Here is a 111,940-nt window from a genome sequence, read left to right as displayed (position 1 = left end):
GGTGCCCTCGTGTGCCAGCACCTGGGCGGATCTGGTCTGTTGCTGCTCGCTCAACGCCCTGTGCCTCGCCTGCTCCACCTGCTGCAACTGCCGCCATTCCGGCCAGCGAATCAGGCAGCCCAGTGCAAGTACCAGGCAAGCCGCCAGTAAAGGCAGGGCATTGCGCAAGAAGCGCGAACGAACGACGTAAGCCTGCCAATCCAGGCGGAAAAGCAGGTTCACGACCAGGCCGCCGACATGCGCGCCAGCAGTAAAAATTCATCCCCGGCAGGCAAGCTCTTCATCCGTTTGAGCTCCAGATCAAGCAACACGCCTGAGCGCCCAAGGTCACGCATGAACTGCGCCAGCACGGCGGCGGAAACGGCGAGCCCGACAATCTGCAGCCGTGCGCCCTCGACTTTCAGGTCGACCACCTGAACACCTTCGGGCAGCGACCGCTCAAGGTCGGTGAACAGCGTCGTCAACAGGGCTCGATCGGCGTGCAAAGCGGCCAAGGTGTCAGCTTCAGCTCGCACCGACTCAAGCGTCTGCCTGGTACTTTCCAGCTTCGCCAACTGCGCATCCAACCGATCGACGGCCACTTGTTGGCTGTTGTTGGCCATCGCCTGCCGCTGCGCCCGTTGCCGCGCCAATTGGTCCATCACCAGCACCACACAAAGCGCCATGAACACACCGCCAATCACCTTGAAACGCAAGCGCCGCAGTACAGCCAGGCGTTGCTGCTCGCGCCACGGCAGCAGATTTACGCGCAGCATCAGAGAAGCTCCCCCAGCGCCAGGGCGCATGCCAACGTCATACCGCTATCGTGACATTCGAGGCCATCCACAGAGGGCAAAGGCCGGCACGCTACGCTCAAGCGTTCACTCAGCACTTGCAGTGAGCTTTGTTCGCAGGGCGTACTCGCAACAATCAGCTCATCCAGCTGCAGGCCATCGACCAACGACCCATCCACCCGCTCCAGTGGCACTTCGCGCCGTTGGGGCAGCACTGCCTGCGACCAGTAATGCAAGGTCGCACTGTCGGGCTCCATCCGCAGTAGCGCCGAGCTGCCTGCATGAGGTTGTGGCATGAGTCGTCGCAAGGCGATGCTATCGACCTCCACGGCCACCAGTTGCAGCCCTGCGTCATCGAACAATGCCTCGATGGGCTGCAGAACGGACTGCCGACTGGCCGCCACCAATATGTCCTGAGCGCCGACGGAGCCTTCTGAGGCCCCCAGCACCTGGAAGTCCATGACCAAGTCTTCCAACGGGAACGGAAACAATTGATCGGCATCCGCCAGCAGTTGCGTTTCCATCTCTTTTTCAGGCTGATCGTTCGGCCACTGACACACTTTGCAGATCACCTGCGAGGCCGGCACCGCCACTGCGACCCGGCGCTGGCGGCTGCCGCAGTGCCGATAAGCGCTGCGTAGCGCCTGGACGACCCGATCTGGAGACTGCCACCAGTCTCCAGAAGCAATTGGCTCGAATCGCTCAAGCGCCCAGGCAACCCGCTCGTAGCGCCCTTTGCGCCGCCGCAGTTGCAGCATTCGTATGGAATCGGAGGCAATTTCCACCCCCAGCAGTGAACCGGCATCCTTGCCCATGCGTCCAAGCATCGCGACTTCCTTGTGGCAACCGTAAACCCGTACCCGCACCATCCCCTGACAGCCAGGCGGTGCGGCGGGCCGCCCGGCCGGTCACCCGGCAGGGCGAAAAATGCTTATAATGCCCAGCGTTTTTTCGTCCGCCGGCTCCGTGCGCAACTCACCCCTCAACACTGGACACCCAAAAGCCTTGATACGCCTGCTGAAGTTCTTCTGGTGGTCTTTCGTCGCAGTCATCTGCGCGCTCGTACTCGGTGTGAGCGGTGCGTTTCTGTATCTTAGCCCCAACCTGCCGTCGGTCGATTCGCTCAGAAGCATCCAGTTGCAGATACCCCTGAGGGTGTACAGCAGCGATGGCAAGCTCATTGCCGAGTTCGGCGAGATGCGCCGCTCTCCGATCCGATTCGCGGAAATTCCCCCACAATTCATTCAGGCGCTTCTGTCAGCCGAGGACGACAATTTCCTCAACCACTACGGGGTCGATCCGAGCAGCCTGATGCGCGCCGCGACCCAGCTGGTGAAAACCGGTCATATCCAGACCGGCGGCAGTACCATCACCATGCAGGTGGCGAAGAACTTCTTCCTCACCAGCGAACGCAGCTTTTCGCGAAAAACCAACGAAATCCTGCTGGCCCTGCAGATCGAACGTGAGCTGACCAAGGACGAGATCCTTGAGCTGTACGTGAACAAGATCTACCTGGGTAACCGCGCCTACGGCATCGATGCCGCTGCGCAGGTGTACTACGGCAAGTCGATTCGTGACGTGAGCCTGGCGCAGATGGCGATGATCGCCGGCCTACCCAAGGCACCGTCGCGCTTCAACCCGCTGGCCAACCCGGTGCGCGCGAAAGAGCGCCGCGACTGGATCCTCGGCCGCATGTACAAGCTCGGCAAGATCGACGAAGCGAGTTACCAGGCCGCCCGGGCCGAGCCGCTCAACGCCAGCTACCACGTGCCTGCGCCTGAAGTGAACGCGCCATACATCGCCGAGATGGCCCGCGCCGAAATGGTCGGCCGCTATGGCAGCGAGGCCTACACCGAAGGCTTCCGCGTCACCACCACCGTACCGAGCGACATGCAGGAAATGGCCAACAAGGCGGTACTCAACGGCCTGTCCGACTATGACGAGCGCCACGGCTATCGCGGCCCGGCGGCACGCTTCCCGGGCAAGACCCAAGCGGCCTGGCTGCAGGAGCTGAACAAGCAGCGCACGCTGGGTGGGCTTGAACCGGCCATCGTTACCCACGTCGAGAAGACTGGCCTGAAAGTACTGACCCGTGGCGGCAAGGAAGAAGCCGTCGCCTGGGACACCATGAAATGGGCACGCCCATTCATCAACACCAACGCCCAGGGCCGCGCACCGCAATCGCCGGCAGACGTGGCCCAAGTTGGCGACCTGGTACGCCTGCAACGCCTGGACGACGGCACGCTCAAGTTCAGCCAGGTACCTGGCGCACAAAGCGCGCTGGTCACCCTGGACCCGTACAATGGCGCAATCCGCGCACTGGTCGGTGGTTTCTCGTTCGAACAGAGCAATTACAACCGCGCCATGCAGGCCAAGCGCCAGCCAGGCTCTAGCTTCAAGCCGTTCATCTACAGCGCTGCACTGGACAGCGGCTATACCGCCTCCAGCCTGGTCAACGACGCGCCGATCGTGTTCGTCGACGAGTACCTGGACAAAGAGTGGCGACCGAAGAACGACACCAACACCTTCCTCGGCCCGATCCGCATGCGCGAAGCGCTGTACAAGTCGCGCAACCTGGTCTCTATCCGCCTGCTGCAAGCCATGGGCGTAGGTCGCACCATCGATTACATCGCCAAGTTCGGCTTCAACAAGCAGGACCTGCCGCGCAACCTGTCGCTGGCGCTGGGTACCGCGACGCTGACACCGATGGAGATCGCCACCGGCTGGAGCACGTTCGCCAACGGCGGTTACAAGATCAACCCGTACCTGATCGACCGTATCGAGAGCCGCAGCGGCGAGACGCTGTTCACCGCCAACCCGGCACGCGTGCCGCAAGGCGCCGAAGACCAGGCAGGCCTGGCCGCGCCGGAGCAGCCGATCAGCACGGCGGCAATGCCGGGCGAGGCACCCTCCGCCCTTGGCCAGATAGCGCCCGCGCCGCAGGCCCCGGTCTTCGCCGAGCAGATCATCGATGGCCGCACCACCTACATCCTCACCAGCATGCTGCAGGACGTGATCAAGCGCGGCACCGGGCGCCGGGCGCTGGCCCTGGGCCGCACCGACCTGGCGGGCAAGACCGGCACCACCAACGAGTCCAAGGATGCCTGGTTCTCCGGGTACAACGCGGATTACGTCACTACGGTCTGGGTCGGTTTCGATCAGCCGGAAACCCTGGGGCGCCGCGAATACGGCGGCACTGCGGCGCTGCCGATCTGGATGAGCTTCATGGGTGCGGCGCTGAAGGACAAGCCGGCTCACGCACCTGCCGAGCCTGAAGGCATTCTTAGCCTGCGAGTAGATCCCGTCAGCGGCCGCGCTGCCTCGCCAAGCACGCCAAATGCTTACTTCGAGCTGTTCAAGGCCGAAGATTCGCCACCGTCGGTGGATGAGCTGGGCAATGGCGCGGCACCAGGCAGCCCGCTGCCGGCGGATGAAGCGGCGCCGATGGATCTGTTCTGATCAGCTGATCGACAGGCAAACAAAAAGCCCCGACTCTTGCGAGCCGGGGCTTTTTTGTGTCACCAGGGCTTCAATCAGCCGTTGAACACTTCATCCACGCTCTTGAGCGGGTAGTGCTTCGGATACGGCAGGGTGGCCACGCCGGATTCGATGGCAGCCTTGGCCACGGCATCGGAAACGACGGTGATCAGGCGAGCGTCCAGCGGCTTCGGAATGATGTACTCACGGCCGAATTCCAGGCCTTCAACGCCATAGGCTTCGCAGACTTCCTTCGGTACCGGCAGCTTGGCCAGGTCTTTCAGGGCGATAGCGGCGGCGATTTTCATCTCTTCGTTGATGCGCTTGGCGCGAACGTCCAGGGCACCACGGAAGATGAACGGGAAGCCCAGTACGTTGTTGACCTGGTTCGGGTAGTCGGAACGACCGGTGGCCATGATCACGTCGCTGCGGGTGGCGTGAGCCAGCTCTGGCGAGATTTCCGGGTCTGGGTTCGAGCAGGCGAACACGATCGGGTTGGCCGCCATCGACTTCAGGCCTTCCGGGCTCAGCAGGTTCGGGCCGGACAGGCCAACGAACACGTCAGCACCGTTCAGGGCATCAGCCAGGGTGCGCTTGTCGGTGGCGTGGGCGAACTGGGCCTTGTACTGGTTCAGGTCGTCGCGGCCAGCGTGGATCACGCCGCTGCGGTCGATCATGAAGATGTTCTCGACCTTGGCACCCATGCTGACCAGCAGCTTCATGCAGGAGATCGCGGCAGCACCGGCGCCCAGGCAGACGATCTTCGCGTCTTCGAGCTTCTTGCCGGCGATTTCCAGGGCGTTGATCATGCCGGCCGCGGTAACGATCGCGGTACCGTGCTGGTCATCGTGGAAGACCGGAATGTCGCACTGCTCGATCAGGGTGCGTTCGATTTCGAAGCACTCAGGTGCCTTGATGTCTTCGAGGTTGATGCCACCGAAGGTGATCGAGATGCGGCGAACGGTGTCGATGAAAGCTTGTGGGCTTTCCGACTCGACTTCGATGTCGAAGACGTCGATACCGGCGAAACGCTTGAACAGAACGCCCTTGCCTTCCATGACCGGCTTGGAAGCCAGTGGGCCGAGGTCACCCAGACCGAGGATGGCGGTGCCATCGGAAATCACTGCGACCAGGTTGCCCTTGCCGGTGTATTTGTAGGCCAGCTCAGGATCACGGCCAATTTCACGTACCGGTTCTGCAACGCCTGGGCTGTAGGCCAGGGCGAGATCGCGGGCGGTGGCGGTGGGCTTGGAGAGCTCGACGCTCAGTTTCCCCGGACGAGGTTGAGCGTGATATTCGAGAGCGGCGGTTTTCAGGTCTGACATGGTGGGCATTCCGCTATTTACTGTTCTGACGGACCGCCGAGGATACGCAAAGAGCCGGGGAGCTACAAGACTGGCCGGTCACTTGTGTCAAGGCCTTTAGCCTACGACTTTACGCTATAACACACGGGGGCATTGGAGCCATCAGTGTGTACAATCCAATAGCGAACTGTCTACATCTTTTCAGCCTGAGATGCGCTCCAACATGCTCGGATCGGTCAATGGCAACACCCAGCGTCGCTGCCCCGGTTTCAGCCCACCCTTGCGGGAACGATCCAGCACCCAACCGCGCGCCTCGACCTGGCGTCCTTTGAGGTTATCGAAGAAGCTGGCGGGGAAGTTGCGTTGCAGACGAGCGGGAACCTGCAGCACTACACCGGTTTCCAGCTCCAGCCAGACACCACCCCGGTTGCGTGAAATGCTCTGGATCCTGCCCTCGATCAGCGCGAAGCCTGATTGCCTGACCTCACCGGCACGGAGCACCGGGGTGCTGCGCCAGAGGCCAGCGCGTGCCTTGCGCGCCGACTGCTCGGCCGCTTGCTGGCAGGCCACCAGGCGCACATTCGGCGCCACAGCCACTCGATAGCCGAACCCCTCGCTGAGCAACCGCGCTTCAAGATTGTCGCCATTGCGGGCGTAAACATGGGCCAGTGTGCGCCCGTACTTGTCCTTGGCCTCGACACCCTGCACCAGCCCCACACGGCCGTCACTGGCTTTGACCAAGGCCTGCAGGCGCCGCTTGGCAGCTTCGGCATAGGGCTCGCTGGTGCGCCCCTTGCGCCCGATTTCCGGCGCGTTAATGCCGATCATGCGCACGCTGCGGCCGTCGGTCAGGCGCAGCGTGTCGCCATCGACCACCTGACGCACCGCCACCTGCTGCGGCCGGTCCGGTAGCGGGCAAAATGCCCAGGCCGAGGCTTGCCAGATTGCGCCCACAAAAAAGGCGCCCACGAGGGGCGCCTTTTTCAGCAACAATGCGAAACCCGAAGGATTCGCCGTGCGCATGATTACTTCTTGGTACCGAACATACCGAAGCGATCGGCGAACTTCTGTACGCGACCACCGGTGTCCAGCACTTTCTGCTTACCGGTGTAGAACGGGTGGCAGAGGTTGCAAACGTCGATCGCCAGGGTGCTGCCCAGGGTCGAACGGGTTTCGAATTTGTTGCCGCAGCTGCAGGTGACTGCAACAGCTTCGTAGTTCGGATGAATATCGGCTTTCATGGTCACTTCCTCAAGCTGCGTGCCGCCACCCAACACCCATTGTTGAATACCGCACGTAATTAGGCGGCGAATAATACCAGAGCTTGGCATCAACGCAAGTTGTCGCTTGCACCGACCGTCGTCTGCTAGGCTCGCCAGTCTTTGAAACGCCCTGCGAGACTTTCCGCGTGTCCGACGTCATCCTGCGCCTTGCCCTGCCTTCCCCGCTGCGTCGCCTGTTCGACTACCGGGCACCGGCGAGCATGGCGCGCCAGGTGCTCACCCCCGGCATGCGCATTCGCGTGCCGTTCGGCCGCCGCGAGATGATTGGCGTGCTGGTCGAGGTGTGCGACCACAGCGAGGTGCCCGCCGACAAGCTGAAACCGGCCAGCGCCCTGCTCGACCCGGTTTCGCCAGTGCCGCCAGCATTGTTCAAGCTGTGCCTGTGGACCGCCCAGTACTATCAGCACAGCCTCGGCGACACCCTGAGCTGGGCGTTACCGACGCTGCTGCGTCAGGGCGAACCGGCTGAGATGCGCCAGGAGCGCTTCTGGCACGTCGCCCCCGATGCTCGCCTCGAAGACCCGCGCATCGCCCGCGCACCACGCCAACGCGACGCGCTCAAGACCCTGGCCCAGCATCCTCATGGCGTTGCCCACAGCCTGCTGAGCAAGCTCAACCTGAACAAGGACAGCCTCGACCTGCTGCTGGCCAAGGACCTGGTTCGTCTCGAAACGCGCCGCCATCTGCCAGCGCAACGCCATGAGCACTGGCTGGCCCAGCCGGAGCTGCCGCTCAACGACGAACAACGCGAGGCCTTCGACGCCGTGCGCGAGGGCTTCGACAGCTTCAACGCCTTCCTCCTGGCCGGCGTTACCGGCAGCGGCAAGACCGAGGTCTACCTGCAGCTGATCCGCGAAACCCTGGAAGCCGGCAAGCAGGCGCTGGTGCTGATCCCCGAAATCAACCTGGGCCCCCAGACCCTGGCGCGCTTCGAGCAGCGCTTCAACGCCCGTATCGCCCTGCTGCACTCGGCGGTCAATGACCGCGAACGCCTCGACGCCTGGCTGGCGGCGCGCGATGGCGAGGCCGACATCATCATCGGCACGCGCTCGGCGCTGTTCACGCCGATGAAGAACCCCGGCCTGATCATCATCGACGAAGAGCACGACGGCTCCTATAAACAGCAGGAAGGCCTGCGCTACCACGCCCGCGACCTGGCGCTGGTGCGCGCCCACCAGGAAAACATCCCGATCCTGCTCGGCTCGGCCACGCCCTCGCTGGAAACCCTGCACAACGCCCTGACCGGCCGCTACCGCCTGCTGCGCATGAACCAGCGCGCCGGTGGCGCACGCCCGCCACGGATGATGCGCCTGGACGTAAAGAGCCTGCCGCTGGACAGCGGCATCAGCGGCCCGCTGCAACAGGCCATCCGCCAGACCCTGGAGGCCGGCCAGCAGGTGCTGGTGTTCCTCAACCGCCGCGGCTTCGCACCGACCTTGCTGTGCCACGACTGCGGCTGGCTCTCGGAGTGCCCACGCTGCGATGCGCGCATGACCGTGCACCAGCGCTCCGGCGTGCTGCGCTGCCACCACTGCGGCTACGACGAACGCCTGCCGCACCAGTGCCCGAAGTGCAGCCATGTCGACCTGCGTGCGGTGGGGGCAGGCACCGAGCGCGCTGAGGAGCGCCTGAAAGTGCTGTTCCCCGATTACCCGATCTTGCGCGTAGACCGCGACAGCACCGCGCGCAAGGACGCCATGCACAACCTGTTCACCACCATCCAGCGCGGCCAGCCAAGCATCCTGGTCGGCACCCAGATGCTGGCCAAGGGGCACCACTTCCCGCGGGTCACCCTGGTCGCCATCCTCGATGCCGACGGCGGGCTGTTCTCTGGCGATTTCCGCGCCACCGAGCGCATGGCCCAGCTCATCGTGCAAGTGGCCGGGCGCGCCGGACGCGCCGAAGAGCCCGGCAAGGTCGTGATCCAGACCCACCTGGCCGACCACCCGCTTTTGGTGCAACTGACCGAGCAAGGCTACTTCGCGTTCGCCGAACAAGCCCTGGACGAGCGGCGGGCTGCCGGCCTGCCGCCTTACTCCCACCTCGCCCTGTTGCGTGCCGAGGCGCACAAACCAGGGCAAGCCGAAGGTTTCCTCGACGAAGCCTGCAGCGCGGCGGAGCGCCTGGTAGCCGAACAACGCTTGCCCGGTATTGAACTGTTGGGGCCAGTGCCCGCTCCGATGGAGCGCAAGGCCGGGCGCTTCCGTGCCCAGCTGTTGATCCAGGCCAACACACGGGCGCCCTTGCATCGACTGATCAGTGCCTGGTTGCTAGTGTTGGAGCAGATGCCAAGCGGGCGGCAAGTACGTTGGTCGCTGGATGTCGACCCCGTCGACCTTTATTGAGCTGCACGCTCAAAGGTTGGCAACCCGGCCCCGGCAACGGATAATGCCCAGTTTTTCCACCTGCGCACCCAGGCGCTCCACCGCGCTAGCGGTCGAAAAGAGATCCCCATGAAAGACACCATTCGCCAGCTGATCCAGCAAGCCCTCACCCAACTCGTCGCCGACGGTGTGCTGCCTGAAGGGCTGTCGCCGGCGATCCAGGTGGAAAACGCCCGGGACAAGACCCACGGCGACTTCGCCAGCAACATCGCCATGATGTTGGCCAAGCCGGCCGGCATGAAGCCGCGCGACCTGGCCGAAAAACTGATCGACGCCCTGCCATCGAGCAGCGACATCAGCAAGGTCGAGATCGCCGGCCCTGGCTTCCTGAACTTCTTCCAGAACACCGACGCTCTAGCCAACCGCCTGGACGCCGCCCTGGCCGATGATCACCTGGGCGTGCGCAAGGCCGGCCCGTGCGAGAAAGTCGTGATCGACATGTCGGCGCCGAACCTGGCCAAGGAGATGCACGTCGGCCACCTGCGCTCGACCATCATCGGCGATAGCGTCGCGCGCGTGCTGGAGTTCCTCGGTGACAACGTCATCCGCCAGAACCACGTCGGCGACTGGGGCACCCAGTTCGGCATGCTGATGGCCTACCTGCAGGAAAACCCGATCACCAGCGACGAGCTGTCGGACCTGGAAAATTTCTACCGCGCGGCGAAAAAACGCTTCGACGAATCGGAAGAGTTCGCCACCCGCGCCCGCGGCCTGGTGGTCAAGCTGCAGGCCGGCGACCCTGAGTGCCTGGCGCTGTGGACGCGCTTCAAGGACATCTCGCTGTCGCACTGCCAGAAGACCTACGAGCTGCTCAACGTCAAGCTGACCATGGCCGATGTAATGGGCGAAAGCGCCTACAACGCCGACCTGGCCAACGTGGTTGCCGACCTCAAGGCCAAAGGCCTGCTGGTCGAGGACCAGGGTGCGCAGTGCGTGTTCATCGAAGAATTCAAGAACAGCGAAGGCGAGCCGCTGCCGGTGATCGTGCAGAAGGCCGATGGCGGCTATCTGTACGCCACCACTGACCTCGCCGCCGTGCGCTACCGCAGCAATGTGCTGCAGGCCGACCGCGCGTTGTACTTCGTCGACCAGCGCCAGGCCCTGCACTTCAACCAGGTGTTCGAAGTGGCGCGCCGCGCGGGCTTCGTCGGCCACCCGATGCAGATGGAGCACATGGGCTTCGGCACCATGAACGGCGCCGATGGCCGCCCGTTCAAGACCCGTGACGGTGGCACCGTGAAGCTGATCGACCTGCTCACCGAGGCCAAGGAGCGCGCCTACGCGCTGGTCAAGGAGAAGAACCCGAGCCTGGCCGAAGACGAGCTGCGCAAGATCGCTGAAGTGGTCGGTATCGGCGCGGTGAAGTATGCCGACCTGTCCAAGCACCGCACCAGCGACTACAGCTTCAACTTCGAGCTGATGCTCAACTTCGAAGGCAATACCGCGCCGTACCTGCTGTACGCCTACACCCGCGTGGCCGGCGTGTTCCGCAAGCTGGGCAAGGGCTTCGACGAGGTCGAGGGCAACATTGTCCTGCAGGCTGCCCACGAACAGGATCTGGCTGCCCGCCTGGCGCAGTTCGGCGAAATCCTCAACAACGTCGCCGACAAGGGCACGCCGCACGTGCTCTGCACCTATCTGTACGACCTGGCCGGCCTGTTCTCCAGCTTCTACGAGAACTGCCCGATCCTCGCCGCCGAAACTCCGGAACAGCAGCAGAGCCGTCTGCGCCTGGCTGCCCTGACCGGCCGCACCCTCAAACAAGGTCTGGAACTGCTCGGCCTGGAAACCCTGGAGCGCATGTAAGTTGGCAGCCAAGAAAAAACCAGCACCCAAGCGCGGCGCCAGCCGCACCCAGGCACCGGCCAAACAGCCGATCCCCGGCTGGGTGTGGTTGGCGGTCGGCCTGACCGTCGGCGCGTTCATCGTCTTCCTGATGAAGCTCGAACCCGGCGGTGGCGACATCAAGCGCACCAAGCCCGAGCAGCAGAAGCCGGAGAAGGTTGCCGAAGCCGGTAAATCAACGCCTGCCGCCACCCAGCAACCGGTGAAGCCGAAGTACGACTTCTACACCCTGCTGCCGGAGTCGGAAGTGATCGTGCCGCCAGAGGCCGTACCGGAGAAAACGCCGCCAGTGCCTGCGCAGCCGGTGACCCCGGTGACCCCAGCGGAAGCGGCCAAGATCGACACCGCACGGGCTCAGGCCGCACTGCTGGGGCAGACGCCACCGCCGGCGCCACCGGTGATCAAGCCTGCGGCGACCACGCAGTTCTTCCTTCAGGCCGGCTCGTTCCGCAAGCAGGCCGATGCCGACAAGGTGCGCGCGCAGATCATCCTGCTCGGCCAGGCGGTGAAGGTGGAATCCGGTACGGTCAAGGAGGAGACGTGGTACCGCGTGCTGGTTGGCCCGTTCAGCAACCGTGAACAGCTGACCGGAGCGCAGAAGCAGCTGGCGGGGGCAGGGTTCAGTAACCTGCTGCTGCAGCAGCGACAGACCCGTCAGTAACGAAAAAGGCCTTGCCGCTCAGCGCGACAAGGCCTTTTTTGTAGCCTAACGGCGCCCTGCGTTGGCTTGGGAAATCTGCCCATTCAAGGTCCAGAAGTCGTAAAGCACGCCAATCAGGAACAACCCGCCAGTGAAGAAGTAGATGATCGCGGTAATCCATTTGCCCTGGTACAGGCGGTGCACGCCGAAGAGACCCAGAAAGGTCAGGAGCAGCCAGGCAACGTTGAAATCGAGTCGTCCAGATTGGAAGCGCAGGTCGGCCTCGCGATCCATCGCCGGGATCAGGAACAGGTCGATCAGCCAGCCGATGCCGAGCAGACCCAGGGTGAAGAACCAGATGGTCCCAGTGATTGGTTTGCCGTAGTAGAAGCGGTGCGACCCGGTAAAACCGAAAATCCACAACAGATAGCCGATGACCTTGCTGTGGGTGTCGTGAATCGGTGCACCCTGTTCATAACTGTTCATTCGTAGCCCCTGTGGGTTATCCAAAAATTTTCTAAAAGAAAATGTGACTTTTTTGCCAAAGGCCGACGGATGGCAACATGACAATCGACCAACGGATCAAAAAATGATCAAAAAGCTGTTATAAAGTTGCGCGCCAACACTTAAATCAAAATTAAAACTTCACAAGAGCTTCACCTATGCCGCCTTTTTTCAAGACATGGCTGACCCTCTGCCTATTATTGCCCCTGGCCGCCCACGCCACCAACCGTGAGCAACGTCTTCCCAATGGTTTCACCGGTTACACCACCAATGCCACGGTGAAACACGCGCCAAGCAAGCACAGCACGCTGCGCGCTCGCTCGAGCAGCTCGGCCAAGGCTCACAACCTGCCTGTCGCGGCCATGTCGCCGAAGCAGAGCAGCGATGTGCTCAGCCGCGCCGTCAATGTGCTCGGTACACCTTATGTTTGGGGCGGCAGCAGCCCTAAAAAAGGGTTCGACTGCAGCGGGCTGGTTAAATACGCGTTCAACGACGTGGCCGATGTCGACCTGCCGCGCACCTCCAATGCCATGGCCCAGGGCCACGGCGTGAAGGTAGCCAAAGGTGACCTCAAGCCAGGCGATCTGATTTTCTTCAACATCAAGAGCCGCCGGGTCAACCACGTTGCCATCTACCTGGGCAACGACCGCTTCATCCATGCGCCACGCCGCGGCAAGCGGGTGAGCATCGACAACCTGAGCAAGCCTTACTGGCAAAAACACTATGTTGTAGCCAAGCGGGTACTGCCGAAGGAACAGCAGCAGCTGGCCCTGGCCAAGCGCTGACCGCACCGGCCTCTTCGCGAGCTTGCCCGCGAAGAGGCCGGTACAGGAATTACAAAGGCCCGATCACCCCCCTTTCCCGCAACCCCCGCAGCGCCCCCTCCATCGTCCGCATCCCTTCCGCCGCCCCGGTCTGCATCACCGAACACAGCTGCGCCATGCGCCCCTCGCGAATCAGATTACGCACCGCAGGCGTCGCCATCAGCACCTCTCTTGCCGCCACCCGACCGCCGCCCACGCGTTTGACCAGCACCTGTGCGATTACCATGCGCAGCGACTCCGCCAACATTGCCCGCACCAGCGGCTTTTCCTCGGTCGCAAACACTTCCACCAGCCGGTCAATGCTGCCCGCAGCCGAGCGCGTGTGCACCGTCGCCAGCACCAGATGCCCGGTTTCCGCCGCCCGCAGCGCCAGACGAATCGTCTCAAGATCACGTAATTCGCCAATCATGATCACATCCGGGTCTTGGCGAAGGGCACTGCGCAACCCTTGAGCAAAGTCGCGGCAATGTCGACCGATCTCGCGCTGGTTGACCAGGCTGCGCTGGCTGCAGTGGATAATTTCGACTGGGTCTTCAAGCGTGACGATGTGCGCAGATCGCTGCCGATTAAGCTGGTCGATCAACGTCGCCAAGGTGCTGGATTTGCCACTGCCGGTCGGTCCGCCGACCAGAATCAGGCCATCTGTACACTGCGCAACAGCTCGAAACACTTCTTCGAGGTCGAGTTCGTCCAGTGTCGCGATACGTTTCGGGATCAAGCGCAAGCTTGCTGCCGGGCCATTCAACTGACGAAACAGATTCAGTCTAAAGCGGCCAAGCGACGGCAGCTCCAACGCCAGATCCTGCTCGTCCCCAAGCGCCCACTGCTGGCGCTGGGTATCGTCAAGCAACGGCGCCATACATTCGGTCAATGCGGCCGGCGACACACTCGGCAGGTCCATGCGGCGCAGCTCGCCATCCACGCGCAGCATCGGTATCTCGCCCGCGGCCAGGTGCAGGTCACTCGCCCCTGCATCACTGGCCCGGGCCAACAGGTCGGTCACGTCCATGAGACTCCCCAATAGCCATCAAGCAGGTAGAATGCCGCAGACCCCAGAGCCGACGGCATTCATCCATGTCCACCATAGCAGACAACCTTTCCGCCCTCGCCGCCCGCATCCACAGTGCCGCCCAGGCCGCCGGACGCGACCCGGCCAGTGTTCAGTTGCTGGCGGTGAGCAAGACCAAACCGGCCAGCGCCATCCGCGAGATTCATGCCGCTGGTGTGCGCGATGTCGGCGAGAACTACCTGCAGGAAGCCCTGGGCAAACAGGACGAACTGCGCGACCTGCCCTTGATCTGGCACTTCATCGGCCCCATTCAGTCGAACAAGACCAAGGCTATTGCCGAGCATTTCGACTGGGTACATTCCGTGGACCGCCTGAAAATCGCCCAACGCTTGTCCGAGCAGCGCCCCCAAGGGCTGCCGCCACTGAACATCTGCCTGCAGGTGAATGTCAGCGGTGAGGACAGCAAGTCAGGCTGTGCCCCAGCCGACCTGCCCGCGCTGGCCCATGCCGTGGCGGCGCTGCCCAACCTGCGCCTGCGTGGGCTGATGGCGATCCCGGAACCCAGCGAAGACCGCGCTGAACAAGAGGCCGCCTTCGCCACTCTGCGCCAGTTGCAGGAGGGCCTGAATCTTGGTTTGGACACCTTGTCCATGGGCATGAGCCACGACCTGGAAGCCGCAATTGCGCAAGGCGCGACCTGGGTACGTATCGGCACCGCCCTGTTCGGCGCGCGTAACTACGGGCCCGTCTGATTCCATGCTTTACTCACTCTTTCCCTCAAGGACCTGACATGAGCAAGACACGTATTGCCTTCATCGGCGCCGGCAACATGGCTGCCAGCCTGATCGGCGGCCTGCGCGCCCAGGGCCTGGACGCCACGCAGATTCGCGCCAGCGACCCAGGCGCCGAAACCCGAGCACGGGTTAAGGCCGAGCACGGTATCGAGGTGTTCGAAGACAACGCTCAGGCCATTGCCGAGGCCGACGTGATCGTCCTGGCAGTCAAGCCACAGGTGATGAAGGCCGTCTGCGAGGCCCTGCGGCCAAATCTGCAGGATGGCCAGCTGATCGTTTCCATCGCCGCCGGCATCACCTGTGCCAGCCTGCAGGCCTGGCTCGGTGCTCGCCCAGTGGTGCGCTGCATGCCCAACACTCCGGCACTGCTGCGCCAGGGCGTAAGCGGCCTGTATGCCACCGCCGAAGTATCCAGCGCACAGCGCGAGCAGGCCGAGCAGCTGCTGTCGGCTGTCGGCACCGCGCTGTGGCTGGAACAGGAGCAACAGCTCGATGCCGTCACCGCCGTTTCCGGCAGCGGCCCTGCGTATTTCTTCCTGCTGATCGAAGCCATGACCGTCGCTGGCGAGAAACTGGGCCTGCCGCGCGACACCGCTTCGCAGCTGACTCTGCAGACCGCACTGGGCGCCGCACACATGGCCGTGGCCAGCGATGTCGATGCCGCCGAACTGCGTCGCCGGGTCACCTCGCCCGCCGGCACCACCGAAGCGGCGATCAAGTCATTCCAGGCCAGCGGTTTCGAAGCCATTGTCGAGAAAGCACTGGCAGCTGCGGCGACGCGTTCCGCCGAGCTGGCCGAGCAATTGGGTAAATAAGGAGTTCCAGATGAATGCACTGTCCGGCGCCACGATCTTCGTGGTGCAAACCCTGGTCAGCCTGTACCTGGTGATCGTCCTGCTGCGCTTCGTGCTGCAGCTGGTAAAAGCCAATTTCTACAACCCGCTGTGCCAGTTCGCGGTACGCGCCACCCAGCCACTGCTCAAGCCTATCCGCCGCATCATCCCCAGCGTTGGCGGCCTGGACACTTCGTCGCTGCTGCTGGCGGTGGTCATCCAGGCACTGCTGATGGGCTTCGTGCTGATGGTCACCTACGGCACCTTCGGTGATGTCCTGCATCTGTTGATGTGGGCGATCATCGGCATTACCGGGCTGTTCCTGAAGATCTTCTGGGTAGCGATGATCGTCATGGTGATCGTTTCCTGGGTGGCACCTAACAGCCACAACCCCGCAGCGGAACTGGCCTACCAGATCAGCGAACCGGTGCTGGCGCCCTTCCGCCGCATCGTGCCGAACCTGGGCGGCATGGACATCTCGCCGATCTTCGCCTTCCTGGCGATCCAGGTGATCCAGTCGTTCCTTATGCCCCCACTGGCCCAATACACCGGCATGCCGCCTGAGCTGCTGCGGATGATCTGACCCCGGTTGTTCCCAGCGGCAAGCCTTTGCTTGCCGCTGGGGGTAGCGCTCTTTAGACTTACGCCTCCGTCAAGCGTGAGCAGGGTCGATGTCCACTGTCCTTCCCGAAGATTCCGTCGGTCTGGTTACACCGCAAACCGCCCAATTCGATGAACCGCTGGCCCTGGCCTGCGGCCGCTCGCTGGCCAGCTACGAGCTGGTCTACGAGACCTATGGCACCCTGAACGCCAGCGCGAGCAATGCCGTGCTGATCTGCCATGCCTTGTCTGGCCATCACCATGCTGCCGGCTACCATGCCACCACCGACCGCAAGCCGGGCTGGTGGGACAGCTGCATCGGCCCAGGCAAGCCAATCGATACCAACCGCTTCTTCGTGGTCAGCCTGAACAACCTCGGCGGCTGCAACGGCAGCACTGGCCCCAGTAGCGTCAACCCGGCCACCGGCAAGCCCTATGGCGCCGATTTCCCGGTATTGACCGTGGTTGACTGGGTACACAGCCAGGCACGCCTGGCTGATCGGCTGGGCATCGGCCAGTGGGCCGCCATCGTCGGCGGCAGCCTCGGCGGCATGCAAGCGCTGCAATGGACCATGACCTACCCGGACCGCGTGCGCCATTGCGTCGACATCGCCTCGGCCCCCAAGCTCTCGGCGCAGAACATCGCGTTCAACGAAGTGGCGCGCCAGGCGATCCTCACCGACCCCGAGTTCCACGGCGGCTCGTTCCAGGACCAGGGCGTGATTCCCAAGCGCGGCCTGATGTTGGCGCGCATGGTCGGGCACATTACCTACCTGTCCGACGACTCGATGGGCGAAAAATTCGGCCGTGAGCTCAAGAGCGACAAGCTCAACTACGACTTCCACAGCGTCGAGTTCCAGGTCGAGAGTTACCTGCGCTATCAGGGCGAGGAATTCTCCGGCCGCTTCGACGCCAACACCTACCTGCTGATGACCAAGGCGCTGGACTACTTCGACCCGGCCGCGGCCAACGGCGGCGACCTGGCCGCTACCCTGGCCGACGTCACCGCAGACTACTGCATCATGTCCTTCACCACCGACTGGCGCTTCTCGCCGGCCCGCTCGCGCGAAATCGTCGACGCCCTGATGGCCGCACGCAAGAACGTCTGTTATCTGGAGATCGACTCGCCTTATGGGCACGATGCCTTCCTGATCCCCACGCCTCGCTACATGCAGGCTTTCGCGAACTACATGAACCGCATCGCCATCTGAGGACAGCATGAGAGCCGATCTGGAAATCATCCACGACTGGATTCCCGCCGGCAGCCGGGTCCTCGACCTGGGCTGCGGCAGCGGCGAGCTGCTGGCTTCGCTGCGTGATCGCAAGCAGGTCACCGGCTACGGCCTGGAGATCGACGCCGACAACATCGCCGCCTGCGTGGCCAAGGGCGTCAACGTCATCGAGCAAGACCTCGACAAAGGCCTGGGCAACTTCGCCAGCAACAGCTTCGACGTGGTGATCATGACCCAGGCCCTGCAGGCCGTTGAGTACCCCGACCGCATCCTCGACGAGATGCTGCGGGTGGGCCGCCAGTGCATCATCACCTTCCCCAATTTCGGCCACTGGCGCTGCCGCTGGTACCTGGCGACCAAAGGCCGCATGCCGGTTTCGGACTTCATGCCGTATACCTGGTACAACACGCCGAACATTCACTTCTGCACCTTTGCCGACTTCGAAGAGCTGTGCCATGAACGCCGCGCCAAGGTGCTGGACCGCCTGGCCGTCGACCACTTGCACCGCAATGGGTGGGGCGGCCGGCTTTGGCCTAATCTTCTAGGTGAAATCGGCATTTATCGCGTCAGCAGCCCGGGCCTTGCGGAGCACCAACTGGCGGTCTGACGCCCAGCAGAGGATCGCACCATGCGTCGCCTAGCCCTGTTCCTGTTCAGCCTGTGCCTGGCCCTGCCGGTACTGGCTGCCGATGCCGCCAAACCCGAGCGCAAAGAAGTTTTCGGCGACGTGACGGTGCACTACAGCGCCTTCACTTCGAGCATGCTGCAACCGGACATTGCTGCCGCCACGGGGCTGACCCGCAGCAAGAACCAGGGGGTGCTCAATGTTGCCGTGCTCAAGGCCGGCAAACCGGCCATGGCGGTGGTCAGCGGCACGGTGCAGGACCTCACCGGGCGCAGCAACCCACTGTCGTTCAAGCAGATTACCGACCAAGGGGCGGTTTACTACATCGCTCAGTTCAAGATCGAACAGGCCGAGACGTTGACCTTCGACCTGAATGTCGAAACCGGCGGGGTCAGCCATAAACTCAGCTTCAACCAGGAAGTGTTCCCAGGCGAATGATGAATCTCCAGCAACTCGTATTGGCCAGCCACAACGCCGGCAAACTCAAGGAACTTCAGGCCATGCTCGGCGAGTCCGTGCAACTGCGCTCGATCGGTGAGTTCAGCCAGGTAGAGCCAGAAGAAACCGGCCTGTCGTTCGTCGAGAACGCCATCCTCAAGGCGCGCAATGCCGCGCGCATTTCCGGCCTGCCGGCGCTGGCCGACGATTCTGGCTTGGCCGTGGACTTCCTCGGCGGCGCGCCGGGCATCTACTCGGCACGCTATGCCGACGGCAAGGGGGATGCGGCGAACAACGCCAAGCTGCTCGAAGCGTTGAAGGACGTTCCGGAAGACCAGCGTGGTGCGCAGTTTGTCTGCGTACTGGCACTGGTGCGGCATGCCGACGATCCGCTGCCGATCCTCTGCGAAGGCTTGTGGCACGGGCGCATTCTGTTCGCAGCCAGTGGCGAGCATGGTTTTGGCTACGACCCGTTGTTCTGGGTGCCTGAGCGCAGCTGCTCCAGTGCCGATCTCGCCCCTGTGGATAAGAACCAGCTCAGCCACCGCGCCCGCGCGATGGCCCTGCTGCGTCAACGTCTGGGCCTGGCATGATCGCAACGTTGTCCGAAGCCTGTGCGGTGAAGCTCACCAGCCTGCCGCCGCTGGCGCTGTATATCCATATCCCGTGGTGCGTTCGCAAGTGCCCTTACTGCGACTTCAATTCCCACGCTGCCGGGCCTGAACTGCCGGAAGAAGCCTATGTCGATGCCCTGCTGACCGACCTCGATCAGGAGCTGGCAGCCGTTCAAGGCCGGCCTATTTCCTCGATCTTCTTCGGCGGCGGCACCCCCAGCCTGTTCAGCGCCAACGCGCTCGGCCGGCTGCTGCGGGGTGTGGAACAGCGCATTCCGTTCGCCCCGGATATCGAGATCACCCTCGAAGCCAACCCCGGAACGTTCGAGCAGGACAAGTTCAAGGCTTACCGGCAAACGGGCATCAATCGCCTGTCGATCGGTGTGCAGAGCTTCCAGCCGGCCAAGCTCGAAGCGCTGGGCCGCATCCACAACGGCGACGAGGCGATCCGCGCCGCCGGCATGGCGCGTGCGGCCGGCTTCGACAACTTCAACATGGACCTGATGCACGGCCTGCCCGACCAGTCGCTGGATGACGCGCTGGGCGACCTGCGCCAGGCCATCGACCTGGGGCCGACACACCTGTCCTGGTACCAGCTGACCGTGGAGCCGAATACGGTGTTCTGGAACCAACCCCCGGAGCTGCCCGAGGACGACATCCTCTGGGACATCCAGGAGGCCGGCCAGGCGCTGATGGCCGCGAACGGCTTCAAGCAATACGAAGTGTCGGCCTATGCCCAGTCGGATCGCACCGCCAGGCACAACCTCAACTACTGGCGCTTTGGTGATTTCATCGGCATCGGTGCAGGCGCCCACGGCAAGTTGACCTTTGCCGACGGCCGCATCCTACGCACCTGGAAAACCCGGCTGCCCAAGGACTACCTGAACCTGGCCAAGCCGTTCAAGGCGGGCGAGAAGCTGCTGCCGGTCGAAGAGCTGCCGTTCGAATTCCTGATGAATGCTCTGCGCCTGACCGATGGCGTGGAAGCCGAGCTATTCAGCCAACGTACCGGCCTGCCGCTGGCGCAACTGGCCGAGGCAAGGCGCGCTGCCGAACAAAAGGGCCTTTTACAGGTCGAACCGGATCGACTGGTGGCCACGCCGCGCGGCCAATTGTTCCTCAATGACCTGCTGCAGTATTTCTTGACCTAAGGATGACCCATGGATCTGGTACTCGATCTGCTGGCGACGGTTTCCCGCTGGAGCCGTAGCAACCTGTCTGAGATTTCCCTGGCCCTGGTAGGCTGCCTGCTGGTGCTGTTCGGCACCGACATCAAGGGTTGGGTCGAGCAACGCCTTGGTGGTTTGGCGGGTGCGCTACGGGTGCCGTTCATGGCCCTGATGGTGATGATCGGCAGCGGTGCGGCGCTGATCTATGCCACGCCGTGGGTGGTGAAGGGGTTGGGGCAGTTCAACAACTATGCGTTGGCGCCGGTGTTGTTGGTGGTGCTGGTGTTGATTGGCGTGGTGGCCGACCGGCGGGGGTAAATGCCCTAGAAGCTGCCCCGGAAAACCAGGGCAGCTCTACCACTCGGCTATCCCTTAGAGGGAGTCGTCGAAGTGATCACGCATGAAGTCTCTCGCGGACTTGAGTACAAACAAGATCCGGATGAGCTTCCAGACGCGGCTCAGCGCATCAAGCAAACGCTTCATATGCCTTGGCCTCCGTGTTGGCGGGCCAATCTTCCAGCATCTAACCGGCGCTTCGATGCCTTCGAAAACTGTGTGAGGAGTTTTCAGTGAAGTGGCCAGGTCAATGGCCCTTCGAACAATTCGCCGGCACGGTTCTCAGGCCGCGTCGAAGGGGCCGGAAAGCAGAATTCTTAGCCTACCCGGCCCATCACCGAAATCATCCACACAGGAGCAGCGCGATGATACTTGGTACACCCATTGGAAGTTGTTAACCGCTGCGACACACTTGATGCTGGATATTTCTTGTCATTGACCCACCGCCTTGAGCTGAATATGATCCCCTGACTGTGTGGGGGTTTTCGGTGAAGTCCCGGAGCGAAGGATACTCAGTCCTGTCGCTCACACAAAAAAACCGCTCTTCTTAGAGCGGTTTTTTTCGCCTGCATTTCTACAAGCCCAGCATCGAGAGGCTGTCTCAGCCAATCAATCCATCTTCTCGAACTTCAGATCCCACACCCCATGCCCCAGTCGCTCGCCGCGGCGTTCGAACTTGGTGATAGGGCGTTCTTCCGGGCGCGGCACATAGGTGCCGTCTTCAGCACGGTTGCGATACCCAGGCGCAGCACTCATCACTTCCAGCATGTACTCGGCATACGGCTCCCAGTCGGTCGCCATGTGGAACACGCCACCTGGTTTCAGCTTGCGCCGTACCAGCTCGGCAAACTCCAACTGCACGATGCGGCGCTTGTGGTGACGCGCCTTGTGCCATGGGTCAGGGAAGAACAGCATCAAGCGGTCGAGGCTGTTGTCGGCCACGCAGCGGTTGAGCACTTCGATAGCATCGCAGTCGTACACCCGCAGGTTCTTCAGGCCCTGAGTCAACACGCCGTTGAGCAGTGCACCGACACCCGGACGGTGCACTTCGACACCGATGAAGTCCTGCTCCGGCGCGGCAGCGGCCATTTCCAGCAGGGAGTGGCCCATACCGAAGCCGATCTCCAGGGTGCGCGGCGCCGAGCGGCCGAACACCTGGTCGTAGTCCACCGGGCTGTCGGCCAGCGGCAGGATGTACAGCGGGCCGCCTTGGTCCAGGCCACGTTGCTGGCCTTCGGTCATGCGCCCGGCGCGCATCACGAAGCTCTTGATGCGGCGGTGTGGGCGGGCTTCGCCGTCGGTGGTGCTCGGCGTATCGTGCGATTCAGTCATCAGGAGCTCTTACTTGATCAGACCATCCAGCGGCGAAGAGGCGCTGGCATAGAGTTTCTTCGGCATGCGCCCGGCGAGGTAGGCCATGCGCCCAGCGAGGATTGCGTGTTTCATGGCTTCGGCCATCAGCACAGGCTGCTGGGCGTGGGCGATGGCCGAGTTCATCAGCACGGCTTCACAGCCCATTTCCATGGCGATGGTGGCGTCGGAAGCGGTACCCACGCCGGCATCGACCAGCACCGGCACCTTGGATTCTTCCAGGATGATCTGCAGATTGTACGGATTGCAGATACCCAGGCCGGTGCCGATCAGGCCAGCCAGCGGCATGACCGCGATGCAGCCGGCTTCGGCCAGCTGACGGGCAATGATCGGATCGTCGCTGGTGTAGACCATTACGTCGAAACCGTCCTTGACCAGCACTTCAGCGGCCTTGAGGGTTTCGATCACGTTCGGGAACAGGGTCTTCTGGTCGGCGAGGACTTCCAGCTTGACCAGCGTCCTTTCTTCGTGGGACTTGCGACCGTCGAGCAGTTCGCGGGCCAGGCGGCAGGTGCGCACCGCTTCCACCGCGTCAAAGCAGCCGGCAGTGTTCGGCAGGATGGTGTACTTGTCTGGCGACAGCACGTCGAGCAGGTTCGGCTCGCCCGCATTCTGGCCAAGGTTGGTGCGGCGCACGGCGACGGTGACGATTTCGGCACCCGAGGCCTCGGTGGCCAGGCGGGTTTCTTCCATGTCACGGTACTTGCCAGTGCCGACCAGCAGGCGCGACTGGAATGTACGCCCGGCCAGGATAAAGGGCTTGTCGCTACGAACGTTGCTCATCAAAGTTCCTCGGGAAAAGGTTGCAAGGCTTGCAGGTGAATCGCCAGGCGGGAATCAGCCGCCACCGATGGCGTGGACCACTTCTACCTGGTCGCCGTCGTTCAGCTGAGTGCTGTCGTGCTGGCTGCGCGGCACGATATCCAGGTTGAGTTCCACCGCCACTCGGCGCCCGGCCAGTTCCAGACGGGTCAGCAGGGCCGCGACGCTTTCGCCAGCGGGCAATTCGTAAGGCTCACCGTTCAGTTGAATGCGCATGCGCACGGCCACCATTGTGCTTTTCGGGCCCGCATTCTAGCGCCGATCAACGCCTTAACCCAAGGCCGGTGCACGCCATTAGTCGCGATAGTGGACCGGTTGGTCAGCCCAGGCGCCAGGCTGCCAGGCCCAGGCACAGCCACCCGGCAAGGAAACACAGGCCGCCGATGGGGGTGATGATGCCGAGTTTGCCCAACCCGCTCAGGGTCAGCAGGTACAGGCTACCGGAGAACAATACGATGCCTAGGGCGAACAGACCGCCGGCCCAGCCCACCAGGCGCCCAGGCAAATGAGCGGCGAGCAGCGCCACGCCGAAAATCGCCAGGGCATGCACCAACTGGTAAGTCACACCGGTATGAAAGATCGCCAGGTAATCGGCGCTCAGGCGGTTTTTCAGTCCGTGGGCGGCGAAGGCGCCAAGGGCGACACCGGTGAAGCCGAAAAACGCGGCGAGCATCAGGAAGCTGCGAAGCATGGGACGACTCCTTGTATCGGGTCTGTATAATGGCCCGTTCCAACGGTCCGGCCAAGCCATCGCCATGCTGTCATCCCTTATCCGTCGCCTCGCCCGCGCCCTGCTCTGGTTCGCTGCCGGCAGCATCGTCGTGGTGCTGGTGTTCCGCTGGGTGCCGCCGCCCGGCACGGCATTGATGGCCGAGCGCAAGGTACAGTCGTGGTTCAGTGGCGAGCCGATCGACCTGCAGCGCGACTGGCAACCGTGGGAGAACATCTCCGACGAGCTCAAGGTGGCGGTCATCGCTGGTGAGGACCAGAAGTTCGCCAACCATTGGGGCTTCGACATCCCGGCCATCCAGGCGGCGCTGGCCTATAACGAGCGCGGTGGCAGCATCCGGGGCGCGAGTACCCTGACCCAGCAAGTCGCCAAGAACCTGTTCCTGTGGTCGGGGCGCAGCTGGTTCCGCAAAGGGTTGGAGGCGTGGTTCACCGCACTGATAGAGCTGTTCTGGTCGAAAGAGCGGATCCTTGAGGTCTACCTGAACAGCGCCGAGTGGGGCAAAGGCGTGTTTGGCGCCCAGGCTGCGGCGCGCTACCACTTCGGCATCGACGCCAGCCGCCTGAGCCGCCAGCAGGCCGCTCAGCTGGCGGCAGTGCTGCCCAGCCCGATCAAATGGAGCGCCAGCCGGCCCAGTGCCTACGTGGCCAGCCGTGCGGGTTGGATTCGTCGGCAGATGAGCCAGCTGGGTGGGCCGAGCTATCTGATGCAGCTGGATGCTTCGCGTCGGCCGTGATGGCCTATTCGCGGCTAAAGCCGCTCCCACGAGGATCAGAGCCAGCACAAACAAAAAAGCCGCTCACCCATTCAGGGCCAGCGGCTTTTTCAATGCATTCAAAACTCGATCAGACCGCAATCAATGCCTTGACCTTGTTCATCGCATTCTTCTCCAGCTGACGAATACGCTCGGCCGAGACGCTGTACTTGTCCGCCAGCTCATGCAGTGTCGCTTTCTCCTCGGCTAACCAGCGCTGGTAAAGGATGTCGCGGCTACGCTCGTCCAGGCCCTGCAGGGCTTCATGCAGGTTGCTGGTGGAGTTATCGCTCCAGTCGGCGTCCTCAAGTTGCACGGCTGGGTCGTAGCGATGGTCTTCCAGGTAATGCGCAGGCGACTGGAAGGCGCTGTCATCATCCGCTTCGGCAGCCGGGTCAAAGGCCATGTCCTGACCGCTCAAGCGGCTTTCCATCTCGCGCACTTCACGCGGCTCGACACCCAGGCTTTCTGCCACGCGGTGTACTTCGTCGTTGTTCAGCCAGGCCAGGCGCTTCTTCTGGCTGCGCAGGTTGAAGAACAGCTTGCGCTGGGCCTTGGTGGTGGCCACTTTGACGATGCGCCAGTTGCGCAGGATGAATTCGTGGATTTCAGCCTTGATCCAGTGCACGGCAAACGACACCAGGCGCACACCCATTTCCGGGTTGAAACGCTTGACTGCCTTCATCAGGCCAACGTTGCCTTCCTGGATCAGGTCGGCCTGGGCCAGGCCGTAGCCTGCATAGCTGCGGGCGATGTGCACAACGAAACGCAGGTGGGCCATCACCATTTGCCGAGCGGCCTCAAGATCCTGCTCATAATAGAGACGCTCGGCCAGATCACGCTCCTGCTCGACAGTCAGCAGCGGAATGCTGTTGACCGTGTGCACATAGGCTTCCAGGTTCGCACCGGGTACCAGGGCATAGGCAGGTTGCAACGATGTGGTCATTCAAGAACCTCCGACTTACCAGACTCGTGCCTTGTGGGCACTGCCAACATTGACCTGGAACCAAGGTACAAGTTCCGAAAATGAAAAATTGTCAATGCTGGCACAGAAAAACTATCGAGGCGCCAGCTCGTTCAAGTGGCGAGCGACCGCGATCCATGCACCGATATACCCCAACAGTACCGCCCCGATCAAGAGGGACAGACCATCGGATGCTGGCACTCCGCCCAGGGCGAAGTCACTGCCATACAGCCCAGACAGCCCTACCACGGCGTCGTTCAGCCAGTTGAGGCCGAAGGCCAGGATACCCCAGGCCAACACGCCCGCACCCAGGCCGTACAAGGCGCCCATGTACAGGAAAGGCCGGCGTACGTAGCTGTCGGTACCGCCTACCAGCTTGATCACTTCGATCTCGACACGGCGGTTTTCAATATGTAGACGAATTGTGTTACCGATTACTAACAGCAAGGCGGAAATCAGCATGACCGCCAGGCCAAAGACGAAACGATCGCCCAGTTTGAGGATCGCCGCCAGGCGTTCCACCCACACCAGGTCGAGCTGGGCATTCTCTACCCGAGGCAGCTCGGCCAGGCGCTGACGCAACGCTTCCAGGGCCGGCTTGTCGACTTCGGTCGGGGTCACCACCACCACGCCAGGCAGCGGGTTATCAGGCAATTCACGCAGGGCCTCGCCCAGGCCAGATTGCTGCTGGAACTCCTCAAGCGCCTGGCCGGGGCTGATGTACAGGGCATCGGCCACGCCGGGCATGCCTTTGATTTCCTCACGCAACGCCTCGCCTTCCTTGCTGCCCGCATCGAGCTTCAAGTACAACGAAATCTGCGCAGCGCGCTGCCAGGAGCCGCCCAGCACCTCGACATTCTTCAGCAACAGCGACAGGCCCATGGGCATGCTCAGCGCCACGGCCATCACCAGGCAGGTGAAGAAGCTACCGATCGGCTGTTTACCCAAGCGGCGCAGGCTGTCGGCCAGGCTGGCACGGTGGCTTTCCACCCAGGCATTGAACAGCGTGCGGAAATCCGGGCCGTCGTCGTCATGCCCGCCGGGCTTTTTTTTGAGATCTTCGTCGGCGGCCTTGGGCGCGACGCGCTCGGAAACCTTGCGTGTAGGTGTAGTGCTCATTGCCCGGCCTCCCCATCGCCGATCAATCGGCCGCGCTGCAGCGTCAGCATCCGGTGGCGCATGCGCGCGATCAGTGCCAGGTCGTGGCTGGCGATCAGTACCGTGGTGCCCAAGCGGTTGATGTCTTCGAACACACCCATGATTTCCGCGGCCAGGCGCGGGTCGAGGTTGCCGGTCGGTTCGTCGGCCAGCAGCAAGGCGGGCTGATGAACGATGGCGCGGGCTATGCCGACCCGCTGCTGCTGGCCTGTGGACAGGTCAGCCGGGAACAGGTCGCCCTTGTCGGCCAGCGACACGCGCTCCAGCGCCGAATCCACGCGCTTGGCGACCTCGGCCTTGGACAGGCCGAGAATTTGCAGCGGCAGGGCGATGTTGTTGAAAACGGTACGGTCGAACAGCAATTGGTGGTTCTGGAACACTACCCCGATCTGCCGACGCAGAAAGGGGATCTGCGCATTGCTGATCTGACCCAGGTCCTGCCCTGCCAGCATCAGCTTGCCGCTGGTCGGGCGTTCCATGGCCAGCAGCAGGCGCAGCAAGGTGCTCTTGCCGGCGCCGGAGTGGCCGGTGACGAACAGGAATTCGCCCCGGCGCGCCCGGAAACTCAGCTCATGCAAGCCGACATGGCCGTTGGGGTAGCGCTTGGCAACCTGTTCGAATCGGATCATGGGTGCTCTCGCTCGGCAAACAGCGCTTTGACGAAGGGCTCGGCTTCAAAAGTGCGCAGATCGTCGATGCCTTCGCCGACGCCAATGAAGCGGATCGGGATATTGAACTGCTTGGCCAGGGCGAAAATCACCCCGCCCTTGGCGGTACCGTCCAGCTTGGTCAGGGCCAAACCGGTCAGTTCAACACTCTGGTTGAAGTACTTGGCCTGGCTGATGGCGTTCTGACCGGTACCGGCATCGAGCACCAGCAGCACCTCATGCGGCGCCTCGACGTCGAGCTTGCCCATGACCCGACGAACCTTTTTCAGTTCTTCCATCAGGTTGTCCTTGGTGTGCAGACGGCCGGCAGTATCGGCGATCAGCACATCGGCACCACGGGCCTTGGCGGCCTGCACGGCGTCGAAGATCACCGACGCGGAGTCGGCACCGGTGTGCTGGGCAATCACCGGAATCTGGTTACGCTCACCCCACACCTGCAGTTGCTCGACGGCGGCGGCTCGGAACGTGTCACCTGCGGCCAGCATGACCTTCTTGCCTTCGAGCTGCAGCTTCTTGGCCAGCTTGCCGATGGTGGTGGTCTTGCCAGCGCCGTTCACGCCAACCACCAGGATCACGTAAGGCTTGTTCTGCGACTCGATTTTCAGCGGACGCTCGACCGGGCGCAGCAGCGCGGCCAGTTCCTCCTGCAACGACTTGTACAAGGCATCGGCGTCGGCCAGTTGTTTGCGGGCGACCTTCTGGGTCAGGTTCTGGACGATGGTCGAGGTCGCTTCCACGCCGACGTCGGCGGTCAGCAGGCGGGTTTCGATCTCGTCGAGCAGATCGTCGTCGATGACCTTCTTGCCCATGAACAGGCTGGCCATGCCTTCGCCGATGCTGGCGCTGGTCTTCGACAGGCCCTGCTTGAGACGGGCGAAGAAGCCGGGTTTGGCTTGTTCGGTGACGGCGGGCGCGGCAGCGACAGGCGCTGGCTCAGGCTCGGCAGGCGCTGGCACCGCGACTGGGGCCTCGACCATCGGTGCGATAGGTTCTGGGGCCGGACGCTCCGGGATCGCTGGAGGGTCTTTTGGCTCTAGATCCGGGACCAGGGCGACAGGCTCTTCGGCAACGGGCAGGACCAGATTGCTGACAGGCGGCTCGATCACCGGGATGACTGGGGCTTCGGGGGCTTCGACTACCGGGGCAGGGTCAAGAGCCGGGACGGACTCAGGGACAGGTGCTGGCTCAGGCACCTGTTCAACAGGCCGAGGGGCCTCAGCGGCAGGCGCGGGTGCTTCGGCGACCACCGGCTCGACCGGAGCAGCCTCAGGCTGCTCGACAACGGGCGGCGGCGCTACCGGCTCTGCAGCCTGCGTATCGGGGGCTTGTGGCTGTTCGGCGACAGGTTGCTGCGGCTTCTTGCGAAACCAGCTGAACAGGCCTTTTTTCTCGCCAGCCTCGGCCGGCGCTTTTTTGTCGTCGTTGGAACCAAACATGGAAGACGGCTATCTCAGGGTAGCGATGGGCCAGCAGCGGCACATCGGGAATTCTCTAAACGCAGAACAGACTATTTTGAATCCGGCTGGTTCATGCGCAATGTTTTGTCTTGAAGGCCTGCGGGCCAGAACGGCGACAGGCATGGTCGCCAGGCAACCGGATCAGTATCCTAGCACCTCCTGGCCCGCCGACGCTAAACCAGCGGGCCGCCGAATAGGTTGAACACCTTATGAATGCTCTAGCCCGCCGCGCCGCTGGCCTGTTGCTTGGCACGCTGTGCCTGCCGCTCGCGGCCTTTGCCGCCGATGTGCAACCCACCCACGAATTCATCCTCGACAACGGCCTGAAAGTGGTCGTGCGCGAGGACCACCGTGCGCCGGTGGTGGTTTCGCAGATCTGGTACAAGGTTGGCTCCAGCTACGAGACCCCGGGCCAGACCGGCCTGTCCCACGCTCTGGAGCACATGATGTTCAAGGGCAGTGCCAAACTCGGCCCTGGCCAAGCCTCGCGCATCCTGCGTGATCTGGGCGCGGAAGAGAACGCCTTCACCAGCGACGACTACACCGCCTATTATCAGGAACTGGCCCGCGACCGCCTGCCAGTGGCCTTGGAGCTTGAAGCGGACCGCCTGGCCAGCCTGCGCCTGCCGGCAGACGAATTCAGCCGCGAAATCGAGGTGATCAAGGAAGAACGCCGCCTGCGTACCGACGATCAGCCCGGCCCCAAGGCCATGGAACTGTTCCGCGCCATGGCCTACCCGGCCAGCGGCTACCACACCCCGACCATCGGCTGGATGGCCGACCTCGAACGCATGAAGGTCGAAGAGCTGCGCCACTGGTACGAGTCCTGGTACGCACCGAACAACGCCACTCTGGTGGTAGTGGGCGATGTCACCGCCGATGAGGTCAAGGGCCTGGCGCAGAAGTATTTCGGCCCGATCCCCAAACGCCAGATACCACCGGCCAAGCTGCCGCTGGAACTGGCCGAGCCAGGCCTGCGCAAGCTGACCCTGCATGTGCGTACCCAACTGCCCAGCCTGATCTACGGTTTCAACGTACCTGGCCTGGCCACCGCCAAGGACCCACGCACCGTGCACGCCCTGCGGCTGATCTCGGCCCTGCTCGACGGCGGCTACAGCGCCCGCCTTCCTGCGCGCCTGGAACGTGGCCAGGAGCTGGTGGCCGGCGCCTCGTCCAGCTACAACGCCTTCACCCGCGGCGACAGCCTGTTCCTGGTTTCGGCCACGCCCAATGTGCAGAAACAGAAAACCCTCGCCGAGGTCGAGAAAGGCGTCTGGCAACTGCTCGACGAACTCAAGACTACCCCACCCAGCGCCGAAGAACTTGAGCGTGTACGCGCCCAGGTGATCGCAGGCCTGGTCTACGATCGCGACTCCATCAGCAGCCAGGCCACCACCATCGGCCAGCTGGAAACGGTCGGCCTGTCCTGGAAGCTGATCGACAGCGAACTGGACGAGCTCAAGCGCGTGACCCCCGACGACATCCAGAACGCCGCGCGTACTTATTTCACCCGCGAACGCCTGAGCGTTGCCCATGTACTGCCAGAGGAGTCCGCTCATGAGTGATCGCAGCGCACCCCGCTACACCCTGATCGGCGCGGGCCTCATCGCGCTGGTGGTGGCCGTGGCCGCCGTCCTCGCCCGTCCGGCCCATTCCGAGGCCGACAGCAATGCGGCCCGGCCGGCCAATACCTTGCAGTCGTTGGCCGACCTGGACGGCAAGGCACCCAGCCGGCGCCAGCTGAACATCCAGAACTGGACCACCGCCGAAGGCGCCCGGGTGCTGTTCGTCGAAGCCCGCGAGCTGCCGATGTTCGACCTGCGCGTGACCTTCGCCGCCGGCAGCAGCCAGGACGGCAACACGCCAGGCCTGGCCACCCTGACCAACGCCATGCTCAACGAGGGCGTGGCCGGCAAAGACGTGACGGCCATCGCCGAAGGCTTCGAAGGCCTCGGCGCGGACTTCGGCAATGGTTCCTACCGCGACATGGCCGTGGCTTCGCTGCGCAGCCTGAGCGTGAAGGACAAGCGCGATCCCGCGCTCAAGCTGTTCGCTGAAGTCACCGGCCAGCCGACGTTCCCGGAAGATGCACTGAAACGCATCAAGAACCAGCTGCTGGCCGGCTTCGAATACGAGAAGCAGAACCCCGGCAAGATCGCCGGCAAGGCGCTGTTCGGCAAACTCTATGGCGACCACCCGTACGGCCAGCCGAGCGACGGCAGCGCCGAAAGCATCCCAGGCATCACCCTGGACCAACTGCGGGCATTCCATGCCAAAGCTTATGCGGCTGGCAACGCGGTGATCGCCCTGGTCGGCGACCTCAGCCGCGAAGAGGCCGAGGCCGTCGCTGCACAGGTATCCGCAGCGCTGCCCAAAGGCCCCGCACTGCCCAAGCCAGCCCAACCGGTCGAGCCAAAAGCGGGTCTCACCCACATCGACTTCCCGTCCAAGCAGACTCACCTGATGCTGGCCGAACTGGGTATCGACCGCCAGGACCCGGACTGGCCCGCCCTGTCACTGGGTAATCAGATCCTCGGTGGCGGCGCATTCGGCACCCGTCTGATGAGTGAAGTGCGGGAAAAGCGCGGCCTGACCTACGGCGTATACTCGGTGTTTAGCCCGATGCAGGTCCGCGGCCCGTTCATGATCAACCTGCAGACCCGTGCCGAACTCAGCGAGGGCACACTGAAGCTGGTCCAGGGTATTCTTGCCGACTACCTCAAGACCGGCCCCACCCAGCAAGAGCTGGATGACGCCAAACGCGAGCTGAGCGGCAGCTTCCCGCTGTCCAATGCCAGCAATGCGAGCATCGTCGGCCAACTGGGCGCCATCGGCTTCTACAATCTGCCACTGACCTGGCTGGAAGACTTCATGCAGCAGTCCCAGGCGCTGACCGTCGAGCAGGTCAAGGCCGCGATGAACAAGCACCTGGCTGCCGACAAACTGGTGATCGTCACCGTCGGCCCGAGCGTGCCGCAGAAGCCGCTGCCAGCCCCCACAGACAAACCCGCCGAGCAGGCGCTCGGTGTACCGGAGCACTAATGCCTAGATCCACCCCTCCCGCCCGCCCCCAGCAGGGCCAAAGCAAGGGCCAGGGTCACTTGCGCATCATCGCCGGCGAGTGGCGCAGCCGCCGCCTGGCGGTGCCCGAAGGCGACGGCCTGCGGCCGACCACCGACCGCGTGCGCGAAACCGTCTTCAACTGGCTGGCACCCTACATCGAAGGTGCCCGTGTACTGGATGCCTTCACCGGAAGCGGCGCTCTGGTGCTCGAAGCCCTGTCCCGCGGCGCCGAGGACGCGGTGGCGCTGGACAGCAACGCGGCGGCGATCAGCAACCTGAAAAACAACCTGGAAATCTTGCGCTGCCCGCGCGGGCAGATCCTCCAGACCGACGCACTGCGTTACCTGCAAGGCCCGGCCAAGCAGCAGTTCGACGTGGTGTTCCTCGACCCGCCGTTCCACCAGGACCTGCTGGCCAATGCCTGCAACCTGCTGGAGCAGAACCAGTGGTTGCGCGACCAGGCCTGGATCTACACCGAAAGCGAAGCGGCGCCCTCCACTTTGCAACTGCCGGGCAACTGGCGGCTGCACCGCGAGAAAAAGACCGGCCAAGTGCATTACGCACTCTGGCAGCGGGGCTGATCCACAGCCCCATCCTTGCGTGCAGACATAAATAGCGCAGGCGACGCCCCCACTTGATCGAAGCTGCTCCGATACATGCCAAACGGAGCGCTTTCGATCATGCCTGCTACGCCTTCTGCAGCCCTGCAACGGTTCACCCTCGACAACGGCCTGACCGTCTATCTGCGCGAAGACCATCGTTCTTCGCTGGTTGCCGCTCAACTTTGGTACCACGTTGGGTCCAGCCAGGAACCGACAGGCCAATCCGGCCTCTGCCATCTGGTCGAGCATCTGATGTTCGAGGGCAGCCGCAAGCTCGCCCCTGGCGATTACATGAAGGTCATGACGCAACTCGGAGGTAACCCGAATGCGTTTACCACGGCAGACGCTACGTGCTTTCCGGTAACCCTGCCCGCCAGCCGCCTGGAGGTGGCACTGGAGATCATGGCCGACGCCATGGCAACCGCGACGCTCCCGGAGCAACCTTTTGCCAGGGAACTGGACGTGATCAAGGCCGAGCGCCGCCTGGACGTCGACAACTCACCCATGAGCCTTGCCCTGGAACGTGCAGAGATCCTGGCCAACAGCCATAGCCCCTATGCAACACCCACCATCGGTCACCTTGCAGACCTGCAGCATCTGACCATAGCCAATGTGCGCAATTGGTATGACGACTGGTATCAGCCCAATAACGCTTCGCTGGTGATCGTAGGGGCAATTGACATGGTGACCCTGCGACCGTTGGTCGAGCGCCATTTCGCATCGATTCCCGCTGCCAGCCTGCCCGAACGCTGGGCGCCGAACAACGGCCAGCGTTACAGGTATCGCAGCCAGACCATTGCCTTGCCCGGCCTGCCGCAAGGGGCGGTCCTGTCGTTCAACACGCCCAGCATGGCGACTGCCAGCGATCCAGCCCACGCTTACGCGCTGCGTTTGATACCTGAATTGCTGGCCAATGGCGACAGCTCCCGGTTGTCTTTGCGCAAAGTGCGAGGCGAAGAGCTGGTGCTGGCTGTTAGAGCCGATTATGAGTACTTGCAGCGGGGCCATAGCCTGCTGACGCTCGCCCTCTATTCCAATCCCTCCAAGGCCACGGCGGAATCGGCAACCGAGGCTGTCCTGCAGGAGATTGAACAACTACGCCATAGCGCACCCAGCGAGGACGAACTCAAGCGTGCCCAGACACGCCTGCTCGCACAGCGGGTCTTCGGGCGTGACAGGATTGCCGATCAAGCCAACATCATTGGCCAATACGCTGTAAGTGGCCTCGACCCCGCCATGATCGACCACGAGCGCCAACAGATAGAGGCAATCACCCCTGAAGATATTCGCAGGGCGGCGAATCTCTACCTGACGCGCGAACGGCTGACGATCACCTACCTGCAAGCGGGCAAGGCCCCCTCGGCACCCACCGAGCGTACTGCCGAAACCAGCGTGCAGCCCCTGCTCTCCTTGCAAGAGATCCAACGGCCTCAGCTCGACCTGAAGGCCCCGATAGTGCAAAGCTGGGAAACCGACGAAGGTGCCCGGGCAATATTCGTCGCGGCGCACGAATTGCCCATGGTCGACCTGGTTCTGAGCTTTGCCGCCGGCAGCCGGCTCGATGACGACAAGCCCGGGCTCGCCGCGCTGACCCTGGCCATGCTCGGCAAAGGCACGACCCACCTTGACGCAGGCCAATTCGCCAAACAGATCGAGCAGTTGGGCGCGGTGTATACGCAGGACATCACCTACGACCGGGCCACCCTTTCATTACGCTGCTTGTCGGGTGAAGTGCTTGACCAGGCGATCGACCTGATCATCGGCATGGTTGCCCAGCCTTCTCTGAAGGCAGAAGAACTTGCCGCGCTCAAAACCCATGTATTGGAGGCCAACAAGCAACGGGAGGCATCTCCCCTGCTCCGCGCCCGCAGGGCGGCTTTTGCCCATGCGCTGGGCGATCACCCCTATGGCTCGCCCCTGTACGGCACGGCTGAAAGTATCGCGGCAATGAGTGCGGACGATATCAGGCACTTCCATCAGCGAGCGTACTCAGCCAACAACCTGGAAATTTCTGTTGTCGGCGACCTTTCGTCAAAAGCGGCCGAGGCTATTTCCCGGCGAATCTGCCAAGCCCTGCCACAACGCTGGCTTGCCGTCGAGCCGCCACCACTGCCGGCATTCAAGCGCGCCGACCTGTCCTTGAAGCACACAGGTACCAACCATGCCATCCTGATGCTGCTGCCAATGGGTGCAGTGCCGACCGATGATGACTATTTGGCCATGGTCCTGGCCAACGATGTGCTGGGCAGCGGTGGTGATGACTCACACCTGTTCAAGGAACTGCGTCTGAAACATGGCCTGACCTACACGATTCGCTCGGCGTTCACCAGCGTAGGCGCCTATCTCTACATCGAGTGGGAAGTGGCTGCCGAGTTTTCCGAGGTTTCGCGACAGTTGGTGCGCAACGTGCTGGGAAATCTTCTGGATAAGGGGCCGACTCCGGTTGAACTCGATCTGGTCAAACAGGCGCTGCTGGGAGAGCTGCAACGTACCCTGGCAACCAATCACTCACTGGTACGTCTTATAGCCACACAGGCTGAGCAAGGATTACCCGCCGACAACCTTTCCAGCTTCGCAGAAAGAGTTCTGGCGGTAACGCCTGAAATGGCGCGCGTTGCCCTCAATTTGCGCCTGGCGCCTCTGGAAGCCGTGACCGTCACCGTTGGCCCTGAGGTCGAGCAGAAAGCGCTGCCGGCAATCGACCAATAGCGCAGATACAACGGCGGTGATTCATGGCACTCTAGGTTGGCACATCATGAGTCGCCCAGCATGCCCAGCCTCACCGCCCCTTTCCGCCCGGCTACCGGGCTTTCCAACCCTCACCTGCAAACCCTGTGGGGCCCGCTGTGGCGCAAGCTGCCGGCGCTGGAGCGCAACCGCGAACGGTTGTGGCTGGCCGATGGCGACTTTCTCGACCTCGACTGGCATGGGCCGCACCAGCCGGATGCCCCCTTGGTGCTGGTACTGCACGGCCTGACCGGCTCGTCCCATTCGCCCTATGTCAAAGGCTTGCAGCAGGCTTTACAGACCCGAGGCTGGGCCAGCGTGGCGGTCAACTGGCGCGGTTGCTCGGGTGAACCGAACCTGCTGGCGCGCAGTTACCATTCCGGCGCCAGCGAAGACCTGGCGGAAGTGGTCGCTCACCTGCGTGCCCAGCGTCCACTGGCACCGCTGTATGCCGTGGGCTACTCGCTGGGCGGCAATGTGCTGCTCAAATACCTGGGTGAAAGTGGCAGCGCCAGCGAGCTGCAGGCGGCAGTGGCGGTGTCCGTGCCGTTCCGCCTGGACCAGTGCGCCGACCGCATCGGCCAGGGTTTTTCCAAGGTCTACCAGGCGCATTTCATGCGCGAGATGATGGCCTACGTGCAGGTGAAACAACGGCATTTCCGCGCTCAGGGCCACCACGAAGGCCTGGCCGCACTTGATCGCCTGGGGCCATTGCGCAAGTTGCGCACGTTCTGGGATTTCGACGGCAAGGTAACGGCGCCGTTGAACGGCTTCAACGATGCGCATGACTACTATCGCCGAGCCTCCAGCCGCTATTACCTCGGGCAGAACCGCACACCTACGCTGATCATCCATTCCACCGATGACCCGTTCGTGTCTGGCCACAGCCTGCCCACCGCCAGCGAACTGGCGCCGCTGACTCACTTCGAACTGCATGAGCGCGGCGGCCACGTAGGGTTTGTCGAGGGCAGCCTGCGAAACCCGAGTTACTACCTGGAGCGGCGGATTCCGCAATGGCTGGTGGACGGCGTCTGAATCGGGTTCAGTCGCCGGTGGCAACCGGATGCCGTGGATCGTTGATCCACTCACTCCACGACCCGGCAAACAGCTTGCCCAATGGATACCCTGCCAACGCCAGGGCGAACAGGTTATGGCAAGCCGTCACCCCTGATCCGCAATACGCGACCAACTGCTCTGGCGCCCGGCCCGCGAGCTTCTCGGCAAAGCGCTGTTTGAGCTGCTCGGCCGGCAGGAAACGCCCATCGGCGCCGAGGTTGTCGGTGAATGCGGCGCACTGGGCGCCCGGAATATGCCCCGCCACCGGGTCGATCGGCTCCACCTCGCCACGAAATCGCGGCAGGGCACGCGCATCGATCAGCGTCATATCCTTCGTGCCCAACTGCTTGCCCAAGTGTTCGGCATCGATCAGCAGGCTGGGGTCTGGCTCACCCTTGAATGAACCTTCACGTCGAGCCGGCGCATCCAGGCTCAACGGCAAGTGCGCAGCGTGCCAGGCCTTGAGGCCGCCATCGAGAATGGCCACACCACTGCGCTTGCCCAGCCAGGCGAGCAACCACCAGGCACGGGCGGCGAAGGCGCCGGGGCCGTCGTCGTACAGCACCACCTCGCTGTCGTTGTCCAGCCCCCACTCACGCAGGCGCGCGACCAGCTGACGCGGCTCCGGCAGCGGGTGACGCCCGGTCTTGCCCTTGCTGACCGGCCCACTGAGGTCACGTTCCAGGTCGGCGAAATGCGCCCCGGCGATATGCCCCTCGGCATAGCTGCGTTGGCCGTAATCCACATCTTCCAGGGCAAAACGACAATCGAGGATCACCAACTTGGGCGAGTCCAGACGCTCGGCCAGCTGCTGCGGGGTGATCAATTGCGCAAGGGGCATGACAATCTCCTGATCGATGGCACGAAGGCCCTGGGCTAGTGCTCCAGGGCCTGATTGAACGGAACATGGAATTCCTGGCACAGGGCATCCACGGCAGTGCGAGCGTTGGCGGTAACGAAGCCAAGCTCCAGCACCAGTACCTGATAGACGCCACGCATGAAGGCTTCTTCACCCAGATGAGCGGAATGTTCCCGCGTGGTACTGAGAAAACGGACCCACGAAGTCAGGATGATCCAGGCGTTGATGGTCAGCGATTCGATCTGGGCAGGTGCCATGGCCAGAATCCCGGCCTCGACGAAACCGCGATAGATCGCCTGGCCCTGGCGCAGGCAGCGTTCGGAAAAGCGCCGGTACCGTGCGGCCAGCTCCGCGTCGCTGTCGAGCAGGTGCTCCAGGTCGCGGTGCAGGAAGCGGTAGTTCCACATCGCGTCGAGCAGCGCCTTGAGGTAGAAACGCTTGTCTTCAACCGTGGCCGCCCGCCCCTGCGGCGGGCGCAGGAAGCTGTCCACCAGTTCTTCGTACTGGCTGAACAACACGGCGATGATCGCCTGCTTGTTGGGGAAGTGGTAGTACAGGTTGCCGGGCGAAATTTCCATGTGCGCGGCAATGTGGTTGGTGCTCACGCTACGCTCGCCCTGCTGGTTGAACAGCTCCAGGCTGTTCTGCACGATGCGCTCTCGGGTCTTCATGCGCGGGGCCATGCTCAGCTCCCAGTCTGCAGGCTTACGGTCATGGCCCATCTTACGGTGTAACACGGCCTGGATGCACCGTTGGCGTATGCGAAAAAAGTCGCACGATGGTGCCGATTAGAGTATAGGCTCTAGGGATTCTCAGCCCATACGGGGAACCGCCGTGACCTCGACCCTCGCCTTGCCTCTTGTGCATTCGGACACCGACCTGGCGGCCACATTCGCCGCCCAGCGCAAGGCATTTGCAGGCAACCCCATGCCGCCAGCGGCGCAACGCAGGCAATGGCTGAGAAGCCTGCGCGAGGCTCTGCTGTCGGATAAGCAGCGGCTGATCGAGGCCATCGATGCGGATTTTGCCGGCCGCAGCGCCGATGAAACCCTGCTGGCCGAGTTGCTGCCTTCGGTACAGGGCATTCGCCATGCCGAGCGCCACCTGCAGCTCTGGATGCGCCCTGCCAGGCGAGCTGTGGGTTTGGCCTTTCAGCCTGCCAGCGCGCGCGTGGTCTATCAGCCGCTGGGCGTAGTGGGCATCATCGTGCCGTGGAACTACCCGCTGTTTCTCGCCATCGGCCCGTTGACCTGCGCATTGGCCGCGGGCAACCGGGTCATGCTCAAGCTCAGCGAGGCCACACCGGCCACCGGGGAAGCGCTTAAAGCACTGCTTGCTCGGGTGTTCCCGGACGATCTGGTCAGCGTGGTGCTGGGCGAAGTGGACGTCGGCCAGGCTTTCGCCAGGCTGCCGTTCGATCACTTGCTGTTCACCGGGGCCACCAGCGTCGGCCGCCAAGTGATGCTGGCCGCTGCGCAAAACCTGACGCCGGTAACGCTAGAGCTGGGCGGCAAATCGCCGGCCATCGTTTCGGCCAGTGTGCCGCTGGACACTGCCGCCGAGCGTATCGCCTTCGGCAAGACCCTAAACGCCGGCCAAACCTGCGTCGCCCCCGACTACGTGCTGGTGCCCCGCGAACGCCTGAACGCCTTCGGCGACGCCTACCGCAACGCTGTCCGCCGCCTCTATCCGCACATTGCCGACAACCCCGACTACAGCGCCATCATCAACCCGAGGCAACTGCAGCGCCTTCAGCACCTGCTGGACGACGCCCGAAGCAAAGGCGCGCAGGTCATCGACCTGTACCCGGATGATCCCCGCCAGGGCCGACGCCTGCCGCCGCACCTGCTGCTGGAGGTGAACGACAGCATGCAGGTGATGCAGGACGAAATCTTCGGCCCACTGCTCCCCGTGGTGCCCTACGACAGCCTCAACGGCGCCCTCGATTACGTCAATCAGCGCCCACGCCCGCTGGCCCTGTATTACTTCGGCTACGACCGCGCCGAACAGGAACATGTGCTGCACAACAGCCACTCCGGCGGCGTTTGCCTCAATGACACACTGCTGCATGTGGCCCAGGACGACCTGCCATTCGGCGGCATCGGCCCTTCGGGCATGGGCCACTACCACGGCCATGACGGCTTCCTGACCTTCAGCAAGGCCAAGGCAGTGTTGGCCAAGCAACGCCTGAATGCCGCCCGGTTGATCTACCCGCCGTATGGCAAGGCGTTGCAGCGCCTGGTCTACAAACTGTTCATTCGCTGAGGCCGGGGCCATGCACCGTCGCGACCTGCTGCGCTTCAGCCTGGGTGCCAGTGTGTTCCTGGCCAGCGCCAGCCTGATCGGCTGCAGCCCCCAGGCACCGGCGACCGGTTTCCACCAACTGCGTGATGACGACGTACCGCTGCTGCGGGCACTGATCCCGGTAGTCCTCGCCGGCACCTCGGCCAGCGAAGCGCTGGTGCTGCACAGCCTCGACGACAAACTGGCGGCGCTGTCCCCGGAAATGCTCAAGCTCACCCGGCAATTGTTCGACGTGCTCAACCTGCCGCTGACCCGTGGCCCACTGACTGGGGTTTGGGGCGCCTGGGAGCACGCCACTGCCGACCAGGTGTCGGCGTTTCTGCAACGCTGGCAGGACAGCTCGCTGAACCTGTTGCGCATGGGCCATGCCTCGCTGCTGCAACTGCTGCAGATGGCCTGGTACGAACGCCCGGAAAGCTGGGCTGCCTGCGGCTACCCCGGCCCGCCGAAAATCTGACTGCCAACAACAAGAGCATCTTCAATGCCTGTCATCGACCCGTTTCGCCAAGGCCTCGAACGCGGCTGGATCACCCACGACGGCTCCCGCCTGGAACAGGACCTCACCCTGCAGGCCGACATTGCCGTGATCGGCAGCGGCGCCGGCGGCGCCACCAGCGCGCAAATGCTCAGCGCCGCGGGCTATAAGGTGCTGCTGATCGAAGAAGGCCCGCTCAAGACCAGCAGCGACTTCCGCCTGCTGGAGAACGAGGCCTACGCCAGCCTGTATCAGGAAGGCCTCGGCCGGATGAGCAAGGATGGCGCCATCACCATTCTCCAGGGACGCGCAGTGGGGGGTACCACCCTGGTCAACTGGACGTCGAGTTTTCGCACACCTGAACAGACCTTGGCGCACTGGGAAACGGCTCACAGCGTCAAAGGCCTAGGTAACGAAGCCCTGCGCCCGTGGTTCGAGCGCATCGAGCAGGAGCTGGGTATCAGCCCCTGGGCCATGCCGCCGAACGCCAACAATGACGTGCTGCGCCGCGGCTGCGAGCAGCTCGGTTATCGCTGGGCGGTGATCCCGCGCAATGTGCGTGGCTGCTGGAACCTCGGCTATTGCGGCATGGGCTGCCCGGTCAACGCCAAGCAATCGATGCTGGTGACACGCATTCCCGCCACACTCGACCAGGGCGGTGAGCTGCTTTACCTGGCGCGTGCCGAACGCTTCGCGCACAACGGCGAGCGCATCGAGCATTTGCATTGCCAGGCGCTGGATGCTCAGGGTATTCAGCCCACCGGCCGCAGCGTCACCGTTCGTGCCCGCCACTACATCCTCGCGGGCGGCGGGATCAACAGCCCCGCCCTGCTGCTGCGCTCGAAGGCGCCCGACCCTTATGGGCGCCTGGGCACGCGGACCTTCCTGCACCTGGTCAACTTCAGCGCGGCACGCTTCGAGGCGCGTATTGATCCTTATTACGGCGCACCGCAGTCCATCTACAGCGACCATTTCCAATGGCAGGGCGGCGTCGACGGCCCGATTGGCTACAAACTGGAGGTGCCGCCGCTGCACCCGGCCCTGGCCAGCACCTTGCTCGGCGGCATCGGCGCCGACAACGCCCGACGCATGGCCGAGCTGCCGCACACCCACGTCATGCTGGCGCTGCTGCGCGACGGTTTCCACCCTGAAAGCGTTGGCGGCACGGTGCAATTGCGCGGCGATGGCTCACCGGTGCTCGATTACACGGTCACCGACTACCTGCGTGACGGCCTGCGTCGGGCTTATCACAGCATGGCGCAGATCCAGTTCGCCGCCGGCGCCACACAGGTTACGCCCGTGCACAGCGATGCCAGTGCCGCGACAAGCCTGGCGCAGGCCCAGCGCCTGATCGAGGGTTTACGCCTGGAGCCGTTCCGCACGCGCCTGGGCAGCGCCCACGTCATGGGCGGCTGTGCCATGGGCGAAGACCCGCGTCAGGCGGTGTGCGACAGCCTGGGCCGCCACCATCAGCTGGAAAACCTGTCGGTTCACGACGGTTCGCTGTTTCCCACCAGCATCGGCGCCAACCCGCAACTGTCGGTGTACGCCATCAGCGCCAGGCTCACCGACGCCCTGCTCGCCCGCCTGGCACACAGTGCATGACAACAAATGCCAGTGCTGTCTATAGTGCCATCGGCCCGCCGCATGACTTGGCCGAGCGCCAGTGCTGCGCTAACATCCGACTCCCCAACGCACTCCAGCCAGGATGACGCGATGAACCGAGTGTTGTACCCGGGTACTTTCGACCCCATTACCAAAGGCCATGGCGATTTGGTAGAGCGCGCCTCGCGGCTGTTCGACCACGTGATCATCGCGGTGGCCGCCAGCCCGAAAAAAAACCCCCTGTTCCCGCTGGAACAACGGGTTGCGCTGGCCCGTGAGGTCACCAAGCACCTGCCCAATGTCGAAGTCATCGGCTTCTCCTCGCTGCTGGCGCACTTCGCCAAGGAACAGGGCGCCAACGTGTTCCTGCGCGGCCTGCGCGCGGTGTCCGACTTCGAATACGAATTCCAGCTGGCGAACATGAACCGGCAACTGGCGCCTGACGTCGAGAGCCTGTTCCTCACGCCTTCGGAGCGTTATTCGTTCATTTCCTCGACGCTGGTCCGGGAAATCGCAGCCTTGGGCGGCGACATCACCAAGTTCGTCCACCCGGTGGTGGCCGAAGCACTGACCGAACGATTCAAGAAGTAAGCCAGCGCGCTGATTGTCGCGCCCGCGTGCACTGCGGGCGCGAATGCGGCACAATTGTGCCCATTGCGTTGAACATGCCCGGGCCTTGAGCCCCGGCCGGAGCCCCCATGTCCCTGATCATCACCGACGATTGCATCAACTGCGACGTCTGCGAACCCGAGTGCCCGAACGAGGCCATCTCCCAAGGCGAAGAGATCTACGTGATCGACCCGAACCTGTGCACCCAGTGCGTCGGCCATTACGACGAGCCGCAGTGCCAGCAGGTTTGCCCGGTCGACTGCATCCCGCTGGATGAAGCGCACCCGGAAACTGAAGACGAGCTGATGGCCAAGTACCGCCGGATCACCGGCAAGGACTGAAGGTCAGCGCTGGCAGCGCGGGCAGAACACGCTCGCCCGCTGCCCCAGCTTCACCTCGCGCAAGGCCGTGCCACACAACTTGCACGGCTGCCCGCCTCGCCCGTAGACGAACAATTCCTGCTGGAAGTAGCCCGGCTGCCCGTCGCCGCCGATGAAATCGCGCAAGGTCGTGCCGCCCTGCTCGATGGCCGCGGCCAGCACGCGTTTGATTTCGATGGCCAGCTTCAGGTAGCGAGCCCGAGAAATACCACCCGCCTCGCGCCGCGGGTCGATGCCGGCGGCGAACAACGCCTCGGTCGCGTAGATATTGCCTACCCCCACCACCACCGCGTTGTCCATGATGAACGGCTTGACCGCCATCGACCGCCCGCGCGACAACTGGAACAGCCGCTCGCCATCGAACAGGTCGGTCAGCGGCTCAGGCCCGAGGCGCAGCAGCAGTTCGTGCTTGAGCGGGTCGAGGCTCCAGAGCATGGCGCCGAAACGACGCGGGTCGGTGTAGCGCAGCATCAGCCCCGACTCCAGCTCGATGTCGACGTGCTCATGTTTGGCCGCCGGTAGCCCGAGTTCGACCAGGCGCAGGTTGCCCGACATGCCCAGGTGGCTGATCAAGGTGCCGACCTCGGCGTTGATCAACAGATACTTGGCGCGCCGCTCGACGCTGACGATCCGCTGCCCGGACAAGCGCACATCCAGGTCCTCGGGGATTGGCCAGCGCAGGCGCCGGTCACGCACCACCACGCGGCTGACACGCTGGCCTTCCAGGTGCGGTGCGATACCGCGCCGGGTCGTTTCGACTTCGGGGAGTTCCGGCATGAATCAGTGCCCACCCAGCTCGCGAATGTTCTGTTTGAGGTTCTCGAAGTCGTACTCCGACAAACCGATATAGTCGAGTACCAGCGGGCCGACCACTTGCCACTCGTGGTCGACGCTCTGGTTGCCCAGCACCCGGTACGAGGCGCAGATGTGCTCGGCCATCTTCAGCACCGCGAGCAGGTTCTTCAGCTGGCTCTGGGCATTGCCCGACGACTCATCGCGGAAAACCGCCAAGGCATTGTGGTGGTTGGCGATGGCCGCACTGATGTGTTCAGGCAGGCGCCAGGACTTGGCAGTGAAGTAGCCGACCACCGAATGGTTGGTGTTGAAGACGCGGTTCTCGGTATCGACCACGCGGGTTTCGGCATCGGCCTTGGCGTAGGCCTGTTCCAGCACCTCCATGTAGTCGGGGAAGCGCTTGAGCATCAGCGGCACGCCGCAGTCATGGAACAGGCCGAGCGTGTAAGCCTCGTCCGCAGACTGGATGCCGGTGCGCTTGGCCAGGGTCAGGCAGGTCATGGCCACGTCCTGGGCGGTGTCCCAGAAGCGGTTGAGGGTGACGATGGTCTCGTCGCTCATCTCGCCCTTGATCGACTGGGCGTTGATCAGGTTGATGATCGAGCGGCTGCCCAACAGGTTCACTGCACGCTGGATCGAGCCGATCTTGTTGGACAGGCCGAAGTGCGGCGAGTTGACCAGTTTGAGCAGCGCGCCGGACAGGCCCGGGTCCTGGGAAATCAGCTTGGCGATGGTTTCCAGGTCCGGGTCGGGCATGTACTGCTCGAACTGCAGGTCGACCATGATCTGCGGTTGCGGCGGAATGGTAATGCCTTGCAAGGCTTGCTGGATCTGTTCGGCGCTGAGTTCTTGGGACATGCGTGCACACTCGTTGAGGACGGGGGATTCTAACCCACAAGCCTCGCACCGGTCCTGGGGCCAACGCGGTATACTTCCGCTCTTTTTCCCCGGAGCGACGTCATGTCCCTGCCCAGCCTTCGCCTCAAAGCCAATGCCGACCGCCGCCTGCGCGCCGGCCACCTGTGGGTCTACAGCAACGAGGTCGATGTCACCGCGACTCCGCTGCAGGGCTTCCAGGCCGGGCAGCAGGCAGTTCTCGAGGCCGCCAACGGCAAGCCGCTGGGCATCGTCGCCCTGAGCCCGAACAACCTGATCTGCGCCCGCCTGCTGTCGCGCGACATCAAGCTGCCGCTGGACAAGTCGCTGCTGGTGCACCGCCTCAACGTCGCCCTGTCGCTGCGCGAGCGCCTGTTCGACAAGCCGTGCTATCGCCTGGTCTATGGCGATTCCGACTTGCTGCCAGGCCTTGTGGTCGACCGTTTCTTCGACATCCTCGTGGTTCAGCTGGCTTCGGCCACCATGGAGCTGCACAAGGACGACGTGATCGCCGCCCTGGTGCAAGTGCTCAAGCCAAGCGGCATCCTGTTCAAGAACGACTCCGCCGCGCGTGATGCCGAAGGCTTGCAGCGCTACGTCAAGACCGCTTATGGCGAAGTGCCGGACTGGGTTGCGCTGGAAGAGAACGGGGTGAAATTCGAAGCCCCGGTCCGTGAAGGCCAGAAGACCGGCTGGTTCTATGATCACCGCATGAACCGCGCACGCCTGGCGCCCTACGTCAAAGGCAAGCGCGTGCTCGACCTGTTCAGCTACATCGGTGGCTGGGGGGTGCAGGCCGGGGCATTCGGCGCCAGCGAAGTGTTCTGCGTGGATGCCTCGGGCTTTGCCCTGGACGGCGTCGAGCGTAACGCCACGCTCAACGGCATCAGCGAAAAACTGACCTGCATCGAAGGCGATGTGTTCGAAGCCCTGCGCGAGCTGAAAGCGGCCGAAGAACGCTTCGACGTGATCATTGCCGACCCACCCGCCTTCATCAAGCGCAAGAAGGACCTGAAAAACGGTGAAGCGGCCTACCGTCGCCTCAACGAACAGGCCATGCGCATGCTGACCAAGGACGGCATCCTGGTCAGCGCCTCGTGCTCGATGCACCTGCCCGAGGACGACCTGAACAACATTCTGCTGACCAGCGCCCGCCACCTGGACCGCAACCTGCAGCTGCTGGAACGCGGCGGCCAAGGCCCGGACCACCCGGTGCACCCGGCCATCGCCGAAACCCGCTACATCAAGAGCATTACCTGCCGGTTGCTGCCTAACAGCTAATCTGGCAAGTACCTCAGCTTGGCCCGGTGGGAGCGGCTTCAGCCGCGAACACCGGCGAAGCCGGTGCCATCCACCGAGTCGCTTGCTTCGCGGCTAAAGCCGCTCCCACAGGCTGTGTACAGGGTCAGATACCCAGCACGTACGAAGCGATCCCGAAGTACACCAGCACCCCCGCCGCATCGGCAATCGAAGTCACCAATGGGCCGCTGGCCGTCGCCGGGTCGAGGTTGAGCTTGGTGAACATGAAGGGCAAGCTCATGCCGATCAGGCTGCCCAGCAATACGATCACCAGCATGCTGCTGGCAACGATCAGCGCAACGTCCGCCCCACCGCGCAGCGCCCCCAGCGAAGCCACCGCCAACGCCATGGTTGCGCCCAACGCCAGTGCCACACCGCATTCACGCCCCAGCATGCGCAACCAGTCGCGCATCACCACCTCTCCCGTCGCCAGACCTCGCACCATCAAGGTCGCCGACTGCGCCCCGGCATTGCCACCGCTGTCCACCAGCAACGGCAGGAAGAACACCAGCACGATGTGCGCGGCTATGGTTTCCTCGAACGCTGCGATTCCCGCCCCCGAGAACAGGTTGCCGAACACCAGCAGCACCAGCCACAGCACTCGCTTGCGGTACAGCAGGCTGATGGTGGCATCCCTCAGGTTGCCCACATGATTGGTGATGGATGCGCCTTTGTGGAAGTCTTCGGTGACATCCTGGGTGCTCAGGGGCGCGACTTTAGACTGCATGCATGCTGCACAGATTTGTTGCATAACGTTCTCCAGGCGCCAACGCGAGCGCCCGAAGACCTTGACTCAAGCCTTCGGAAGCCCTGGCGGCGGCGCGCTCAGTGCCAATTTGCAGGTTCTGTATGAACTGAAACTGGGAAGGTCCATTGAGGGTGTATCTCGTGAAACCGCACATGCGGCGGGCGGATCATAGTCACCCTGGGCCGGCAGGTCAGCCCCTGAGGCGGCATTTGGGAAGCGTCCTACAAACTACCCGACCATTCGGCAAAGCCACCGCCTAGCCACATCGCCATTCCCTCACCGCGTCAGCGGTGTAGAATCGGGCTATTCATCGCCAGTCATCCCCGGCGGGTTTATGAGCTCTGGTCGAGCACGCGGCGATCCCGTGCTGTATTCGGCCCCATCCGTGCCAGTGGCAACCGGCCTGCGGCGCAAAGGACAGGAGAAGCTCACTCCCCTATTTGTGACCTGATTAAGCCGCCAGGAGTGCTTCATGCCTGATTATCGTTCCAAGACTTCCACCCACGGCCGCAACATGGCCGGCGCCCGTGCCCTGTGGCGCGCCACCGGCATGAAGGACGACGATTTCAAGAAACCGATCATCGCCATCGCCAACTCGTTCACCCAGTTCGTCCCGGGCCACGTGCACCTGAAGGACCTGGGCCAACTGGTCGCCCGCGAGATCGAACGCGCCGGTGGCGTGGCCAAAGAGTTCAACACCATTGCGGTCGACGACGGCATCGCCATGGGCCATGACGGCATGCTGTATTCCCTGCCGAGCCGCGAGATCATCGCCGACGCCGTGGAATACATGGTCAACGCCCACTGCGCCGACGCCATCGTGTGCATCTCCAACTGCGACAAGATCACCCCCGGCATGCTGATGGCCGCCCTGCGCCTGAACATCCCGGTGATCTTCGTGTCTGGCGGCCCTATGGAAGCCGGCAAGACCAAGCTGGCCAGCCACGGCCTGGACCTGGTCGACGCGATGGTCATCGCCGCCGACTCCTCGGCCTCCGACGAGAAGGTCGCCGAGTACGAGCGCAGCGCCTGCCCGACCTGCGGTTCCTGCTCCGGCATGTTCACCGCCAACTCGATGAACTGCCTGACCGAAGCGCTGGGCCTGGCCCTGCCGGGCAACGGTTCGACCCTGGCCACCCACGCCGACCGCGAGCAGCTGTTCCTCACCGCCGGCCGCACCATCGTCGAGCTGTGCAAGCGCTACTACGGCGAGAACGACGAGTCGGTGCTGCCGCGCAGCATCGCCAACTTCAAGGCGTTCGAGAACGCCATGATGCTCGACATCGCCATGGGCGGCTCGACCAACACCATCCTGCACCTGCTGGCCGCGGCCCAGGAAGGCGAGGTGGCGTTCGACCTGCGTGACATCGACCGCCTGTCGCGCAAAGTGCCGCAGCTGTGCAAGGTGGCGCCGAACATCCAGAAGTACCACATGGAAGACGTGCACCGCGCCGGTGGCATCTTCAGTATCCTCGGCTCGCTGGCCCGTGGCGGCCTGCTGCACACCGACCTGCCGACCGTGCACAGCGCCAGCATGGAAGAAGCCATCGCCAAGTGGGACATCACCCAGACCGATGACGAAGCGGTACACACCTTCTTCAAGGCCGGCCCGGCCGGTATCCCGACTCAGACGGCCTTCAGCCAGTCGACCCGCTGGGAAACCCTCGACGACGACCGTGAAAACGGCTGCATCCGCAGCTTCGAGCACGCCTACTCGCAAGAAGGCGGCCTGGCCGTGCTGTACGGCAACATCGCCCTCGATGGCTGCGTGGTGAAAACCGCCGGTGTCGATGAGTCGATTCACGTGTTCGAAGGCAACGCGAAGATCTTCGAAAGCCAGGACAGCGCCGTGCGCGGCATCCTCGCCGACGAAGTCAAAGCCGGCGACATCGTCATCATCCGTTACGAAGGCCCGAAAGGCGGCCCGGGCATGCAAGAGATGCTCTACCCGACTTCGTACCTGAAATCCAAAGGCCTGGGCAAAGCCTGTGCCCTGCTCACCGACGGCCGCTTCTCGGGCGGCACCTCGGGCCTGTCGATCGGCCACGCCTCGCCGGAGGCCGCTGCGGGCGGCGCCATTGGCCTGGTGCGCGACGGCGACAAGGTACTGATCGACATCCCCAACCGTTCGATCAACCTGCTGGTCAGCGACGAAGAGCTGGCCGCACGCCGGGTCGAGCAGGACAAGAAGGGCTGGAAGCCAGTCGAAGTGCGCCCACGCAAGGTGACCACCGCGCTGAAGGCCTACGCCCTGCTGGCGACCAGTGCCGACAAGGGAGCTGTGCGTAACAAGGCGATGCTGGATGGGCTGTGAGGCCTTGATGATGTGAATGAAAACCGGCGCCTAGAGCGCCGGTTTTTTTATGCCTAATGGCCCGCCCAACTCGATCTCTGTGGGAGCGGCTTCAGCCGCGAACACGGGCGGAGCCCGTGCCATCCAGCGCGGTGCCCGCTTCGCGGCTAAAGCCGCTCCCACGAAGTGCGGCGTACTTATTCCATAAATGCCTAAGCAAATTCCTTTTAGATATAAATTCGTTTCTTTTCAGCCTGTTAGCATTTCCGTTCGCAATCGCTCATAGAGGCGATGCTTCTTCTGCTTTTTCCTGGAGCTTCAATGAACCTGCCGCTGTCTCTCAACCTGCTGGCGTTCCTGGCCTTGCTGCTGGGCTTGGCGCAAACCCGCCGTACCGACTGGAGCCTGGCCAAGAAGGTCCTGCTCGGCCTGGCATTGGGCGTAGGTTTCGGCCTGGTGCTGCACACAATCTACGATGCAGGCCACCCGGTGCTCAAAGCCACCATCGGCTGGCTCGACCTGGTCGGCAATGGCTACGTCGGCCTGCTGCAGATGATCGTCATGCCGCTGATCTTCGCCTCGATCCTCAGCGCCGTTGCACGCCTGCACAACGCCTCTTCGCTGGGCCGCATCAGCGTACTGAGCATCGGCACGTTGCTGCTGACCACGGCCATCGCCGCGCTGATCGGCATCGTCCTGACCAACTTGTTCGGCCTGAGCGCCGAAGGCCTGGTCGCCGGCGCCCAGGAAAGCGCGCGCATGCAAGTTATCCACAGCGATTACGCGGGCAAGGTCGCCGACCTCAACATCTCGCAATTGCTGCTGTCGTTCATCCCGAGCAACCCGGTGGGCGACCTGGCGCGGGCCAAGCCGACCTCGATCATCAGCGTGGTGATCTTCGCCGTGTTCGTCGGCCTGGCGGCGTTGCAGCTTATCAAGGACGATGCCGAAAAAGGCCAGCGCGCCCTGTCGGCCATCGACACCCTGCAAGCCTGGGTGATGCGCCTGGTGCGCGTGGTGATGAAGCTCACCCCCTATGGCGTGCTGGCGCTGATGACCAAGGTCGTGGCCAGCTCCAATATGGAAGACATCCTCAAACTGGGCAGCTTCGTGGTGGTGTCGTACATCGGCCTGGGCCTGATGTTCGTGGTGCACGGCATCATTCTCGCCGCCTCCGGCGTCAGCCCGCTGCGCTTCTTCCGCAAAGTCTGGCCGGTGCTGACCTTCGCCTTCACCAGCCGTTCCAGCGCCGCCAGCATCCCGCTGAACATCGAAGCGCAGACCCGCCGCCTGGGCGTGCCACAGTCGATCGCCAGCTTCAGCGCATCGTTCGGCACCACCATCGGCCAGAACGGCTGCGCCGGCCTGTACCCGGCCATGTTGGCGGTGATGGTGGCCCCGGCCGTGGGCATCGATACCTTCGACCCGCTGTGGATTGCGACCCTGGTGGCCATCGTCACCCTGAGCTCGGCAGGCGTTGCCGGCGTGGGCGGTGGTGCCACCTTTGCCGCGTTGATCGTGCTGCCAGCGATGGGCCTGCCGGTGGAACTGGTGGCGCTGCTGATTTCGGTCGAGCCACTGATCGACATGGGCCGCACCGCGCTGAACGTGAACGGTTCGATGACGGCGGGCGTGGTGACCAGTCAGCTGCTCAAAGAAACTGACAAGGATGTGCTGGCCGGCGATGAGCATGCCGAACTGAGCCATTCCTGAAACGACTGGGGCCGCTAATGCGGCCCCAGTTTCGTCAAAGCTTGTTCCACACCTCGAAGTGATACGCAGGCTTGTCCGGTTCGGACTGCGGCTCGCTCGAAGCCAGTTGCCACTGCGCCTTGTCGAACTCAGGGAACCAGGCATCGCCCTGCGGATCCAGCGCCACCCGGGTCAGGTACATGCGGCTGACCAAGCCCTTCTCCAGCGCCTGCGCATACAACTGCGCGCCGCCGATCAGCATCAGCTCATCGACGCCCTGCTCACGCGCCCACTGCTCGGCACGCACCAGCGCCTCTTCCAACGACGCGAACACCTCAGCGCCGGCCAGCACCAGGCCTGGCTGGCGGCTGACCACGAGGTTCAGGCGCCCCGGCAGCGGCCGGCCAAGCGAATCCCAGGTCTTGCGACCCATGATGATCGGCTTGCCCAGGGTGGTGGCCTTGAAGTACTTGAAGTCCCCCGGCAGATGCCAGGGCATGGAGTTGTCGATGCCGATCACGCGGTTCTCGGCGAGTGCCGCGATCAGGCTGAGGGGGAGTGAGGTAGTCATGCCGACGAGGATAGCAAACCCGTGGTGGGTTATGCTTCTGCCCTGAACCGTGCAATGGAAGACCTTGTGACTGGACCGACTCCACTGGACAAGCGCTGGCTCACCGAAGCGATACGCCTGCGCGAGGAACACGCCGGCCCCCTGGAAGACCAGGAAGCCAACCGCCACGCCCGCCAGCACGGCGGCGACCTGGCAGCGCGCATCGAAGCCCGCGCCATGTTCCTGGCCGAGCGCGACGGCATCACCACCGCCCTGCAACACTGGAAGCAAGGCGCACGCCTGGCGCTGCTGGCGTTGTTGCTGATGGCCGTCGTCAGCGGCGCCGGCCTGGCCTTCGCCGCTCTCGGCGATGGGCAACGCCCGGTCAACGTATTCTGGGCCTTGGGCAGCTTGCTCGGGCTGAACCTGCTGATGCTGCTGGGCTGGGCCGCCGGCCTGGCCTTGAGCGGCGAACACGGCGCCAATCTCGGGCGCCTGTGGTTGTGGCTGAGCGAACGCTTCGCCCGCGACGCCAAGGCCGCTCACCTCGCACCCGCACTGCTGGTGCTGCTGCAACGCCAACGCCTGAACCGCTGGCTGCTTGGCCTGCTGGTCCACAGCCTGTGGGCGCTGGCCATGCTCAGCGCGCTGGCGCTGTTGCTGGCACTGCTCGCCACCCGGCGCTATGGCTTCGTCTGGGAGACCACGCTGCTCGCCGCCGAACCTTTCGTGCACCTGACCCAGGCTCTCGGCGCCCTGCCCTCGCTGCTCGGCTTCGCCGTGCCGGACGAAAGCATGATCCGCATCAGCGGCGACACCCTGCCCGCCCTGGACATCGCCCGTCAGGCCTGGGCCAGCTGGCTGCTCGGCGTGGTGCTGGTGTATGGCCTGCTGCCGCGCCTGCTTTTGGCGGGGCTGTGCCTGTGGCGCTGGCGCCAGGGCCGCCAACGCCTGGCCCTGGACCTCAGCCTGCCGGGCTATGCGCAACTGCGCGAAGCACTGATGCCTCGCAGCGAGCGCATCGGCGTGCAGGACGTGGCCCCGCAATCACTGCCACAATTCCAGGCCGGCCAGCTCGAAAGCGGTAGCAGCGGCGCCCTGCTGGTCGGGCTGGAACTGGACGACCAGCGCCCGTGGCCGCCTGCTCTGAGCAAGGGCGTGACCGACGCTGGTGTGCTCGACAGCCGCGAGTCGCGCAATCGCCTGCTGGAGCAGCTCAGCCGCTTCCCGCCGGCGCGCCTGGCCATTGCCTGCGACCCCCGCCGTTCGCCCGACCGTGGCAGCCTCGCGCTGCTGGCCGAGCTGGCGCGCAATGCCGGCGCCACGCGCATCTGGCTGCTGCAGGCAGCCCCCGGCCAGGCACTGGACGCCGAGCGCCTGGGCGACTGGCATGTAGCCCTCGACCGCCTCGGCCTGCCCCACGCCGACACCTCACCGCTGACCTGGCTGGAGCATGGCCATGACTGAGCCGCTGAAACTGGCCGTGGTCGGCCACACCAACGTCGGCAAGACCTCGCTGCTGCGCACCCTCACGCGGGATGTCGGCTTCGGCGAGGTGTCCCATCGCCCGAGTACCACCCGCCACGTGGAAGGCGCGCGGTTGTCGGTGGACGGCGAAGCGCTGCTGGAGCTCTATGACACCCCCGGCCTGGAAGATGCTATCGCGCTGCTCGACTACCTGGAGCGCCTGGAGCGTCCGGGCGAGCGCCTCGATGGCCCGGCCCGCCTGGAGCGTTTCCTCCAAGGCAGCGAGGCACGCCAGCGCTTCGAGCAGGAAGCCAAGGTGCTGCGCCAGTTGCTGGCCAGCAATGCCGGCCTGTATGTGATCGACGCCCGCGAGCCGGTGCTGGCCAAGTACCGGGACGAACTGGAAGTGCTGGCCAGCTGTGGCAAACCACTACTGCCGGTGCTCAACTTCGTCGCCAGCAGCCAGCACCGCGAGCCGGAATGGCGCGACGCCCTGGCCCGCCTAGGCCTGCATGCGCTGGTGCGATTCGACAGCGTCGCGCCCCCGGAAGACGGCGAGCGGCGCCTTTACGAAAGCCTGGCCTTGCTGCTGGAAGACGCCCGCCCGGCGCTGCAACGGCTGATCGACGATCAGCAGGCGCAGCGCCTGGCTCGCCAGCTCAGCGGCAAGCGGTTGATTGCCGAACTGCTGCTTGATTGCGCCGCTTGCCGACGCAGCGTTGAAGCCGAACCTGCGGCAGAGGCCAAAGCCATCGAGGCGCTGCGCCAGGATGTGCGCCAGCGTGAGCAGCGCTGTGTCGAAGCGTTGCTCAAGCTCTATGCGTTTCGTCGTGAGGATGCCAATGCCGGGGATTTGCCGTTGCTGGATGGGCGCTGGGGCGATGACTTGTTCAACCCCGAGACGTTGAAGTTGCTCGGTGTGCGCCTGGGCAGCGGCGTGGCGGCGGGTGCGGCGGCCGGCGCAGGTGTCGACTTGCTGGTGGGTGGCCTGACCCTCGGCGCTGCCGCATTGGCCGGTGCCATTGCCGGGGGGGCGCTACAGACTGCGCGCAACTATGGCTCACGGTTGATGGGCAAGTTGAAGGGCCAGCGCGAGCTGACCGTGGACGACACCGTGCTGCGCTTGCTCGCCCTACGTCAGCAGCAGTTGATGGCGGCGCTGGATAGCCGCGGGCATGCGGCGCAGACCAGTATTCGCCTGGGTGAGCTGGATGAAAAGGCCTGGCGCGAAGGCAAGCTGCCCGAGGCCTTGAGCAAGGCCCGGGCGCATCCGCAATGGTCGACGCTAAACCCTGGGGCGCGGGTAAATCAGACTGAGCGTCAAGAGCAGTTGGAGGCGCTGGTTTCGCAGATCTGAGGGTGCCTGTTTAGGCCTCTTCGCGGGCTTGCCCCGCGAAGAGGCCGGCAAAAGCGATCAACCATTCAGAGCAGTGCCAATGCCTTCCCTTTCAAAACCGCCAGATCAATCACCGGCACCCCCACCTCCTTGGCCTGCTCATCCCACTCCCGCATGCGCAGGCTCACGCTGAACAGCGGGTCGCCCTCGAACGCATCCGCTTGCGCTTCAGTCATCACGCCCCCCTGATATTCCAACGTGCGCCGGCTGGCCTCGCTCAACCGCGCGTAATACCCCGGCTGGCGCAACGTCAGATACCGCTTGGCCTCGACGTGATACTCCACCAGCCGCGCCATGCGCTCGCCAAAGCCGCAACGACGAAGGTATTCAGCGCCGATACGCTCGTGGCTGACCACGCCATAACCGCCCATGTCGCCTTCACCGCCACACAGGTGGCCGATATCGTGAAAGAACGCGGCCAGCACCACTTCGTCGTCGAAGCCTTCGGTCATGGCCAGTTGCGCGGCCTGGGACATGTGCTCCAGCTGGGTGATGGCTTCGCCGATGTAGTCGTCGCTGCCATGGCGGTCATACAGGGCGAAAGTGTTGTCGATGATCTGGACTGGCGTGGTCATCTTTTTGGTTCCTCGAATTACTGCTGCGCCACCTTTTCCGACTTGCCGTCATAGCGCTTGCGCCACTCGGCCAGGATCTGGTCGCGGTTTTTCGAGGCCCAGGCAAAGTCGTTTTTGATCAGGCGCTGTTCATAGTCGGCCGGTAGTTCGGTCTGCGGCTTGGCAATGCCCGGTGCGGCGAGCACGGCGAAGTTCTCTTTGTACAGCTCCATGGCCGCCGGGCTTGCTGAGAAGTCGGCCAGGCGCTTGGCGGCTTCAGCCTTGGGCGAGCCTTTGATCAGCGCGGTCGCCTCGATCTCCCAGCCTAGCCCTTCTTTCGGCAAGACGATGTCCAAAGGAGCGCCCTGGCGCTTGAGCTGCACGGCCGGGTATTCAAACGAAATGCCGATCGGGAACTCGCCCGCCGCCGCCAGCTTGCACGGCTTGGAGCCGGAATGAACGTACTGGCCGATGTTCTGGTGCAGGGCATCCATGTAGGCCCAGCCCTGTGGCTCGCCGAAGGTCTGCAGCCAGGCAGAAACGTCGAGGAAGCCGGTACCGGACGACGCCGGGTTAGGCATGACGATCTTGCCCTTGTATTCCGGCTTGGTCAGGTCCTGCCAGCTGATCGGCTTGCTAAGGCCCTGCTTCTCGGCCTCGACGGTGTTGAAACAGATGGTCGCGGCCCATACGTCCATGCCCACCCAGGCGGGTGGGTTGGCGGCGTCGCGGTAGTTGGCGGAGATCTTGCCCAGGTCCTTCGGCGCATAGGCTTCGAGCATGCCGTTCTGGTCGAGAATGGCCAGGCTGGAAGCCGCCAGGCCCCACACCGCGTCGGCTTGCGGGCGGTCTTTCTCGGCCAGCAGCTTGGCGGTGATGATGCCGGTGGAGTCCCGCACCCACTTGATCTCGATGTCCGGGTTGGCCTTCTCGAAGGCCTGTTTGTAGCTCTTGAGCTGCTCGGCTTCCAGGGCGGTGTAGACGGTCAGCTGCGTGCTGGCGGCCGAAGCCTGCAGGCTGAATACGGCGGATACGGCAGCGGCAAGTGCAAGGGGCTTGAACATGATGCGGTTCCTATCAGAGTGGGCAGTCGGTCAATGGCTTGGCGCGCGCTGGCGCCAGGCCTGGGAGCGGCGCAGCAGGCCGCGAGAAGCACCGGCCAGCAGCAGCGAGGCAGCGGCGCTGGTCAGCAGAATCAGGGTCGACATGGCGGCAGCGCCGCCGACGTTGCCGGCATCGTCCATGTTCAGCACGGCGACGGCGGCGAGGATGGTGTCGGGGCTGTAGAGGAAGATCGCTGCCGAAACGGTGGTCATCGCCGAGACGAACAGGTAGCGGATGATGTCCAGCAGCGCAGGCAGGCAGATCGGCACGGTGACCCGCACGAAGTGCTTGTACAGCGGCGCCTTAAGTGACAGCGCGGCGGCCTCGAACTCACCATCGAGCTGGCGCAGCGCGGTGGTGGCGGTCATCTGTGCGGTGGTCAGGTAGTGGGCGATGGTGCACACCACCAGCAGCCCCATGCCGCCGTAGAACACATGCAGTGGGTTGCCGTTGAGGTTGAAGAAGAAGACGTACCCCAGGCCCAGCACCAGCCCCGGCACGGCCATGGGGATGAAGCTGAGCAGGCGCAGGGCTTGGTTGAGCAGGCGCTGGCCCGAAGTTTTCTCCATCAGGTAGGCACCGGCGAAGATCACGATGCTGCCGATCAGCGCGGTGCCGAGGGCCAAGGTCACGCTGTTGCGGTAGGCCAACCAGCCGCCACCGGCGGTGTCCTCGAACATGTAGTGCTTGAACGACAGGGTCATGTTGTAGGGCCAGAAGGTCACCAGCGAGGAGTACACCGCCATGCCGATCACGCCCACCAGCGCCACGCACACCAGCAGCACGATGGCCAGGTAGCAGGCATCGCGGCCACGCGAAGGCTTGGGCTCGAATACCTGGGCGCGGCCACTCATGGACTCGCCCTGGCGGCGGCGCAACCAGGCGTCGACCGCGAAGCTGAGCAGCGCCGGCACCAGCAACACCATGCCGATCAACGCGCCCCGGCCGAATTGCTGCTGGCCGACGACCGCCTTGTAGGCCTCAAGGGCAAGCACCTGGTAGTCGCCACCGACAACCACTGGCACGCCGAAATCGGTGATGGTCAGGGTGAACACCAGGCAGAACGCCGCGAACACCGCTTGGCGCGTGGCCGGCCAGGTGATGCTGCAGAAGGCCCGCCACGGCCCGGCGCCCATGCTGGAGGCGGCGTCGAACAGGCGCGCATCGGCCAGCGACAAGGCCGACAGCAGGATCATCAGCGCGTGCGGGAAGGTGTAAATGGCCTCGCCCAGGACAATGCCCCAGAAGCCATAGATGTTGTCGCTGAGCAACCCGCGCAACAGGCCCTGGTTGCCGAACAGATACACCAGGGCAATGGCGGGCAGCATCGATGGCGCCAGCAACGGCAGCAGCGAGATGCCCCGCCACAGGCCCTTGGCCGGAATCAGCGTGCGTTGCAGGGCATAGGCGAACAGGTAGGCCAGCGGGATCACGATCGCGGCAACGGTGAAGGCCACCGACAAGCTGTTGCCGAGCAGCCAGTGGAAATTCTCGCTGGCGAACAGCTCACGAGCCGCGTGCAGGCCGCCACCCTGGCCGGCGTCACCGCTGAAGCCTCGCCAGAAGATCGCCAGCAACGGCATCAGCACCGCCAGCAGCAGCAGGATCAGCAGCAGGCTCTTGCCACCGATGACGAACAGGCGGTCACCCAAGGCAACATCGCCGCGCTTGGCCTGGGTGAGCGGCAGGGACATTGACGCGGCCATCTTAGGCAAACACCTGCAGGCTCTGCGGCGGCAACGCCACCCAGATGTCCTGCGAACCCAGACGCGGCATCGCTTCTGGCGCCAGCTCGGCGAGCAGGGCGTGGCCCGGCAAGGCCATGAGTTCGAAGCTCATGCGGCAGCGGTTGCCGAGGAAAGTGATCTCGCGGACCTTGGCCGGGAACAGGTTTTCCTCATGCACCACCGGGTTGACGGTGATTGCCTCCGGGCGGCAGAACAGGCGGCCACTGCTGGCTCGCGGAGCCCCGGATGCCAGACGCATGTTCATGCCCCCGACCTGGGCGTGGCTGTCGCCAGTGCGCTGGAACGGCAGCCAGTTGCCCTGGCCGACGAATTCGGCGACGAACGGCGTGGCGGGTTGGTCGTAGATTTCCTGCGGCGTGGCGTACTGCTCGACCTGGCCGTTGTTCATCACCGCGATGCGGTCGGCCATGAGCATGGCCTCATCCTGATTGTGGGTGACCATGAGCGTGGTAATGCCCAGCTGGCGTTGCAGCTGGCGCAGCTCGGTGCACAGGTGCTCACGGACTCGCGCATCCAGTGCCGACATGGGCTCATCCAGCAGCAATAACGAAGGCGACGGGGCCAGCGCGCGGGCCAGGGCCACGCGCTGCTGCTGGCCGCCGGAGAGCTGGCCGGGGTACTTCTTTTCGCTGCCGGTCAGGCCGACCAGTTCGAGCATCTCGCCCACACGCTGGCGGCTTGCTTCGCGACCGCTGCCGGTCAGGCCGTAGGCGATATTGGCTTCGACGGTGAGGTTGGGGAACAGCGCATAAGACTGGAACAGGATGCCGTAATCACGCGCCTGGGGCGGCAGTTCGGAGATGTCGCGCTCGCCGATGAACAGCTCACCACGGTCCTGGCGTTCAAGGCCGGCGATGCAGCGCAGCAAGGTGGTCTTGCCGCACCCCGAAGGGCCGAGCAGGCAGACCAGCTCGCCCGCGGCGATGTCCAGGGAGACATCGTTCAGCGCCGTGAAGGCGCCGAAACGCTTGTGGATACCGCGCACTTTCATCTGTGCGCCAGGGGTGGCGTGGTTCATGGCAAGGCCTCATCGAGCAGATGGGGCCATGCTAGGAAGCCTGTGCGAAGGTTCTGTGGCGTTTAGGCAAAAGCGGGTGATAGTGGTATTGGCAGATTTTGTAGTGGCCATGCTCCCAAATTCAGTGGAGTACCTGTAGGAGCGCGCGCTCGGTCAATGCAAGCGGTTCTTGGCCATCTCGATATCATTCATCAAAGCTTTGGCCAAAGCACTCAGGTAATCCGCAGCACCCAGCAACTTGTGGTCATCTTCCATATCACCCTCACGAACCAGATGCTTGATGTAGCCCAGCAGGACCGAGACCTGCTCGTAGACATCGTCGATGGGAATACCCGGCTGAACCCGTAACAGGTCAATCGGCGGGTTACCCACTTCGAGAAAAGTTTCAGCACCGATGGTTGCAACGGATTTGATTTCGTCCGCCATGGTTTCCGGGGAGGTGGTGGGTTTGCGGTGCGGAGGGGCTGGGGCGATTTTTTTCATGATGTAATTCCAGCTTCATGACAAAGGGAACTACCACCTGAATCTTTCTCATGGATTGAAGGCGGCAGCCGTACGCGGGTGTGAGAAAGCCGATAGAAGCTAGCAAACACTCGGCCAGGCGAAAGCCCGCCCACGTACGGCCACCATGAAAGGTGCTGCTAGCTAATTATCGGGTTCTCATGCCCGGTCGCCGTAGCGACCAGAAAACGTTATCCCTGGGGCATTTCCCCGACAACAGCGACACTTCAGCAGCGCGCGTAGGATAATTCCCAAGCATGCTGATCTTGAAGTATTTGGTTTCAGATTCAGAAATGTCTTACGGCGAAAGGGCCACCGCAGATCTAGAACTGCGACCCCACCACTTCCTGCGCCACCCCAAGAAAAGCCGCCGGCAACCTGGCCTGGCGCCGCTCTTTCAGACAGTACAGGTACTCATGCATGACGGGTGCATTCTCCAGCGTCAGCACCCGCAACTCGGGGTTGTGCGGCACCTCATGCCGGGCAATCACACTGATGCCGATATTGCGCAGCACCGCCTCACGGATCGACTCGCGGCTGCCGATCTCCAGCAATGCCCCAGCCTTCACCCCGGCATCCTGCATCATCTGCTCGGTAAGCTTGCGAGTAGTCGAGCCCGGCTCGCGCATCAGCAGGCAATGCCCTGCCACCGCGTCGATCGAGACCGCCTGGCGCTGCGCCAACGGGTGGTTACGGTGAACGGCCACCACCAGCGGGTCTGTGCCGAGCACGCGCCGTATCAGCCGAGCATCCTCCAGCAGCTGTGACGAGGCGGCGATATCGACGCGGTAGTCTTCGAGCATCTCCAGCACCTGCTGCGAGTTGCCGATCTCCACCGCCACTTCCACCTGCGGCAGGCGCTCGCGGAAAATCTTGATCAAGTCGAGGATGTAGTACGGCGCAGTGGCGGCAATGCGCAGGCTGCCCTGCTGCTGCCCGCTGTTGCGCAACTCGAACTCGATGTCGGCCTCCTGCTGCAGCAGCGCCTTGACCATCGGCAGCAGGCGCACGCCCTCCTCGCTCAGCACCAGGCGCCGGCCGCCGCGGTAGAACAGCTCCACCGCGTACTGGCTCTCCAGGTTACGGATCTGCGTGGTCACCGTCGGCTGGCTGAGCCCGAGCTTCTTCGCCGCCAGGGTGATGCTGCCCAGGCGGGCCACCATGTAGAAGGCTTTGAGCTCGGCACTCAGCATTGCAGGACCTCATTTGCGCAGCAGGCGCAGACCGTTGAACACCACCAGCAGGCTCACGCCCATGTCGGCGAACACCGCCATCCACAGGGTGGCCATGCCGGCAAAGGTGATCGCCAGGAATATCGCCTTGATGCCCAACGCCAGAACGATGTTCTGCGTCAGGATCGCCGCACTTTGGCGCGACAGCCTGACGAACGCCGGGATTTTGCGCAAGTCGTCATCCATCAGCGCTACGTCGGCGGTCTCGATGGCGGTGTCGGTACCGGCAGCGGCCATGGCGAAGCCGATTTCGGCGCGGGCCAGGGCCGGGGCATCGTTGATGCCGTCACCGACCATGCCCACCCGGTGGCCCTGAGCGTACAGCTGCTCGATGCTGGCCAGTTTGTCGGCGGGCAACAGGTTGCCTTCGGCGCGGTCGATGCCGACCTGGGCAGCGATGGCCTGGGCGGTATGCGGATTGTCGCCGGTGAGTATGACGGTCTTGATACCCAGCGCGTGCAATTCGGCGATGGCCTGGCGGCTGCTGTCCTTGACCGTGTCGGCCACGGCGAACAACGCCAGCGGGCCAGAGCGGTCGAGCAACAGCACAACCGTTTTGCCCTGACGTTCGAGCGCGTCCAGCTGTGCTTCTAGTTGCGGCGAGCACAGGCCCAGTTCTTCGACCAGACGATGGTTGCCCAGGTGATAGGTTTGCCCATCGATGTCGCCGCGCACCCCGCGCCCGGCAAGGGCGGCGAATTGGCTGACGTCACTCAGCGGCAGGTTTTGTGCCTTGGCGAACTCAGCAATTGCACCAGATACCGGGTGGTCGGAGCGCGTAGCAAGGCTGGCAGCCAGGGCTTGGGCACGGCCTTCGAACAGCGGGTCGAGCACCTTCACATCGGTCTGCACCGGCTTGCCGTGGGTAATCGTGCCGGTCTTGTCCAGCGCGAGGACATCGAGCTTGCGGCCGCCCTCCAGGTAGACGCCACCTTTGATCAGAATACCTTTACGCGCTGCGGCGGCCAGGCCACTGACGATGGTCACCGGCGTGGAGATCACCAATGCGCACGGGCACGCCACCACCAGCAGCACCAAGGCGCGATAGACCCAGTCGAACCACGCGCCGGCCATGAACAGCGGCGGGATGATCGCCACGGCCAGGGCCAGCGCGAACACCACCGGGGTGTAGATGCGCGAGAAGGTGTCGACGAAACGCTGAGTAGGCGCACGGGCGCCCTGCGCCTCTTCGACGGCCTTGATGATGCGTGCCAGGGTGGATTGGCCAGCCGCTGCCGTGACGCGGTACTCCAGCGCCCCGGCCTGGTTGATGGTGCCAGCGAACAATTTGTCACCAGCGGCTTTTTCGACCGGCAGGCTTTCGCCGGTGATCGGTGCCTGATCGACAGTGGATTGCCCGCTTGTCACTTCGCCATCGAGACCAATCCGCTCACCGGGGCGCACCCGTACGTGCGCGCCGATGGCCACATCGCGTACTTCGACCTCGCGCCATTGGCCGTCGGCCTGCTGCACGGTGGCCATGTCCGGCGTGAGCTGCATCAGGCCGCTGATGGCATTGCGGGCACGGTCCAGAGAACGCGCTTCGATCAGCTCGGCGATAGTGAACAGCACCATGACCATTGCCGCTTCCGGCCATTGGCCAATCAGCACCGCGCCGGTCACGGCGATGCTCATCAAGGCGTTGATATTGAGGTTGCGGTTTTTCAGGGCAATCCAGCCCTTCTTGTAGGTGCCCAGGCCACAACCAAGGATCGCCGCCAGCGCCAGCGCGGCCACTACCCACTCCGGCGCCAGGGCACTGAAGTGCACGATTTCGGCAGCAATCGCGGCAACGCCGGACAATGCCAACGGCCACCAACGGGTTTTGACCGGCTCGGGCGCCGCTGCGCTGCCCTCGTCCTCATCGGAAAGCGGCTCGGCCTTCATGCCCAGGCTGTCGATGGCTTTTACGATCTCGGCAGTCCCGGCCAGGGTATGGCGCACGCCGAGTACGCGATTGATCAGGTTGAACTCCAACTGCTCGATACCGGCCAGCTTGCCCAGCTTGTCCTGGATCAGTGTCTGCTCGGTGGGGCAGTCCATGGCCTGGATGCGGAAGCGGCTGAGCCGGGCATTGTCACTGGCTTTTTCGCTCAATTGCACGAGGCCCGGCGTGGCAGCACCGCCGCAGCAGCTGTGGCAGTGGGAGTGTTCGTGGCTGACAGGCTGGTTCATGGGGTCGTCCTTAAGGTGGCCTGTTGCCAAGTGAACACCCTGTAGCCACTATAGGGTCAAGCCCACTTGCTGGAGATTTCGCCATGAAGATCGGAGAACTGGCCAAGGCCACCGACTGCGCCGTGGAAACCATCCGCTACTACGAGCGTGAGCAGTTGCTGCCGGAGCCTGCGCGCACCGACGGTAATTACCGGCTGTACACCCAGGCCCATGTCGAGCGCCTGACGTTCATCCGCAACTGCCGCACGCTCGACATGACCCTCGACGAAATCCGCAGCCTGTTGCGCCTGCGCGACAGCCCTGATGGGTCATGCGGCAGCGTCAATGCGTTGATCGACGAGCATATCGAGCATGTGCAGGCGCGGATCGATGGGTTGGTGGCGTTGCAGGAGCAGTTGGTGGAGCTGCGCCAGCGCTGCAAGGCTCAGGGGGCCGAGTGTGCAATCTTGCAGCAATTGGAAGTGAATGGGGCGGTATCGGTACCGGAAACCGAACATTCGCATGTAGGGCGCAGCCACGGGCATTAGCTGCGCACGTCAGCCCCAGCCACCCCCTAACGCCTTGTACAACGACAAACGGTTACCCAGCCCTGCCAACTGTGCCCGGATGAACCCTTGCTGCGCTGAACTGAGGCTGCGTTGTGCATCCAGTACCTCCAGGTAGCTGTTCAGGCCGTCCTCGTACAGCAAGGTTGCCAGTTCCACCCGTCGCCGTTCATTCGCCACCAGCAAACGCTGTGCTTCCAGCTCGCGGCGCAGCGGTTCGGTCGACCCCAGCGCATCAGCGACTTCGCGAAACGCCTGTTGAATCGCCTTTTCATATTCAGACACGGCAATATCACGTTGGGCGTTGGCCACTGCCAGTTGCGACCCACGCCGGCCGAAGTCGAACACGGGCAGCGCTACTTCGGGCACAAACGACCAGGCCCGTGCCCCGCCCCGGAACAACTGATTCAGTTCCGGACTGCTCCCCCCCAGCAACCCCGTCAGGGAAATGCGCGGCAGGTAGGCCGCCCGCGCAGCGCCAATGTTGGCGTTGTAGGCTTTAAGCCGGGCTTCGGCAGCACGAATGTCCGGTCGTTGTGTCAGCAGGGCCGACGGTAGCCCTGCCGCAACCGGCGCCAGCACCTGCTCGCCCTCCAGCGCCACGGGCTGCATCTTGAAAGGTGCCACCGCCGAACCACTGAGCAATTCCAGACGGTTGACCGCCAGCACATGCGCCCGCTCGGCGCTCGCCTGTTCGCTCGCCAACCCCAGCACCACTGCGTGGGCCTGACGCACTTCCAGTTCGCTGGCCAGGCCCTGGCCCTGGCGTCGCTCGATCAGCGCCAGCGCACGTTCCCCGGCGGCCAGCAACTGACCGTGGCCCTCGTATAAGCTCAAATAAGCCAGTGATTCGTAGTAGGCTGCGGCGACCTCGGCCACCAGGCTGACTTGCACCGCTCGGGCATCCTCTTCTGACGCCAGGACCTGCTGACCCGCGCTCTCGCGCAGCGCCCGCACACGTCCCCAGATGTCCAGCTCGTAGGCGGTAATACCGACGCCCAGGCTGAAGCGGCCCTGTTCAATGATCTGCCGCTCGCCCGTCGGCGAATCCAGAGCCGACCGCTGCTGGCGCTGGGTTGCACCCTTGAGGCCCAGCGTCGGCCACAGCTCGGCGCTGGCAATACCAAGCAGCGCTCGGGCTTCGTCGATACGCTGCACGGCAATGCGCAAGCCGCGATTATGCGCCAGCGCCTGAGTTATCAACTCGCGCAGGTCGCGGTCGTTGAACATGCGCTGCCAATCGGGTGGCGGCGTGGCAGGTGTCTCAGGCTGGCCGCGCCACGTTGCAGCGACGGGTGCCTCAGGCCGAACATAAGTGGGGACGAAGGAACAGCCCGCCAACGCCAGGCATGTGACCACCCCCCACAGGTTCAGAGAACTCATCGCCTGCCTCCCAAGCCAGTGGGGCCACGCTGTTCCGCCGTCGCTCGCTGGCGATGGTAGAACGCCTCAAGCCGGGGCAGATACAGCCACTGCTCCGGCGCAGCGCCGATAAAGCGCTCGAGCGCCGCCATCCACCCTTTCTGCATGACCTCCAGCGGTGCTGCACGAACACGCGTCAGAATGCGCACCTCACCTTTGCCGCCCAATACCGCCCGATGGCCGACCAGCAAGGCATCGCACTTCAGCTTCGCCGCCAGAAACAATGGCCCTTTAACGAACTGGGCTGACCGATTGAACAGCCTGCCGGGCAACGGCTCACCAAAGCGCAACGCCCCCAGGCCAACCGGCAGGTCGCAGAACAGAATGACCCGCGCCCCGCGCTTCAAAGCACGGGCCATAGTCAGCGCCGTGGTGGGGTGGGCGGCATCGAGTACCTCCACGCGGTGCCCCAGCCCTTCGAGTTGCCTCAGCGAAGCCTGGGTGAAGGCGTCAGCGAAATTCCAGATCGGGATCACGAAACGCGTCGGCGCCGCTTCACGCGCCATGACACTCGCCACCGCCATCCAGTATTCGCCGGTGTGCAACAGCATGTACAGGGCCGGTCGGCTGCCTGGAGGCCAACCCTGCGGGTCGACCTCGGGGATGCTGTTCACCCAGGCCCTGAGTGCCTGGGGCTGGCTGCGGGGGTAAAGCCGCTCGTGCACAGCCCGTTGCAACTGCAACGCACCATAACGACAGGCCAGGGCGCGCGCCTGCGGTCTCGCGTAGCCCAAGGCTTCCAGGTTCTGCCGACACAGGCTGTAGTCCTTGCCGCGCCAAGCTGCCGGCAAGCGCTGCTGCAGCGCGGGGAGCGCGCGAAACAGCCCGCCCACCGGCAGCAGACGTGAAATCCATGCCAGGCACCGCGCCAGCCCACGGGCCAGAGAGTCCCTGGCGCTCATGCGTATCAGCCAGTAACGCATGTGCCAGCCAACACGAACAGGCTCAACCATTCAACGCTCCAGCCGGCATCGGCTCCAGCAGCCCACCCCGCATGCGCAACACTCGATCACAGGCCTTGGCGACCTCTGGATCATGGGTCACGACCACGCACAGCATGGGTAACTGCCCAAGGGTGGCGATGATCCGATCACGGGCGCTGGCATCCAGGTGCGAGGTCGGTCATGCCGTCCTTGAGCCAGGCTTCGCGGATACGCGTGCGCGGGTCGCTGAAATCCAGGGCCACTTCCACCACATACATGGCCTCGCCCTGCGCGGGAATGAGCGCTTGATCGTGCTTCGGGGTCGCAAGGGTTGCGCAGTACTGGCAGCTTGGCCTAGTGGCGATGACCAGCTCTATTACAGCGTGGTGACGGCTTATCGCAACCGTACGCCGAACGGGAAGGCAGTGGGCGTGATCGAGGGTTTTCAAATCCCAGAAACGCCAAAGGCGCCAGAAGGCGCCCTTGACTGAAGAAGATACGCGGGATGGTAGTCGCAGCGCTTGCTTAGCTAACCCCGAAGGGCTGGGTCACATGCCAACAGACCGAAGTCTGATGCCGCTACCACACGGATGGCGTCTCCGTGCAATCCACACTCCAGATCCAATGTCGCCTGATGATCTTGGAGCCCTGCTCTTATTTCCCGCACGACCACTATAGCGTCACGACCTGCCTTACACAAGGTGAAATCCCATGATGGGAAATGAAGATTGACTATTTCAGATGAAGGCGGCGCAGGGTTTGCGCTTGGGTAGCGGCAACGTGCAGCTGGGCTGAGGGGAGAAATCGTAGACGAACGTCAGGTGCCCGTGCTTCCAGTCCGCAGACGGCGACGCTCGCTATCGCCTTGGTGAACAATCGCACTACGCTACGTGGTCGCAGTGAGCCTGGAGGTGAATAAGGCGAGCAAACACGCTGGCTGAAAGATTGGCGATCTAGCAAAAGACAACCGGACGGTAGGAAGAACTACCAGCCCGGCGGGTTGGGAGCTTGAGATCAGACTGCCATCGGCGCCGTCATCGGCGCATGGTGCTCATACCCTTCGAGGCTGAAGTCGCTCGGCTCGATCTGCTCCAGCCACTCCGGTTCGTACTTGCCGGTCTTGGCGAACTCCGGCACGCGGCCACTGATTACCAGCTTCGGCGCTGCCAGCGGCTCGCGCTTGAGTTGCTCGTTGAGCATGTCCAGGTGGTTTTCGTACACATGGGCATCGCCGATGAAGTAGGTGAACCAGCGCGGCGTATAACCGGTCAGGCGAGCGAACAGCGACAGCAGCGCTGCGCCTTCGGTAAGGTTGAACGGCGTACCCAGGCCCAGGTCGTTGGAACGGATGTAGAGGGTCAGGGAAAGCTCCTTCGTCTCGACATTCGGGTGGAACTGGTACAGCAAATGGCAAGGCGGCAGCGCCATTTCGTCCAGCTGGGCGCAGTTCCAGCCATGGAACAGGATGCGCCGGCTGCCCGGGTCGTTGGCGATGGTGTCCAGGCACTGACGCACCTGGTCAATGGCCTTGTACAGAATGACGAACGCCTGGCCGTCTTCCTCATCCTTGGCAATCTGGCGGAAGCCGGCTTTTTCGGCCATCTCGATCGCCGCCGGGTTGTTCAGCGGGATGCGCTTGTAACCCGGCCACTGGCGCCATTGCACGCCGTAGATTTCGCCGAGGTCGTCATGGCCCTGGCGGAACGGGTTGGCCAGCCACTGAGCGTTTTCGTTGGCGTTCTGGTCCCAGACCTTGCAGCCCAGCTCGCGGAATTCACCGGCGTTCTTCACGCCTCGCAGGAAGCCGACCATCTCACCAATGGCCGACTTGAACGCCAGCTTGCGCGTGGTGATGGCCGGGAAGCCTTTCTGCAGGTCGAAACGCAGCATGGCGCCCGGCAGGCTGATGGTGCGGATGCCGGTGCGGTTGCCTTGCAGCGTGCCGTTTTCGATGACGTCGCGGACCAGATCTAGATACTGTTTCATGACTTTCCTGTAACAAGAACGGCAGGGGGATCGCCCCTGCCGTGAAAATCAGACGGCTGCTTTCGCCGTAGGTTTGCGGTTGTAGGCCAACCAGATCAGGAAGATGCCGCCGAGGATCATCGGCACGCAAAGCAACTGACCCATGGTCAACCAGCCGAAGGCGATGTAGCCAAGCTGGGCATCTGGCACCCGCACGAACTCCACGATAAAGCGGAAAATGCCGTAGAACAGCGCGAACATGCCGGAAACGGCCATGGTCGGGCGCGGCTTGCGCGAGTACAACCAGAGAATCACGAATAATGCCACACCTTCCAGGGCGAACTGGTAGAGCTGCGACGGATGACGGGGCAGTTGGGCCGGATCGCTGAACGGTGGGAAGACCATGGCCCACGGCACGTCGGTGGCTTTACCCCACAATTCGGCATTGATGAAGTTGCCGATGCGCCCGGCACCCAGGCCGATCGGCACCAGTGGGGCGACGAAATCCATCAGTTCGAAGAACGACTTGTTGTTGCGCTTGCCGAACCACAGCGCCGCCAGCATGACGCCGATGAAGCCGCCGTGGAACGACATGCCGCCCTTCCATACTTCGAAGATCAGCGTCGGGTTGGCCAGGTAGGCATGCAGGTCGTAGAACAGCACGTAACCCAGGCGCCCACCGACGATCACCCCCATCGACAACCAGAACACCAGGTCGGAGAGCTTCTCGCGCGACCAGGTGGGGTCGAAGCGGTTGAGTCGGCGCGAAGCGAGCAGCCAGGCGCCGCCGATGCCGATCAGGTACATCAGGCCGTACCAATGGATTTTCAGCGGCCCGAGGGCCACGGCCACGGGGTCTATCTGCGGGTAAGGCAGCATGGATATTCCTCTCGTTTCAAATCAGGAAGCTCAGGCCGACGCAGAACAGCAGCGCGGCGAACAGACGCTTGAGCAGGCGCGGCGACAGATTGTGCGCCAGGCGCGCGCCGAAGCGGGCGAAAAACATGCTGGTCACGGCAATGCCGACCAGCGCTGGCAGATAGACGTAGCCCACGCTGTGTGCCGGCAGGTGTTCTTCGTGCCAGCCCAACCACATGAAGCTCAACGCGCTGGCCACGGCAATCGGTAGGCCGCAGGCCGAGGACGTGGCCACTGCCTGCTGCATCGGCAGACTGCGCCAGGTCAGGAAGGGTACGGTCAACGAGCCACCGCCGATGCCGAAGATCGCCGACGCCCAGCCGATCACCCCACCCGCGCCGATCAGCGCCGGTTTGCCGGGGATGCCACGGCTGGCCTTGGGCTTGAAGTCCAGAGCCATCTGTACGGCGATGATCAGCGCGAATACACCGATGATCTTCTGCAACTGCGGGCCCTGGATCAGCGAAGCGGTCTTGGCACCTACCAGGGCGCCAAGCAGGATGCCGACGGTCATCCAGGCAAAAATGGGCCACTGGACCGCCCCCTTGCGATGGTGTTCGAGCACGGCGTTGATCGAGGTGAAGACGATGGTGGCCAGCGACGTGCCGACTGCCAGGTGGGTCAGCACGGATGCGTCGAAGCCCTGCAAGGTGAAGCTGAACACCAGCACCGGCACGATGATGATGCCCCCGCCCACGCCGAACAGCCCGGCCAGCACGCCGGCGCAGGCGCCCAACAGCAGATAGAGTGCGAACTCCATTCGTCGTCCCCGAGAAAAACAATCCGGCATGGTAACGGAAGCTGGGCACGAGGCTCTAGTGAACTCTGTGACAGGATGGATCACCGCCGCCGCAGTGGGTACAGTGGCGAAAAACACAGAGGCCCAACCGATGTGCCTGATCGTATTCGCCTGGCGGCCGGGGCACGCCCTGCCGCTGATCGTGGCGGCCAACCGCGACGAGTTCTATGCCCGGCCCACCCAGGCCCTGGCGGCCTGGGAAGATGCGCCTGGGGTGCATGCCGGGCGCGACCTGGAGGCCGGAGGTACGTGGCTGGGTGTGGGGCCGCAGGGGCGGTTTGCCGCGTTGACCAATATCCGTGACCCTGGGCAAGCACTAGGGCCGCGCTCGCGCGGCGAGCTGGTGGCGGCCTACCTGCAAGGTGAGCTTGGGGTCGAGGCGTATCTGGACCAGGTCGCCGGCCGCAGTAAACAGTATTCAGGGTTCAATCTGCTCGTGGGTGATGCGGGCCAACTGGGTTATCTGCACGCCCGCGAAGCGGCGCCACGCCTGCTGGAGGCTGGGGTGTACGGGCTGTCCAATGCCGGGCTGGATACGCCTTGGCCGAAGCTTGTGAAGGCGCGCAGTGGGCTGGAGGGGTTGCTGGAGTCAGCGGACCCTCAGCAGCTACTGGCGTTGCTGGCCGATGGTGAACCGGCACCTGAGGGCGAATTGCCGGAAACGGGTGTGGGGCTGGCGACGGAGAAACTGTTGTCGAGCGTGTTTATTGCCAGTCAGAACTATGGGACACGGGCCAGTACGGTGCTGATTGTGGATGATCAGGGGAGAAGACGGCTGATCGAGCGCAGTTTCGGACCTTTTGGTGGGCACCTTGGCGAGGTAGCGCTGCGGGTTTGAGGGTGTTTGTTCTGGCCCTTTCGCGGGGCAAGCTCGCTCCCACGGGGATCGCATAGGGCTTGCCCCGCGAAAGGGCTATCAGAGGGTCTTGTTGGCCCCAGGCCCGATCATCCGCGCCAGGCCAAGGTTCTTCAGCGCCAGCTGCAACGAGCTGTGGATAACCTGCGGGTTGTCATGGCTCAGGGCGTCGGCCAGCAGCTCCTTGGCCTTGCTCATGTTGACCTGGCGCAGCATCCACTTCACCTTCGGCAGGTTGGTGGCGTTCATCGACAAGCTGTCGAAGCCCATCGCCATCAACAGGATGGCCGCCGCCGGGTCACCGGCCATCTCGCCGCAGATGCTCACCGGCTTGCCTTCGCCATGGGCGTCGCGCACCACGGTGTTCAAGGCCTGCAGCACCGCCGGGTGCAAATAGTCGTAAAGGTCGGCGACCCGTGGGTTGTTGCGGTCCACGGCCAACAGGTACTGGGTCAGGTCGTTGGAACCAACCGACAGGAAGTCCACCTGCCGCGCCAGTTCCTTGGTCTGGTACACCGCCGCCGGGATTTCGACCATCACCCCCACCGGTGGCATCGGCACATCGGTGCCTTCGTCACGCACTTCGCCCCAGGCACGGTGGATCAGGTGCAGGGCCTCTTCCAGTTCGTGGATACCCGAAATCATCGGCAACAGGATGCGCAGGTTGTTCAGGCCTTCGCTGGCCTTGAGCATGGCGCGGGTCTGGACCAGGAAGATTTCCGGGTGGTCGAGGGTCACGCGTATACCGCGCCAGCCCAGGAACGGGTTTTCTTCCTTGATCGGAAAGTAGGACAGGGCTTTGTCGCCGCCAATGTCGAGGGTACGCATGGTCACCGGCAGCGGGTGGAACGACGCCAATTGCTCGCGATAGATCGCCAGCTGTTCCTTTTCGCTGGGAAAGCGCTGCTGGATCATGAACGGTACTTCGGTGCGGTACAGGCCTACACCCTCGGCGCCACGTTGCTGGGCACGGGCCACGTCGGCAAGCAGGCCGGTGTTGACCCACAACGGCATACGGTGGCCGTCCGGGGTCACGCAAGGCAGCTCGCGCAGCGCGTCGAGGCCCTGGGCCAGTTGGCGCTCTTCTTCGACCACCTCACTGTATTGCTTGCGCAGTACGTCGCTGGGGTTGGTGAACACCTCACCCTTGTAGCCGTCGACGATCAGTTCAATGCCATCGACCTTGGAATACGGAAGATCCACCAGGCCCATGACCGTCGGGATGCCCATGGCCCTGGCCAGGATGGCGACGTGGGAGTTGCCCGAACCCAGCACCGAGACCAGGCCGACCAGCTTGCCCTCCGGCACTTCGCCAAGCATCGCCGGAGTCAGCTCTTCGCTGACCAGAATGGTGTTGTCGGCATACACCAGCGACTGCGAACGGGCTTCCTGCAGGTAGGCCAGCAGGCGGCGGCCAAGGTCCTTGACGTCCGAAGCACGCTCGCGCAAGTAGTCGTCGTCCATCAGTTCGAAACGGTTGACGTGCTCGCCGACCACTTGGCGCAGGGCGCCCTGGGCCCACTGGCCGGTCTTGATGACCTCGGTCACCTCGCCGCCAAGGGCGGCATCTTCGAGCATCATCAGGTACACGTCGAACAGCGCGCGCTCTTCCGGGCGCAGCTGGGTGGCCAGCTTGGCCGACAGCTTGCGCATGTCGGCGCGCACGCCTTCGAGGGCGTTGTTGAACAGTTTCAGTTCGGCGTCGATGTCTTCGACGGTCTTGTCCGGCACCACCTCCAGATCAGCTGGAGGCAGCATGACCACGGCGCGCCCGACAGCCGCACCTGGCGAACCCGGCACACCGACGAAGCGCGCTTCCTGGATGCCCTTGCCCTGACGCCCCAGGCCACGGATGGAGCCGGTAGCCTCGGCATGGGCGATAACCCCGGCGAGCTGGGCGCTCATGGTGACCAGGAAGGCTTCTTCACCCTCGTCGAACTGGCGGCGCTCTTTCTGCTGGATGACCAGTACACCGACCACGCGGCGGTGGTGGATGATCGGCGCACCGAGGAAAGAGGCGAATTTCTCTTCGCCGGTTTCGGCGAAGTAGCGGTAACGCGGGTGATCGGCGGCGTTTTCCAGGTTCAGCGGCTCTTCCCGGGTACCGACCAGGCCGACCAGGCCCTCGTTGGGGGCCATGCTGACCTTGCCGATGGAGCGCTTGTTCAGGCCCTCGCTGGCCATCAGCACGAAGCGATTGGTTTCCGGGTCGAGCAGGTAGACCGAGCAGACCTGGCTGCCCATGGCTTCCTTCACGCGCAAGACGATGATGCCCAACGCCGTCTTGAGATCTTTGGCGGAGTTCACTTCCTGGACGATCTTGCGCAGCGTATTGAGCATGGCTCGGGGTCGAACTCCGTCGTCAGTCGCGCGTCAATAGACGCGGTGCAAGCTCTTTCAGGGCGCGGCGGTACACTTCACGCTTGAAGGTCACCACCTGGCCCAACGGGTACCAATAGCTGACCCAGCGCCAGCCGTCGAATTCGGGCTTGCCGGTCAGGTCCATCCGCACCCGTTGCTCATTGCTCACCAGGCGCAGCAAAAACCACTTTTGCTTCTGGCCGATGCACAGCGGTTGGCTGTGGGTACGGACCAGTCGCTGGGGTAAACGATAACGCAACCAGCCGCGGGTGCAGGCAAGAATTTCCACATCATCGCGTTCAAGGCCAACTTCTTCGTTCAGCTCGCGGTACAGGGCATCTTCCGGCGTCTCGTCAGGGTTGATCCCCCCCTGCGGGAATTGCCAGGCATCCTGGTTGATCCGCCGAGCCCATAGCACCTGCCCGGCATCATTCGTGAGAATGATCCCGACATTTGGGCGAAAACCATCCGGGTCGATCACGGCAGCAACCTCGCAAACGCATGTCACCGCATTGTTCCACAAAGCCTGCGAGCGCAGCAACGCGCCCGCCAAGCTTATGTGCAGCGAGGCGAAAACTCCGTATTCTGCGGGCCTACCCAGTAGCTAATGCGAGTGACCACGATGCGCCTGGCTTTATTCGACCTGGACAATACCCTCCTCGGTGGCGACAGCGACCACGCCTGGGGTGATTATTTGTGCGAGCGGGGCATTCTTGACCCGATCGCCTACAAACAACGCAACGACGCTTTCTACCAGGATTACCTGAACGGCACCCTGGACCTGCAGGCCTACCTGGCCTTCTCCATGGAAATCCTCGCGGCCACCGAACCCGCCCAGCTCGACCAATGGCACCGCGAGTTCATGCGCGACTGCATCGAGCCGATCATCCTGCCCAAGGCTCTGGCCTTGCTGCAGCAGCACCGCGATGCTGGCGACCAGCTGGTGATCATTACCGCCACCAACCGCTTCGTCACCGCGCCCATTGCCCGCCGCCTGGGCGTGCGCGTGCTGCTGGCGACCGAGTGCGAAATGCACGATGGCCGCTACACCGGGCGCAGTACCGATATACCGTGTTTCCGTGAAGGCAAGGTGACGAGGCTGGAGCGCTGGATGCTGGAGAACGGCTTCGATCTGGAGGACAGCTATTTCTACAGCGATTCGATGAATGATTTGCCGCTGCTGGAGCGGGTGACGCATGCGGTGGCGGTGGATCCGGACCCTAACCTGCAGGCCGAGGCCGAGCGGCGCGGCTGGCCGGTGGTTTCTTTGAGAGATTGAGAGATTGGGGCGGCTCGCGCCCCAGTCTTAGTCAAACCGGCTTGGCGCCCATCAAGCCGGCGATGGACAGGAAGCAAACCCCGCTGAACACGGCCAGGGCCAGGGTGAACCGCAACCCCACCACTTCAGCCTTGCGCAAGCGGTTCAGCCGCACCAGCAACCACCACACGGCAAACGCGCCGAAGGTATAAATGACGCTGGAGGCCAACACCCAGGTCTGCCCCAGCGGCCAACCCACCAGGTGCACCAGCCACCAGCCGGTGAACGGCATGCTCACCAGGCACACGCCCATCAACAGCCAGACGAACACCAGTGGCCGGCGCAGCAGCTTGCCGTAGGCGTCGGCATCGCCCTGGCGACGGGCGCGGACGGTCCAGATCGCCAGGCCCAGTGCGCCCAGAAGCAATAGCGCAGTGGCGATGATGTGCACGGCCTTGAGGGTGGTCAGGTGTTCCATGTCTTCACGTCCTTGGGTGGTTAGCCAAGCTTAGCCGCTCAACCCAGGAACAGCTTGTAGGCCGGGTTGTCGGTTTCATCCCAGTACGGATAGCCGATCTTGGCCAGCGCCGCTGGTACCAGGTGCCGCTCCTCCTCAGGCACTTGCAACCCGGCCACTACGCGCCCGTCGGCCGCGCCATGGTTGCGGTAGTGGAACATCGATATGTTCCAGCGCCCGCCCAGCTTGTTGAGGAAGTTGAACAGTGCGCCCGGCCGCTCGGGGAATTCGAAGCGCAGCACCATCTCGTCGCTGGCACCGGCCGAATGGCCGCCGACCATATGACGGATATGCAGCTTGGCCAGTTCGTTGTCGGTCAGGTCGGTGACCGGGAAGCCCTGTTCGCTGAGGTTCTGCACCAACGCGGCCCGCGGGTCGTTCTCTGGATGCGTCTGCACACCGACGAAGATATGGGCCTCGTCCGAGGTGTGCTTGCGGTAGTTGAATTCGGTGATCTGGCGCTTGCCGATGGCCTCGCAGAAGGCCTTGAAGCTGCCCGGGCGCTCGGGAATGGTCACGGCGATGATCGCTTCGCGCTTCTCGCCCAGCTCGGCACGCTCGGCGACGTGGCGCAGGCGGTCAAAGTTGACGTTGGCGCCCGAGTCGATGGCGACCAGGGTCTGACCGGTGACGCCATAAAGTTCGACATACTTCTTGATACCGGCCACACCCAGAGCGCCGGCAGGCTCGGTGATCGAGCGGGTATCGTCGTAGATATCCTTGATCGCCGCGCAGATCTCGTCAGTGCTGACGGTCACCACCTCATCCACGTGCAAGCGGCAGATGTCGAAGGTGTGCTGGCCGATCTGCGCCACCGCCACGCCATCGGCAAACAGCCCAACCTGCGGCAATACCACGCGCTCGCCGGCGGCCATCGCTGCCTGCAGGCAGTTGGAATCATCCGGTTCGACGCCGATCACCTTGATTTCCGGGCGCAGGTACTTCACGTAGGCCGCGATGCCGGCGATCAGGCCACCACCGCCCACCGGCACGAAGATCGCGTCCAGCTGACCCGGGTGCTGACGCAGGATTTCCATGGCCACCGTGCCTTGGCCAGCGATGGTGTGGGGATCGTCGTAAGGGTGGACATAGACGAAGCCTTTCTCGTCGACCAGCTTCAGCGAGTAGGCCAGCGCCTCGGGGAACGAATCGCCATGCAAGACCACTTTGCCGCCGCGCGAACGCACGCCTTCGACCTTGATCTCCGGGGTGGTCTTGGGCATCACGATGGTGGCCTTGATGCCCATTTCACGCGCGGCCAGGGCCAGGCCCTGTGCGTGGTTGCCAGCGGAGGCGGTGACCACGCCGCGGGTCAGTTCTTCAGGGCTCAGTTGCGCCAGTTTGTTGTACGCCCCGCGAATCTTGAAGGAAAACACCGGCTGCAGGTCTTCGCGCTTGAGCAGAATCTGGTTGCCCAGGCGCTTGCTCAGCTGCCCGGCGGCCTGCAGCGGGGTTTCGACAGCGACGTCGTAGACGCGCGAGGTGAGGATCTTCTTGACGTACTGTTCGAGCATCGGGAAAGCATCACTGGCCGCGGGACAAGGCCTGCGAGTCTACCCCAGCGCTACGTCGGGCGACCACAGCAAAGCCGCCCGAGCCTTCAAGCGAGCCGTTATACTAGGCCACTTTGCAAACCGCCCTGCCCCTTTTCGGAGCCCGCATGACCCAGGACCAACTCAAACAGGCCGTCGCCCAGGCCGCTGTCGACTTCATTCTGCCCAAGCTGGATGAAAAGAGCGTCGTCGGCGTCGGCACCGGTTCGACCGCCAACTTCTTCATCGACGCCCTGGCCCAGCACAAGACCGCCTTCGATGGCGCGGTCGCCAGCTCCGAGGCCACTGCCCAGCGTTTGAAAGGCCACGGCATCCCGGTCTACGAGCTGAACAGCGTCAGCGAGCTGGAGTTCTATGTCGACGGCGCCGACGAGAGCGACGCGCACCTGAACCTGATCAAGGGCGGCGGCGCGGCGCTGACCCGCGAAAAGATCGTCGCGGCAGTGGCCAAGACCTTCATCTGCATCGCCGATGGCAGCAAGCTGGTGCCGGTGCTCGGCGCCTTCCCGCTGCCGGTCGAGGTCATCCCGATGGCGCGCAGCCATGTGGCGCGCCAACTGGTGAAACTGGGCGGCGACCCGGTCTATCGCGAGGGCGTGGTGACCGATAACGGCAACGTGATCCTCGACGTCCACAACCTGCAGATCACCAACCCGGTAGAGCTGGAAGCGCAGATCAATGCGATCGTCGGCGTGGTCACCAATGGCCTGTTCGCGGCGCGGCCGGCTGACTTGCTGCTGCTGGGCACTTCGGAAGGTGTGAAGAGCCTCAAGGCCGAGTAACGCCTTTCGCGGGCAGCCGGCGATTATTCCGTCGGCTGCTTGAACACATAAAACAGGTTCGGCTCACTGACCAGATAGATCGTCCCCGCCTCGTCCATCGCAATCCCTTCCGCCTGCGGCACCGTCTGCTTCAACCCCTGATACCCCTTGCGCAACGCCATCGTACTCAGCGGCTTGCCCTTCACGTCCAGCTCCAGCACCAACCGCGATTCATCCGACAGTGCCAACAGATGCCCGCTGCGCTCATCGAACTGCAGGCTCGACAAGTCCCTTACGAACAGCCGAGCATCGCGCTTGCGGTCCTGCACCACGTGCACGGCATAGGGCTGCTCCGGGTTGTCGTGGGGGAACCCGTGAATCTCGTAGATCACCATCGGGTCGCGTTCCTTGGCTACGAACAGGCGCTTGCCCGCCGAATCATAGGCCAGGCCCTCGAAGCCCTTGTTGCCGTTCAGGCCGATCCCGAGGCTCAGTTGCTCGGCATCGTTGGCATCAAGGAACATCGTGTCGTCCTCAAGGCGCACGCGAATCAGCCGCTGAGTGCGCTCATCGGTGATCACATAACTGTTGTGGCCCACATACTCCACCGCCTCCGGATCACCGAAGCCGGTCAATGGCACACGGCGCAGGATGCGCCCGTCGAGGGACAATTCGATCAACTCGGAACGCTGGTTGGTCACCGTGAATAGCGTTTTACGGTCGGGGTCGTAGGTCAGCGCGGAAACATCGTCGTCCAGCCCTTCGATGGGCTGCGCCTCGATCTCAACCTGGTAGCGCTCCAGGCCCATGCTCAGCTCGGCCGGCTGCCACCAGGTCTTGAGGTTGAACCAGCCACGCTCGGCCAGGCGGAAATGCCGCTCGGCCGCACCCAGGACGAGCACGGCGAGCAGGCCAAGAACAGCCAGAACCAGGGGCAGACGAACAGTGCGACGCATAGAGGCAGACTCGGTTTGAGGACGGCGAATCTAACCACGCTCAACTGAAGTAAAGCTTAATGCCAGCATCAGAAGAGTCCGATGTTGCTGTCAGTTTTTCTTGAAGCGATAGAACAACGCTGGCTCGCTGACCATGTACAGATTGCCTTTGTCGTCCATGGCCACCCCTTCAGCACGCGGAATGGTGTCCTTCAGGCCGTTGAATCCGCCCAGCAAAGTCATGAAGCTGACCTGCTGGCCTTGCTCGTCGAGCTCCAGCAGCATGTTCGAATCGGCCGACAGCACCAGCAAGTGGCCAGTGCGCGGGTCGACACCCAGGGCCGACAGATTGCGTAGGTCGAGTTCGTCGCTGGCCAGCAGTTGCTTGTCACCCTTGAGCGGGCTGCGGCCATCGGTGCTCCAGGTGTACAGCTTCGGCGGCCGTTCCTCGCCGATCACCAGGCGCTGGCGCATCGGGTCCCAGGCGATGGCTTCGAAGCCTTTGTTGCTCTTTACCGAGGGGCCCAGGTCGTGGCTCGGGAAATCCGCATGGTTCAGCGATTGGGTCTGGGCATCCACTTTGACCACGGTCAGGTCGTGGAGGCGCTCATCGGTGATGGCCAGCTGGCCATCTTCCAGCACGACGACTCCTTCGGGGTTGTTCCAGCCTTCCAGGGGGATTTGCCGCAGCACGTCACCATCAAGGCTCAGCTCGACCAGGAAGGGGTTCTTGCCCATGACCACGAACAGCGTGCGGGTATGTGGGTTGAACGCTATGTCCGAGGCTTCGTCGTCATCCATGCCCGGCAAGGGCTTAGCGTCGATATCGACCTGATAGTCCGGCAGCCAGACACTTTCGCTGCGCTCGGCGCTGGATTCGAACCCCTCCTTCACCCACAGCAGGCCACGGTCGTCCCAGTGCATTGCCACCGCCACGCCGTAGCCGATCACCGCAGCCACGGCCAGGGCGAAGGGCCAGCGCCGGTAAAAGCGGCGCTTGATTTTGGGGGAGGCGGAGGCACTGGACATGCGGGGTATTCCTGGGGAAATAGGCTAGGGTTTGCGCATTATCCGGATGGGTTGTGAAAAAAACGGTAAACCGCGTCGTCCGCATCGCGGATGAATCCGCTCCTACAGGGACGGCGCTGTAGGAGCGGATTCATCCGCGATGGGCTCACTTGAATGTCAGGTCACAGCACCCGGCTCTCGAAGCGGCTCACACCCGGCAGCTCCAGCACCAGTTCATCCCCTACATTGAACGGCCCAACGCCGGCCGGCGTACCGGTCAGGATCACATCCCCCGCCTGCAGCGAAAAACATTTGGCCATGTACTGAATGATCGGCACGATCGGGTTGAGCATCATCGCGCTGTTGCCGTCCTGGCGCACTTCGCCGTTGATGGTCAGACGCACCGGAATGTCGGTCACGTCTTCGAAGGAGGCGGCGGACACGAACGGCGGCAGCACACAGGCCCCGTCAAAGCTCTTGCACAACTCCCAGGGCAAGCCCTTCTCCTTGAGCTTGGACTGCAGGTCGCGCAGGGTCAGGTCCAGCGCCGGGGCGTAACCGGAAATGGCGTCCAGCACTTCTTCTTCCGAAGCATGCGCGGACAGGGACTTGCCCAGCAGCACGGCGATTTCCGCCTCGTAATGCACCGAACCACGGTCTGTCGGAATCTTGAACCCACCTTCCAGCGGCACCACGCAGCTGCCCGGTTTGATGAACAGCAGCGGCTCGGTCGGAATGGGGTTGTCCAGTTCCTTGGCATGCTCGGCATAGTTGCGGCCGATGCACACCACCTTGCCCAGCGGGAAGTGTATGCGCGTGCCGTCTACGTACTGGTGCTGGTAACTCATGGCCGACTCCTTTGCTTACTGCTTTTTATTCAGGAGCGAAGATCTTACCCGGATTCATGATGCCGTTAGGGTCGAAGACGGCCTTTATTGCCTTCATGCAGGCAATTTCATCCGGCGAGCGGCTGTAGCCCAGGTAGTCGCGCTTGGTCATGCCTACGCCATGCTCGGCGGAGATTGAGCCGTTATAGCGCTGTACGATTTCGAACACCCATTTGTTGACCTTGGTACACGACGCGAAGAAATCATCCTTGCTCATGTGCTCGGGCTTGAGGATGTTCAGGTGCAGGTTGCCGTCGCCGATATGCCCATACCAGACCACCTCGTAGTCGGGGTAGTGCTGGTTGACGATCGCATCGATGTCGCGCAAAAAGGCCGGGACCTTGGAGACCGTGACCGAGATGTCGTTCTTGTACGGCGTCCAGTGCGAGATGGTTTCCGACAGGTACTCGCGCAGCTTCCACAGGTTTTTCAGCTGGGTTTCGCTCTGGCTCATCACCCCGTCCAGCACCCAGCCCTGCTCGACACAGTGCTCGAAGGTGGCCAGCGCTTCGTTGGCCACCTCTTCGGTGCTGGCCTCGAATTCCAGCAAGGCATAGAACGGGCAGTCGGTGGCGAACGGCGCGGGCACATCGCCGCGGGCCATGATCTTGGCCAGGCCCTTGTCGGAGAAGAACTCGAACGCGGTCAGGTCGAGCTTGCCCTGGAAGGCATGCAGCACCGGCATGATCGAGTCGAAGTCCGGGGTACCCAGGACCATCGCGGTGAGGTTGCGCGGGGCGCGGTCCAGGCGCATGGTCGCCTCAACCACGAAGCCCAGGGTGCCTTCTGCACCGATGAACAATTGGCGCAGGTCGTAGCCGGTGGCGTTCTTGATCAGGTCCTTGTTCAGCTCAAGCAGCTCACCCTTGCCGGTGACCACTTTCAGGCCTGCTACCCAGTTGCGGGTCATGCCGTAGCGAATCACCTTGATGCCGCCGGCATTGGTGCCGATGTTGCCGCCAATCTGGCTGGAGCCGCTGGAAGCGAAATCCACCGGGTAATAAAGGCCCTGCTCTTCGGCAAAGGCCTGCAACTGGCGGGTGACCACCCCCGGCTGGCAGACCACCGTGCGGTCGAAGGCGTTGAAGTCGAGAATCTGGTTCATGTAGTCGAAGGCGACCACTACCTCGCCGTTGGCTGCCACGGCACCGCCGGAAAGCCCGGTTCGGCCGCCGGAAGGCACCAGCGCGACCTGATGGCGATTGGCCCAGGCGACGATTGCCTGAACCTGTTCTACGCTCTTGGGCAGCACAATGGCGCTGGGTGCGGGCGGGTAATGCTTGGTCCAGTCCTTGCCAAAAGCTTCCAGGGAAGCCGCGTCAGTCAGGACCTTGCCAGGGTCGACAAGGGTCATCAGTTCATCAATTGCAGCGGGTAAGGTCATCGCTGGAACTCTCGACTTATTCATAGTCACCCTGAGCACGCTTCACCTGTCGGGATAAGCTCAGATTGTGTCGCGTATGCTAGCATAGCCCTCCCGCTGTTCATGCTAAGGCCCGCGCTGCGCCTAGCATCACTCCTCGCCATTTTTTCTCCGGGATACAGGTTTACGCAGATGAGCAAGACTTCTCTCGACAAGAGCAAGATCCGGTTCCTTCTTCTTGAAGGTGTGCACCAGAACGCGGTCGATACCCTCAAGGCTGCCGGCTACACCAACATCGAATACCTCACTGGTTCGCTGCCGGAAGCCGAGCTTAAGGAAAAGATCGCTGATGCCCACTTCATCGGCATCCGTTCGCGTACCCAGCTGACCGAAGAGATCTTCGACTGCGCCAAGAAACTGGTCGCCGTGGGCTGCTTCTGCATCGGCACCAACCAGGTCGACCTGGAAGCTGCCCGTGAACGCGGTATCGCCGTGTTCAACGCACCGTACTCGAACACCCGTTCGGTGGCCGAGCTGGTGCTGGCCGAAGCCATCCTGCTGCTGCGCGGCATCCCTGAGAAAAACGCCTCCTGCCACCGTGGCGGCTGGATCAAGAGCGCGGCCAACTCGTTCGAGATCCGTGGCAAGAAGCTGGGCATCGTCGGCTACGGCTCGATCGGCACCCAGCTGTCGGTACTGGCCGAGAACCTGGGCATGCAGGTCTACTTCTACGACCCGCTGACCAAGCTGCCGCTGGGCAACGCCGTGCAGGTCACCAGCCTCAACGAGCTGCTGGGCCTGGCCGACATCGTCTCGCTGCACGTGCCTGAGCTGCCGTCCACCCAGTGGATGATCGGCGAGAAAGAAATCCGTGCGATGAAGAAGGGCGCGATCCTGATCAACGCCGCCCGTGGCACCGTGGTCGAGCTGGACCACCTGGCCGCCGCGATCAAGGACAAGCACCTTATCGGCGCCGCCATCGACGTGTTCCCGGTGGAGCCGCGCTCCAACGACGAAGAGTTCGAAAGCCCGCTGCGCGGCCTGGACAACGTGATCCTGACCCCGCACATCGGTGGTTCGACCGCCGAAGCCCAGGCCAACATCGGCCTGGAAGTCGCCGAGAAGCTGGTCAAGTACAGCGACAACGGTACCTCGGTGTCCTCGGTCAACTTCCCGGAAGTGGCCCTGCCAGCGCACCCAGGCAAACACCGCCTGCTGCACATCCACGAAAACATCCCGGGCGTGCTCAGCGAGATCAACAAAGTCTTCGCCGAGAACGGGATCAACATCTCCGGTCAGTTCCTGCAGACCAACGAGAAAGTCGGTTACGTGGTTATCGACGTCGATGCCGAGTACTCGGACCTGGCGCAAGAGAAGCTGCAGCACGTGAAGGGCACCATCCGCTCGCGCGTACTGTTCTGAGCTTGATCGCTGGATGAAAAAGGGAGGCCCTGGTGGCCTCCCTTTTTTTGTCTGCTTATTTCACTTCAACAGTGACCTTCTTTGACTCGACGCTTGGCTTGAACGGCACGTGATACTGGTCACCCAGCACCAGTTGCAGGGTGTGCTTGCCCGGCGTCAGGGTGATGGTGGCCTCGGTCTGGGCCTTACCGAAGTGCAGCACCTGCGGGCCGGCCGGCAGTGCGGTGCCGGCTTCTGGCATCAGGCTGGTGGGGAGTGGCATGTCGGCCACCGGTTCCTTGTCGACATCCACCAGCAGGTGGTGATGGCCGGTGTGCGGGGTCTGGTCACCCGCAGGCTTGAGAGCCATGCCCTCGATACCAAACTTGACGGTGAAGGTCTTGTCGACCGTGGCACCATCGGCGGGGGAAACGATGAAGACCTTGGCATCCTTGGGCGGCTCCTGGCTCTTCAGCGCATCCGCAGCGCTGGCCAACACCGAGGCCCCCATCAGCAGACCGGCAACGGCAGCACGCGAAAATAGGCTGTTCATTCACTTCTCCTGTGATTCACTTAAAAGCCACCGCCAGAAAAATCCTACGGCGGCGGTAGTTCACCATAGCCCACAAAGAGAAATATTTCAGTTAGGGTTAAACCTCGCCAAGGCTTCAAGGTCATAGGCTGCGCTCGACCACGACGAGGAAGAAAGTCGTGGCGACAGTTACTCATTTGCCAAAGAAAGGGGCATTACATGCGTTCGACCATAGGCGTACTGCTGGCAGTACTCATCACGCCATTGGCTCAAGCCGAGCTGATAGACGAAATAGCCGACCGGGGCGAACTGCGCATTGCCGTGCAGGCCGATAACGCGCCGTACTCGTTCAAGGAAAATGAACGCATGACGGGTTTTGAAATCGAACTCGGCCAGGATCTGGCGCACGAGCTGGACTTGCGGGCGGAGTTCGTCGAAGCGACGGCTGCAGAGGTGCTGCCGGGTGTGGAAAGCGGCAAGTACGACGTCGCTCTGACGCCGCCAACCGAATTGCCAGCAAATGATGGCCCGTTCGATGTGAGCCTGCCAATTGGTGAGAAGAAACTGGTGATTCCCTTCCAGAAAGACAACCCAGCGTTCGAGAGCGCGGTGAACAACGCGCTGCAGCGGCTCAAGGACAGCGGCCGCACGGCTGAGCTTGAGCAGAAGTGGTTCAAGGGTGTGCCGCAGACGGCTGCCGGGCAATAGTTGATTCAACCCTGTGGGAGCGGCTTTAGCCGCGAAGCAATCTACACGGGGGATGGCACCGGCTTCGCCGGTGTTCGCGGCTGAAGCCGCTCCTACAGGGAAATGCCAAATCAATAAGTTGGCGTTTCAGAACAGGTCATTACCACGGCGCCGGAACCAACCCGTCAACGACAGCCGCTCACGTCCGGCGGGCAGCACCTCATGGGGCACCTCGCCCGAAAGGAAGATCACCAGGGTGCCGGCCACGGGCTGAACGTCGTGCACCACATCATCCGCGAGGAACATGCGCAACTGGCCGCCATCCTGCGGCTGCCAGTCTTCATTGAGGTAAAGCACAGCGGAAACCATGCGCCGGTCGTCGTCGCGGAAGCGGTCCAGATGCCGGCGATAGAACGCCCCCGGTGGATACAGGGCGAAATGGCATTCGAAGTCTTCGAGGCCAAGGAACAGCCCCTGGTTGATGGCCAGGCGCAGCTGGTCCATGACGTCCAGGTAGCGGTCGCAGGCCTCGGCCTGGCCGGGGTCGATCCACTCGATCTGGTCACCACGGATTGCCTCGCGCACCTCCTGCGCCACGCCGCGCCCGACCCTGGCAGGGTTGAGCTGGCCTTCGGCATCACGGCGCCGACATTCGGTCGCCAGCGCGCGCACCAGTTCGCCAGGCACGAACAAGGCCTGCTGCGACCAACCATGGGTTGCCAGATCGTCGACGACGGCCGCTAGCATCGGGTGTTCAAGGGAGATGTGCATGGCGCGCATCATATCCATAAGCCCTGCACTCGCACAGCGCCACTTGGCCGAGAATCACGCGCCCGTCTCGACAAACCGGCGCCGAGCCAAGGACAATAGCCCACTGCCGACAGGAGTCCTGAATGCGCCGTCTGTTTTCCCTGCTTCTGCTGATGATCTGCACCATGCCTGTCTGGGCAGACAGCCTCGATCAGCTGTACAAGGCCGCCGGCTGGCCCGACCAGCGCGCCCATTTCAACGATGCCGTGAGCGCCGCCCAGCAGCGCTACCGCAACAGCCTGCCGCCTACGGTTTACCAGGCGCTGGTCAACAACAGCAATCAGCGCTTCCAGGCCGAGGGCATGGACCGCCGTGCCCAGGCGCAACTGCGCAGCGCGTTGCCCAACCCGGCGCCAGCGCTGGCCTTCTTCCAGTCACCGCTGGGGCGCAAGATCGTCGCCGCCGAACTGCTGGCCACGCGCAAGGACCAACTGGCCAAGAACGCCAAGGGCCTGCCGAAAATCCAGGCCAGCGACAACCGCCTGCTGATCATCGGCCACCTGGCCCAGGCGCTGCCGGCCCGCGAAGCCGGTGCCGAAGTCAGCCTGGCGATTGCCGGCGTGGCCGCCGACAGCCTCAGTTCGATGATCCCCGGCCTGTTCGGCGGTGGCCAGGCCCAGGGTCTGCTCGACGGTCAGCGCCAGCGGCTGATGAATCAGATAGGCGAAGACCTCAACAATACGTTGCTGTACGTCTACCGCGACCTGTCCGACGCCGAACTCGAAGAATTCGCCACCTTCGCCGAATCGCCGGAAGGCAAGGCTTACTACCAGGCCGCCGTCGCCGCCGTGCGTGCGGGGCTGGCGGTCGGCCAGAGCGGGGCCAACCTCAAGTAGTCAGTTCAACCGCTGGTCGATGAAGTCGAAGTAGCGCTGGCGGATGCTCGGCAGTTCGTTGGCCAGATGGTGACGGGCCTCGGGCAGCATGAGGATCTGCGGCTCGCTGAACTTGGCCTTGAGCACCTTGAGGTTGTAGGGCCAGTCTACGGTGCCGTCCGCCTCACCTTGCACGATCAACGGCTGTCGCGTGCTGCACGGGGCGGCTTCAATGCGTTTGACCCACGCCATCAGCGCACCGACCCAGGCGGTCGGCAGGCGCCGTGGTTGCAGCGGGTCGGCTTCCAGGAACGGCAGGAAAGTTGGGTCGTTGCTGTTCTCGCTAAAGCGCCGCTCGATGCCATTGACGAAGTGGCGCAGCACCCGGTAACTGAACTTCGACCACCGCCAGGCCCGTGGCCGCACCAGCGGCGCCAGCAGGATCACCTGGCCATCGATCGGGCTCTGCACGCCTTGATGCAGCAAGTGATCCACCGCAATCGCCCCGCCCGTGCTTTGTCCGCAAAGGTGCCATGGCCGCGGCAGTTCGAGGTGGCGTGCCTGCTCGAACAAGGCATCCAGCACCTGCTGGTACAACGCGAAGTCAGTGATACTGGCCCGCTCGCCGCTGGAAAGCCCGTGCCCCGGCAGGTCGCAACTGATGACCGCATAACCCTGCTTCAAGGCCCACTCGATCACATGCCGGTACAGGCCCATGTGGTCGTAGTATCCATGCAGCAGAAACAGCGTCGCCACCGGCTGCGCCGGCAGCCAGGCTTGCCCGACCAGATCGAACCCCGCTGCCTGGAACCCACCGAGCCAGCTCTGTACCGGCAGGTTCAGGCCATAGAAGCGCTGATAGTCCTGCGCCAGCGCAGACAGCGGCTGGCGAGCACTGAACGGCGCAAGGCTGGGGCGCAGGCGGTCGGGGTGAAAAGCAGCAGGCATCGGGTACATCCACAGCGAAGCGAGAATTGACCTGTGATATTCAGCTCTCGCCACCATCGTGGCAAGCTTGGGCACCGTCAAACGAGCAACCGCATGAAATCCATCCTGACCACCCTTGCACTGCTGATCGGCGCCGCCGTGCTCTGGTGGGCCTACGACAGCTTCCAATCACGCTATCTGCGCCCGTTCGACAACCAGGCCACGCTGTTCGACGGCAGCCAGCTGCATCTGCCCGCCGAACTCGCGGGCCCCGGCCCGATCCGCGTGGTGCACTTCTGGGACCCGGCCTGCCCCTGCAACGTTGGCAACCAGCAGCACCTGGGCGAGTTGGTGAGCCACTTCGCAGGCAACGACGTGACCTTCCACGTCGTGCAAAAGCCCGGCAGCCACGGTCAGTTGCCGGCCAACCTCGCCGGCCTTCAGCCCATCGCCCACTTACCTGGCAGCGAACAACTGCCCGCCTCCCCCGCCGTGGCAATCTGGGATCGCCAGGGGAATCTGGCCTACTTCGGCCCCTACAGCGAAGGCGCGGTGTGTAACGCCAGCAACAGCTTCGTCGAACCGATCCTCAAGGCGCTGCTCGATGGCCGCCAGGTCACCGCGTCGAACACCCTGGCGGTCGGCTGCTACTGCCCCTGGGCCGGCTGACGCACCCGCGCCGGGTTACCCACCACCACCGCGCCCGCCGGCACATCGCGGGTGACCACGCTGCCAGCGCCGACTACCGCGTTGTCGCCAATGGTCACCCCCGGCAGGATGATCGCCGCACCGCCAATCCACACATTGTTGCCAATGGTCACCGGCCGCCCGCTTTCCAGCCCGCTGCGCCGCTGCTCGGGGTCGAGCGGGTGGTCGGCGGTATAGATCTGCACCGCCGGCCCGATCTGGCAGTCGTCGCCGATGCGCACCGGCACCACGTCGAGGATCACGCAGTTGAAGTTCATGAAGGTGTTGCGGCCGACGCTGATGTTGTAGCCGTAGTCGCAGAAGAACGGCGGGCGGATCACCGTGCCTTCGCCAACATGGCCGAAGTGTTCGGCGAGCAGGCCGTTACGCGCGTCGTTGAGCAGCTCGACGCTGGTGTTGTAACGGTGCATCCAGTGCTTGTTGGCGATCTGCTCGGCCTGCAGCTCGGGGCAACTGGCGTGATAGGGCTGGCCTGTAAGCATTTTCTGTTTTTCGCTGAGGGACATGGAAACTCCTATCGGGGGCTATGCTCTGTGCGCGAATCCGTCGATGATCGGACCACAGTTTCCGCTCGATTGCACAAGGAGTCACGATGAAGCGCAGCCTGACCCTGTTGGCCCTGGTGGTAGCCGTGGCCGCCGGCGCTGGTTACTGGTACGTGCACGGCAAACTGCCGCAGCGCGACGGCGAGGTGGCGATGGCCGGCCTGCAGGCCCCGGTCAGCGTGCGTTATGACGCCCGCGGCGTGCCGCACCTGCAGGCGCAGAACGAAGCGGACCTGTACCGCGCCCTGGGGTATGTACATGCCCAGGACCGCTTGTTCCAGATGGAGATCATGCGCCGCCTGGCGCGTGGCGAACTGGCCGAGGTGCTGGGCGAAAAATTGCTGCCCACCGACACCCTGTTCCGCAACCTGCGCATCCGCGACCAGGCAGCGTTGATGGTGCAGCGCCTGGACCGCCAATCACCCGCCTGGCAGGCTCTGCAAACCTACCTCGATGGCGTGAACAACTGGCAGGCCGGCCACCCCAAACCCATGGAGTTCGACCTGCTCGGCATCGCCTCCAGGCCGTTCACCGCTGAGGACACCCTGAGCATCGCCGGCTACCTGGCCTACAGTTTTGCCGCTGCATTTCGTACCGAGCCAGCGCTCACCTATATCCGCGACCAGCTCGGCCCGCAGTACCTGAAGATCTTCGACCTCGACTGGCAGCCAGACGGCGCATTGGGCACACCGCTGGCCACAGCCGACTGGCAAAGCCTGGAAGCCCTCGCCCGCCTCAGCCACGAAGCACTTGGCGATGCCGGCATCCCACAGTTCGAAGGCAGCAACGCCTGGGCCGTGGCCGGCAGCCGCACCCGCAACGGCAAGCCGTTGCTGGCCGGTGATCCGCACATCAGCTTCGCGGTGCCGGCGGTGTGGTACGAAGCCGAGCTGTCGGCGCCGGGGTTCAACCTGTATGGCTATTTCCAGGCACTCAACCCGTTCGCGCTGCTCGGCCACAACCTCGACTTCGGCTGGAGCCTGACCATGTTCCAGAACGACGATGTCGATCTGATCATGGAAAAGACCAACCCGGCCAACAGCGATCAGGTCATGGTCGATGGCCAATGGCGGACACTGGAAAAGACTCAGCAGCAGATCGCCGTCAAAGGCGAGCAGCCGGTCACCGCCGAACTGCGTCGCTCACCCCACGGGCCGATCGTCAACCAAGTGCTAGGCGCAACCGCTGGCGCAGCGCCGATCGCCATGTGGTGGGCGTTTCTGGAAACCGAAAACCCGATCCTCGAAGGTTTCTACCAGCTCAACCGCGCCGACACCCTGGCGAAGATGCGCGAGGCGGCGGCCAAGGTTCAGGCACCGGGGCTCAATTTCGTCTGGGCCAATGCCAAAGGCGATATTGGCTGGTGGGCTGCGGCGCAACTGCCGATCCGCCCGGACGGGGTCAACCCGACGTTCATCCTCGATGGCTCAAGCGCACAAGCCGACAAGCTTGGCTTCTACCCTTTCAGCGTCAACCCGCAACAGGAAAACCCGGCCAGCGGCTACATCGTTTCGGCCAACTACCAACCGCCCGCCGTGGTGCCGGTCCCGGGCTACTACAACCTGCCGGACCGGGGCCGTCAGCTGGACCGCCACCTGGCCAACCCGGACGTGAAGTGGGACATCGACAACAGCCAAGCGCTGCAACTGGACACTGCCAACGATTACGGCCCACGCACCCTGGCGCCGTTATTGGCGACCTTGCGCAGCATCGCCCAGGGCGATGAGGAAAAGGAACTGGTCGAACAACTGGCGGCCTGGCGCGGTGACTACCCGCTGGACTCGACCAGCGCCACGCTGTTCAACCAGTTTCTCTACCAGCTGGCGTATGCCGCATTGCATGACGAACTGGGCGACATCTGGTTCCCGGTACTGATCAGCACCCGCGCCATCGACGCCGCGCTGCCACGCCTGGCCGCCGACGCCGAATCGCCATGGTGGAGCACCCGTGGCGCCAATGAACGCACCGACCGTACCGCCGTTGTGCGCATCGCCTGGCAGCAGACCCTCAGGCACCTGGGCGAGACCTTTGGAAAAGACCCGGCCAGCTGGCTATGGGGCAAGGCCCATACCCTGACACACAACCATCCGCTGGGGGCAAAGAAGCCGCTGAACCTGATTTTCAATGTCGGACCGTTTGCCGCACCGGGGACGCATGAGGTGCCCAACAACCTGTCGGCGAAAATCGGGCCGGCGCCATGGCCGGTGACGTATGGGCCTTCGACACGGCGGCTGATCGACTTTGCCGATGTCGGGCAGGCGCTGACCAGCAACCCGGTCGGGCAGAGTGGGGTGCCGTTCGACAAGCACTATTCGGATCAGGCCGAGGGGTACATCGAGGGGCGCTATCAGCGGGCGCAGATGGGGGTGATTCCGGCGCAGAGCACGCTCAGGCTGGTACCAGCACATTAGCCAAGTGGGAGCGGCTTTAGCCGCGAAGCAAGCGACGCGGTGGATGGCACCGGCTTCGCCGGTGTTCGCGTCTGAAGCCGCTCCCACTGGGATTCGCATGCATCAACCACTATCAGCCACAAACAAAAACGCCGACGCAAATGCGTCGGCGTTTTTCATAGCGTGAAGAATCAGAACGCCGGCAGCACCGCACCGCTGTATTTCTTGGCGATGAATTCCTTCACTTCAGGGCTGGTCAGGGCCTTGGCCAGCTTCTGGATAGCCTCGCTGTCCTTGTTGTCCGGACGAGCCACCAGGAAGTTCACGTACGGCGAGTCGCTGCCCTCGATTACCAGCGCGTCCTTGGCCGGGTTCAGGCCCGCTTCCAGTGCGTAGTTGGTGTTGATCATGTCCAGGTCGACCTGGTCGATCACACGCGCCAGCATGGCCGATTCCAGCTCGCGGAACTTCAGTTTCTTCGGGTTCTCGGCGATGTCTTTCGGCGTGGCCAGGGCGTTTTTCGGGTCTTTCAGGGTGATCAGGCCAGCCTTCTGCAGCAGGATCAGGGCGCGGCCGCTGTTGCTGCCTTCGTTAGGAATGGCAACGGTGGCGCCGTCCTTGAGCTCGGACAGGTTCTTGATCTTCTTCGAGTAACCACCGAACGGTTCGACGTGAACGCCGATCACGGTTTCCAGGTGGGTGCCTTTGCCTTCGTTGAAGCTCTTCAGGTACGGCAGGGTCTGGAAGTAGTTGGCGTCCAGGCGTTTCTGGTCGACCTGCACGTTCGGCTGCACGTAGTCGGTGAAGACCTTGATCTGCAGGTCCACGCCCTCTTTGGCCAGGGTTGGCTTGATCAGCTCGAGGATTTCGGCGTGGGGCACCGGGGTCGCGGCAACCACCAGTTTCTCGGCGGCGGCAGCCAGGCCGGAGAACGACAGGGCGGCGGCCAGGGCAGTAGTCAGCAGGGTCTTCTTCATGGTGGTCCTTGTTCTGTTTCTGGCCATCGGCGATGGCGAAGTCGGTGCCCAACCGTTTCATCAGTGGGCGTGAAGCGGAAGATACCGAGATTTTTTATTCCGCAACAATACCTTTTAATTAGCTACTTATTCCAAAAACAAAATGCCACCACCGGCTTTGCTTATGAGCGATGTCTAGCGCGCGAGGTTCGGCAAGTCGAGGTCTTCCGGCAGGATCTCTTCACTGTCGTTGACCAGCAGCGCAAAGTGGATGATGTTCTCAAGCTCCCGGGTATTGCCGGGCCAGGCGTGGGCTTCCAGCACCTGCTGGGCCGCTTCGCTGATCAGCGGCACCGGGCGCTGCAGGCGGGCGGTGTAGATGCCGACGAAGTATTCGGCCAGGGGCAGAATATCGCCGCGCCGCTCGCGCAACGGCGGCAGCTCCAGTGCGCCCTCCCGCAGGTACTGGTACAAGCGCTCGTTGAACCTGCCGGCCTTGACCACTCGCGCCAGGTCGATGCTGGTGGCAGCCACCAGGCGTACATCCACCGGCTGCGGCTGCTGCGCGCCGACACGAGTGACTTCGCGGTTTTCCAGCGCGGCCAGCAGCTTGCCCTGTATCTCCAGTGGCAGGTCGGCGATTTCGTCCAGGTACAGGGTGCCGCCGTTGGCCGAGCCGAACCAGCCGGCGCGGCTGCTGGCGGTACCGCCGTGGGTCCCGGCGCTGTAGCCGAACAGCTCGGCGTCGGCGTAGGTGTGGCTGATGGCCGGGCAGTTGACCGAGACGAACAGCCCGCCACGGTCGCTGGCGCGGTGGATTTGCCGGGCCAGCAGCTCCTTGCCGGTGCCGGTCTCGCCGCGGATCAGCACCGGAAGCGGTTGCGGGGCCAGCCGTTCCAGGGCCTGGCGCAACTGCTGCGAGCGCGGGTCGATGAACACCAGCGCCTTGGCGCGGATGCTCAGGGGGCTCTTGTCCAGTTCAGGGAAGGTCAGCAGCGGCTGGCCGAATGGGTTTTGAAAGGTCATGACGAACTCCCGCCCCAGGCCTCCAGCGGCCGGGCGTCAGGCTAACGGTAAACAGTAGGGCCGATCAGGCGCGGCGCAGCGCGCGCTGCTCGACCCGGCTTTGCAGGCGATACAAGTAGGCGAAGCCCTGCTCCCAGCGTTCATGCCCGGACTTGACGTTGATATGCCCGGCATTGCTCAGCAAACCCGCTTCGGCGCCCCAGGCCTGAGCGAGGTACAGCGCGCGCGGCACGCTCACTGCCGGGTCGTTGTCGGAGCTGACCACCTGGCTGGGGAATGGCAACGCCTGCAGCGGGATTGGCGCGAAGTTGCGCAAGGCGGGCGAGCAGGTTGGCCGCTCGACGTCCGCTGGCGCCACCAGCAACGCACCGCGCACACGGCGCAGCAAAGACGGGCAGGCCTGCTCGGCCCAATGGGCGACCGTGACGCAGCCCAGGCTGTGGGCGATCACAATCACCGGCGAATCATCAGCGGCAATGGCCTGCTCCAGCGCCTGGACCCAGTCCTGACGCTGTGGGGTGAGCCAGTCGTGCTGCTCGACCCGGGCGCTGTTGGGCAGGGTGCGCTGCCAGTGACTCTGCCAATGGTTGTCTGGCGATCCTTGCCAGCCCGGCACAATCAGGTAACGAATCGACTCATTGCGCATGGGGACGCCTCCGGTAAGTTTGCGTGCTTGGAGACAAGTATAGGGAGAGGGTTATATTCGTAAAGGAATAAGAAGCTATTTGTTAATAACCAAAAATTCAATAGCCGCTTACCCAGTGGGAGCGGCTTTAGCCGCGAAGCAAACGCCGCGGTGGATGGCACCGGCTTCGCCGGTGTTCGCGGCTGAAGCCGCTCCCACGGGTCACTACAGGTATAAAAAAAGGGCCTACCCCTGCCAAGAGATAAGGCCCATAAGCATTTGCCTGAAGAAAACCCTGAACATCAGCGCGCCGTAATCACCGCCAACTTGCTGATCCCCGCACGTTCAATCGCCGCCATGGCCCGCGCCACCTCGCCATAATTCACACCATCGTCGGCCTGCAGCTGCACACGCACCTCTGCATCCTTGGCCTTGGCCGCCTTGAGATTGCTCTCCAGCAGGTCTGGTTGAATCTCGTCCTTGTTGATGAACAGCTTGCCGCCGCCATCGATGCTCACCACCAACGGGTCCTTCTGCTCCACCGGGGCCACGGCCTCGGTCTTGGGCAGGTTGATGGGGATGGCGTTGGTCAGCAGCGGCGCGGTGACGATGAACACCACCAGCAGCACCAGCATGACGTCCACCAGCGGCGTGACGTTGATTTCACTGAGGACTTCGTCGCTGTCCTGGGTCGAAAAGGCCATATCAGGACGCCTCCTTCACTGGCTGGGTGAATCCGGCCTGGGCCTTGTGCACGGCAGGGTGCACCAGTACGCGGAAGGCACTCTTCTGCGCCAGGCTGTAGAAGTCATGGGCGAAGTCATCCAGGTCGGCGGCGGTCAGCTTGAGGCGGCGCAGGAAGTAGTTGTAGACCAGCACCGCTGGCACCGCGACGGCGATACCCACACCGGTGGCGACCAGCGCCGCGCCGATCGGGCCGGCCACGGTTTCCAGGCTGGCCGAGCCCGCGGCACTGATGCCCTTGAGGGCTTCCATGATGCCCCACACGGTGCCGAACAGGCCGATGAACGGCGAGGTGCTGCCGATACTGGCCACCACCGCCAGGCCGGTTTCCAGCGAGCGGCGCTCACGCACGATCTGCTGGCGCAAGGCGCGCTCCAGGCGGTCCTGGTGGTTGATGGCGTGGCTCAGGTCGTTGGCCTGGGCATCGCCGACGGCAATCGCGGCATAACCGGACTGGGCGACGCGGGCTGCCGGGCCGGGTAGTTCGTGGCTGATCTCGGCAGCCGAATCCAGGCTCGATGCGGCCCAGAATTGCTGGTGGAAGCGCTTGTCCTGGTTCTTCAACCGCACGAACTGCACGACCTTGACCAGGGCCAGGCCCCAGGTGGCGACAGAGAAACCAACCAGCAGCCAGATGACTGCGCTTTCAACGGATTCGAGGGGGGATGCCAGCAGGCTCATGGTGATGTCTTCCTATGTTCTGTGAAAAGTTAGCGAAGCTTGAAATCGATCGGCACGCTGACCCAGCCGGCCTGGGCCACGTCGCCCTGCTTGGCGGGGACGAAGCTCCAGCGCTTGACCGCAGCCAGCGCGGCGGCGTCGAGGGCGTCGCGGCCGCTGCTCTTCTGGATCTGAATCTGCCCCGGCTTGCCGCTGGGCAATACCTCGACCCGCAGCAGCACGGTGCCTTCCCAACCACGGCGCAGGGCCATCTGTGGGTACTCCGGCGCCGGGTTCTTCAGATACGCGGCGTTGGCCGAGGGTGGCGTCACCGGGGCCGGTGGTGCGGGCGGCGCCGGGGCGGCCACTGGTGCGGGCGCAGGGGGTGGTGCCTCGACCGGCTTGGGCTGTGGCTTGGGCGGCTGCTTGGCGACCGGTTTAGACACAGGTTTGGGCTTCGGTTTGGGCTTGGCGGCCAGCTCGTCGACTACCGGTGGCGGAGGTTCGACCACCGGCGGTGCCGGAGCGGGGGGTGGCGGCTGGACCACAGGCGGCGCAGGCGCGGCAAACTCGATGGTCATGGGCGGAATCTGCGGCGGCACCACTGGCAGCGCAGGCGTCGGCGACTGGCTCACCCAGTAGGCCGCAGCGCCGTGCAAGGCCAGCACCAGCAGCCCCAGCGCCAGCTTGTCACGGCGCTTGAGGCCGCTGACCGGGGTGCGTTGCAGGCGCAGCTGGCCCAGTGGCAGGCGAAGCGTCCGTCCAAGCTCGACCAGGTCACCCGGGGCTGGGCGCCATGGCTGGTCGTAGGCCCTGACGGCCGTCTGGACATTACCCATTGATCAAACTCCTGGGGTTCTTGATTCAGGTGTGTGGCTGAATCATCGGGGGCAGGGGCTTAGCTCTTAAAGTAATGTTTGAAGTTAAAGTTAGATCTTTAAGGAATATGTATTTTCAGAGAATGGCTCAAGGCCGCGGGTTTCGGGGGCTTGGCAGAGGTGAGGTTTAGGCGATGCCTTATAGGCATATAAAAAATACAGGCAGAGCATTGAATGCCCATAAAAAAACCCGGGACCATGCCCGGGTTTCCCACTCGCCTGACGAATCAGATATCCGCCACCTTCTGCCAAACCTTCGGCCTGAAGAACAACGTCTCGCCACGCGCCAGCCCGGTCAGGCTGTCGTGGTCCTTGACCACCTCGGCCTCGATCAGCTCGCTCTGCCCTTCCACCTTGAGCGTTACCCGTGTCGTCGCACCCAGCGGGCGAATGTCACGCACCTCGGCGGCGTGGTGCCCCTCGGTCTCATGACGTGACAACGACACCTCATGCGGGCGGAACAGCACGTGGTGGCCTTCGCTCAGCGCCAGGCGGTTGGAGTCGCCGAGGAAGTGGTAAACGAAGTCGTTGGCCGGTTTTTCGTACACTTCGCCCGGCGAGCCGATCTGTTCGATCACGCCCTTGTTCATCACCACGATACGGTCCGCGACTTCCATGGCTTCTTCCTGGTCGTGGGTGACGAACACCGAGGTCAGGTTGATGTCCTCATGCAGCCGCGCCAGCCAGCGGCGCAGCTCTTTGCGCACCTTGGCGTCGAGGGCGCCGAAAGGTTCATCCAGCAGCAGCACCTTGGGCTCCACCGCCAGGGCGCGGGCCAGGGCGATACGCTGGCGCTGGCCACCGGAAAGCTGCTCGGGGTAGCGGTCGGACAGCCAGTCCAGCTGCACCATGTTCAGCAGCTCATGGACCTTCTCGGCGATCTTGCTCTCGCTCGGGCGCTCGCCCTTGGGCTTCATGCGCAGGCCGAAGGCGACGTTATCGAAAACGCTCATGTGGCGGAACAGCGCGTAGTGCTGGAACACGAAGCCGACGTTGCGATCCCGCACGTCATGGCCGGACACGTCCTCGCCGTGGAACACGATGCTGCCGTCATCCGGCGTTTCCAGGCCGGCGATGATGCGCAGCAGAGTGGTCTTGCCGCAGCCGGACGGGCCGAGCAGGGCCACCAGCTCGCCGCTGTGGATATCCAGGTTGATGTTGTCCAGGGCCTGGAAGCTGTTGAAGCGCTTGCTGACATTACGAACTTCGATCGACATGAATCATTCCTCCGCGGCGCTATGGCGCAGGCGGTTAATACGGTTCTCGCTCCACTGCTTGAGCAGCAGGATGAAGAGCGCCAGGATCAGCAGCAGGCTGGCCACGCTGAAGGCCGCGACGTGGTTGTACTCGTTGTAGAGGATCTCCACGTGCAGCGGCAAGGTGTTGGTGACGCCGCGGATATGCCCCGACACCACCGACACCGCGCCGAACTCGCCCATCGCCCGCGCAGTACACAGCACCACGCCGTAGATCAGGCCCCACTTGATGTTCGGCAGGGTCACGTGCCAGAACATCTGCCAGCCGTTGGCGCCGAGCAGGCGCGCGGCTTCTTCTTCCTGGGTGCCCTGCTCCTGCATCAGCGGGATCAGTTCACGGGCCACGAAGGGCACGGTGACGAAGATGGTCGCCAGGACGATGCCCGGCAGGGCAAAGACGATCTGGATGTCGTGGTCCTGCAGCCACGGGCCGAACAGGCCCTGGGCGCCGAACATCAGCACGTAGACCAGGCCGGCGATCACCGGCGACACCGAGAACGGCAGGTCGATGAGGGTGACGAGGATGCTCTTGCCACGGAAGGTGTACTTGCTCACGCACCAGGCGGCGCTGACGCCGAACACCAGGTTCAGCGGCACCGAGATGCCCACTGCCAGCAAGGTCAGCTTGAGTGCGGACAACGCATCAGGCTCGAAGATCGCCTCGAAGAACGTACCGAAGCCGTTTTTCAATGCCTGCGATACCACGATCACCAGCGGCAATAGCAGGAACAGCGCGAACACCAGCCAGCCAAGGCCGATCAGGATGCGCCGCGAGGTGGCACTGCCGCGCCGCGCGGCATTGGCGGCGGCGGTAGTGCTCAGGGATGAACTGGACATGGCCGGGCCTCCTTCAAGGGGTTTCGATGCGGCGCTGCAGCAGGTTGATCAGCAGCAGCAGGATGAAGGAAACCACCAGCATCAGCACGCCGATGGCGGTCGCGCCGGTGTAGTCGTACTGGTCGAGCTTGACCATGATCAGCAGCGGCAGGATCTCGGTCTTCATCGGCATGTTGCCGGCGATGAAGATCACCGAGCCATACTCGCCGACGCCACGGGCAAAGGCCAGGGCAAAGCCGGTGAGCCAGGCCGGCAGCAAGGCCGGCGCCAGCACGTGGCGGAACACCTGCAGCGGCTTCGCGCCCAGGCAGGCGGCGGCTTCTTCGACTTCACGCGGGATATCCGCCAGTACCGGCTGCACCGTGCGCACCACGAACGGCAGGGTGACGAAGGTCAGCGCCAGGGTGATGCCCAACGGGGTGTAGGCGATCTTGAAGCCCAGGTCGGTGGCGAACTGGCCAACCCAGCCTTGCGGGGCATAGAGGGCGGTCAGGGCGATACCGGCAACGGCGGTGGGCAGGGCGAACGGCAGGTCGATCATCGCATCGATGATCTTGCGCCCGGGGAAGGTGTAGCGCACCAGCACCCAGGCCAGCAGGGTGCCAATCACGCCATTGATGATGGCGGCGAACAGGGCGGTGCCGAAACTCAGCTTGAGCGCGGCGATCACCCGCGGCGCACTGATGATGTTCCAGAACTGCTCCCAGGTGAGCTGCGAGGCATGGATGAACATGGCCGCCAGCGGTATCAGCACGATCAGGCTGAGGTACACCAAGGTGTAGCCCAGTGTCAGCCCGAAGCCGGGTATGACGGGGGAAATGCGACGTGACATAAAAATCCCTGGTTGGACGCACGAAGCCCGGGACGAATCCCGGGCCGGTGCAGGCTTTTGAATCTTGGGGCTGCTTTGCAGCCCATCGCGGCGGTCCGGCGCGATGGGCCGCAAAGCGGCCCCAGCTTCACCATGGCATTACTGCGCCTGATAGATCTGGTCGAACACACCGCCGTCATTGAAGAACTTCGGTTGTGCAGTCTTCCAGCCACCGAAGTCCTTGTCGATGGTTACCAGATCCAGTTTCGGGAATTGCTTGCCATACTCGGCAGCGACCTTCGCGTCACGTGGGCGGTAGAAGTTTTCGGCGGCGATTTTCTGGCCGGCCGGGCTGTACAGGTGCTTGAGGTATTCCTCGGCAATCTCCTTGTTACCCTTCTTCTCCGCGTTCTTGTCGACCACGGCCACGGGCGGCTCGGCGAGGATCGACAGCGAAGGCACGACGATTTCGAACTTGTCGGCGCCGCCATCTTCCTTCAAGGCCAGGAAGGCTTCGTTTTCCCAGGCCAGCAATACATCGCCCTGGCCGTTGTTGACGAAAGTGATGGTCGAGCCACGGGCGCCGGTGTCCAGTACCGGCACATGCTTGAACAGCTCTTTCACGTATTCGGTGGCCTTGGCTTCGCCACCCTGCTTGAGGCCGTAGGCCCAGGCAGCGAGGAAGTTCCAGCGGGCGCCGCCGGAGGTCTTGGGGTTCGGGGTAATGACCGAGACGTCCTTCTTGATCAAATCGCCCCAGTCCTTGATGCCTTTCGGGTTGCCCTTGCGCACCAGGAACACGATGGTCGAGGTGTATGGGGTGCTGGCGTCCGGCAGACGGGTCTGCCAGTTGTCCGGCAGGGTCTTGCCGAGCTTGGCAATTTCGTCGATGTCGCCGGCCAGGGCCAGGGTCACCACGTCGGCGCGCAGGCCGTCGATCACGGCGCGGCCCTGCTTGCCCGAACCGCCATGGGACTGCTGGATCTTCACCTTGTCGTCCGGGTGCGCTTGCTGCCAGTGCTTGATGAACTCGGCGTTGTACTGCTGATACAGCTCGCGGGTCGGGTCATAGGACACGTTCAGCAGTTCGTAGTCCTTGGCGATGGCGGAACCGGCAAAAACGGCACTGGCCAGGGCGGCGAGCGCATAACGGCGGATGGACATGGTGAAGCTCCCGATTGGCATTTTTCTAGTTTTGAAGGTGGGGCGGTATCAGCCGGGTTTGTGGCCGGGCTGTTGAAGGCGGAACTTCTCCTTGCGCTCGATCTGCACGACCTGAGCGTTGTGCACGGTAATCTCCACCGCACCGAAACGCAGATCGCGCAAGGCGCTCTGGATCTCACGCAGAATGGTGGCTTCGTCCTGACCGTCGATGCTACGCAGAGATGCACTCATGCTCGTTCTCCTGTGAGTGAGGTGCCGGGCAGAGGTTTTGAAGGGGATTTGCGCCTGGCTTGAGGGCAATAGTAGTGAGGCGCGGATATTCTTAAAAATACTGTTTAAGAATGTTTATATAACCATTTGAAAAGCATGGCGCTGGCTCTGTGGGAGCGGGCTTGCCCCGCTCCCACAGGGATCAATGTGCGGATTTTTCGCTGTGTTCTGGCTCGCGAATCTTGTACCAGGCCACATACAGCGCCGGCAGGAACAACAGCGTCAGCAGCGTTGCACTGATGATGCCGCCGATCATGGCGTAGGCCATCGGCCCCCAGAACACTTCGCGGGCAATCGGGATCATGCCCAGGCTGGCCGCCGCCGCGGTCAGCAGGATTGGCCGCCGGCGGTGGTTGGTGGCCTCCATCACAGCATCCCACGGCGAATAGCCCTGGGCCTCGAACTCGTCGATCTGGGTCACCAGGATCACCGAGTTACGAATGATGATGCCCGCCAGGGCGAGGATGCCGAGAATCGCCACGAAGCCCATCGGCGTGCCTGTAGGCACCAGCGCCAGCACCACGCCGATCAACCCCAAGGGCGCCACGCTGACCACCAGGAACAGCTTCTGCGTGCTGTGCAGCTGGATCATCAGGAACGTCGCCATGAGGAACAGCATCAGCGGAATGACCTTGGCAATCGGGCCTTGCGCCTTGCCGCTCTCCTCCACCGTACCGCCGGTGGCCACTTCGTAACCGACCGGCAGCTGGCTGGCGAACTCGTCGATCTTCGGCTTGAGCTGCGCCACCAGGTCGGTGGGCTGGATGTCACCGTTGACCGAGGCCTTGATGGTGATGGTCGGCTTGCGGTCGCGGCGCCACACCAGTGGCTGCTCCAGCTCGTAGCGCACGGTGGCGAAGGCCAGCAGCGGTATCGAGGTGCCGCTGGGGGTGACGATCTGCAGGTTCTGCAGGGTGTCCGGCGAGCCGCGCTCGCTGTCCACCGCGCGGGCGATCACGTCCACCAGGTAGATGTTGTCGTTGACCTCGGTCACCGGCGCGCCGCTGACGATGCTGTTCATCACGTTGGCCACGTCTTCCGACGACAGCCCCAGCTGGCGCGCCTTGTCCTGGGCGATTTCGATGCGCAGCACCTTACCGGGCTCGTTCCAGTCGTAGATCATCTCGCCGATGTGCTCGTTGGCATTGAGCATCGTAGCCAGGTCGATGGCGTGCTTGCGCACCTGGTCGATGTCCTTGCCGCTGACCCGGTACTGGATCGGCCGGCCGACTGGCGGACCCATTTCCAGTGACTGCACGTTGGTGCCGACGCCGACGAACTCTTCATGCAGCAATTTCTGCAGGCGCGCGATCATGCCTGCGCGCTCTTCAAAGCCTTTGCTGACGATGACCAACTGGGCGTAGTACGGGTTCTGCAGTTGCTGGTCCAGCGGCAGGTAGAAGCGGATCGCGCCCTGGCCGATGTAGGTACTCCAGCGCACCAGGTCCGGGTCGTCCTTGATGCGCGCCTCCAGCCGGTCGACCACCTTGCGCGTCTCCTCGATCGAGGCGTTCTGCGGCAGGTTGAGGTCGACGAGGATTTCCGGGCGGTCGGACGACGGGAAGAACTGGTTCTGCACGAATCGCATGCAGAACAACGACAGGGCGAACAGCACGATGGTGCCGATGATGGTCAGCCAGCGGTGGCGCATGCACCACACCAGGCCCCCCTCGAACGCCCGCCCGACCCGGCCGGGCTCTGCCTCGTGGGCCTTGAGTTTGTCGGCCTTGAGAATATGCACGCCGAGCACCGGGGCGAAGAACACCGCCACCACCCAGGACACGATCAGCGCCACGGCGATCACCGCGAACAGGGTGTAGGTGTACTCACCGGCAGAGCTGGCATTGAGGCCGATGGGCACGAAACCGGCCACAGTCACCAGGGTGCCGGTGAGCATGGGGAAGGCGGTCGAGGTGTAGGCGAAGGTCGCCGCTGCCTCCTTGCTCTCGCCCATTTCCAGCCGCGTGACCATGACCTCGACGGTGATCATCGCATCGTCCACCAGCAGGCCGAGGGCAATGATCAGCGCACCCAGCGAAATCCGCTGCATGGTGATGCCGCTGTACTCCATGAACACGAAGACCATCGCCAGCACCAGCGGGATCGAGCAGGCCACCACCAGCCCGGCACGCACGCCGAGGCTGACGAAGCTCACCGCCAGCACAATCACCACCGCCTCGAACAAGGCACTGGTGAAGCCACCGACCGCTTCTTTTACCACCACAGCCTGATCAGACACGGTGTGCACGCCAACGCCCACCGGCAAGTCTTTGATCACGCTGGCCATCTTCTTTTCCAGCGCGGCGCCGAACACCTGGATGTTGCCGCCAGCCTTCATGCCGATTGCCAGGCCAATGGCGGTCTGGCCGTTGTAGCGGAACATCGGCGAGGGCGGATCGACGTAGCCGCGCTCGATATCGGCGATATCGGCCAGGCGGAAGAAGCGGTCATTGATGCGCAGGTTGACGGTCTGCAGGTCCTTTTCCGAAGCGAACTGCCCGGTGGTGCGCACCGAAATGCGCTCCGGGCCGGCCTCGATCACCCCGGCCGGGGTCACGGCGTTCTGTTGTTGCAGGGCTTGCATGACCTGGCGTTGGTCGATGCCCAGCGCCGCCAGTTTGCGGGTGGAAAACTTCAGATAAAGCACTTCGTCCTGGGTGCCGATCATCTCGATCTTGCCGATGTTGGGCACTTCGCGCACCTCGGCGCGGGCCTGTTCGACGTAATCGCGCAACTGGCGCAAGGTCAGGCCGTCGGCGGTGAAGGCGTAGATCGAGCCGAACACGTCTCCGAATTCGTCGTTGAACCCTGGGCCCTGAATGCCCTGGGGAAACTCGCCGCGAATGTCCTGGATCTTCTTGCGTACCTGGTACCAGATCTGCGGGATGTCGGCGGCCTTGGTGGTGTCGCGCAGGTAGACGTAGACGGTGGACTCGCCGGGGCGGGTGTAGCTCTTGGTGTAGTCGAGCGAATCGAGCTCTTCGAGCTTCTTCTCGATGCGGTCGGTCACCTGGTACAGCGTTTCGTCCTGGGTCGCGCCCGGCCAGCGGGTCTGGATCACCATGGTCTTGATGGTGAAGGACGGGTCTTCCTCGCGGCCCAGGTTGAAGTAGGAAAAGATCCCCATCAGCAAGCCGACGAACATCAGGTACCAAACGAACGACTGGTGGCGCAGTGCCCACTCGGACAGGTTGAAGCTTCCTTTCATTGCGCGTCCTCGTCGAAGGTGACTTTCTGCCCGGGCTTGAGGCTGTTGACGCCAGCGGTGACCACGCGCTCGCCAGGCTGCACGCCGGACGCCAGCACGATGCTGTCGGCGGTGCGTTCCACCAGTTTCACATCACGGGTGGCGACGGTTTTCTGCTGCGTGTCGATCACCCACACCTGGGTTTTGCCATCGCGCTCCAGCAACGCGCTCAGGGGCAACTCGCTACGCGGGGTGATGGCCGACGTGAGGGTCACGCTGATCGCCGTGCCCAGGTGGAAGGCCGGAGGGGTGCCGGCCAGGGTCAGGCGTGCGCGGCGGGTACGGGTGGCGGCATCGGCCTGGGGTTCCAGCTCGCGCAGGATGGCGGTGGTGTTGATGCTGTTGTCGAGCTGCGAGGCGACGGTGAAGGTAAGGTCCTTAGTCAAGGCTTCGGCGATGGCGATGGGCAGGTCGATGACCGCTTCCTTGACATCGGGGCGGGCCAGGGTGACCACCGCCTGCCCGGCGCTGACGGTCTGGCCGGCTTCGGCCTGCCAGGCGGTGATGACAGCCGCGTGGTCGCTGCGCAGCGTGCTGTAATCGAGCTGGTCGCGGGCCTGGCTGACGGCCGAACGCGCTTGCTCAAGGCTGGCGCCGGTGGTTTTCAGGTCGGTCTGGGCGATGTCCAGCTGTGCCTGGGCACCGACGCCGCGGTCGTACAGCTGTTGCTGGCGGCGGGCGTTGGCCTGGGCGTTGATCCATTGCGCCTGGATCCTGGCCAGGTCGCCCTCGGCGGCGCGCAGTTGGTTCTGCTGGTCGGTAGGGTCGAGGGTGGCCAGAGTATCGCCGGGTTTCACCTGGGCACCGACATCCAGCCAACGGCGGGCGATGCGCCCGGCCACCCGGAAGCCCAGGGTGCTTTCGAAGCGAGCCTGGATGGTGCCGGCGAAGCGGCCCAGTTGCGACTGCGCCTGGGCCTCGACCAACGTCGACAGCACCGGGCGCACGGTTTCGGGCTGTTCTTCCTCACTGCCACAGGCGGCCAGCAGCATGCCTGTCGCGCAAATCAGTAGCAGGCGCTTCATGGTGCAGCCCCCCCATCCTTGGCATCGACTTTTTCCACCTGCATGCCCGGATGCAACAGCTGGCCACCGGCGACAACGACCGTTTCACCGCCTTTGATACCTTGGGCGATGACCACCTTGCCGGTCAGGTAGCGGGTAACCTGGACCTTGCGCAGCTCGACCTTGTCGCCCTCACCCACCACCCACACGGCGGGTTCGTGTAGCGCCTTGGTCAGCGCCGCCCAGGGCAATTCGATGCTTGGCCTCCCTTGGGCATTCGCCGTGGCGGTCACTGGCGAGCCCAATTGCATGGCCGGCGGGACGTTGCGCAGGGCAACCTTGACCTGCACCGTGCCGCTCTCTGCGGAAACGGTCGGGGTCACTTCGCGAACAAAACCCTGGGCCTGAACCTTGGGATCGTCGAGCAGGCTGACGATCACGCCCGCATCACTCGGCGGCGCCACCAGCAGCGACTCATACACATTGAATACCGCATCGCGGTCACCATCGCGGGCCAGGCTGAAAATCGGCATGGTCGCCTGCACCACCTGGCCGACCTCGGCCTGGCGCTCGGTGATCACGCCATCGGCCTCGGATACCAGCGCGGTGTAGCTGAGTTGCTCATTGGCGTTGGCCAGTTGTGCCTGGGCGGCTTTCAGCGCGCTCTGGTTACTGCGCAGCGCAGCCTCGGCAGAGTCGTACTCGCTTTGGCTGGTGTAGCCCTTGGGCAACAATTTTTGCTGGCGGACGAACGCCGCGCTGGTCTGGGTGACCCGTGCCTGCGCAGCAAACACCTCGGCCTTGGCCGAGTCGACGTTGTTCTGCAGGTCTTTCGGGTCCAGCCGCGCCAGCACCTGGTTGGCCTTGACGTGGTCACCCACATCGACGCTGCGCGAGATGATCTTGCCGCCCACCCGGAATGACAGGTCGGTCTGCACCCGCGCCTGCACATCGCCGGTCAGCGTGACCCTGGCGGCAAAATCGGTGGGTTGTACTTGTACGACACCGACCCGAGGCATGACCTCGGGCAGTTCTTCCTTGCCGCAGCCTGAGAGCAGGCCGAACAGCCCCAGGCCTACGGCCAACAGTGGTCGCGTCACCCTCATGCAGGCTCCTAGCTTGCGCGCAAATGATTCGTGGGATGCGACTGTTAGCGTAGATCAGGGTTCAGAAAAAACACTGATGGAGGTCAGTTGGGCGGGTATGGCGGCTGTTCGGGCTTCTTAGCAGTACAACGGCTCGTACTGGTTTTCGCGTCCTCATCCATGAAGTCTACAGAAAATCACAAAAACTGTAACTTAGTGTGCAGATATCACCTCAAGCATCTACACTAAGTTTCATTAAGTGTGACTTTATGAAGAGTCTCCCCGATGCCCAGCCAACCTCTGCGACGCCTCTACCAAGGACTGCAGCAATTAGCCACAACGCAACGCTACCTGTTCACCCCCTCCGACATGCGAGGCCTGCTGCCCGATATATCCGACGGTGCCTATCGCAGCCTATTAAGCCGTGCAGCCGACGACACGACGTTGATAAGACTCTGCCGAGGCCTGTATCTGTATACGCTGGCAAAGCCGAATCCAGGGCTTGTCCTGTACCACGCAGCGGCACGCCTGCGGGCAAATAACCTGAACTACATCAGCCTGGAGTCGGCACTGAGCGACGCTGGCGTGATATCTCAGATGCCGCTGAACTGGCTGACCCTCATGTCATCAGGGCGAACACAAACCATACGTTGCGGCGCATTCGGTACTCTGGAATTTATCCATACCTCCCGTAAAGCCGCCGAACTCCAAGGACAGCTCGATTATGACCAACGCTGTCGACTGTGGCGGGCCAAGCCAGCACTGGCTGTGGCTGACATGAAGCGCGCCAGACGTAATCTGGACCTGATTGACTGGAACCTTGCCAATGAATTTGTTTGACCAGCTCGTACAGCAAGCCTTGAATAACACACCCGAACTTGCTCCGCTGCAAGTGGTGGTGGAGAAGGAGCTGCTCCATCACGACATCATGCGAATACTCAGCGAGGCCGGCTTGTTGCAGGATCTCTGCTTCATCGGCGGAACCTGCCTACGAACGTGCTATGGCTCCAGACGCCTAAGCGAAGACTTGGATTTTACGGGCGGTGCGCACTTCAAGCGGGAGGACTTCTCAGCACTGAAGGAGAGCCTGGTAAATAAGCTCAACGACAAGTATGGACTGCAGGTTGACGTCAGTGAACCTACGCGCGATGAAGGCAATGTCGATACCTGGAAACTCCGAGTTCAGACTCGCCCCGAGGCTCGCAACTTGCCGGCGCAGAAAATCCATATCGACGTCTGTGCCATCCCCTCCTATCAACGAAAGCCCATGACCTTGTTGAACCCCTATGGCGTAGACATGGGCACCGATGGGCTGATCGTCAATGCGCAGACCCTTGAAGAGATCTTCGTCGATAAGCTGCTGGCCTTCGCCCTGCGCCGAGGGCGCATCAAGAACCGTGACCTATGGGACTTGGCCTGGCTCAGACAGCGAGCAGTGACACCGGCGTATGAATTCGCCGCCGCTAAGCTTCGTGATCATGCGACAACTGTCGAATGGTTCATTCAGCAAGGGAGCGCGCGCGTGGCGAATTTGGGGCTGGAAAAGACACAGCGAGAATTTCAGGCCGAGATGCGGCGGTTCTTACCGAGCCAAGTGGTTACACAGACAGTGGACAATCCGGCATTCTGGAGTTACGTCACGCAATCTGTCACAGAGCAGTTCGGCGAGCTGCGAGCGTATCTGGAAACGAAGGGTAACGCGGGGCACAGTCCTACATTTTTAATGTGAGTTAGCTGAGTCGACGCTTCGCTGGAAATGACTACTGCAACTTCGGCAAGCTGCCCCCACAGGTTCAGCACAGTTTCATGCTGACCCATGGGAGCGGCTTTACGCGAATGGTCAAGTCAGGCCGAAGCCGCCGCTGCGGCAGGCCGCTTGACCTGCGGCGCCGAGACATTGGCCACGGCCCCTTCCTCGATCGCCTGCTGGATCGCCTTGCGACGACGTTCTTCCGCACGGCGGCTGAAGAACCAGACGAAGAAGGTCACCAACGACACCGACAGCAGAATCAAGCTGGCCACGGCGTTGATCTCAGGCTTCACGCCCAGGCGCACCGCCGAGAACACTTCCATCGGCAAGGTGGTCGAACCTGGCCCGGAAACGAAGCTGGCCAATACCAGGTCGTCCAGCGACAGAGCGAACGACATCATGCCGCCCGCCGCCAGCGACGGCGCGATCATCGGGATGGTGATCAGGAAGAACACCTTCCACGGCTTGGCACCCAGGTCCATCGCCGCTTCTTCGATCGACAGGTCCAGCTCACGCAGCCGCGCCGACACCACCACTGCCACATAGGCCGCGCAGAACGTGGTGTGGGCGATCCAGATGGTGACGATGCCGCGCTCCTGCGGCCAGCCGATCATCTGCGCCATGGCCACGAACAGCAGCAACAGCGACAGGCCGGTGATCACTTCGGGCATCACCAGCGGCGCGGTGACCAGGCCACCGAACAGGGTGCGGCCCTTGAAGCGGGTGACCCGGGTCAGTACGAAGGCCGCCAAGGTACCCAATGCCACCGCCGCCACCGCCGTGTAGCAGGCGATTTCCAGCGAGCGCATCACCGAACCCATCAGCTGGGTGTTGTCGAGCAGGCCGACGTACCACTTGATCGACCAGCCGCCCCACACCGTCACCAGCTTGGAGGCGTTGAACGAGTAGATCACCAGGATCAGCATCGGCAGGTAGATGAACAGCAAGCCGAGCACCAGCATCAGCTTGGAGAAACTGAAGCGTTTCATGCGCGGCCCTCCATTTCTTTGGCCTGGCTGCGGTTGAACAGCAGGATCGGCACGATCAGGATCGCCAGCATCACTACCGCCAGGGCGGATGCCACCGGCCAGTCGCGGTTGTTGAAGAACTCCTGCCACAGCACTTTACCGATCATCAGGGTTTCCGGGCCGCCCAGCAGTTCCGGGATCACGAACTCGCCCACCACCGGGATGAACACCAGCATGCAGCCGGCGATGATGCCGTTTTTCGACAGCGGCACGGTGATTTTCCAGAAGCTGTTGAAGGTGCTCGAACCCAGGTCCGATGCGGCTTCCAGCAAGCTCTGGTCGTGTTTCACCAGGTTGGCGAACAGCGGCAGGATCATGAACGGCAGATACGAATAGACCACGCCGATGTACACCGCCAGATTGGTGTTGAGGATCTGCAGCGGCTGGTCGATCAACCCAATCCACATCAGGAAGCCATTGAGCAGGCCGTTGTTGCTGAGGATGCCCATCCAGGCATAGACGCGGATCAGGATCGCGGTCCAGGTGGGCATCATGATCAGCAGCAGCAGGACCGTCTGCGTCTCCTTCTTGGCATTGGCGATGGCATAGGCCATCGGGTAGCCGATCAGCAGGCACAGCAAGGTGCTGAAGAAGGCCATCTTCAACGAACCCAGGTAGGCCGAGATGTACAGCTCATCCTCGGTCAACAGGCCGTAGTTGGCCAGGTTGAGCACCAGTTGGATCTTGTCTTCGACGTAGCTGTAGATCTCGGTATACGGCGGGATCGCCACGTCGGCTTCGGCGAAGCTGATCTTCAGCACGATGAAGAACGGCAGCATGAAGAACAGGAACAGCCAGATGAACGGCACGCCGATCACCAGGTGCCGCCCCTCCGGGGTCAGGCGCTGGAAGGCTCGCTTGAGCTTGCGCAGTTTCATGACCGCAGTACCACGCCGCTGTCGTCTTCCCACCACACGTACACTTCATCGCCCCAGGTCGGGCGCGTACCCTGGCGCTCGGCGTTGGCGACGAACGACTGCACGACCTTGCCGCTCGGCAACTCGACGTAGAACACCGAGTGGCCGCCCAGGTAGGCGATGTCGTGGACCTTGCCGCGCGACCAGTTGTGCTCGCAGGTCGGCTGCTCGGTGGTGACCAGCATTTTCTCCGGGCGCAGGGCGTAGGTGATGTGCTTGTCTTCGACCGAGGTGGTGATGCCGTGGCCGACGTAGATCTTGCGCTCCAGCTCCGGGCTGGCAATGATCGCATGGCCTTCGGCGTCATCGACCACTTCACCTTCGAACAGGTTGACGTTGCCGATGAATTCACACACCAGGCGGCTGGTCGGCGTCTCGTAGATATCCACAGGCGAGCCGATCTGGGCGATCCAGCCCAGGTGCATGATGGCGATGCGCTGGGCCATGGTCATGGCCTCTTCCTGGTCGTGGGTCACCATCACGCAGGTCACGCCGACGCGCTCGATGATCTCCACCAGCTCCAGTTGCATCTGCGAACGCAGCTTCTTGTCCAGCGCGCCCATCGGCTCGTCGAGCAGCAGCAGCTTGGGGCGCTTGGCCAGCGAGCGGGCCAGGGCCACACGCTGACGCTGGCCACCGGACAGCTGGTGCGGCTTGCGCTTGGCGTACTGGGTCATGTGCACCAGCTTGAGCATCTCGGCCACGCGGGCGTCGATGTCGGCCTTGGGCAGTTTGTCCTGCTGCAGGCCGAAGGCGATGTTCTGCGCCACGGTCATGTGCGGGAATAGTGCGTAGGACTGGAACATCATGTTGATCGGCCGCTCGTAGGGCGGCATGTCGGTGATGTCGACGCCATCGAGGAAAATCCGCCCTTCGGTCGGACGCTCGAAGCCGGCCAGCATGCGCAGCAAGGTCGACTTGCCCGAGCCGGAGCCACCCAGCAGGGCGAAGATCTCGCCTTTGCGGATTTCCAGTGACACATCGTCTACGGCGATGGTTTCGTCGAACTTCTTCGTGACCCGGTCGATCTTGACCAGCACCTGCTTGGGTTGCTGGCCACCCTCGAGGGCTTTCTTATAGGCACCGGAGGCAACTGCCATGAGTGAAACTCCCAACAAGATTTGTGTGCCCGCCGCTGCTTGGTCAGCGGGCCTGGATTGTTACTTGCCCGACTTGACCTTGGTCCAGCTGCGGGTCATCAAACGTTGCACCTTGGGTGGCAACTCACTGTTGACGAACATCTTGTCCAGCACTTCCTGCGGTGGGTATACCGCGGCGTCAGTCCTCACGGCCTGGTCCATCAGGTCGCCAGCCTTGGGGTTCGGGTTGGCGTAACCGACGTAATCACTGACCTGGGCGATAACCTCAGGTTTCAGCAAATAGTTGATGAAGGCGTGCGCCTCTTTGACGTTCTTGGCGTCCTTGGGGATCGCCAGCACGTCGAACCAGAGGTTGCCGCCTTCCTTGGGAATGGCGTAGGCCAGGTTCACGCCCTTCTTCGCTTCTTCAGCGCGGGCCTTGGCCTGGAACACATCACCGGAGAAGCCTGCCGCGACGCAGATGTCGCCGTTGGCCAGGTCGGTGATGTACTTGGACGAGTGGAAGTAGGTCACGTACGGGCGCACGGCCAGCAGTTTCTGCTCGGCCTTGGCGTAGTCCTTGGGGTCGGTGCTGTTGGGGTTGAGCCCCATGTAGTTGAGCACCGCCGGGAGCATTTCGTCCGCCGAGTCGAGGAAGGCCACGCCGCACTTGGACAGCTTCTTCATGTTCTCGGGCTCGAACAGCACGGCCCAGGAATCGATGGTGTCCACACCCAGCGCCGCCTTGACCTTGTCGACGTTGTAGCCGATGCCATTGGTGCCCCACAGGTAAGGCACGGCGTACTGGTTGCCCGGGTCGTTCTTTTCCAGGCGCTTCATCAGCGCCGGGTCAAGGTTGGAATAGTTGGGCAGCAGGTTGCGGTCGAGCTTCTGGAACGCGCCCGCCTTGATCTGCTTGCCGAGGAAATGGTTGGACGGCACCACCACGTCATAGCCGGTGTTGCCGGCCAGCAGCTTGCCTTCCAGGGTTTCGTTGGAGTCGAAAACGTCCTGCACGGGTTTGATCCCGGTGGCCTTTTCGAAGTCCGCGAGTGTGGTCGGGCCAATGTAATCCGACCAGTTGTACAGGTGCACCGTAGGCGCCGCTTGGACGCTGCATGCCAGCGTCAGGCCCGCTCCAGCCATCAAGGCTTTGCGTAATACAGAAATAGACAAGTGGGTGGTCCTCAAAATCAGTGCCCTGGTAACGGCGCGGTGCTGCCGCGCGCGTAAAACCGGCGCGCAACTTACCTTCGCAGCCTCGATGCCGCAATCAACAATTGCCATTCACTGGCTCTGGGCCGGAAAACCCCGGCCCAGAGGTGCTGCATCGGGCTTATTTGCCCGACTTGATCTTGGTCCAGCTGCGGGTGATGTCGCGCTGGGCAGACTTCTCAGGCGCCTTGATGGCGTACAGCTGCGCCTTCACTTCCTCGGATGGATAGATGGCCGGATCGCTGGTGATGTCCTTCTCGACGAACTCGGTAGCGGCCTTGTTGCCATTCGGGAAGCGCACGGCATTGGTAATGCCGGCCATCACTTTCGGCTGCAGGAGGTATTCCATGAACTTGTAGGCAGCGTCGACGTTCTCGGCGTCTTTCGGAATCGCGACCATGTCGTAGAAGGTGCCGGCACCTTCCTTCGGAATCACGTAGTTCAGCTTGACCTTGTCGCCAGCCTCGTGGGCACGGGCCTTGGACTGCTCCAGGTCACCCGAGTAGCCCACGGCCACGCAGATGTTGCCGTTCGCCAGGTCCGAGATGTACTTGGAGGAGTGGAAGTAGGTGATCGAAGGACGAATCTTCAGGAACAGCTCTTCGGCGGCCTTCAGATCAGGCTTCGTGGTGCTGTCGCTCGGCTTGCCCAGGTAGTGCAAGGCGGCTGGGATCATCTCGGTCGGGGCGTCGAGGAAGCTCACGCCGCAGCTCTTGAGTTTTTCGATGTTCTCAGGCTTGAACACCACGTCCCAGGAGTCGATCTTGTCGATGCCCAGTGCGGCCTTGACCTTCTCCGGGTTGTAGCCGATGCCGATGGAGCCCCACATGTAGGGGAAGGCGTATTTGTTGCCCGGGTCGCTGGCATCGCCAACGGCCTTGAGCAGGGCCGGGTCGAGGTTCTTCCAGCTCGGCAGCTTGGCGCGGTCCAGTTCCTGGTAGACGCCGGCCTTGATCTGCTTGGCCAGGAAGTTGTTGGACGGCACGACGATGTCATAGCCGGACTTGCCTGCCAGCAGCTTGGCTTCGAGGGTTTCGTTGCTGTCGAAGACGTCGTAGACGACTTTGATGCCGGTTTCTTTCTCGAAGTTGGCCACGGTGTCCGGGGCGATGTAGTCAGACCAGTTGTACACGTGCAGTACTTTGTCGTCAGCCTGAACAGCGGTGGCCATGGCACCCATCAGGGCTGCAGCCAGCAACGTCTTGCCCAATTTCTTCATGCGTCATGCTCCAGAATTTTTATTTAGCCATCTGTTCAGCAGCCAGGACCTACGGTGCAGAGCGCCGGGCGACTGGAACAGTCGCTAGTCTGGCAAGTTACAAGGCGCTGTTTCAAGGAAACCAGCCCCTTGTAACGACTTAATGTCACTTCGCTAGCCTAGCAGGCGCTCAACGGATCGCTTCGAGGGTCAGGTCCAGGCACTTGCGCGCCTTTTCCACCAGCTCATCCACCTCGGCATGGGTAATCACCAGAGGCGGCGCGATGATCATGGTGTCGCCCACCGCGCGCATGATCAGGCCGTTTTCGAAGCAGAAGTTGCGGCAGACCATGCCCACGCCTTTGCCTTCGTAACGGCTGCGGGTGGCCTTGTCCTTGACCAGCTCGATCGCGCCGAGCAGGCCCAGGCCGCGCACCTCGCCCACCAGCGGGTGGTCCTGCAGCTCACGCAGACGTTTTTGCAAGTACGGTGCCACTTCCGTGCGGGCATTCTCGACGATCTTCTCGTCGCGCAGAATGCGCAGGTTTTCCAGGCCTACCGCAGCCGCCACCGGGTGGCCGGAATAGGTGAAGCCGTGGTTGAAGTCGCCGCCTTCGCTGAGCACCTGGGCCACCTTGTCACGCACGATCACACCGCCCATGGGGATGTAACCGGAGGTAAGGCCCTTGGCGATGGTCATCAGGTCGGGCTTGAGGTCGTAATAGTCGGAGCCGAACCACGCGCCGGTGCGCCCGAAGCCGCAGATCACTTCGTCGGCGACGAACAGGATGTCGTACTTGGCGAGAATCTCCTTCACCTTCGGCCAGTAGGTTTCCGGCGGGATGATCACGCCGCCGGCGCCCTGGATCGGCTCGGCGATGAAGGCGGCGACGTTGTCTTCGCCGACTTCCAGAATTTTTTTCTCCAACTGCTCGGCCGCCCACACGCCGAACGCGTCCGGGGTCATGTCGCCGCCCTCACCGAACCAGTATGGCTGCGGGATGTGCACGATTCCCGGGATCGGCAGGCCGCCCTGTTCGTGCATGCCGCTCATGCCGCCGAGGCTGGCACCGGCGACGGTAGAGCCGTGGTAGCCGTTGATGCGGCCGATGATGGTCTGCTTCTGCGGCTTGCCCTTGAGCGCCCAGTAGTGGCGAACCATGCGCAGCACGGTGTCGTTGCCTTCGGAGCCGGAGCCAGTGAAGAACACATGGGTCATGCCCTCGGGCGCCACGTCGGTGATTGCCTTGGCCAGCTCCAGCGCAGGCGGGTGGGCGGTCTGGAAGAACAGGTTGTAGTACGGCAGCTCGCGCATCTGCTTTTCGGCCGCCTGCACCAGCTCTTCACGGCCATAACCGACCGCCACGCACCACAGGCCGGCCATGCCGTCGAGGATCTTGTGCCCCTCGCTGTCCCACAAATGCACGCCCTGCGCCTTGGTGATGATGCGCGGCCCCTTCTCCTTCAGCTGCTTGTAGTCACTGAAAGGTGCAAGGTGGTGCTCGCCGCTCAGGGTTTGCCATTCACGGGTTTGCGGGTTGTTGACGCTCATGTGCTTCTCCATGGTC

General features: G+C 63.1%; 107 protein-coding genes (1 of these 107 cut by a window edge). 41 read left to right on the top strand and 66 right to left on the bottom strand.

Annotated features, from left to right (window positions below):
• The 3 genes in view from ACIQUF_RS18085 to pilM are tightly spaced (each overlapping or abutting the next) and all read right to left on the bottom strand, a layout consistent with a single transcriptional unit that may run on beyond the window.
• Positions 1 to 222 carry the 5' portion of a pilus assembly protein PilP gene (locus ACIQUF_RS18085; protein WP_403133854.1) on the bottom strand. It extends 795 nt beyond the left edge of the window, so only the first 222 of its 1,017 coding nucleotides appear in the window; its start codon is at positions 220 to 222; its stop codon lies off the left edge, out of view.
• Positions 219 to 755, bottom strand: coding sequence for a PilN domain-containing protein (locus tag ACIQUF_RS18080; RefSeq protein ID WP_403133852.1), 537 nt, complete (start codon positions 753 to 755; stop codon positions 219 to 221). Before ACIQUF_RS18080 ends, ACIQUF_RS18085 begins: the two co-directional genes overlap by 4 nt.
• Positions 755 to 1,600, bottom strand: a complete 846-nt coding sequence (gene pilM, locus ACIQUF_RS18075; RefSeq protein WP_403133850.1) for a type IV pilus biogenesis protein PilM — start codon at positions 1,598 to 1,600, stop codon at positions 755 to 757. Before pilM ends, ACIQUF_RS18080 begins: the two co-directional genes overlap by 1 nt.
• A gap of 181 nt (positions 1,601 to 1,781) precedes the next feature.
• Between pilM and ACIQUF_RS18070 the strand changes: the two genes are divergently transcribed.
• Entirely contained in the window at positions 1,782 to 4,232 is a 2,451-nt protein-coding gene (locus ACIQUF_RS18070) for a penicillin-binding protein 1A (protein ID WP_403134453.1), read from the top strand.
• Between the two features lie 74 nt (positions 4,233 to 4,306).
• On the opposite strand, the gene ACIQUF_RS18065 is transcribed toward ACIQUF_RS18070, so the two are convergent.
• The 3 genes from ACIQUF_RS18065 to rpmE form a co-directional block, all read right to left on the bottom strand.
• Positions 4,307 to 5,575, bottom strand: coding sequence for a malic enzyme-like NAD(P)-binding protein (locus ACIQUF_RS18065; protein ID WP_400796322.1), 1,269 nt, complete (start codon positions 5,573 to 5,575; stop codon positions 4,307 to 4,309).
• Positions 5,576 to 5,755: 180 nt separating this feature from the next.
• Positions 5,756 to 6,577 carry a thermonuclease family protein gene (locus tag ACIQUF_RS18060; RefSeq protein WP_403133848.1) on the bottom strand — a complete coding sequence of 274 codons (822 nt, stop codon included), beginning with the start codon at positions 6,575 to 6,577 and terminating at the stop codon, positions 5,756 to 5,758.
• 2 nt (positions 6,578 to 6,579) lie between these two features.
• Positions 6,580 to 6,795, bottom strand: a complete 216-nt coding sequence (rpmE, locus tag ACIQUF_RS18055; RefSeq protein WP_134691348.1) for a 50S ribosomal protein L31 — start codon at positions 6,793 to 6,795, stop codon at positions 6,580 to 6,582.
• 167 nt (positions 6,796 to 6,962) lie between these two features.
• Here rpmE and ACIQUF_RS18050 point away from each other — a divergent pair, with 167 nt between their 5' ends.
• From ACIQUF_RS18050 to ACIQUF_RS18040, 3 genes are all read left to right on the top strand, one after another.
• Positions 6,963 to 9,182, top strand: coding sequence for a primosomal protein N' (locus ACIQUF_RS18050; protein ID WP_403133846.1), 2,220 nt, complete (start codon positions 6,963 to 6,965; stop codon positions 9,180 to 9,182).
• A 108-nt stretch (positions 9,183 to 9,290) separates the two neighbouring features.
• Positions 9,291 to 11,027, top strand: a complete 1,737-nt coding sequence (gene argS / locus ACIQUF_RS18045; protein ID WP_403133843.1) for an arginine--tRNA ligase — start codon at positions 9,291 to 9,293, stop codon at positions 11,025 to 11,027.
• A gap of 1 nt (position 11,028) precedes the next feature.
• Entirely contained in the window at positions 11,029 to 11,727 is a 699-nt protein-coding gene (locus ACIQUF_RS18040) for an SPOR domain-containing protein (protein ID WP_403133842.1), read from the top strand.
• A 45-nt stretch (positions 11,728 to 11,772) separates the two neighbouring features.
• Here the strand turns inward: ACIQUF_RS18040 and ACIQUF_RS18035 are convergent, their stop codons facing one another.
• On the bottom strand, positions 11,773 to 12,192 hold the full coding sequence (locus ACIQUF_RS18035; RefSeq protein WP_403133840.1) for an NINE protein: 420 nt from the start codon (positions 12,190 to 12,192) through the stop codon (positions 11,773 to 11,775).
• 176 nt (positions 12,193 to 12,368) lie between these two features.
• Here ACIQUF_RS18035 and ACIQUF_RS18030 point away from each other — a divergent pair, with 176 nt between their 5' ends.
• Positions 12,369 to 12,995, top strand: a complete 627-nt coding sequence (locus tag ACIQUF_RS18030; protein ID WP_403133838.1) for a C40 family peptidase — start codon at positions 12,369 to 12,371, stop codon at positions 12,993 to 12,995.
• A gap of 49 nt (positions 12,996 to 13,044) precedes the next feature.
• Here the strand turns inward: ACIQUF_RS18030 and ACIQUF_RS18025 are convergent, their stop codons facing one another.
• Entirely contained in the window at positions 13,045 to 14,043 is a 999-nt protein-coding gene (locus ACIQUF_RS18025) for a type IV pilus twitching motility protein PilT (protein WP_403133836.1), read from the bottom strand.
• Positions 14,044 to 14,108: 65 nt separating this feature from the next.
• On the opposite strand from ACIQUF_RS18025, the gene ACIQUF_RS18020 reads away from it, so the two are divergent.
• The 9 genes from ACIQUF_RS18020 (at position 14,109) to ACIQUF_RS17980 (ending at position 20,666) form a co-directional block, all read left to right on the top strand.
• Positions 14,109 to 14,795, top strand: a complete 687-nt coding sequence (locus tag ACIQUF_RS18020) for a YggS family pyridoxal phosphate-dependent enzyme (RefSeq protein WP_403133834.1) — start codon at positions 14,109 to 14,111, stop codon at positions 14,793 to 14,795.
• A 38-nt stretch (positions 14,796 to 14,833) separates the two neighbouring features.
• Positions 14,834 to 15,652 carry a pyrroline-5-carboxylate reductase gene (gene proC, locus ACIQUF_RS18015; protein ID WP_403133831.1) on the top strand — a complete coding sequence of 273 codons (819 nt, stop codon included), beginning with the start codon at positions 14,834 to 14,836 and terminating at the stop codon, positions 15,650 to 15,652.
• 10 nt (positions 15,653 to 15,662) lie between these two features.
• Positions 15,663 to 16,253, top strand: a complete 591-nt coding sequence (locus tag ACIQUF_RS18010) for a YggT family protein (protein WP_403133830.1) — start codon at positions 15,663 to 15,665, stop codon at positions 16,251 to 16,253.
• An 88-nt stretch (positions 16,254 to 16,341) separates the two neighbouring features.
• Positions 16,342 to 17,481, top strand: coding sequence for a homoserine O-acetyltransferase (locus ACIQUF_RS18005; protein ID WP_400796293.1), 1,140 nt, complete (start codon positions 16,342 to 16,344; stop codon positions 17,479 to 17,481).
• A gap of 7 nt (positions 17,482 to 17,488) precedes the next feature.
• Positions 17,489 to 18,109 carry a methionine biosynthesis protein MetW gene (gene metW / locus ACIQUF_RS18000; RefSeq protein WP_400796290.1) on the top strand — a complete coding sequence of 207 codons (621 nt, stop codon included), beginning with the start codon at positions 17,489 to 17,491 and terminating at the stop codon, positions 18,107 to 18,109.
• A gap of 21 nt (positions 18,110 to 18,130) precedes the next feature.
• The gene (locus ACIQUF_RS17995; protein WP_403133828.1) at positions 18,131 to 18,565 is read left to right on the top strand and encodes a DUF4426 domain-containing protein; all 435 of its coding nucleotides are present in this window, start codon (positions 18,131 to 18,133) and stop codon (positions 18,563 to 18,565) included.
• The gene (rdgB, locus tag ACIQUF_RS17990; protein ID WP_400796285.1) at positions 18,562 to 19,158 is read left to right on the top strand and encodes an RdgB/HAM1 family non-canonical purine NTP pyrophosphatase; all 597 of its coding nucleotides are present in this window, start codon (positions 18,562 to 18,564) and stop codon (positions 19,156 to 19,158) included. Before ACIQUF_RS17995 ends, rdgB begins: the two co-directional genes overlap by 4 nt.
• On the top strand, positions 19,155 to 20,330 hold the full coding sequence (hemW, locus tag ACIQUF_RS17985; RefSeq protein ID WP_403133827.1) for a radical SAM family heme chaperone HemW: 1,176 nt from the start codon (positions 19,155 to 19,157) through the stop codon (positions 20,328 to 20,330). The genes rdgB and hemW overlap by 4 nt, the downstream gene beginning before the upstream one ends.
• A gap of 9 nt (positions 20,331 to 20,339) precedes the next feature.
• Positions 20,340 to 20,666 carry a DUF3392 domain-containing protein gene (locus ACIQUF_RS17980; RefSeq protein WP_403133825.1) on the top strand — a complete coding sequence of 109 codons (327 nt, stop codon included), beginning with the start codon at positions 20,340 to 20,342 and terminating at the stop codon, positions 20,664 to 20,666.
• A gap of 627 nt (positions 20,667 to 21,293) precedes the next feature.
• On the opposite strand, the gene trmB is transcribed toward ACIQUF_RS17980, so the two are convergent.
• The 4 genes from trmB to ACIQUF_RS17960 all read right to left on the bottom strand — a co-directional run bounded on the left by trmB (position 21,294) and on the right by ACIQUF_RS17960 (position 23,568).
• A complete protein-coding gene (gene trmB, locus ACIQUF_RS17975) occupies positions 21,294 to 22,016 on the bottom strand; it encodes a tRNA (guanosine(46)-N7)-methyltransferase TrmB (protein WP_403133824.1) in 723 nt (240 codons plus the stop codon).
• Between the two features lie 9 nt (positions 22,017 to 22,025).
• A complete protein-coding gene (locus tag ACIQUF_RS17970; RefSeq protein WP_400796275.1) occupies positions 22,026 to 22,838 on the bottom strand; it encodes a thiazole synthase in 813 nt (270 codons plus the stop codon).
• 54 nt (positions 22,839 to 22,892) lie between these two features.
• Complete coding sequence (gene thiS / locus ACIQUF_RS17965; RefSeq protein ID WP_313297868.1) at positions 22,893 to 23,093, bottom strand: sulfur carrier protein ThiS; 201 nt, start codon at positions 23,091 to 23,093, stop codon at positions 22,893 to 22,895.
• A gap of 103 nt (positions 23,094 to 23,196) precedes the next feature.
• On the bottom strand, positions 23,197 to 23,568 hold the full coding sequence (locus ACIQUF_RS17960) for a DUF423 domain-containing protein (RefSeq protein WP_403133820.1): 372 nt from the start codon (positions 23,566 to 23,568) through the stop codon (positions 23,197 to 23,199).
• Positions 23,569 to 23,632: 64 nt separating this feature from the next.
• Between ACIQUF_RS17960 and mtgA the strand changes: the two genes are divergently transcribed.
• A complete protein-coding gene (mtgA, locus tag ACIQUF_RS17955; protein WP_403133817.1) occupies positions 23,633 to 24,343 on the top strand; it encodes a monofunctional biosynthetic peptidoglycan transglycosylase in 711 nt (236 codons plus the stop codon).
• A 109-nt stretch (positions 24,344 to 24,452) separates the two neighbouring features.
• Here mtgA and rpoH read toward each other — a convergent pair whose 3' ends face one another.
• The 4 genes from rpoH to ftsY all read right to left on the bottom strand — a co-directional run bounded on the left by rpoH (position 24,453) and on the right by ftsY (position 28,587).
• Entirely contained in the window at positions 24,453 to 25,307 is an 855-nt protein-coding gene (gene rpoH, locus ACIQUF_RS17950; protein ID WP_008092958.1) for an RNA polymerase sigma factor RpoH, read from the bottom strand.
• Positions 25,308 to 25,418: 111 nt separating this feature from the next.
• Positions 25,419 to 26,444 carry a permease-like cell division protein FtsX gene (ftsX, locus tag ACIQUF_RS17945; protein WP_403133814.1) on the bottom strand — a complete coding sequence of 342 codons (1,026 nt, stop codon included), beginning with the start codon at positions 26,442 to 26,444 and terminating at the stop codon, positions 25,419 to 25,421.
• Entirely contained in the window at positions 26,441 to 27,112 is a 672-nt protein-coding gene (ftsE, locus tag ACIQUF_RS17940) for a cell division ATP-binding protein FtsE (protein ID WP_403133812.1), read from the bottom strand. Before ftsE ends, ftsX begins: the two co-directional genes overlap by 4 nt.
• Positions 27,109 to 28,587: a signal recognition particle-docking protein FtsY gene (gene ftsY / locus ACIQUF_RS17935; RefSeq protein WP_403133809.1), complete on the bottom strand. Its 1,479-nt coding sequence runs from the start codon at positions 28,585 to 28,587 to the stop codon at positions 27,109 to 27,111. The genes ftsE and ftsY overlap by 4 nt, the downstream gene beginning before the upstream one ends.
• Positions 28,588 to 28,817: 230 nt before the next feature.
• Between ftsY and ACIQUF_RS17930 the strand changes: the two genes are divergently transcribed.
• From ACIQUF_RS17930 to ACIQUF_RS17910, 5 genes are all read left to right on the top strand, one after another.
• Positions 28,818 to 30,173 carry a M16 family metallopeptidase gene (locus tag ACIQUF_RS17930; protein WP_403133807.1) on the top strand — a complete coding sequence of 452 codons (1,356 nt, stop codon included), beginning with the start codon at positions 28,818 to 28,820 and terminating at the stop codon, positions 30,171 to 30,173.
• On the top strand, positions 30,166 to 31,650 hold the full coding sequence (locus ACIQUF_RS17925; protein WP_403133805.1) for a M16 family metallopeptidase: 1,485 nt from the start codon (positions 30,166 to 30,168) through the stop codon (positions 31,648 to 31,650). The genes ACIQUF_RS17930 and ACIQUF_RS17925 overlap by 8 nt, the downstream gene beginning before the upstream one ends.
• On the top strand, positions 31,650 to 32,252 hold the full coding sequence (rsmD, locus tag ACIQUF_RS17920) for a 16S rRNA (guanine(966)-N(2))-methyltransferase RsmD (RefSeq protein WP_403133802.1): 603 nt from the start codon (positions 31,650 to 31,652) through the stop codon (positions 32,250 to 32,252). Before ACIQUF_RS17925 ends, rsmD begins: the two co-directional genes overlap by 1 nt.
• A 75-nt stretch (positions 32,253 to 32,327) precedes the next feature.
• Positions 32,328 to 34,982 (top strand): M16 family metallopeptidase, encoded by a 2,655-nt coding sequence (locus ACIQUF_RS17915; RefSeq protein ID WP_403133799.1) that lies wholly within the window; start codon positions 32,328 to 32,330, stop codon positions 34,980 to 34,982.
• A 60-nt stretch (positions 34,983 to 35,042) separates the two neighbouring features.
• The gene (locus ACIQUF_RS17910; RefSeq protein ID WP_403133797.1) at positions 35,043 to 36,035 is read left to right on the top strand and encodes a hydrolase; all 993 of its coding nucleotides are present in this window, start codon (positions 35,043 to 35,045) and stop codon (positions 36,033 to 36,035) included.
• A 7-nt stretch (positions 36,036 to 36,042) separates the two neighbouring features.
• Here ACIQUF_RS17910 and ACIQUF_RS17905 read toward each other — a convergent pair whose 3' ends face one another.
• On the bottom strand, positions 36,043 to 36,897 hold the full coding sequence (locus ACIQUF_RS17905; protein WP_403133795.1) for a sulfurtransferase: 855 nt from the start codon (positions 36,895 to 36,897) through the stop codon (positions 36,043 to 36,045).
• 35 nt (positions 36,898 to 36,932) lie between these two features.
• Entirely contained in the window at positions 36,933 to 37,598 is a 666-nt protein-coding gene (locus tag ACIQUF_RS17900) for a TetR/AcrR family transcriptional regulator (protein ID WP_403133792.1), read from the bottom strand.
• Positions 37,599 to 37,749: 151 nt separating this feature from the next.
• On the opposite strand from ACIQUF_RS17900, the gene ACIQUF_RS17895 reads away from it, so the two are divergent.
• From ACIQUF_RS17895 to ACIQUF_RS17875, 5 genes are all read left to right on the top strand, one after another.
• Positions 37,750 to 39,180, top strand: coding sequence for a coniferyl aldehyde dehydrogenase (locus tag ACIQUF_RS17895; protein ID WP_403133791.1), 1,431 nt, complete (start codon positions 37,750 to 37,752; stop codon positions 39,178 to 39,180).
• Positions 39,181 to 39,190: 10 nt separating this feature from the next.
• Complete coding sequence (locus ACIQUF_RS17890) at positions 39,191 to 39,676, top strand: twin-arginine translocation pathway signal protein (RefSeq protein WP_403133789.1); 486 nt, start codon at positions 39,191 to 39,193, stop codon at positions 39,674 to 39,676.
• A gap of 24 nt (positions 39,677 to 39,700) precedes the next feature.
• Positions 39,701 to 41,299, top strand: a complete 1,599-nt coding sequence (locus tag ACIQUF_RS17885; RefSeq protein ID WP_403133786.1) for a GMC family oxidoreductase N-terminal domain-containing protein — start codon at positions 39,701 to 39,703, stop codon at positions 41,297 to 41,299.
• A 111-nt stretch (positions 41,300 to 41,410) separates the two neighbouring features.
• Positions 41,411 to 41,890 (top strand): pantetheine-phosphate adenylyltransferase, encoded by a 480-nt coding sequence (gene coaD / locus ACIQUF_RS17880; protein WP_119146559.1) that lies wholly within the window; start codon positions 41,411 to 41,413, stop codon positions 41,888 to 41,890.
• 107 nt (positions 41,891 to 41,997) lie between these two features.
• On the top strand, positions 41,998 to 42,249 hold the full coding sequence (locus tag ACIQUF_RS17875; protein ID WP_403133783.1) for a YfhL family 4Fe-4S dicluster ferredoxin: 252 nt from the start codon (positions 41,998 to 42,000) through the stop codon (positions 42,247 to 42,249).
• A gap of 3 nt (positions 42,250 to 42,252) precedes the next feature.
• Here the strand turns inward: ACIQUF_RS17875 and mutM are convergent, their stop codons facing one another.
• On the bottom strand, positions 42,253 to 43,065 hold the full coding sequence (gene mutM, locus ACIQUF_RS17870; protein WP_403133782.1) for a bifunctional DNA-formamidopyrimidine glycosylase/DNA-(apurinic or apyrimidinic site) lyase: 813 nt from the start codon (positions 43,063 to 43,065) through the stop codon (positions 42,253 to 42,255).
• Between the two features lie 3 nt (positions 43,066 to 43,068).
• Positions 43,069 to 43,887, bottom strand: a complete 819-nt coding sequence (locus ACIQUF_RS17865; protein ID WP_403134450.1) for an HDOD domain-containing protein — start codon at positions 43,885 to 43,887, stop codon at positions 43,069 to 43,071.
• A 156-nt stretch (positions 43,888 to 44,043) separates the two neighbouring features.
• Here ACIQUF_RS17865 and ACIQUF_RS17860 point away from each other — a divergent pair, with 156 nt between their 5' ends.
• Positions 44,044 to 45,240, top strand: a complete 1,197-nt coding sequence (locus tag ACIQUF_RS17860; protein ID WP_403133779.1) for a class I SAM-dependent rRNA methyltransferase — start codon at positions 44,044 to 44,046, stop codon at positions 45,238 to 45,240.
• Positions 45,241 to 45,364: 124 nt separating this feature from the next.
• On the opposite strand, the gene ACIQUF_RS17855 is transcribed toward ACIQUF_RS17860, so the two are convergent.
• The gene (locus tag ACIQUF_RS17855; protein ID WP_403133777.1) at positions 45,365 to 45,985 is read right to left on the bottom strand and encodes a magnesium transporter; all 621 of its coding nucleotides are present in this window, start codon (positions 45,983 to 45,985) and stop codon (positions 45,365 to 45,367) included.
• A gap of 493 nt (positions 45,986 to 46,478) precedes the next feature.
• On the opposite strand from ACIQUF_RS17855, the gene ilvD reads away from it, so the two are divergent.
• Positions 46,479 to 48,320, top strand: a complete 1,842-nt coding sequence (gene ilvD, locus ACIQUF_RS17850) for a dihydroxy-acid dehydratase (protein ID WP_403133774.1) — start codon at positions 46,479 to 46,481, stop codon at positions 48,318 to 48,320.
• A gap of 300 nt (positions 48,321 to 48,620) precedes the next feature.
• Entirely contained in the window at positions 48,621 to 50,012 is a 1,392-nt protein-coding gene (locus tag ACIQUF_RS17845) for an L-cystine transporter (RefSeq protein WP_403133771.1), read from the top strand.
• A 34-nt stretch (positions 50,013 to 50,046) separates the two neighbouring features.
• On the opposite strand, the gene ACIQUF_RS17840 is transcribed toward ACIQUF_RS17845, so the two are convergent.
• Entirely contained in the window at positions 50,047 to 50,562 is a 516-nt protein-coding gene (locus ACIQUF_RS17840; protein ID WP_403133768.1) for a dihydrofolate reductase, read from the bottom strand.
• 54 nt (positions 50,563 to 50,616) lie between these two features.
• Here ACIQUF_RS17840 and ACIQUF_RS17835 point away from each other — a divergent pair, with 54 nt between their 5' ends.
• Positions 50,617 to 52,008: a DUF2868 domain-containing protein gene (locus tag ACIQUF_RS17835; protein ID WP_403133766.1), complete on the top strand. Its 1,392-nt coding sequence runs from the start codon at positions 50,617 to 50,619 to the stop codon at positions 52,006 to 52,008.
• Positions 52,001 to 53,365: a GTPase/DUF3482 domain-containing protein gene (locus ACIQUF_RS17830; RefSeq protein WP_403133764.1), complete on the top strand. Its 1,365-nt coding sequence runs from the start codon at positions 52,001 to 52,003 to the stop codon at positions 53,363 to 53,365. Before ACIQUF_RS17835 ends, ACIQUF_RS17830 begins: the two co-directional genes overlap by 8 nt.
• A 65-nt stretch (positions 53,366 to 53,430) precedes the next feature.
• Here ACIQUF_RS17830 and ACIQUF_RS17825 read toward each other — a convergent pair whose 3' ends face one another.
• From ACIQUF_RS17825 to ACIQUF_RS17795, 7 genes are all read right to left on the bottom strand, one after another.
• Positions 53,431 to 53,979, bottom strand: a complete 549-nt coding sequence (locus ACIQUF_RS17825) for a phosphonate degradation HD-domain oxygenase (protein ID WP_403133763.1) — start codon at positions 53,977 to 53,979, stop codon at positions 53,431 to 53,433.
• Positions 53,980 to 53,996: 17 nt separating this feature from the next.
• A complete protein-coding gene (locus tag ACIQUF_RS17820; RefSeq protein WP_403133760.1) occupies positions 53,997 to 55,022 on the bottom strand; it encodes a putative 2-aminoethylphosphonate ABC transporter substrate-binding protein in 1,026 nt (341 codons plus the stop codon).
• Positions 55,023 to 55,052: 30 nt separating this feature from the next.
• On the bottom strand, positions 55,053 to 56,768 hold the full coding sequence (locus tag ACIQUF_RS17815) for a putative 2-aminoethylphosphonate ABC transporter permease subunit (protein WP_403133758.1): 1,716 nt from the start codon (positions 56,766 to 56,768) through the stop codon (positions 55,053 to 55,055).
• 1 nt (position 56,769) lies between these two features.
• Positions 56,770 to 57,828 carry a putative 2-aminoethylphosphonate ABC transporter ATP-binding protein gene (locus ACIQUF_RS17810; protein WP_403133753.1) on the bottom strand — a complete coding sequence of 353 codons (1,059 nt, stop codon included), beginning with the start codon at positions 57,826 to 57,828 and terminating at the stop codon, positions 56,770 to 56,772.
• A 153-nt stretch (positions 57,829 to 57,981) separates the two neighbouring features.
• Positions 57,982 to 58,254, bottom strand: a complete 273-nt coding sequence (locus tag ACIQUF_RS17805) for a DUF3077 domain-containing protein (protein ID WP_403134448.1) — start codon at positions 58,252 to 58,254, stop codon at positions 57,982 to 57,984.
• A gap of 398 nt (positions 58,255 to 58,652) precedes the next feature.
• On the bottom strand, positions 58,653 to 59,522 hold the full coding sequence (locus tag ACIQUF_RS17800) for a LysR family transcriptional regulator (protein ID WP_403133750.1): 870 nt from the start codon (positions 59,520 to 59,522) through the stop codon (positions 58,653 to 58,655).
• A gap of 9 nt (positions 59,523 to 59,531) precedes the next feature.
• Positions 59,532 to 61,736, bottom strand: coding sequence for a heavy metal translocating P-type ATPase (locus ACIQUF_RS17795; RefSeq protein WP_403133748.1), 2,205 nt, complete (start codon positions 61,734 to 61,736; stop codon positions 59,532 to 59,534).
• An 83-nt stretch (positions 61,737 to 61,819) separates the two neighbouring features.
• Here ACIQUF_RS17795 and cadR point away from each other — a divergent pair, with 83 nt between their 5' ends.
• Positions 61,820 to 62,263: a cadmium resistance transcriptional regulator CadR gene (cadR, locus tag ACIQUF_RS17790; protein WP_403133745.1), complete on the top strand. Its 444-nt coding sequence runs from the start codon at positions 61,820 to 61,822 to the stop codon at positions 62,261 to 62,263.
• A gap of 9 nt (positions 62,264 to 62,272) precedes the next feature.
• On the opposite strand, the gene ACIQUF_RS17785 is transcribed toward cadR, so the two are convergent.
• The 5 genes from ACIQUF_RS17785 to ACIQUF_RS17765 form a co-directional block, all read right to left on the bottom strand.
• Entirely contained in the window at positions 62,273 to 63,664 is a 1,392-nt protein-coding gene (locus ACIQUF_RS17785; RefSeq protein ID WP_403133743.1) for an efflux transporter outer membrane subunit, read from the bottom strand.
• Positions 63,661 to 64,656: a hypothetical protein gene (locus tag ACIQUF_RS17780; protein ID WP_403133741.1), complete on the bottom strand. Its 996-nt coding sequence runs from the start codon at positions 64,654 to 64,656 to the stop codon at positions 63,661 to 63,663. The genes ACIQUF_RS17785 and ACIQUF_RS17780 overlap by 4 nt, the downstream gene beginning before the upstream one ends.
• Before the next feature lie 984 nt (positions 64,657 to 65,640).
• Positions 65,641 to 66,612 (bottom strand): thymidylate synthase, encoded by a 972-nt coding sequence (locus ACIQUF_RS17775; protein WP_403133738.1) that lies wholly within the window; start codon positions 66,610 to 66,612, stop codon positions 65,641 to 65,643.
• 48 nt (positions 66,613 to 66,660) lie between these two features.
• Positions 66,661 to 67,470, bottom strand: a complete 810-nt coding sequence (gene lgt / locus ACIQUF_RS17770; protein WP_403133735.1) for a prolipoprotein diacylglyceryl transferase — start codon at positions 67,468 to 67,470, stop codon at positions 66,661 to 66,663.
• Positions 67,471 to 67,486: 16 nt separating this feature from the next.
• Positions 67,487 to 68,269: a sulfite exporter TauE/SafE family protein gene (locus tag ACIQUF_RS17765; protein ID WP_403133733.1), complete on the bottom strand. Its 783-nt coding sequence runs from the start codon at positions 68,267 to 68,269 to the stop codon at positions 67,487 to 67,489.
• 130 nt (positions 68,270 to 68,399) lie between these two features.
• Here ACIQUF_RS17765 and ACIQUF_RS17760 point away from each other — a divergent pair, with 130 nt between their 5' ends.
• A complete protein-coding gene (locus tag ACIQUF_RS17760) occupies positions 68,400 to 69,146 on the top strand; it encodes an NRDE family protein (protein WP_403133730.1) in 747 nt (248 codons plus the stop codon).
• A gap of 78 nt (positions 69,147 to 69,224) precedes the next feature.
• Here ACIQUF_RS17760 and ptsP read toward each other — a convergent pair whose 3' ends face one another.
• Positions 69,225 to 71,504: a phosphoenolpyruvate--protein phosphotransferase gene (gene ptsP, locus ACIQUF_RS17755; RefSeq protein WP_400796169.1), complete on the bottom strand. Its 2,280-nt coding sequence runs from the start codon at positions 71,502 to 71,504 to the stop codon at positions 69,225 to 69,227.
• 22 nt (positions 71,505 to 71,526) lie between these two features.
• On the bottom strand, positions 71,527 to 72,006 hold the full coding sequence (locus ACIQUF_RS17750) for an RNA pyrophosphohydrolase (RefSeq protein ID WP_003249017.1): 480 nt from the start codon (positions 72,004 to 72,006) through the stop codon (positions 71,527 to 71,529).
• A gap of 141 nt (positions 72,007 to 72,147) precedes the next feature.
• Here ACIQUF_RS17750 and ACIQUF_RS17745 point away from each other — a divergent pair, with 141 nt between their 5' ends.
• Positions 72,148 to 72,804: an HAD family hydrolase gene (locus tag ACIQUF_RS17745; RefSeq protein ID WP_403133728.1), complete on the top strand. Its 657-nt coding sequence runs from the start codon at positions 72,148 to 72,150 to the stop codon at positions 72,802 to 72,804.
• A 31-nt stretch (positions 72,805 to 72,835) separates the two neighbouring features.
• Here ACIQUF_RS17745 and ACIQUF_RS17740 read toward each other — a convergent pair whose 3' ends face one another.
• Entirely contained in the window at positions 72,836 to 73,261 is a 426-nt protein-coding gene (locus ACIQUF_RS17740; protein ID WP_403133725.1) for a DUF2269 domain-containing protein, read from the bottom strand.
• Positions 73,262 to 73,299: 38 nt separating this feature from the next.
• Positions 73,300 to 74,814 carry a threonine ammonia-lyase, biosynthetic gene (ilvA, locus tag ACIQUF_RS17735; RefSeq protein WP_403133722.1) on the bottom strand — a complete coding sequence of 505 codons (1,515 nt, stop codon included), beginning with the start codon at positions 74,812 to 74,814 and terminating at the stop codon, positions 73,300 to 73,302.
• Positions 74,815 to 74,960: 146 nt separating this feature from the next.
• Between ilvA and rpiA the strand changes: the two genes are divergently transcribed.
• Entirely contained in the window at positions 74,961 to 75,635 is a 675-nt protein-coding gene (rpiA, locus tag ACIQUF_RS17730) for a ribose-5-phosphate isomerase RpiA (protein ID WP_012274697.1), read from the top strand.
• Positions 75,636 to 75,658: 23 nt separating this feature from the next.
• Here rpiA and ACIQUF_RS17725 read toward each other — a convergent pair whose 3' ends face one another.
• From ACIQUF_RS17725 to ACIQUF_RS17710, 4 genes are all read right to left on the bottom strand, one after another.
• Entirely contained in the window at positions 75,659 to 76,570 is a 912-nt protein-coding gene (locus tag ACIQUF_RS17725; RefSeq protein ID WP_403133720.1) for an SdiA-regulated domain-containing protein, read from the bottom strand.
• A 90-nt stretch (positions 76,571 to 76,660) separates the two neighbouring features.
• Positions 76,661 to 77,587: an SdiA-regulated domain-containing protein gene (locus ACIQUF_RS17720; RefSeq protein WP_403134445.1), complete on the bottom strand. Its 927-nt coding sequence runs from the start codon at positions 77,585 to 77,587 to the stop codon at positions 76,661 to 76,663.
• 152 nt (positions 77,588 to 77,739) lie between these two features.
• Positions 77,740 to 78,405, bottom strand: coding sequence for a fumarylacetoacetate hydrolase family protein (locus tag ACIQUF_RS17715; RefSeq protein ID WP_403133718.1), 666 nt, complete (start codon positions 78,403 to 78,405; stop codon positions 77,740 to 77,742).
• Between the two features lie 25 nt (positions 78,406 to 78,430).
• Positions 78,431 to 79,828 (bottom strand): FAD-binding oxidoreductase, encoded by a 1,398-nt coding sequence (locus ACIQUF_RS17710; RefSeq protein WP_403133716.1) that lies wholly within the window; start codon positions 79,826 to 79,828, stop codon positions 78,431 to 78,433.
• Positions 79,829 to 79,999: 171 nt separating this feature from the next.
• Between ACIQUF_RS17710 and serA the strand changes: the two genes are divergently transcribed.
• A complete protein-coding gene (gene serA, locus ACIQUF_RS17705) occupies positions 80,000 to 81,229 on the top strand; it encodes a phosphoglycerate dehydrogenase (RefSeq protein ID WP_400796149.1) in 1,230 nt (409 codons plus the stop codon).
• A 55-nt stretch (positions 81,230 to 81,284) separates the two neighbouring features.
• Here serA and ACIQUF_RS17700 read toward each other — a convergent pair whose 3' ends face one another.
• Positions 81,285 to 81,761 carry a DUF4399 domain-containing protein gene (locus ACIQUF_RS17700; protein ID WP_403133714.1) on the bottom strand — a complete coding sequence of 159 codons (477 nt, stop codon included), beginning with the start codon at positions 81,759 to 81,761 and terminating at the stop codon, positions 81,285 to 81,287.
• A gap of 198 nt (positions 81,762 to 81,959) precedes the next feature.
• Here ACIQUF_RS17700 and ACIQUF_RS17695 point away from each other — a divergent pair, with 198 nt between their 5' ends.
• The gene (locus tag ACIQUF_RS17695; RefSeq protein ID WP_403133712.1) at positions 81,960 to 82,448 is read left to right on the top strand and encodes a transporter substrate-binding domain-containing protein; all 489 of its coding nucleotides are present in this window, start codon (positions 81,960 to 81,962) and stop codon (positions 82,446 to 82,448) included.
• Positions 82,449 to 82,574: 126 nt separating this feature from the next.
• On the opposite strand, the gene ACIQUF_RS17690 is transcribed toward ACIQUF_RS17695, so the two are convergent.
• Entirely contained in the window at positions 82,575 to 83,210 is a 636-nt protein-coding gene (locus ACIQUF_RS17690) for a 2OG-Fe(II) oxygenase (RefSeq protein WP_403134443.1), read from the bottom strand.
• A 110-nt stretch (positions 83,211 to 83,320) separates the two neighbouring features.
• Here ACIQUF_RS17690 and ACIQUF_RS17685 point away from each other — a divergent pair, with 110 nt between their 5' ends.
• Positions 83,321 to 84,073, top strand: coding sequence for a DUF2059 domain-containing protein (locus tag ACIQUF_RS17685; protein WP_400796141.1), 753 nt, complete (start codon positions 83,321 to 83,323; stop codon positions 84,071 to 84,073).
• Here ACIQUF_RS17685 and ACIQUF_RS17680 read toward each other — a convergent pair whose 3' ends face one another.
• Complete coding sequence (locus tag ACIQUF_RS17680) at positions 84,074 to 85,000, bottom strand: alpha/beta hydrolase (protein WP_403133709.1); 927 nt, start codon at positions 84,998 to 85,000, stop codon at positions 84,074 to 84,076.
• A 93-nt stretch (positions 85,001 to 85,093) separates the two neighbouring features.
• Between ACIQUF_RS17680 and ACIQUF_RS17675 the strand changes: the two genes are divergently transcribed.
• Positions 85,094 to 85,648 (top strand): DUF6436 domain-containing protein, encoded by a 555-nt coding sequence (locus ACIQUF_RS17675; RefSeq protein ID WP_403133706.1) that lies wholly within the window; start codon positions 85,094 to 85,096, stop codon positions 85,646 to 85,648.
• Here ACIQUF_RS17675 and ACIQUF_RS17670 read toward each other — a convergent pair.
• Positions 85,627 to 86,193: a sugar O-acetyltransferase gene (locus ACIQUF_RS17670; protein ID WP_403133704.1), complete on the bottom strand. Its 567-nt coding sequence runs from the start codon at positions 86,191 to 86,193 to the stop codon at positions 85,627 to 85,629. The genes ACIQUF_RS17675 and ACIQUF_RS17670 overlap by 22 nt on opposite strands.
• An 86-nt stretch (positions 86,194 to 86,279) precedes the next feature.
• Here ACIQUF_RS17670 and ACIQUF_RS17665 point away from each other — a divergent pair, with 86 nt between their 5' ends.
• Positions 86,280 to 88,643 (top strand): penicillin acylase family protein, encoded by a 2,364-nt coding sequence (locus tag ACIQUF_RS17665; protein WP_403133701.1) that lies wholly within the window; start codon positions 86,280 to 86,282, stop codon positions 88,641 to 88,643.
• 170 nt (positions 88,644 to 88,813) lie between these two features.
• Here ACIQUF_RS17665 and ACIQUF_RS17660 read toward each other — a convergent pair whose 3' ends face one another.
• The 14 genes from ACIQUF_RS17660 to ACIQUF_RS17595 form a co-directional block, all read right to left on the bottom strand.
• Positions 88,814 to 89,599, bottom strand: a complete 786-nt coding sequence (locus ACIQUF_RS17660) for a MetQ/NlpA family ABC transporter substrate-binding protein (RefSeq protein WP_403133698.1) — start codon at positions 89,597 to 89,599, stop codon at positions 88,814 to 88,816.
• A gap of 174 nt (positions 89,600 to 89,773) precedes the next feature.
• Positions 89,774 to 90,604, bottom strand: a complete 831-nt coding sequence (locus ACIQUF_RS17655) for a sigma 54-interacting transcriptional regulator (RefSeq protein WP_403133696.1) — start codon at positions 90,602 to 90,604, stop codon at positions 89,774 to 89,776.
• A gap of 64 nt (positions 90,605 to 90,668) precedes the next feature.
• Positions 90,669 to 91,250: an alpha/beta hydrolase gene (locus ACIQUF_RS17650; protein ID WP_403133694.1), complete on the bottom strand. Its 582-nt coding sequence runs from the start codon at positions 91,248 to 91,250 to the stop codon at positions 90,669 to 90,671.
• Positions 91,251 to 91,531: 281 nt separating this feature from the next.
• Positions 91,532 to 91,933, bottom strand: a complete 402-nt coding sequence (locus tag ACIQUF_RS17645; RefSeq protein WP_403133692.1) for an ExbD/TolR family protein — start codon at positions 91,931 to 91,933, stop codon at positions 91,532 to 91,534.
• A 1-nt stretch (position 91,934) separates the two neighbouring features.
• The gene (locus ACIQUF_RS17640; RefSeq protein ID WP_403133690.1) at positions 91,935 to 92,654 is read right to left on the bottom strand and encodes a MotA/TolQ/ExbB proton channel family protein; all 720 of its coding nucleotides are present in this window, start codon (positions 92,652 to 92,654) and stop codon (positions 91,935 to 91,937) included.
• Positions 92,655 to 92,683: 29 nt separating this feature from the next.
• Positions 92,684 to 93,472, bottom strand: a complete 789-nt coding sequence (locus ACIQUF_RS17635; protein WP_403133689.1) for an energy transducer TonB — start codon at positions 93,470 to 93,472, stop codon at positions 92,684 to 92,686.
• 266 nt (positions 93,473 to 93,738) lie between these two features.
• The gene (locus tag ACIQUF_RS17630; RefSeq protein ID WP_008093195.1) at positions 93,739 to 94,728 is read right to left on the bottom strand and encodes a sulfate/molybdate ABC transporter ATP-binding protein; all 990 of its coding nucleotides are present in this window, start codon (positions 94,726 to 94,728) and stop codon (positions 93,739 to 93,741) included.
• 3 nt (positions 94,729 to 94,731) lie between these two features.
• Positions 94,732 to 95,604 carry a sulfate ABC transporter permease subunit CysW gene (cysW, locus tag ACIQUF_RS17625; RefSeq protein ID WP_400803875.1) on the bottom strand — a complete coding sequence of 291 codons (873 nt, stop codon included), beginning with the start codon at positions 95,602 to 95,604 and terminating at the stop codon, positions 94,732 to 94,734.
• Positions 95,605 to 95,617: 13 nt separating this feature from the next.
• Positions 95,618 to 96,436: a sulfate ABC transporter permease subunit CysT gene (cysT, locus tag ACIQUF_RS17620; protein WP_400803877.1), complete on the bottom strand. Its 819-nt coding sequence runs from the start codon at positions 96,434 to 96,436 to the stop codon at positions 95,618 to 95,620.
• Positions 96,437 to 96,574: 138 nt separating this feature from the next.
• Entirely contained in the window at positions 96,575 to 97,579 is a 1,005-nt protein-coding gene (locus ACIQUF_RS17615; RefSeq protein WP_403133686.1) for a sulfate ABC transporter substrate-binding protein, read from the bottom strand.
• Positions 97,580 to 97,627: 48 nt separating this feature from the next.
• The gene (gene oscA / locus ACIQUF_RS17610; RefSeq protein ID WP_264311110.1) at positions 97,628 to 97,810 is read right to left on the bottom strand and encodes a sulfur starvation response protein OscA; all 183 of its coding nucleotides are present in this window, start codon (positions 97,808 to 97,810) and stop codon (positions 97,628 to 97,630) included.
• 181 nt (positions 97,811 to 97,991) lie between these two features.
• On the bottom strand, positions 97,992 to 101,057 hold the full coding sequence (locus ACIQUF_RS17605; RefSeq protein ID WP_403133684.1) for an efflux RND transporter permease subunit: 3,066 nt from the start codon (positions 101,055 to 101,057) through the stop codon (positions 97,992 to 97,994).
• Positions 101,054 to 102,121, bottom strand: coding sequence for an efflux RND transporter periplasmic adaptor subunit (locus tag ACIQUF_RS17600; RefSeq protein WP_403133682.1), 1,068 nt, complete (start codon positions 102,119 to 102,121; stop codon positions 101,054 to 101,056). Before ACIQUF_RS17600 ends, ACIQUF_RS17605 begins: the two co-directional genes overlap by 4 nt.
• A complete protein-coding gene (locus ACIQUF_RS17595) occupies positions 102,118 to 103,206 on the bottom strand; it encodes an efflux RND transporter periplasmic adaptor subunit (protein ID WP_403133680.1) in 1,089 nt (362 codons plus the stop codon). The genes ACIQUF_RS17600 and ACIQUF_RS17595 overlap by 4 nt, the downstream gene beginning before the upstream one ends.
• 264 nt (positions 103,207 to 103,470) lie before the next feature.
• Here ACIQUF_RS17595 and abiEi point away from each other — a divergent pair, with 264 nt between their 5' ends.
• Both abiEi and ACIQUF_RS17585 read left to right on the top strand, forming a co-directional pair.
• Positions 103,471 to 104,025: a type IV toxin-antitoxin system AbiEi family antitoxin gene (gene abiEi, locus ACIQUF_RS17590; protein ID WP_403133678.1), complete on the top strand. Its 555-nt coding sequence runs from the start codon at positions 103,471 to 103,473 to the stop codon at positions 104,023 to 104,025.
• Positions 104,012 to 104,914, top strand: a complete 903-nt coding sequence (locus ACIQUF_RS17585) for a nucleotidyl transferase AbiEii/AbiGii toxin family protein (protein ID WP_403133676.1) — start codon at positions 104,012 to 104,014, stop codon at positions 104,912 to 104,914. The genes abiEi and ACIQUF_RS17585 overlap by 14 nt, the downstream gene beginning before the upstream one ends.
• Positions 104,915 to 105,030: 116 nt before the next feature.
• Here the strand turns inward: ACIQUF_RS17585 and ACIQUF_RS17580 are convergent, their stop codons facing one another.
• The 6 genes from ACIQUF_RS17580 to ACIQUF_RS17555 form a co-directional block, all read right to left on the bottom strand.
• Entirely contained in the window at positions 105,031 to 105,924 is an 894-nt protein-coding gene (locus tag ACIQUF_RS17580; RefSeq protein ID WP_403133674.1) for an ABC transporter permease subunit, read from the bottom strand.
• On the bottom strand, positions 105,921 to 106,841 hold the full coding sequence (locus ACIQUF_RS17575) for an ABC transporter permease subunit (RefSeq protein ID WP_403133672.1): 921 nt from the start codon (positions 106,839 to 106,841) through the stop codon (positions 105,921 to 105,923). Before ACIQUF_RS17575 ends, ACIQUF_RS17580 begins: the two co-directional genes overlap by 4 nt.
• Positions 106,838 to 107,980, bottom strand: coding sequence for a polyamine ABC transporter ATP-binding protein (gene potA / locus ACIQUF_RS17570; RefSeq protein ID WP_403133669.1), 1,143 nt, complete (start codon positions 107,978 to 107,980; stop codon positions 106,838 to 106,840). Before potA ends, ACIQUF_RS17575 begins: the two co-directional genes overlap by 4 nt.
• 60 nt (positions 107,981 to 108,040) lie before the next feature.
• Positions 108,041 to 109,135 (bottom strand): polyamine ABC transporter substrate-binding protein, encoded by a 1,095-nt coding sequence (locus ACIQUF_RS17565; protein WP_400803898.1) that lies wholly within the window; start codon positions 109,133 to 109,135, stop codon positions 108,041 to 108,043.
• A 160-nt stretch (positions 109,136 to 109,295) separates the two neighbouring features.
• Positions 109,296 to 110,393 (bottom strand): polyamine ABC transporter substrate-binding protein, encoded by a 1,098-nt coding sequence (locus ACIQUF_RS17560; RefSeq protein WP_403133666.1) that lies wholly within the window; start codon positions 110,391 to 110,393, stop codon positions 109,296 to 109,298.
• A gap of 169 nt (positions 110,394 to 110,562) precedes the next feature.
• Positions 110,563 to 111,924, bottom strand: a complete 1,362-nt coding sequence (locus ACIQUF_RS17555; protein ID WP_403133664.1) for an aspartate aminotransferase family protein — start codon at positions 111,922 to 111,924, stop codon at positions 110,563 to 110,565.
• Positions 111,925 to 111,940: the final 16 nt, after the last annotated feature.

Origin of the sequence: Pseudomonas sp. NPDC090233, from assembly GCF_044772285.1 — a bacterium.
In the GTDB taxonomy this organism is placed as follows: Bacteria; Pseudomonadota; Gammaproteobacteria; order Pseudomonadales; family Pseudomonadaceae; genus Aquipseudomonas.
The sequence above is the reverse complement of the archived record's forward strand: the minus strand, read 5'-3'. Positions and strand labels throughout refer to the sequence as shown.

Bases quoted from the DNA above. Each gene is read 5' to 3' on its own strand.
- ACIQUF_RS18080 (WP_403133852.1), bottom strand. From the start codon at position 755: ATGCTGCGCGTAAATCTGCTGCCGTGGCGCGAGCAGCAACGCCTGGCT.
- pilM (WP_403133850.1), bottom strand. From the start codon at position 1,600: ATGCTTGGACGCATGGGCAAGGATGCCGGTTCACTGCTGGGGGTGGAA.
- ACIQUF_RS18065 (WP_400796322.1), bottom strand. From the start codon at position 5,575: ATGTCAGACCTGAAAACCGCCGCTCTCGAATATCACGCTCAACCTCGT.
- ACIQUF_RS18060 (WP_403133848.1), bottom strand. From the start codon at position 6,577: ATGCGCACGGCGAATCCTTCGGGTTTCGCATTGTTGCTGAAAAAGGCG.
- rpmE (WP_134691348.1), bottom strand. From the start codon at position 6,795: ATGAAAGCCGATATTCATCCGAACTACGAAGCTGTTGCAGTCACCTGC.
- argS (WP_403133843.1), top strand. From the start codon at position 9,291: ATGAAAGACACCATTCGCCAGCTGATCCAGCAAGCCCTCACCCAACTC.
- ACIQUF_RS18035 (WP_403133840.1), bottom strand. From the start codon at position 12,192: ATGAACAGTTATGAACAGGGTGCACCGATTCACGACACCCACAGCAAG.
- ACIQUF_RS18030 (WP_403133838.1), top strand. From the start codon at position 12,369: ATGCCGCCTTTTTTCAAGACATGGCTGACCCTCTGCCTATTATTGCCC.
- ACIQUF_RS18025 (WP_403133836.1), bottom strand. From the start codon at position 14,043: ATGGACGTGACCGACCTGTTGGCCCGGGCCAGTGATGCAGGGGCGAGT.
- ACIQUF_RS18020 (WP_403133834.1), top strand. From the start codon at position 14,109: ATGTCCACCATAGCAGACAACCTTTCCGCCCTCGCCGCCCGCATCCAC.
- proC (WP_403133831.1), top strand. From the start codon at position 14,834: ATGAGCAAGACACGTATTGCCTTCATCGGCGCCGGCAACATGGCTGCC.
- ACIQUF_RS18010 (WP_403133830.1), top strand. From the start codon at position 15,663: ATGAATGCACTGTCCGGCGCCACGATCTTCGTGGTGCAAACCCTGGTC.
- ACIQUF_RS18005 (WP_400796293.1), top strand. From the start codon at position 16,342: ATGTCCACTGTCCTTCCCGAAGATTCCGTCGGTCTGGTTACACCGCAA.
- metW (WP_400796290.1), top strand. From the start codon at position 17,489: ATGAGAGCCGATCTGGAAATCATCCACGACTGGATTCCCGCCGGCAGC.
- ACIQUF_RS17995 (WP_403133828.1), top strand. From the start codon at position 18,131: ATGCGTCGCCTAGCCCTGTTCCTGTTCAGCCTGTGCCTGGCCCTGCCG.
- rdgB (WP_400796285.1), top strand. From the start codon at position 18,562: ATGATGAATCTCCAGCAACTCGTATTGGCCAGCCACAACGCCGGCAAA.
- hemW (WP_403133827.1), top strand. From the start codon at position 19,155: ATGATCGCAACGTTGTCCGAAGCCTGTGCGGTGAAGCTCACCAGCCTG.
- ACIQUF_RS17980 (WP_403133825.1), top strand. From the start codon at position 20,340: ATGGATCTGGTACTCGATCTGCTGGCGACGGTTTCCCGCTGGAGCCGT.
- trmB (WP_403133824.1), bottom strand. From the start codon at position 22,016: ATGACTGAATCGCACGATACGCCGAGCACCACCGACGGCGAAGCCCGC.
- ACIQUF_RS17970 (WP_400796275.1), bottom strand. From the start codon at position 22,838: ATGAGCAACGTTCGTAGCGACAAGCCCTTTATCCTGGCCGGGCGTACA.
- thiS (WP_313297868.1), bottom strand. From the start codon at position 23,093: ATGCGCATTCAACTGAACGGTGAGCCTTACGAATTGCCCGCTGGCGAA.
- ACIQUF_RS17960 (WP_403133820.1), bottom strand. From the start codon at position 23,568: ATGCTTCGCAGCTTCCTGATGCTCGCCGCGTTTTTCGGCTTCACCGGT.
- mtgA (WP_403133817.1), top strand. From the start codon at position 23,633: ATGCTGTCATCCCTTATCCGTCGCCTCGCCCGCGCCCTGCTCTGGTTC.
- rpoH (WP_008092958.1), bottom strand. From the start codon at position 25,307: ATGACCACATCGTTGCAACCTGCCTATGCCCTGGTACCCGGTGCGAAC.
- ftsX (WP_403133814.1), bottom strand. From the start codon at position 26,444: ATGAGCACTACACCTACACGCAAGGTTTCCGAGCGCGTCGCGCCCAAG.
- ftsE (WP_403133812.1), bottom strand. From the start codon at position 27,112: ATGATCCGATTCGAACAGGTTGCCAAGCGCTACCCCAACGGCCATGTC.
- ftsY (WP_403133809.1), bottom strand. From the start codon at position 28,587: ATGTTTGGTTCCAACGACGACAAAAAAGCGCCGGCCGAGGCTGGCGAG.
- ACIQUF_RS17930 (WP_403133807.1), top strand. From the start codon at position 28,818: ATGAATGCTCTAGCCCGCCGCGCCGCTGGCCTGTTGCTTGGCACGCTG.
- ACIQUF_RS17925 (WP_403133805.1), top strand. From the start codon at position 30,166: ATGAGTGATCGCAGCGCACCCCGCTACACCCTGATCGGCGCGGGCCTC.
- rsmD (WP_403133802.1), top strand. From the start codon at position 31,650: ATGCCTAGATCCACCCCTCCCGCCCGCCCCCAGCAGGGCCAAAGCAAG.
- ACIQUF_RS17915 (WP_403133799.1), top strand. From the start codon at position 32,328: ATGCCAAACGGAGCGCTTTCGATCATGCCTGCTACGCCTTCTGCAGCC.
- ACIQUF_RS17910 (WP_403133797.1), top strand. From the start codon at position 35,043: ATGCCCAGCCTCACCGCCCCTTTCCGCCCGGCTACCGGGCTTTCCAAC.
- ACIQUF_RS17905 (WP_403133795.1), bottom strand. From the start codon at position 36,897: ATGCCCCTTGCGCAATTGATCACCCCGCAGCAGCTGGCCGAGCGTCTG.
- ACIQUF_RS17900 (WP_403133792.1), bottom strand. From the start codon at position 37,598: ATGGCCCCGCGCATGAAGACCCGAGAGCGCATCGTGCAGAACAGCCTG.
- ACIQUF_RS17890 (WP_403133789.1), top strand. From the start codon at position 39,191: ATGCACCGTCGCGACCTGCTGCGCTTCAGCCTGGGTGCCAGTGTGTTC.
- ACIQUF_RS17885 (WP_403133786.1), top strand. From the start codon at position 39,701: ATGCCTGTCATCGACCCGTTTCGCCAAGGCCTCGAACGCGGCTGGATC.
- coaD (WP_119146559.1), top strand. From the start codon at position 41,411: ATGAACCGAGTGTTGTACCCGGGTACTTTCGACCCCATTACCAAAGGC.
- ACIQUF_RS17875 (WP_403133783.1), top strand. From the start codon at position 41,998: ATGTCCCTGATCATCACCGACGATTGCATCAACTGCGACGTCTGCGAA.
- mutM (WP_403133782.1), bottom strand. From the start codon at position 43,065: ATGCCGGAACTCCCCGAAGTCGAAACGACCCGGCGCGGTATCGCACCG.
- ACIQUF_RS17860 (WP_403133779.1), top strand. From the start codon at position 44,044: ATGTCCCTGCCCAGCCTTCGCCTCAAAGCCAATGCCGACCGCCGCCTG.
- ACIQUF_RS17855 (WP_403133777.1), bottom strand. From the start codon at position 45,985: ATGCAGTCTAAAGTCGCGCCCCTGAGCACCCAGGATGTCACCGAAGAC.
- ilvD (WP_403133774.1), top strand. From the start codon at position 46,479: ATGCCTGATTATCGTTCCAAGACTTCCACCCACGGCCGCAACATGGCC.
- ACIQUF_RS17845 (WP_403133771.1), top strand. From the start codon at position 48,621: ATGAACCTGCCGCTGTCTCTCAACCTGCTGGCGTTCCTGGCCTTGCTG.
- ACIQUF_RS17840 (WP_403133768.1), bottom strand. From the start codon at position 50,562: ATGACTACCTCACTCCCCCTCAGCCTGATCGCGGCACTCGCCGAGAAC.
- ACIQUF_RS17835 (WP_403133766.1), top strand. From the start codon at position 50,617: ATGGAAGACCTTGTGACTGGACCGACTCCACTGGACAAGCGCTGGCTC.
- ACIQUF_RS17830 (WP_403133764.1), top strand. From the start codon at position 52,001: ATGACTGAGCCGCTGAAACTGGCCGTGGTCGGCCACACCAACGTCGGC.
- ACIQUF_RS17825 (WP_403133763.1), bottom strand. From the start codon at position 53,979: ATGACCACGCCAGTCCAGATCATCGACAACACTTTCGCCCTGTATGAC.
- ACIQUF_RS17820 (WP_403133760.1), bottom strand. From the start codon at position 55,022: ATGTTCAAGCCCCTTGCACTTGCCGCTGCCGTATCCGCCGTATTCAGC.
- ACIQUF_RS17815 (WP_403133758.1), bottom strand. From the start codon at position 56,768: ATGGCCGCGTCAATGTCCCTGCCGCTCACCCAGGCCAAGCGCGGCGAT.
- ACIQUF_RS17810 (WP_403133753.1), bottom strand. From the start codon at position 57,828: ATGAACCACGCCACCCCTGGCGCACAGATGAAAGTGCGCGGTATCCAC.
- ACIQUF_RS17805 (WP_403134448.1), bottom strand. From the start codon at position 58,254: ATGGCGGACGAAATCAAATCCGTTGCAACCATCGGTGCTGAAACTTTT.
- ACIQUF_RS17800 (WP_403133750.1), bottom strand. From the start codon at position 59,522: ATGCTGAGTGCCGAGCTCAAAGCCTTCTACATGGTGGCCCGCCTGGGC.
- ACIQUF_RS17795 (WP_403133748.1), bottom strand. From the start codon at position 61,736: ATGAACCAGCCTGTCAGCCACGAACACTCCCACTGCCACAGCTGCTGC.
- cadR (WP_403133745.1), top strand. From the start codon at position 61,820: ATGAAGATCGGAGAACTGGCCAAGGCCACCGACTGCGCCGTGGAAACC.
- ACIQUF_RS17785 (WP_403133743.1), bottom strand. From the start codon at position 63,664: ATGAGTTCTCTGAACCTGTGGGGGGTGGTCACATGCCTGGCGTTGGCG.
- ACIQUF_RS17780 (WP_403133741.1), bottom strand. From the start codon at position 64,656: ATGGTTGAGCCTGTTCGTGTTGGCTGGCACATGCGTTACTGGCTGATA.
- ACIQUF_RS17775 (WP_403133738.1), bottom strand. From the start codon at position 66,612: ATGAAACAGTATCTAGATCTGGTCCGCGACGTCATCGAAAACGGCACG.
- lgt (WP_403133735.1), bottom strand. From the start codon at position 67,470: ATGCTGCCTTACCCGCAGATAGACCCCGTGGCCGTGGCCCTCGGGCCG.
- ACIQUF_RS17765 (WP_403133733.1), bottom strand. From the start codon at position 68,269: ATGGAGTTCGCACTCTATCTGCTGTTGGGCGCCTGCGCCGGCGTGCTG.
- ACIQUF_RS17760 (WP_403133730.1), top strand. From the start codon at position 68,400: ATGTGCCTGATCGTATTCGCCTGGCGGCCGGGGCACGCCCTGCCGCTG.
- ptsP (WP_400796169.1), bottom strand. From the start codon at position 71,504: ATGCTCAATACGCTGCGCAAGATCGTCCAGGAAGTGAACTCCGCCAAA.
- ACIQUF_RS17745 (WP_403133728.1), top strand. From the start codon at position 72,148: ATGCGCCTGGCTTTATTCGACCTGGACAATACCCTCCTCGGTGGCGAC.
- ACIQUF_RS17740 (WP_403133725.1), bottom strand. From the start codon at position 73,261: ATGGAACACCTGACCACCCTCAAGGCCGTGCACATCATCGCCACTGCG.
- ilvA (WP_403133722.1), bottom strand. From the start codon at position 74,814: ATGCTCGAACAGTACGTCAAGAAGATCCTCACCTCGCGCGTCTACGAC.
- rpiA (WP_012274697.1), top strand. From the start codon at position 74,961: ATGACCCAGGACCAACTCAAACAGGCCGTCGCCCAGGCCGCTGTCGAC.
- ACIQUF_RS17725 (WP_403133720.1), bottom strand. From the start codon at position 76,570: ATGCGTCGCACTGTTCGTCTGCCCCTGGTTCTGGCTGTTCTTGGCCTG.
- ACIQUF_RS17715 (WP_403133718.1), bottom strand. From the start codon at position 78,405: ATGAGTTACCAGCACCAGTACGTAGACGGCACGCGCATACACTTCCCG.
- ACIQUF_RS17710 (WP_403133716.1), bottom strand. From the start codon at position 79,828: ATGACCTTACCCGCTGCAATTGATGAACTGATGACCCTTGTCGACCCT.
- serA (WP_400796149.1), top strand. From the start codon at position 80,000: ATGAGCAAGACTTCTCTCGACAAGAGCAAGATCCGGTTCCTTCTTCTT.
- ACIQUF_RS17700 (WP_403133714.1), bottom strand. From the start codon at position 81,761: ATGAACAGCCTATTTTCGCGTGCTGCCGTTGCCGGTCTGCTGATGGGG.
- ACIQUF_RS17695 (WP_403133712.1), top strand. From the start codon at position 81,960: ATGCGTTCGACCATAGGCGTACTGCTGGCAGTACTCATCACGCCATTG.
- ACIQUF_RS17690 (WP_403134443.1), bottom strand. From the start codon at position 83,210: ATGATGCGCGCCATGCACATCTCCCTTGAACACCCGATGCTAGCGGCC.
- ACIQUF_RS17685 (WP_400796141.1), top strand. From the start codon at position 83,321: ATGCGCCGTCTGTTTTCCCTGCTTCTGCTGATGATCTGCACCATGCCT.
- ACIQUF_RS17680 (WP_403133709.1), bottom strand. From the start codon at position 85,000: ATGCCTGCTGCTTTTCACCCCGACCGCCTGCGCCCCAGCCTTGCGCCG.
- ACIQUF_RS17675 (WP_403133706.1), top strand. From the start codon at position 85,094: ATGAAATCCATCCTGACCACCCTTGCACTGCTGATCGGCGCCGCCGTG.
- ACIQUF_RS17670 (WP_403133704.1), bottom strand. From the start codon at position 86,193: ATGTCCCTCAGCGAAAAACAGAAAATGCTTACAGGCCAGCCCTATCAC.
- ACIQUF_RS17665 (WP_403133701.1), top strand. From the start codon at position 86,280: ATGAAGCGCAGCCTGACCCTGTTGGCCCTGGTGGTAGCCGTGGCCGCC.
- ACIQUF_RS17660 (WP_403133698.1), bottom strand. From the start codon at position 89,599: ATGAAGAAGACCCTGCTGACTACTGCCCTGGCCGCCGCCCTGTCGTTC.
- ACIQUF_RS17655 (WP_403133696.1), bottom strand. From the start codon at position 90,604: ATGACCTTTCAAAACCCATTCGGCCAGCCGCTGCTGACCTTCCCTGAA.
- ACIQUF_RS17650 (WP_403133694.1), bottom strand. From the start codon at position 91,250: ATGCGCAATGAGTCGATTCGTTACCTGATTGTGCCGGGCTGGCAAGGA.
- ACIQUF_RS17645 (WP_403133692.1), bottom strand. From the start codon at position 91,933: ATGGCCTTTTCGACCCAGGACAGCGACGAAGTCCTCAGTGAAATCAAC.
- ACIQUF_RS17640 (WP_403133690.1), bottom strand. From the start codon at position 92,654: ATGAGCCTGCTGGCATCCCCCCTCGAATCCGTTGAAAGCGCAGTCATC.
- ACIQUF_RS17635 (WP_403133689.1), bottom strand. From the start codon at position 93,472: ATGGGTAATGTCCAGACGGCCGTCAGGGCCTACGACCAGCCATGGCGC.
- ACIQUF_RS17630 (WP_008093195.1), bottom strand. From the start codon at position 94,728: ATGTCGATCGAAGTTCGTAATGTCAGCAAGCGCTTCAACAGCTTCCAG.
- cysW (WP_400803875.1), bottom strand. From the start codon at position 95,604: ATGTCCAGTTCATCCCTGAGCACTACCGCCGCCGCCAATGCCGCGCGG.
- cysT (WP_400803877.1), bottom strand. From the start codon at position 96,436: ATGTCACGTCGCATTTCCCCCGTCATACCCGGCTTCGGGCTGACACTG.
- ACIQUF_RS17615 (WP_403133686.1), bottom strand. From the start codon at position 97,579: ATGTCCATCCGCCGTTATGCGCTCGCCGCCCTGGCCAGTGCCGTTTTT.
- oscA (WP_264311110.1), bottom strand. From the start codon at position 97,810: ATGAGTGCATCTCTGCGTAGCATCGACGGTCAGGACGAAGCCACCATT.
- ACIQUF_RS17605 (WP_403133684.1), bottom strand. From the start codon at position 101,057: ATGAAAGGAAGCTTCAACCTGTCCGAGTGGGCACTGCGCCACCAGTCG.
- ACIQUF_RS17600 (WP_403133682.1), bottom strand. From the start codon at position 102,121: ATGAAGCGCCTGCTACTGATTTGCGCGACAGGCATGCTGCTGGCCGCC.
- ACIQUF_RS17595 (WP_403133680.1), bottom strand. From the start codon at position 103,206: ATGAGGGTGACGCGACCACTGTTGGCCGTAGGCCTGGGGCTGTTCGGC.
- abiEi (WP_403133678.1), top strand. From the start codon at position 103,471: ATGCCCAGCCAACCTCTGCGACGCCTCTACCAAGGACTGCAGCAATTA.
- ACIQUF_RS17585 (WP_403133676.1), top strand. From the start codon at position 104,012: ATGAATTTGTTTGACCAGCTCGTACAGCAAGCCTTGAATAACACACCC.
- ACIQUF_RS17580 (WP_403133674.1), bottom strand. From the start codon at position 105,924: ATGAAACGCTTCAGTTTCTCCAAGCTGATGCTGGTGCTCGGCTTGCTG.
- ACIQUF_RS17575 (WP_403133672.1), bottom strand. From the start codon at position 106,841: ATGAAACTGCGCAAGCTCAAGCGAGCCTTCCAGCGCCTGACCCCGGAG.
- potA (WP_403133669.1), bottom strand. From the start codon at position 107,980: ATGGCAGTTGCCTCCGGTGCCTATAAGAAAGCCCTCGAGGGTGGCCAG.
- ACIQUF_RS17560 (WP_403133666.1), bottom strand. From the start codon at position 110,393: ATGAAGAAATTGGGCAAGACGTTGCTGGCTGCAGCCCTGATGGGTGCC.
- ACIQUF_RS17555 (WP_403133664.1), bottom strand. From the start codon at position 111,924: ATGAGCGTCAACAACCCGCAAACCCGTGAATGGCAAACCCTGAGCGGC.